Source organism: Cellulosimicrobium sp. TH-20, from assembly GCF_002105775.1.
GTDB classification, from domain to species: Bacteria; Actinomycetota; Actinomycetes; order Actinomycetales; family Cellulomonadaceae; genus Cellulosimicrobium; species Cellulosimicrobium funkei.
The window spans coordinates 57,351-169,712 of sequence record NZ_CP020857.1 but is presented as its reverse complement, the minus strand read 5'-3'; the positions used below and the strand labels follow the sequence as shown (position 1 = coordinate 169,712).

Genomic DNA, 112,362 nt, shown 5'->3' with positions numbered 1-112,362 from the left:
TCGGCTCGGGCCCGTTCTCCGTGAAGTCGTACACGCAGGACCAGGAGATCGTGCTCGAGAAGGTCGCGGGCTACGCGTGGGGCTCGGAGGCGAGCGACCACCAGGGCGAGGCCTACCTCGACACGGTGACGTTCAAGGTCATCCCCGAGGCGAGCGTGCGCAGCGGCAGCCTGGAGTCGGGGCAGATCGACGCCACGGCCGCGATCTCGACCGTCGACCTGCCGCAGTTCGACGGGAACGGGTTCTGGCTCGAGTACCGCGCCAACCCGGGCGTCGTGTTCAACCTCTTCCCCAACGAGTCGAGCCCGCTCGCGGGCGACGAGGCCGTGCGGACGGCGATCCTCCAGGGCATCGACCGCGAGCAGATCGCGGACACCGTGCTCAGCGCCCAGGACGAGCCGGCCACGAGCGTCCTGTCGCACTCGACCCCGCTGTACGAGAGCGTCGCGGACGAGCTCGCCTACGACCCCGAGGGCGCGAAGAAGATCCTCGACGACGCGGGCTGGGTCGAGGGCGCCGACGGCGTCCGGGAGAAGGACGGCCAGAAGCTCTCCACGACCGTGACGTTCTGGCAGGTGCCGGAGCCGCTCGAGCTCGTCCAGCAGCAGCTCGCGCAGATCGGCGTGGACCTCCAGCTCCAGCACGTGACCGTCGCCGAGTCGCAGGCGATCAAGGAGAGCGGCGACTTCGACTTCGACTACTACAACCTCACGCGCTCCGACCCGGACGTGCTGCGGACGATCTTCTCGGCGAACGCGCGCAACATCAACCAGCGCGACGCCGAGGAGGTCGACGACCTGCTCGACGCGTCGGCCGCGGCGACCGACCCGGCCGAGCGCCAGGAGCTCGTCACGGAGGCGTCGCGCCTGCTCGTGCAGAAGGGCCACGCGATCCCGGTCTACGAGCTCTCGACGACCATCGCGGCCGCCGACACGGTCCACGGCCTGACGTTCGAGGCGTCGTCGCGCCTCGACTTCTACGACGCCTGGGTCACCCAGGGCTGACCCGCCGGGCCCGCCTGCCCGACGCCGCGGCGTCGGGCAGGCGGGCATCCCCCACGGAAGGAGGCCGACCATGGGCCGGTACGTCCTGCGTCGCGCCGGGCAGGGCCTGTTCGTGCTCTGGGCGGCGTTCACCATCTCGTTCTTCGTCCTCTACCTGCTGCCCAGCGACCCGGCCGCGCTCATGGCGAGCGGCGGGGGCGAGGCGGACCAGGTGGACCCCGCGCTGCTCGACGCCCTGCGCGCCCAGTACGGCCTCGACCGGCCCGTGCTCGTGCAGTACGCGGACGCGCTGTGGCACGCGCTGCGGCTCGACTTCGGGACGTCGTACGCGTCCGGGGCGCCCGCGACGCAGCTCGTGCTCCAGGCGCTCCCGGAGACGCTCCGGCTCACCGCCGCGGGGCTCGTCCTCGCCGTCGTGGCGGGCGCCGGCATCGCGATCGCGAGCACGTTTCCGCGCGCGGCCTGGCTGCGCCACGCGCTCGCGTCGCTCCCTCCGTTCGGCGTCGCCCTGCCGCCGTTCTGGCTGGGCCTCCTCCTGCTGCAGTGGTTCTCCTTCCAGATCCCGCTGTTCCCCGCGATCGGCAACCAGGGCGCGATCAGCCTCGTGCTGCCGGCGATCACGCTCACCGTGCCGGCGAGCGCGGCGCTCGCCCAGGTGCTCGCGCGGAGCCTGCGCGGGACGCTCGGCGAGCCGTACGTGGAGACGGCGCGCGCCAAGGGTGCGAGCCGCGCGCGCGTGCACTTCGGCCACGCGCTGCGCAACGCCGCGATCCCCGCGCTGACCGTGCTGGGCGTCGTCGTGGGCGGGCTGCTCGGCGGCACGGTCGTCACCGAGACGGTGTTCTCGCGCGCGGGCCTAGGACGGCTCACGGTCACGTCGGTGGACGCGCAGGACATCCCCGTGGTGCAGGCGGTCGTCGTCCTCTCGGCGCTCGTGTTCGTGGTCGTCACGCTCGTGGTCGACCTGCTCTACCCCCTGCTCGACCCCCGGATCGACGCACGACAGAAGGCGGTGGCCGCATGAGCACCAGGCCGGGAGTGCGCATCGTGCTCCGGGACGAGGCCCGGGTCGCGGACCGTGCCGCGGCGGCGGACGTGCCGCCGTCGGGCGCGCTCGCCCCCGACGCCCCGCCCGCCGACGCGCCCGGGGGACGCACGCCCGCGGAGATCGAGGTCGAGGACCGCGAGGACGCGCGCGCGATCCTCCGGCACGGCCGCGTGCGGACCCGGGGCACGGCGGGCCGGTGGCGGCGCGGGGCGCGGTACGCCGTGCGGCGGCCCGGGCTGGTCGTCGCCGTGCTCGTCGTCCTGCTCGTCACGGCGTGGGCGGTCGTCCCGCAGCTCTTCACGTCGTACGACCCGCTGACGGGCGTGCCCGCGGACCGGCTGCAGCCGCCGTCGGGCGCGCACCTGTTCGGCACCGACCACCTGGGGCGGGACGTGTACGCGCGCGTCGTCCACGGCGCGTCGGCCTCGCTCGGCGCGACCGTCGTCGCGGTCGCGGTCGGGCTCGTCGCCGGGTCGCTGCTCGGCCTGCTCGCGGGGTTCGTGCGCGGGTGGGTGGACGACGTCGTCGGCCGGTTCGTCGACGTGCTGCTCGCGATCCCCAGCATCCTGCTCTCGCTCGCGATCATCACGGCGCTCGGGTTCGGGACGGTCAAGGTCGCGATCGCCGTCGGCATCACGAGCGTCGCGACGTTCGCCCGCGTCATGCGGGCCGAGGTCGTGCGCACCTCGACGTCGGTGTACGTCGAGGCGGCCCGCGCGTCGGGGGTGCGCTGGTACGGCGTGCTGGGGCGCCACGTGCTGCCCAACTCGACGGGACCGGTGCTCGCGCTCGTCGCGCTCGAGCTCGGCACGGCCGTGCTCGCCATCTCGGCCCTGAGCTTCCTCGGCTACGGGACGCCGCCGCCCGCGCCGGAGTGGGGGTCGCTCGTCTCGGGCGGGCGCGACTACCTGGCCACCGCGTGGTGGCTCACGACCATGCCGGGCCTCGTGATCGTCGCCGTCGTGCTGTCGGCGAACCGCATCGCGCGGGCCCTGGAACGGACCGGAGGGGACGCATGACCGCCACGACGCCGACCAGCCAGGAGCGTCCCGGCCCGACGTCGGGCGAGGTGCCCGCGCTCGAGATCCGCGGTCTGGAGGTCGCCTACCGCACGCGCGACGGCGGCTCGTACGCCGCCGTCCGCGGTGTCGATCTCACGGTGGGGGCGGGCGAGGTCGTCGCGCTCGTGGGCGAGTCCGGGTCGGGCAAGAGCACGACGGCGCACGCGGCCCTGCACCTGCTCGCGCGCGGGGGCGAGGTGACGGCAGGGACCATCCGCCTCGGTGGGCGCGACGTCGGGCGGCTCTCCGAGAAGGAGTGGCAGCAGGTGCGGGGCCGCGACGTCGGGCTCGTGCCGCAGGACCCGACGGTGTCGCTCAACCCCGTGACGCGCGTGGGCGACCAGGTCGCGGAGGTGCTCGTCATCCACGGCCTCGCGCGGCGCAAGGAGGCGCGCGAGCGCGCGGTCGAGCTGCTGCGTCAGGCCGGGATCGACGACCCGGAGGCCCGCGCGCGGCAGTACCCGTCACAGCTCTCCGGCGGGATGCGCCAGCGCGTCCTCATCGCGATCGCCGTCGCGGCCCGGCCGCGCCTCGTCGTCGCGGACGAGCCCACGAGCGCGCTCGACGTGACGGTCCAGCGCCGCATCCTCGACCACCTCGACGGACTCGTGCGCGACCTCGGCACCGCCGTCCTGCTCATCACGCACGACCTCGGCGTCGCGGCGGACCGCGCCGACCGGATCGTCGTCCTCGAGCACGGGGTCGTCGTCGAGGAGGGCACGGCCGACCGGGTGCTGCACGACCCCCGCCACCCGTACACCCAGCAGCTCATCGCGGCGGCGCCGAGCCTCGCGAGCTCGCGCCTCGTCGCGGGCGGCACCCCGGAGACTGCGCCGGGCGACGGCGTCGTCCCGCGCGCCGACGCGAGCCGCGCCGCGGTCGCGAGCCGCGCCGTCAGTCAGGGGATCGCGGTGCCCGACAGTGCCGGCCCGGACCCCGCGAGCGCGCCCGTCCTCGCGGTGCGGGACCTGCGCAAGGAGTTCACGCTGCCGCGCGGGTCGGCGCACCGGACGCTCGTCGCGGTGGACGGCGTGAGCCTCGCGGTCGGGCGCGGCGAGACGTACGCGCTCGTGGGGGAGTCGGGGTCGGGCAAGAGCACGACGGCGCGCCTCGCCCTCCGGCTCGAACGGCCCACCGCGGGCACGGTGGAGTTCGCCGGAGAGGACATCACGACGGCGCGCGGCGAGCGGCTGCGGTCGCTGCGCCGCGGCTTCCAGGTGGTCTACCAGTCCCCGTACGCGTCGCTCGACCCGCGGTTCACCGTCGAGCAGATCGTCACCGAGCCGCTCCGGGCGTACCGGGTCGGCTCGCCGTCCGAGCGTGCCGACCGGGCGCGTGCGCTCGTCGAGGACGTCGCGCTCCCGCCCGACGTGCTCCGCCGGGGACCGCGCGAGCTCTCGGGCGGGCAGCGCCAGCGCGTCGCCATCGCGCGGGCGCTCGCCCTGAACCCGGCGCTCGTCGTGCTCGACGAGCCCGCCTCGGCGCTCGACGTGTCCGTGCAGGCGCAGATCCTCGAGCTGCTCGTGCGTCTCCAGGCCGAGCACGGGCTCGCGTACCTGTTCATCTCGCACGACCTCGCCGTCGTGCGGCAGGTGTCCGACCACGTCGGCGTCATGCACCGCGGGCGCGTCGTCGAGCAGGGGGCGGCCGAGCAGATCCTGCTCGACCCGCAGGAGGAGTACACGCGTGAGCTCGTCGCGGCCATCCCCGGCCGCCGCGCGCGCCAGGGGCGCACGGCGAGGTAGAACGGCCCGTTGCGAGGTAGCACACGGCGTGCTCTACCTCGCGGCGGCGGGCCGGGTCAGGCCTCGCGGTTCTCCGAGGAGAGGAACCAGGCCTGCTTCTCCAGGTCCGCGATGATCTCGTGCAGGATGTCGGCGCTCGTCGGGTCCTCCGCGTCGACGTCGTCGTGCACGGCGCGGACGACCTCGACCGTCTGCGCGATGCGCTCGACGACCGCGTCGACCGTGTCGCCGACCGACACGAGGCCGGCCGGGTACGGCGAGAGGTCCGTCGTCGTCGCGACGGTCTCGGTGCGGCCGTCGGGCACGACCTGGAGCGCGCGCATGCGCTCGGCGACGGTGTCGCTGTGCTCGCGCGCGGCGTCCACGACGTCGTCGAGCTGGAGGTGCAGGTCGCGGAACCCGCGGCCCGTGACGTTCCAGTGGGCCTGCTTGCCCTGGACGTGCAGGTCGACGAGCGCGACGAGCACACGCTGCAGGTGGGCGCGGAGCTTCTCCGACGCCTCGAAGCGTGCCGTCGTGCGGTGGATGGTGGGTGCGGACATGGTGCTCCTCGCTCTCTCGGGGGTCGCCCGGAATCGTGCGGCGGTCACCCGGCTTCCGTCGGTGCCGTTCACTTGAACGATTCCAGACTAGGTCGCATTCCGCGCGCCCGCCAGCAAGGAGAGGCGTGCCTGACCTGCGGCGGCGCTCGTCCCGCAGCCCGGCGTGTCACGTCCTCTCGCCAGGTGAGAGGACGGCGTCCGCCCTTGCCCCCGGCGGCGCGCGGTGGTCCGCTGGGGCCATGACCGACACCTCCCGGACCCCCGCCCCCGGCACCCTCCCGTCGCGCACGCTCGGCACCGGCGGGGCGGCGCTCGCCGTCTCCGCCGTCGGGTTCGGCGGCATGTCCGTCACCGACGCCTACGGCCCCGCGGTCGCCGCGGAGGCCGAGGCCGTGCTGCGCCGCGCGCTCGATCTCGGCGTGACGCTCTTCGACACGGCCGACGTCTACGGCCACGGCCGCAACGAGGAGCTGTTCGGCCGGGTCCTCGGGCCGCACCGGGACGAGATCGTCCTCGCGTCGAAGTTCGGGCTCCCGCCCGCGGGCGGCCACCCCGACGGGCGTCCGGTCGACGGCCGCCCCGAGTACGTCCGTGCCGCAGTCGACGCGAGCCTGCGCCGCCTCGGCACCGACCGCCTCGACCTGTACTACCTGCACCGCGTCGACCCCCAGGTGCCCATCGAGGACACGGTGGGCGCGCTCGCCGAGCTCGTGGAGGCCGGGAAGGTCCGCGGCATCGGTCTCTCGGAGCCGTCCGCCGCGACCGTGCGCCGCGCGCACGCCGTGCACCCCGTGACGGCCGTGCAGAGCGAGTACTCGCTGTGGACGCGCGACCCGGAGGACGAGGTGCTGCCGACGCTGCGCGAGCTCGGGGTCGGCTTCGTGCCCTTCTCGCCGCTCGGCCGGGGCATCCTCACCGGGACCGTGGACGCCACCGACGGCTTCGCGGAGGACGACGTGCGCCGCGCCCACGCCCGGTACGCCGGCGAGGCGTTCGAGCACAACCGCGGCCTCGTGCGCTCCCTGGAGCAGCTCGCCGCGGAGCACGGCGTCACGACGGCGCAGCTCGCGCTCGCGTGGCTCCTCGCGCAGGGCGACGACGTCGTCCCGATCCCGGGGACGAAGCGCGTCGCATACCTGGAGCAGAACGTCGCGGCGGCCGCGGTCGAGCTCACGCCGGACGACGTCGCGACGATCGGCGCGGCGATCCCGCGCGCGGCCGTCCAGGGCGTGCGGCACCCGCAGCCGGACCTCCTCGACGGCTGACCTGCCGCGCGGGCCGGCGGCGAGGGCAGGGGGCCGCCCACCCTGCCTCGCGGGGCCGGGGAGACCTAGACTGGAGAGGTCCTGTGGGTCTCCCCGCGCAGAGGTCGGCTCCGATGTCGTGGCTGCTCATGATCTGGTGCGCGACGGCGTGCACGGCCGCCGCCGCGTGGTGGGTGCTGCGCCGGGCCGGGCGACCTCCGAGCCACCGGGCGGGCGGGCGCCGTCGTGCCGCCGCGGCCCCGGACCCGCTCACGACGCTCGCGCTCCAGGTGCGGCTCACCGCGCTCGCCGCGGAGCTCCGGCGCATCGAGGCCGACCCGGACGTCTACGCGCGCGCCCACCACTACCTAGCGGTCCAGGGCGCCTACGACGCGCTGCTGCGCGAGGCCTGCCGGCTCACGGGGCTCCCGGTCGCGGACGCGCCCCTGCGCGCGGGCTTCCGCACCGGCGACGACGAGCGGTTCCGCGAGGAGCTCGAGCTCAGCGCGCGCGGCTGGAGCTGGTGACGGACCACCCGTGAGGGGCGGCACGGGACGGGCGAGGGGCCCGACGGCGGGACGTCCGCCGTCGGGCCCCTCGCCCGTCCGCGCGCTCAGAGCGCGGAGTGGTCGCCGATCCGGTGGTAGGTGCGGTCGTGGTAGACGAGCGGCGACGCCGCCGCCTCCCGCGGCGCCCCGGGCGCGGCGCCGACGCTCGACGCGAGCGCGCGCAGCGAGACGAGGTAGGAGTCGCCCACCGGGGTGCGCTGGACGACCCGCCCGCGCACCCACGACAGCGCGCCGTCGATCACGGGCTCGCCCGTCGGCAGGCGCGACCAGCCGCCGTCCGCGAACCGGTCGATGCCGCTCGTCGCGAACCGGGCCGAGACGTCGTCCTGGTGGTCCGCGAGGAAGCTCACGGTCAGCGTGCGCGCGGTCGAGACCGCGGGCCACGACGACGACGTGGACGCGAGCGAGAACGCGAGCAGCGGGGGCGCGGCGGAGACGGAGATGACCGACGTCGCGGTGAAGCCGACGAGGCGGTCGCCGTGCTCGAGCGCGACGACGGCGACGCCCGCGGGGTGGCCGCGGAACACGGCCTTGTACTCGTCGGGGGAGAGCTGGGGCTCGTCCTGCTCGGCCAGGAGGGCCTCCAGGTGGGTGAGCTCGGCGGTCATCGGGCCACCCCCGCGAACGCGTCGGCGACAGCCTCGTCGGTGCTGGCCGCCGGGCGGTCCTCCGCCGGGGGGAGCGGTGCCGTGGCGCGGCGCAGGGCGTCGCCCTGGCGCGCGAGCCACGCGTCCACGACCGGTCCCAGGTCCGCGAGCTGCGGCTCGGTGACCGTGAGCGACCGGGTCGGGACGACGGCGCCGAGCTCGACGAGCACGGGTCGCAGGTGCACCTCCCCGACGAGCGCGTGCGCCGGGTTCCCGGACACGACGAGCGGGACCACGACGACGCCCGCGAGCCCGTCGGGGCCGTAGAGGTCGAGGAAGGCCTTGAGCAGCCCGGTGTACGACGCCTTGTAGACCGGCGTCGCCACGACGGCGACGGTCGCCCGGGCGAGCTGCTCACGGGCGGCGTCGGCCGCCGGGTGGTCGGCGGCGAGCACCTCGCCGGCGAGTGACGCCAGGTCGACCGTGGCGACGTCGTCCGCGCCGAGGAGGTCGGCGACGCGGCGCGCGACCGTCTCGGCGGCGCCGAGCGTGCGCGAGCCGGGCCGCGGGTTGCCCGAGACGGCGAGCACCGTCGGGTGGGTGGGGTGGTGGGTCATGTGCACCTCGCAGTAGTCGTCGATCACGCTTGCCGTGCGGGCCGTCCTCGCCGGTGGCGGGGCAGGCCGGGCCCGGCCTGGTCATCTCCCGGAGCACCCCGCCGTGACAGGGGGTTGCCGGCCAGCGAGCCGGGGCTTGGCGCTGGCGCTCGTGACCTGGGGACGGGTATAGCAACCGCCCCGGGAAACTGCACCGGATCGGTAGGGTTTCTCAGTGGGTGGACGGATGTGTCGTCGTCGGTGACTCCTGTGCCGCCCCGTGCGGTCGCTCGTGCGTTGTGGACGCCCGTGCCGGTGCGCGCGGAGTGAGACGGTGTGACGGGAGCTTCTGGCACAGGCGTACCGTCAGCAGGAGTTCCGCCCGCGTCAGACGAGGAGTACCCATGGACAGCCGACTGCAGTCCGTCTACGACGAGGTCCTGCGTCGCAACCCCGGCGAGGCCGAGTTCCACCAGGCCGTGCGCGAGGTCTTCGACTCGCTCGGCCCCGTGCTGCGCAAGCACCCGCGCTACGTCGAGGCCGCCGTCCTCGAGCGCGTGTGCGAGCCGGAGCGCCAGATCATCTTCCGGGTCCCGTGGGTGGACGACACCGGGCGCGTGCAGATCAACCGCGGCTTCCGCGTCGAGTTCAACTCCGCGCTCGGCCCGTACAAGGGCGGCCTGCGGTTCCACCCGTCGGTCTACCTCGGCATCGTGAAGTTCCTCGGCTTCGAGCAGATCTTCAAGAACTCGCTCACGGGCATGCCCATCGGCGGCGGCAAGGGCGGCTCCGACTTCGACCCGCGCGGGCGGTCCGACGGCGAGGTCATGCGGTTCTGCCAGTCCTTCATGACGGAGCTCTACCGGCACATCGGCGAGAACACGGACGTCCCCGCGGGCGACATCGGCGTGGGCGGCCGCGAGATCGGCTACCTCTTCGGGCAGTACAAGCGCATCACCAACCGGTACGAGTCCGGCGTCCTCACGGGCAAGGGCATCTCGTGGGGCGGCTCGCTCGTCCGCACGGAGGCCACGGGCTACGGCACGGTCCTCTTCGCGCAGAACATGCTGGAGACGCGCGGGCAGGAGCTCGACGGGCGCCGCGTCGTCGTCTCGGGCTCGGGCAACGTCGCGATCTACGCGACGGCCAAGGCGCAGCAGCTCGGCGCGAACGTGGTCGCGTTCTCCGACTCGTCGGGCTACGTCGTCGACGAGGCCGGGGTCGACCTCGAGCTCCTGCGCCAGATCAAGGAGGTCGAGCGCGGGCGCGTCGCCGACTACGCCGCGCGCCGTCCCGGGGCCCGCGTCGTCACCGACGGGTCCATCTGGGACGTGCCGTGCGACGTCGCGCTCCCGTGCGCGACGCAGAACGAGCTCGACGAGGCGGCGGCCAAGCAGCTCGTCGCGAACGGCGTCGTCGCGGTCGCGGAGGGCGCCAACATGCCCACGACGCCGAGCGCCGTCGCGCTGCTCCAGGAGGCGGGCGTCCTCTTCGCGCCGGGCAAGGCCGCCAACGCGGGCGGCGTCGCGACGTCGGCCCTCGAGATGCAGCAGAACGCGTCGCGCGACGCGTGGTCCTTCGAGTACACCGAGGACCGCCTCGCGCAGATCATGGCGGGCATCCACGACCGCTGCGTCGAGACGGCCGACGAGTACGGCACGCCCGGCAACTACGTGCTCGGCGCCAACATCGCGGGCTTCACCAAGGTCGCCGACGCGATCCTCGCGCTCGGCGTCATCTGACCCGAGCCGCACGACGACGGCCGTCGGCGCCCCGCGCAGAGCGGTGGTTCCGGCGGCCGTCGTGCGCGCGAGGCCGGCGCGGCACCGTGCCCCGGCGGAGATCCGCGCCCTGCTGTGGGGCACGGAGCGAGGAGCGACGCTCCACACGGGGTGGCGAGCGGCCTATGCTCGGTCGTCGTGGAGCCCGACGACATGACCGGCCGGCCGGCGAACAGTGCCGGGCGCACGGTCGGGCAGCGCGCCGGCAGCGCGGTCCTCGGCCTCGTGGTGGCGGCGCTCCTCTACGTTCCCGCCTTCCCGCTGGCCTTCGCGGCGCTCTTCTTCGCCGCGGGCGCCTTCGACGACCGGTGCTTCTCCCCGGACGTGGGACGGGTGTGCGCCGCGAATCCCGTCGGAGGAGCGGTGGCGATCGTGCTCGGCGTCGTGCTGCTGATCGCACCCGGCGTGTTCGGGATCTACGCGGGCCGGGCGTCCGAGCCCTCCCGCTCGACGAGTGGCTCCTGACCCGGTCCCGCTGAGTCACGAGCCGCGGCGCAGCGCGCGCGAGGGCGTGTCCGGCCCGGTCTCCCAGCGCGGGAAGAATGCCCTCGGACCGGGAGGGCCCGGGCGCCTAGGGTGGCCGGATGGCGACGATCAGGCAAATCCAGGTCACGTTCGACTGCGCGGAGCCACGGCGCGTCGCCCGGTTCTGGTGCGAGGTGCTGGGCTACGTCCCGGCGCCGCCCCCGGAGGGCTTCGCCACCTGGGACGACGCCGAGGCCTCTCTCCCGGCCGAGGAGCGGGACGCGTGGTCCGCGTGCAGCGACCCCACCGGGGCCGGCCCGCGCCTGTACTTCCAGCGCGTCCCCGAGGGCAAGGTCGTCAAGAACCGCGTGCACCTCGACGTGCGTGCCGGCACCGGGCTCGTGGGTGCCGAGCGCCTCGCCGCGCTCGAGGCCGAGCGCGACCGGCTCGTCGCGCTCGGCGCGACGTGCGTGCGTGCGATGCTCGCGGACGAGGAGAACGAGTCCTGCATCGTCATGCAGGATGTCGAGGGCAACGAGTTCTGCCTGGACTGAACGCCGGGCCCGACCCGCGGGACCGATCCGCGAGCCGGTCCCGGCGGTGGTGCCGGGGTGCCTTACGCGACGGTCGTGCGGACCGTGACGGGGATGTTGCCCCGGGTCGCGAGCGAGTACGGGCAGACGGCGTGCGCGGCCTCCGCGAGCTCCTCGGCGAGTTCCTGGGTGACGCCGCCCCCGAGCTCGACGTGCAGCGTCGCGCCGAGCGAGAAGCCGCCGTCGCCGTTCGGGACGAGGTCGACCTCGGCGACGACGGCCGAGTCCGTCACGGGGACCTTGCGCTGCGCCGCGACCATCTTCAGCGCCGAGTGGAAGCACGACGACCACCCGGCCGCGAACAGCTGCTCGGGGTTGGTCCCGCCACCGGGGCCGCCCATCGCGCGCGGGACCGCGAGCGTGACGTCGAGCTGGCCGTCGTCGGACACGGCGCGGCCTCCGGCGCGGCCGTCGCCGGTCGCTGTGGCCACGGCGGTGTAGAGGGTGTCAGCCATCGAGGTGCCTTTCGAGAGTCGTGATGCGACGTAGAGTTACTAGTACGTCTACATCAAGGAACCTAGACTGGCGGCCGACCGCGCGCAAGGGGCGGAGAGAAGGAGGGGGCCATGGTCGACGACTCGCCGACGTCCGGGGCGACGGGCCGCGGCACCGCGGCGGGCACGCGCCGCCGCATCCTCGAAGCCGCCTCGGCGCTCTTCTACGCCCAGGGCATCCGGGCGACGAGCGCCGACCGGATCATCGAGCAGGTCGGCATCACCAAGGTCACGTTCTACCGCCACTTCCGCACGAAGTCCGACCTCGTCGTCGCGTACCTCGAGCAGCAGGCCGCGCGCGACCGCGCGGTGGTCGACGAGGCCCTGCGCGACGCCGAGCCGCTCGACGCCCTGAGCGCCCTCGCGGGCGCCATCGGCGCCGTGAGCTGCGTGCCCGGCTTCCGCGGCTGCCCGTTCATCAACGCCGCGGCGGAGACGCCCGACCCGCAGGACCCGGTGCGCGTCGTCGTGGACCGCCACCGGCGCTGGACGCGGGACGTGTTCGCGCGGCTCGCGGCGGCGGTCGGCGTCGCGGACGCCGACGCGACCGCGGCGCAGCTCATGATGCTGCGCGACGGCGCGATGGTCGCGGGGTACCTCGGCGACCCGGACGAGGTGGCCGCGACCCTGCGGTCCGCGTGCCTCGCCGCCGTCGCGGCGGGACGGCCGACGCCGGCCTGAGCCCGCGCGCCCGACGCGCTGCCCGGAGTCGTCTACCCTGGCCGACGGCCGCCGTCGTGCGGGTCGCGCGACGCGACGGCCGCCGGACCGGACGACGGGAGAGCGCCATGACGACCACCCACCCCGAGGGCGCCGCGGCGCCCGCGGCCCGCGACGTGGCCCTCGAGCTCGCCGTCCAGGACCCCGACGGCGTCCGTGTGGCCGCGGCCGTGCGTGCCCACCGGGTCGAGCTGTGCGTCGGTCTCGGCGCCACGGGCGGGCTCACGCCCAGCGCCGGGCTCGTCGAGGCCGCGGTCGCCGCCGCGGCGGCGGCCGAGAACTCCGGGCCGCGCGTCGAGGTGCACGTGCTCGTGCGCCCGCGCCCGGGCGGCTTCGTTCTCACGCCCACCGACCTCGACGTCCAGGTGCGCGACGTCCGGGCCGCGGTGGCGGCCGGGGCGCGCGGAGTCGTCGTGGGTGCGCTCACCCCGGACGGCCTGGTCGACGTCGGCGCCGTCCGCACCCTCGTGGACGCCGCCGACGGGCGCGAGGTCACGTTCCACCGCGCCGTCGACGTCGTCGCCGACCCGCTCGCCGCCCTCGACGCGCTCGCGGGGGCCGGGGTCGTGCGCGTGCTCACCTCGGGCGGCGCGTCGCGCAGCATCGACGGCACGGACCGACTGCGCGCCATGGCGGCGCACGCGCGCGACGCGCTCGACGGACGTGTGCAGGTCATGGCCGGCGGGGGAGTGCGGCCGCAGGACGTCGGGGCCCTGGTGGCCGCGGGCGTGGACGCCGTGCACCTCTCGGCCAAGCGCGTCGTCGCGGACGACGCCGGGCCGGGTGGTGGCGGCGACGCCGGCTACGAGGTCACCGACCCCGAGGTCGCGCGGGCCGCGCGCGCCGCGCTGGACGTCGCTCGCTGACCCCGCCCCGGCCCGCTGGCGGCGCTGCCGCCGTACCGCCGCCGACCCCGTCCCCGGCCGCTCGTGCGAGCGCCGCCTGCTGCGCCCGCACGACGCGCTGCGCCCCGCACGGCCCGTGGCGCCCGGACCGGCCGCGGGCCGCCCCCGCTCCCTCCTGACCGCCCCCGGCACCTCGGCCGGACCCCGTCCCACGGGGTCCGGCCGAGCCTGTTCCGGCGCGATCCTGGTATCGATGTCTCAGTTAGGTAACTTTCCTGTCGTATTCGTAGGAGGGCCGGTGGCTATTAGTTAGTGTTCCTGCCACACGCCTGCGGGCGCCGAAGAACGACGTGAGGACGCGTCGTCCATGCGAAAGGACCGAAGATGATTCGAAGCACGGCGCGCAAGCGTCTGCTCACGGCCGCGGCACTCGTGACGGGCGTCTCGCTGCTCGCGAGCGCCTGCACCGGCGGGGGCAACGGCGAGGGCGAGGGCAACGGCGGCGAGGCCCGTGTCCTCAACGTCTGGGCCGGCACCCAGACGCCCATGGTCGCGAACTTCAACCCGTACGCGCCCAACCCGCTGCACGTGACGAACGGCGGCATCTACGAGCCGCTGTTCTTCTACAACCGCGCCGAGGCCGGCGACCCGACGCCCCGCCTGGGCGAGTCCTACGAGTGGAGCGAGGACGGCACCGAGCTGACCGTCAAGATCCGCGAGGGCGTGAAGTGGTCCGACGGCGAGGACTTCACGGTCGAGGACGTCATCTTCTCGTACACCAACGAGGCGGCGAAGCGCGACTACCTGAACACGATCGAGAAGGTCGACGAGTCGACCGTCAAGTTCACGTTCAACGGCGCGCAGTTCACGAGCGCCGTGCAGATCCTCGGCACCACGCTCATGGTCCCCGAGCACCTCTTCAAGGAGGTGTCGGACCTCATCACGTACACGAACGAGGAGCCCGTCGGCACCGGCCCGTTCACGCTCGACACCATCACGAACGCGACCTACACCGTCGTCCCGAACGAGGACTACTGGGGCGGCGAGCCGAAGCTCGAGAAGGTCCGCTTCCTCGCGCTCGACAAGAACCAGAGCGCCCAGGACCTCCTCGCCACCGGCAAGATCGACTGGACCACGATGTTCATCGCGGACCCGGACACGGTCACCGGCGGCGGCCAGGTCTCGCTGCTCAACACCCCGCAGGACCCGACCACGATCATGTCGTGCTCGAACGCGGCGCTCGGCTGCGCGGGCCCGCAGACGGACCTCGCCGTCCGCCAGGCGGTCAACCTGCTCGTCGACCGCGGCGAGATCAACGAGAAGGCGTTCTCGGGCCACGCGGCCGTCGCGTCGCCGTCGCTCGCGCTCGTCGGTCGTGACGACCGCTGGATCTCCCCCGAGATCGAGAAGGAGAGCCCGCAGGAGGGCGACCCGGCCGAGGCGGCCAAGGTCCTCGAGGCGGCCGGCTACACCAAGGGTGCCGACGGCATCTTCGAGAAGGACGGCCAGAAGCTCTCGGTCGACCTCATCTCGGTCGACGGCTGGAGCGACCACAACGCGGCCGGTGACCTCATCGCGCAGCAGGCGCTCGAGGCGGGCGTGCAGATCAACCACGTGAAGATCACGCAGCAGGAGATGTCCGACGCCCGGACCAGCGGCAACTACCAGATGATGATCAGCGGCATCACGGGCACCTCGCTCGACGACCCGTTCGCCATCTACCGCCAGTGGCTCACGACCGAGTACACGACGCCGGTGGGCGAGACCATCGAGGCCGGCCGCTTCAACTTCCCGCGCTACTCCAACCCGCTCGTCGACGAGGCCGTGGCCACCGCCGCCGGCACCAACGACGAGGACGCGAAGAAGGCCGCGTACGCCACGGTGCAGAAGGAGATCGCCCGCGACCTCCCCTACATCGCCCTCGTCGTGAACCCGACCATGTCGTTCGTCAACACGAAGGACTACACCGGCTGGCCGTCCGAGGACGACATGTACGCCTTCCCGCCGTCGTGGGCCACGATCAGCAACGGCGTGATCCTCTCCCAGCTCGAGCCCGCGAGCTGATGTCGCACTGCCGAAGAGGAGCTCGGGTGAACGAGGAGTCAGTCGCATGAGGTACTACGCACGGCGGATCACGTTCTACGTGGTCACCTTCTGGGCCGCCGTCTCGCTCAACTTCCTCCTGCCGCGGGCGATCCCTGGTGACCCCAAGCAGATCTACCTCGACACCATGCTCCGGAAGAACGGCGAGCTGACCCCTGGTCTCATCCAGAGCGTCGACGTCCTCTTCGGCAGTGACGACGCCACCCTGTGGGAGCAGTACCTCGCGTACTGGAAGAACATCTTCACGGGTGACCTGGGTACGTCGGTCCTGTACTTCCCGGCACCTGTGAGCCAGCTGCTCGGCGAGGCCCTCCCCTGGACGGTGGGCCTCGTCGGGCTGGCGACGATCATCGCGTTCCTCCTCGGCGTCGGCCTCGGCGCGTGGGTCGGCTGGAAGCGCGGTACCTGGGTCGACCACATCATCCCCGCGTCGACCTTCCTCCAGGCGGTGCCGTACTTCTGGCTCGCCCTGGTGCTCATCTCGATCTTCTCGGTGTCGCTCGGCTGGTTCCCCATCGTGGGCGCGTACGACATCTTCGAGTTCGACAGCGGTCCCGAGTGGTCGTGGGACTTCGTGGGCAGCGTGATCTACCACGGCACCCTCCCGGCCGTGACGATCATCCTGTCGGCGATGGGCGGCTGGCTCCTCGGGATGCGCAACATGATGGTCTCGACCATCGCCGAGGACTACGTCACGACGGCCGAGGCCAAGGGCCTGCGCCCCTTCCGGGTCGCGCTGACGTACGCGACGCGGAACGCGGTCCTGCCGTCCGTCACGGGCTTCGGCATCGCGCTCGGCTTCGTCGTCGCCGGGTCGGTGGTCATGGAGCAGGCCTTCAGCTACCCCGGCATCGGCAAGCTGCTCTTCACCGCGGTCCAGGCGAAGGACTACGCGCTCATGCAGGGCGCCTTCCTCGTGATCACCGTGGTGGTGCTCGCGGCGAACTTCCTCATGGACCTGATCAACGGCATCATCGACCCGAGGACGCGGAACAATGGCTGACCCCACCCGTGACGCCGAGACCGTGACGCCTGCGGCGGACGCCGCGCCCGCCGCCTCCGTGGTGGTGGACGGCCTGCCGCCCGAGAACCGGACCGCCGGCATCGTGCCGGACGTGCCCATCGCCCCGCCCGAGGCCGTCGTCGCGGGCGAGCCCGTCCCGAAGAGCTCCGCGCCGAAGCGCGGCATCCGGGCGATGCTCCCGCGCCGCTCGGGCAAGCTCGTCGTCGGCCTCGTGCTGACGCTCGGGATCGTGCTCTTCTCCGTCGTGACGCCGCTGTTCAGCCAGAGCCCGCGGGCGACGTCGAACCCGGCGTACCTGCCGCCGAGCACCGAGCACCTGCTCGGCACAAACAACATCGGCGTCGACATCTTCGCGCAGGTCGCGCACGGAGGCCTCGGTTCGCTGACGGTCGGCCTCCTCGCGGGCGTGATCGCGATGGTCCTCTCGCTCCTGTTCGGCATCCTCGCCGGCTACGTCGGGGGCTGGACGAACGAGATCCTGTCCTTCGTCACGAACATCATGCTCGTGATCCCCGGGCTTCCCCTGATCATCGTGATCTCGGCCTACCTGGAGTCGCGCTCGCTCTTTCTCGTCGCCCTGATCCTCGGCATCACCGGCTGGGCGGGCGCGGCGATCGTGCTGCGGGCGCAGGCCCGGTCGCTGCGGAGCCGTGACTACGTCTACGCGGCCAAGGTCGCGGGCGAGAAGGCGCCGCGCATCATCCTCGTCGAGATCCTGCCGAACCTCCTGCCGCTCCTCACCGCGAACTTCCTGGGTGCCGTGCTGCTCGCGATCCTCAGCGAGGCCGGTCTCTCGTACCTCGGCCTCGGGCCGTCGGGGTCGGTCACCTGGGGCACGATCCTCAACGAGGCCAGCACGCAGAACGCGATGGCCTACGGACGCTGGTGGTGGTTCGTGCCGCCGGGCCTCCTCATCGCGCTGTTCGGGTGCGGGCTCGCGCTCATCAACTTCAGCATCGACGAGATCATCAACCCGAGGCTCCGGACGGCGCCCGCCGCGGTCAAGAACGTCCGGCTCGCCCGCAAGCAGCGCGCGAAGCGTGCGGCGGCGACCGCGCCGGCCGCCGGCGCTGCCGCCACGGCAGACGGCCCGGCGAGCACCCCGGCCCGAGACGACGAGAAGGTCCAGTCATGAGCACACCGACCCTCACCGCGAAGGCCGCGGGCGACTTCGGGGCCCCGCCCGGCGCGATCCCGGTGCTCACGGCGCGGAACGTCTCGATCGAGTACCAGGTGAACCCGGTCGTGCAGGCCGTGAAGGACGTGTCCCTGACCCTGCACCGGGGCGAGATCCTCGGCCTCGCGGGCGAGTCCGGCTGCGGCAAGACGACACTCGCGTACGGGCTCAACCAGCTCCTCAAGCCGCCGGCGCTGCGCACGAGCGGGGAGATCGTCCTCCACGACAAGGACGGCGACGACATCGACGTCGCCGCCCTGTCCGGGGACTCGCTGCGGGCGTTCCGCTGGGACAAGGTCTCGATGGTCTTCCAGGGGGCGATGAACTCCCTCAACCCCGTGATCAGCATCAAGGCCCAGCTGTTCGACGTCTTCGCGACGCACCGCCCGGGGATGTCCGCGAAGGACAAGCTCGAGCGCAGCCGTGAGCTGCTGGAGCTCGTCGGCGTCGACCCGAACCGGCTCGACAGCTACGCGCACGAGCTCTCCGGCGGCATGCGCCAGCGCGTGATGATCGCGATGGCCCTCGCGCTCCAGCCGCAGGTCATGATCATGGACGAGCCGACGACGGCGCTCGACGTCGTCGTCCAGCGCGGCATCCTGCGCGAGATCATGCGGCTGCGCGAGCAGTTCGACTTCGCCGTCGTCTTCATCACGCACGACCTGCCGCTGCTGCTGGAGATCAGCGACCGGATCGCGGTCATGCTCCGCGGCGAGATCGTCGAGCTCAACACGGCCGAGGCGATCTACAACGCGCCCGCGCACGAGTACACGCGCCGCCTGCTCGGGTCGTTCCCGAGCCTGACGGGCGACCGGGGCGGGTTCGTCCGGTCCGGCGAGGACACCGCCGACAGCACGGGAGGGGTGGCCTGATGGGCACGCTCGAGATCCGGAACCTCACCAAGGACTTCGTCATCCGCAACGGGTGGAAGCGGTCGCGGTTGCGCGCGGTGAACGAGGTGTCGTTCACGCTCGAGCCGGGCAAGACGATCGCCATCGTCGGTGAGTCGGGTTCCGGGAAGTCGACCGTCGCGCGGATGATCGCGAAGCTCGAGACGCCGACGTCCGGCGACATCCTGCTCGACGGCGTCCCGTCCGCCCGGCGCGGGCGCGCCCTGTCCGCGTACCGGCACGACGTCCAGATGGTGTTCCAGGACCCCTTCGCGTCGCTCAACCCGTTCCACTCGATCCGTCACCACCTGGAGCGGCCGCTGCGGATCCACGGGCTCGCGAAGACGGCCGCCGAGCTCGACGCGGCCGTCGACGAGCTCCTCACGCGCGTCAACCTCACGCCCCCGGGGACGTTCGCGGAGAAGCGTCCGCACGAGATGTCCGGAGGCCAGCGCCAGCGCGTCGCGATCGCCCGCGCGCTCGCGCCCGGCTCGCGGTTCCTCGTCGCGGACGAGCCCGTGTCGATGCTCGACGTGTCGATCCGGCTCGGGGTGCTCAACCTGCTGGCGCGCCTGCAGCGCGAGGAGAACCTCGGCGTCCTCTACATCACGCACGACCTCGCGACGGCGCGGCACTTCAGCGACGAGATCCTCGTGATGTTCCGCGGGAACGTCGTCGAGCGCGGGCCGTCGGACCAGGTCATCCTCGACCCGCAGCACGAGTACACGAAGCTGCTCCTCGGGGCGGCGCCGGAGCCGCAGAACCACGGCCGCCTCCGCGAGGAGGTGCGCCGCGAGCTCGCCGCGGCCGCGGCGGGCGGGGGCGACGCCGTCGCCCGCGACCGCTTCGGCACGCGCGGCATGTGAGTCGGGCGTCGCCCGTCCCCTCATCGTCCGGGCAGCGGGGGTTGCCCGGCGGCACGCGTCGGTGGTGATGCGTGCGCGTCGCGCGGGCCAGGTCAGTCGGACGCCCTGGCCCGCGCGCTCGCCCGTCCGTCGTCGTCCGTCCTGCCACGCAGGACGTCCCCGGCGACGGGTGGGTAGGGTCGGGCTCGTGCCCGCCCGTCACCTGCGCCTCGCGCGACCCGAGCCCTCCGCCCCGAGCACCACCGCCCTCGTCACCGACGCGCTCGCGGCGCTGCGCCGCGAGATGGAGGTACCGGAGAGCTTCCCGGACGGGGTGCTCGCCGAGGCCGAGGAGGTCGTGCGCGAGGACCGCGCGGTGCCCGGTCCGGGGCACGTCGACCTGCGCGACGTCCCGTTCGTCACGATCGACCCGCCGGGCTCGATGGACCTCGACCAGGCGCTGCACCTCGAGCGGGCCGGGGGAGTGCCCGACGACCCGGCGGGCGCCGCGTTCGTCGTGCACTACGCGATCGCCGACGTCGGCGCGTTCGTCGTGCCGGGTGGCGCGATCGACGCCGAGGTCCACGAGCGCGGCACGACCCTCTACGCGCCCGACGGCCGCACCCCGCTGCACCCGGCCGTGCTGTCCGAGGGTGCGGCGAGCCTCCTGCCGGGCGAGGACCGCCCGGCCGCGGCCTGGCGCGTCGTGCTCGACGCCCGGGGCGAGATCCTCGACGCGACGGTGCGGCGCGCCGTCGTGCGCTCGACGCAGCGCCTCACCTACGAGGAGGCGCAGGCCCGGATCGACGCTCGTCCCGCCGGGGACGACACCGGCGACGCGCTCCTGCTGCTCCGCGAGGTGGGCGAGCTGCGGCTCGCGCGCGAGCGCGAGCGCGGCGGCGTGTCGCTCGAGGTACCCGAGCAGGAGATCGTCACGCGCGACGACGGCTCGTTCGGCCTCGAGTTCCGCTCGACCCTCCCGGCGGAGGCGTGGAACGCCCAGGTGTCGCTCCTCACGGGCATCGCGGCGGCGCGGCTCATGCGCGCGGGAGGCGTCGGCGTCTTCCGCGCGCTGCCCGAGGCCGACCCGCGCGACCTCGCGCGCCTGCGCCGCACGGCCCGCGCGCTCGGCATCGACTGGCCGCGCGAGACGCCGTACGCCGACCTCGTCCCCACGCTCGACTCGCGCGTCCCGCGCCACGCCGCGTTCCTCAACGAGGCCACGTCGCTGTTCCGCGGCGCCTCGTACGAAACGTTCGGCGGCACGGGCCAGGAGCCCGGCGTGCCCGACGACGCCGCGCACGCCGCCATCGGCGCGGAGTACGCGCACGTCACCGCGCCCCTGCGCCGGCTCGTGGACCGGTACGGCACGGAGGTGTGCCTCGCGCTGTGCACGGGGGAGGACGTGCCGCGGTGGGTGCTCGACGCCCTGCCCGGTCTCCCGCGCACCATGGCCCGCACGGGCCAGCGCGCGAGCGGGTACGAGCGCGCGATCGTCGACGTCGTCGAGGCCGCGCTGCTCACCGGCCGCGAGGGCGAGGAGTTCGACGGCGTCGTGGTCGACGTCGAGGACGACCGCGAGCGCGCCCGTCGTCTCGAGCGCGAGGACGCCGACGAGGCGGGCGGGGCACGGCGCGGCCAGGTGGTCCTCGCCGACCCCGCGGTGCGCGCCCCCGTCGAGGGGGCGGACCTCCCGCTCGGCGACCCGGTGCGCGCCACGCTGCGCGAGGCGTCGGTGCCCGGGCGCCGTGTCCGGTTCACCGTCGGCTGACGCCGGGCTGCGCGGCCTAGGCTGGTCCTCGTGCCTGCCCGACGCCGTACCGACCCCGCCGCCGGCCGCCTCGCCCTGGCGACGTGGCGCGACGACCCCACCGACCGCCGCGCCGTGACGACGGCGGTGCGGTTCACGCTCGAAGAGCTCGCCGACGTCGCGCCCGGGCACACGGTCGAGGTGCGCGTACCGCCCGCGGGGGCCGTCCAGGCGGTCGAGGGCCCGCGGCACACGCGCGGGACGCCGCCGAACGTCGTCGAGACGGACCCGCAGACGTGGCTGGGCCTCGTCACGGGGGCCGTCGCCTGGGCCGACGCCGTCGCGGACGGGCGGGTGCGCGCGTCGGGCGAGCGCTCCGACATCTCCTTCCTGCTGCCGCTCCAGGCGGCCCGGCCGCGCTGACCCCTGCGGCGGGGGCCTCGGCATCCGCTCGGGGGCGGCGAGCGTGTTACCGGTGGGTAACGTTCTGGGGGCCGGTCTGGCGGAGCGCCGGGCGGGGGACTAGCGTCCCAGGATGACCGGCCGCCGTCCGCGCGGGCGCTCGCGGCACGACGACGTGCGCTGGCGTTCTCGTGACGGTGACACGGCAGCAACCGCACGTTCATCCAGGTGGGGTGCGATGTCCCGCGGAGGCAGGGCGCCGCCCCGTCCGAGGGACATCCCCGACCCACGGGAACGCGCGAGCTGCTGCCCGGCCGTCCGCACGAGATGAAGGAGTCAGCGTGACCGACCACCAGCACCTGCGGCGACGGAGGGTGGTGGCGGGCACGTTGACCGTGGCCCTCGCCGTGCCGTTCTCCGTCGCGGCGGCCACCGCCGCGAGCGCGGCGCCCGACGGGTCGGGCCTCGTCATCAACGAGGCCTACCTGAGCGGCGGCAGCGCCAACGCCCCGTACACCCACAAGTTCGTCGAGCTGTACAACCCCACGCAGGCGGCGATCGACCTCTCCGGGATGTCGCTGCAGTACCGCTCCGCGACGAGCACGGGCGCCTTCACGGGCGTGACCGCGCTGACCGGCTCGGTCGCCCCCGGGGGCTACTACCTGGTGCAGGGCGGGTCGAACGGCTCGAACGGCGCCGCGCTGCCCACGCCCGACGCGACGGGCGGTCTCAACCCGTCGGGCACGACGGGCACCCTGGCGCTCGTGCGGTCGACCTCTCCGGTGACGCTGCCGGCGGGGAACGCCGCGGGCGCCGCGAACGTCGTCGACCTGATCGGGTACGGCACCTCGAACACGTTCGAGACGGCCGTGGGTCCCGCGCCGTCGGCCAACAGCGTGCCCGCGTCGATCAACCGGACCGGGTACGCCGACTCGGACGACAACAGCAAGGACCTCACGCTCTCCAGCGCCGTGACGCCGCAGAACAGCGGTGACGACGGCGGCGGCCCGGGCCCCGAGCCGGGCGAGGTCGTCCCGATCGCGGAGATCCAGGGCACGGGGGCGGCGAGCCCGCTCGTCGGGCAGACGGTCACCACGCGCGGCGTCGTCACCGCGACGTACCCTACGGGCGGCTACGACGGCTTCTACCTGCAGACCGAGGGCACGGGCGGCGACCTCGACGCGTCGCACACGGCGTCGGACGCGATCTTCGTCTACTCGAAGGCGGGCGCGGCCGCGGTGGCGGTCGGCGACCACGTCGAGGTGACGGGCGCGGTGTCCGAGTACTTCACGCTCACCCAGATCACGCCCGCGGCGGGCGGCTGGACCGTGCTCGACGAGGCGGCACAGGACGTCAAGCCCGCGAACGTCGCGTTCCCGGCGACCGACGCCGAGCGCGAGGTCCTCGAGGGCATGCTCGTGCAGCCCGCCGGTGACTACGTCGTCGCGGACAACTACGACACGAACTACTACGGGTCGTTCGTGCTCGCGGCGGGGACGGACCCGTTCGTCCAGCCGACGTCGGCCGGGCGGCCGGGCAGCGCGGAGGCGGCGGCCGCCGTCGCGGACCGTGCGGCGCGGGCCGTGGTGCTCGACGACGGCGCCACCACGAACTTCAACAACACGGCGAACAAGGGCGTCCCGTTCCCGTACCTCACGGGCGGGGCACCGGCGCGCGTGGGTGCGGCCGTGTCGTTCACGACGCCGGTCATCCTCGACTACCGGTTCGACGCCTGGACGTTCCAGCCGCGCACGCAGCTCACCGCGGGCGACGGCGGCAACGCCGCCACGGTGCAGCCGGTCACGTTCGAGAACACGCGGGAGGACGCTCCGGCCGAGGTCGGGGGCGACCTCTCCGTCGCGACGTTCAACGTGCTGAACTACTTCACGACCACGGGCGACCAGGTCGCGGGCTGCCAGTTCTACACGGACCGCGCGGGGAACCCGGTCACGGTCCGCACGGGCTGCGACGCGCGCGGCGCGGCGGACGCCGCGAACCTCGAGCGGCAGCAGACGAAGATCGTCGCGGCGATCGACGCCCTCGACGCGGACGTCGTCGCGCTCATGGAGATCGAGAACTCCGAGCCGTTCGGCAAGGACCGCGACCAGGCGCTGTCGGACCTCGTGGACGCGCTCAACGCGGCCGCGGGTGCCGAGGAGTGGGCGTTCGTCCCGTCCCCGGTTACGGTGCCGACGGACGAGGACGTCATCCGCCTCGCGTACATCTACCAGGTGGCCGAGGCCGAGCCGGTCGGCGACTCCGTGATCCTGCTCGACGACCCGGCGTTCTCGAACGCGCGCGAGCCGCTCGCCCAGGTGTTCCAGCCCGCGGGCGGGATCACCGAGGGTGACGACGCGGCGAGCGACGACGTGCTCGTCGTCGCGAACCACCTCAAGTCGAAGGGCGGCAGCGACTCCGCGCCCGCGGACCAGAAGGACACCGGCGACGGCCAGGGCGCGTACAACAAGGCGCGCGTGGGCCAGGCGACGGCGCTCGTCGCCTTCGCCGAGGACGTCGCGGCTGACGCCGGGACGGACAAGGTCCTGCTCGCGGGCGACTTCAACTCCTACGAGCAGGAGGACCCGCTGCAGGTGCTCAAGGACGCCGGCTACACCGACCTCGGTGCGTCGACGGGCGAGCACACCTACCTGTTCGACGGGTACGTCGGGTCGCTCGACCACGTGTTCGCGTCGTCGGCCGCGGCGGACGCCGTCACCGGCACCGACGTGTGGAACATCAACTCGGTCGAGCCGATCGCCAACGAGTACAGCCGGTACAACTACAACGCGTCGATCCTCTACGACACGACGCCGTTCCGGTCGTCCGACCACGACCCCGTCCTCGTGGGCCTCCAGCTCGGCGCCGCCGAGCCCGGCACCACGCAGCTGGACCTGCTGGCGATCAACGACTTCCACGGTCGCATCGACGCCAACACGGTGAAGTTCGCGGGCACGATCGAGCAGCTGCGCGCGGCGAACCCCGACGGGACGGCCTTCGTCTCGGCGGGCGACAACATCGGCGCCTCGCTGTTCGCGTCGGCGCTCCAGGAGGACCAGCCGACGATCGACGTGCTGAACGCGCTCGACCTCGCGGCGTCCGCGGTGGGCAACCACGAGTTCGACCAGGGCATGGACGACCTCACGGGTCGGGTCACCGACGAGGCCGACTGGGCCTACCTGGGCGCGAACGTCTACGACAAGGGCACGACGAACCCGGCGCTGCCGGAGTACCAGGTCGTCGAGATCGACGGCCTCGACGTCGGCTTCGTCGGCGTCGTGACGGAGGAGACCCCGACGCTGGTCACGCCGTCGGGCATCGCCGACGTCGAGTTCGGCGATCCCGTCGAGGCGCTCAACCGCGTCACCGCCCAGCTCCAGGACGGCGACCCGGCGAACGGCGAGGCGGACGTCGTCGTGGGCCTCGTCCACGAGGGCGCGTCCGCGGGCACGCCCGACGGCGCGACGCTCGAGGAGGAGGTCGCCGCGGGCGGCGCCTTCGCGGACATCGTCGACGAGACCGACGCGCGCGTCGCGGCGATCTTCACGGGCCACACCCACAAGCAGTACGCGTGGGACGCGCCCGTCCCGGGCGTCCCGGGCAAGACCCGCCCGATCGTCCAGACCGGCAACTACGGCGAGTTCATCGGGCACGTGTCGCTCACCGTGGACACCGCGACCCACGAGGTCACGGCGTACACGGCGCAGAACGTGGCCCGCACGAAGACGGAGGACGCGACCCTGGTCGCGACGTACCCGCGCGTCGCGGAGGTCAAGACGATCGTCGACGCGGCGCTCCAGCAGGCCGAGATCATCGGCGCGACCCCGATCGGCGAGGTCACCGCGGACATCACGACCGCGTTCGCGGGCGGCGCGTACACGGGTCCCGGCGGGACGTACGTGGGCCCCGGCCCGGACCCGACGTCCGGGCGTGACGACCGCGCCTCGGAGTCGACGCTCGGCAACCTCGTCGCGGACTCGCTCCTCGCGACGCTCTCCGACCCGGCGCGCGGCGGCGCGGACATCGGCGTCGTCAACCCGGGCGGGCTGCGCGCCGAGCTCCTGCACGGCGACGACGGCGTCATCACGTACGCCGAGGCCAACGCGGTCCTGCCGTTCGTCAACAACCTGTGGACCGTGACCCTCACGGGCGAGCAGGTCGTCGAGATGCTCGAGCAGCAGTGGCAGACGGACGCGAACGGCAACCGCCCGTCGCGCCCGTACCTCGCCCTGGGCCTCTCGGACAACGTGTCGTGGACGGCGAGCACCGCCGACCCGAACGCGGCGCCGGGGAGCAACGTCTCGTCCGTGACGATCGACGGCGAGCCGATCGACCCCGACGGCGAGTACCGCGTCGCGACGTTCTCGTTCCTGGCCACCGGGGGCGACAACTTCCGCGTGTTCACGGACGGCACCGACCCGCGCGACTCCGGTCTGGTCGACCGGGACGCGTGGATCGCGTACCTGCAGCAGAGCTCGCCGGTGTCGCCGTCGTTCGACCGGTCGCGCGTGGTCGTCGACGAGCTGCCCGGCACCGTGACGGCGGGCTCCGACGTGAGCGTGGGGCTCTCGGGCCTCGACCTCACGTCGCTCGGGTCGCCGGCGAACACGTCGGTGGACGGGTACCTCGTCGCGGCGGACGCCACGTTCGACCCGGCGGCCCCGGGCACCCCGGCGGGCACCGCCACGGTGACGGGCGGGGCGGCGACCCTGACGGCGACGGTCCCGGCCGACGCCGCGGCGGGCGAGTACGACCTGTGGGTCGTCGCGTCGCCGAGCGGCACGACGGCGCGCATCCCGGTCACGGTCGAGGCCGCGGCCCCGACGGTGGAGCTCGTGAACCTCGAGGCCACCGCGCGCTGCACGGGCAAGTTCGTCCACCTCGCGGTCCGCGCCACCAACGGCGAGGACGCGCCGGTCGAGGTCGTCCTCGAGACGCCCTACGGCTCCAAGCGGTTCCCGAACCTCCAGCCGGGCAAGAACGCCTACCAGTCGTTCAACACCCGGGCCACGTCGGTCGAGGGCGGGACGGTCACCGTGACCGCGACGCTCGACGGCGTGACGCAGGAGTACGAGATCCCCTTCGAGGGTCAGACCTGCGGCTGACGTCTGCCTGACGCCGTGCGGCGCCGCCGAGGAGGCGACGCCACGTCCCGCGACCCGGGTCCCGTCCGACGGGCCCGGGTCGCGGTGCGTCCGGGGCGAGGACTCTGCGGGGAGTCCCAGGAAGCGCGGGTAGGGTCGTGCTCGTGAGCTCCGAGCAGTCCCGCGTGCCCGACGGCACGACCCCAGACCCGTCCGCCGCGCCCGACGCCGTCGCGCCCGACGCCGCGCGCCCCGAGGCCGGGTCCGAGGCCGCCGAGCCCGGGGGCGCTGAGCCCGAGGCCGCCGGGCCGGGGACGAGGGCGGACGAGACGCCCGGCGCGGCATCCGACGACGCCGCCTCCGCCGGTGGCGAGGAGGTCGAGATCGAGTCCGTGGTCGACCCGGCGACCGTCCGCCGCGCCCCCCGCTACCGCGCGTTCTTCACGGTCGGCATCCTCCTGGGCACGGTCCTCGGCCTGGGCATCGGTGGCGCGTGGCTCCAGTCGCCCGCCGCGGCGCCGGTCTTCAAGCCCGGCGTCTACTTCACCGTCATCCTCGTGACGTGCGCGGCGCTCGGCGCCGCGGTCGCGGGCGTGTGGGCCGTCGTCGCCGACCGCCGCAGCCTGCGCGGGCGCCGCTGACCGCTCAGCCGACGAGCGGCTCGGCCACGCGCCGGTCCGCCGGCTCGGACGCCGTACCGGTCGGGGCGCCGGCGGCGGGGGAGAGCCGCACCGCCACGCCGGGCGCCAGGCCCAGCGTCCGCGCCTCCGCGCGGGTCACGACGACGGACACCACCTCGTCGCCCGCGGTCACCTCTGCGCGCACCTCGAACCCCACGCGCGTCGTCCGCGTGACGACGCCGGTCACGCCCGCCGCGTCCGCCGTGTCCCCGATCGCGACGCCCCGGTGCGCCGACGGGTCGAGGCTCGCCCCGCCGTCCGGCAGCACCTCGACGTGCACGTCGTGCGGTCGCACGAGGACGCCGCCGAGGCGCGTGACCGGGCCGAGGAAGCCCATGACGAAGTCGTTCGCGGGGCGGTCGTAGAGGTCGTCGGGCGTGCCGACCTGCTCGATGCGGCCCTCGTTGACGACGACGATCTCGTCCGCGACCTCGAGCGCCTCCTCCTGGTCGTGCGTGACGAAGACCGTGGTCACGGGGATCTCGTCGTGCAGGCGGCGCAGCCAGTCGCGCAGCTCCTTGCGGACCTTCGCGTCGAGCGCGCCGAACGGCTCGTCGAGCAGGAGGACGCTCGGGCGGATCGCGAGCGCGCGGGCGAGCGCCATGCGCTGGCGCTGCCCGCCGGAGAGCTGCGAGGGCAGCCGGTGGGCGAAGCTCTCGAGGTGCACGAGCCGCAGCAGCTCGTCGACGCGCTCGGCGATCTCGGCCTTCGGCGTGCGGCGGATCTCGAGCCCGAACGCGACGTTCCGCGCGACGCTCAGGTGCTTGAAGGCCGCGTAGTGCTGGAAGACGAAGCCCACGTTGCGGCGGCGCGCGGGCAGGTTCGTGGCGTCGCGGCCCTCGATCTCGACCTGGCCGGAGTCCGGCACCTCGAGCCCGGCGACGACGCGCAGCAGCGTGGACTTGCCGCCGCCGCTCGGGCCGAGCAGGGCCGTGAGGCGGCCGGTCGGCACGGAGACGGAGACGTCGTCGAGCGCGACGAAGTCGCCGAAGGTCTTGCGGACGTTGCGGATCTCGATGCTCATGCGTCGGCCTCCGTGGGGGCGGCGGTGCGGGTGGACCTGACGGTGCGGGGGGAGCGGCGGGGGCGGGGGCCGGCGGCGTCGTCGGAGCGCAGGAACGTCACGGCGACGATGCACGCGACGGACACCGACGCGAGGAGGAACGCGACGGCGTAGGCGGTGCCCTGCTCGAAGTCCTGGTACCGCTGCTCGACGAGCAGCGTGGACGTCTGCGTGCGGCCCTCGAAGTTGCCGGAGACGACCTTGACCGCGCCGAACTCGCCGAGGGCGCGCGCGAGGGTGAGCACGACCCCGTAGACGACGGCCCACCGGATCGCCGGCAGGGTGATGCGCCGGAACGTCTGGAGGCGGCTCGCCCCGAGGCTCGTCGCGGCGAGCTCCTCGTCGGTGCCGAGCTCCGTGAGGACCGGCACGACCTCGCGGATGACGAGCGGGAGGCACACGAACGCGGTGGCGAGGACGATGCCCGATGGCGCGAAGATCACCTGGAGCCCGGCGTCCTCGAGGGCGCCGCCGAACCAGCCGTTCTTCCCGTACACGAGGACGAGCGAGAGCCCGACGACGATCGGGGAGACGGACAGCGGGAGGTCGAGCAGGGCGTTGAGGAGCGCCTTGCCCGGGAAGTCGTACCGGACGATGAGCATCGAGATCCCGACGCCGAACACGGTGTTGATCAGCACGACCTGCACCGCGACGGCGGCGGTGAGCTGGAGCGCGAAGACGACGGACGGGTCGGCGAGGGCCCGCTGGAACGTCTCGAGCCCGTCGGCGAACGCGCCGCGCACGACGAGCGAGACCGGCCACCCGACGAGCAGCACGAGGTAGACGACCACGACGGCGCGCAGCGTGCGGCGCACCCAGGGAGAGCTATCCACGGCGGGCCACCCTGCGCTGGAGGAGCTGGATCGTCGCGATGACGAGCAGCGAGACGAGGAGGAGCACCGACGCGACGGCCGCCGCCTGCTCCGGCTGGCCGTTCTCGAGGTAGCTGAGGATGCGCACGGAGCCCACCTCGGTGCGCATCGGCAGGTTCCCGGAGAGCAGGACGAGCGCGCCGTACTCGCTGATCGCGCGCGCGAACGACAGCGCGGCGCCCGCGGTGATCGCGGGCGCGAGGGCCGGGAGGACGACGCGGCGGAAGGTCGTGGCCCGCGTCGCGCCGAGCGACGCGGCGGCCTCCTCGACGTCCCGGTCGAGCTCGGCGAGCACGGGCTGCACGCTGCGCACCACGAAGGGCAGCGTGACGAACAGGAACGCGAGGAAGACGGCGGCGCGCGTGTTCGCGACGTCGATCCCCAGCGGCCCCGACGGCCCGTACAGCGCGAGCAGCACGAGACCGGCGACGATCGTGGGGAGCGCGAACGGGATGTCGATGAGCACCTCGAGGAGCCGCTTGCCGGGGAACCGGTCGCGCACGAGGACCCACGCGACGAGCGTGCCCATGACGACGTTGACGGCGGTCACGGCGAGCGCCTGAGTGACCGTGAGGGTCAGCGCCGCGGCGGTCTGCGGTTGCGTCACGGCGGCGACGAAGGCCGGCCAGCCGCCGACGGACGTCTCGACGAGCACCGCGATCAGCGGGACGAGGGCGAGGGCCGAGAACCACACGAGCGCAACGCCCAGCCCGAGGCCCGAGGTCGCCGTGAGCCGGTAGGGGCCGTTGGGCGCCCGACGGCGCGTGCGGCCGGGAGGCGCGGCCGGGGCCGGGCGGCGCTCGCGCGCCGCCCGGCCCGGTCGTTCAGCGAGGGTCGAGGCCACCGGTCACTGCTTCCCGGTCTCGGCCTGGATCTTCGTCACGAGGCCCTCGTCGCCGAAGAACTTGTCGTTGGTCGCGGACCAGCCGCCGAAGTCGTCGGCGATGGTGAGGAGGGTGGGGACGGCCGGGAACGGGTCGCTCGGGTCGTTCGCGCCCTCCACCTCGAAGTCGACGTCGCCGGTGAGCGGGCGGAAGCCCACGTGCGCGAACGCCTCCTGGCCCTCGGGCGTGAGGACGAAGTCGAGGTAGCTCTGCGCCTTGGGGTCGGCGTCGACCGTCACCGCGGCGGGGTTCTCGATGAGGAGCGTCTGGTCGGGGACCACGTAGTCGAACGTCTCGCCGTTCTGCCGCGCGAGGATCGCTTCGTTCTCGTAGGAGAGCAGGACGTCGCCGGTGCCGGACGTGAAGGCCGTCGTCGCGTCGCGGCCGCTGCCGGGGAGGGCGACGGCGTTGGTGAAGAACTTCCGCAGGTACTCGGTCGCGTCCTCCTCCGAGCCGCCGTTCGCGATGACGCTGCCCCACCCGGCGAGGATGTTCCAGCGGGCCGAGCCCGACGAGCCGGGGTTCGGGGTGACGATCTCGACGCCGGGCTGGACGATGTCCTCCCAGCTCTGGATGTTCTTCGGGTTGCCCTCGCGCACCACGAGCACGACGACGGACTGGCTGACGATGCCCTGGTGATCGCCCGCGTTCCAGTCCGCGTCGACGAGGCCCGCGTCGACGAGGCGCGTCACGTCGCCCTCGAGCGAGAAGTGCACGTAGTCGGCCTCCAGCCCGTCGGCGACCGCGCGGCTCTGGTCGCCTGACGCGCCGTACGACGTCTCCCAGGTCACGCCCTGGCCGTCCTCGGTCTCGCCCCACAGCTCCTGCGCCGCGTCGTTGCCCGCCTTCGGCACGGCGAAGCCGACGAGCGAGAGCGTCGTGGCCTCGACGTCGGAGCCCCCGTCGCCGCTCGCGTCGCCCCCGCCCGACCCGTCGACGGCGGTCGGCGCGCAGGCGGTGAGGACCAGGGCGGTGGCTGCCGCGGCAGCCGCGAGGGTGATCGTCGTCCGGAGGCGTCGCATGGTGTCGTCCTTCGTCGGGGTCCCGGCGAGCGGGAGCGGTGGTGGAACGGGCCCGGCGCGGCGGCCATACTTGACCCCCGCGGTCGGGTAAGTCGAGATTCAAGCGCGGCGTTCCCACGCAGCGAAACCCCCGACCGACAGGTGGGACGACGTAACGCCATCGTGAACGACGGCGGGCGGCCGTCCGCCTGGTCGTCCGCTTCCGTCCTCGCCCGCACGCTGTGGGACACTGAGGTACGTGGCCCCCCGCGGAGATGGACTTCTCAACCACGACCTCATGCCCGGCGAGAAAGGCCCCCAGGACGCCTGCGGCGTCTTCGGTGTCTGGGCGCCCGGCGAGGAGGTCGCCAAGCTCGCCTGCTTCGGTCTCTACGCGCTGCAGCACCGCGGCCAGGAGTCGGCGGGCATCGCGACGAGCAACGGCGAGCAGATCCTCGTCTACAAGGACATGGGCCTCGTCTCCCAGGTCTTCGACGAGACGGCCCTCAACGCCCTGACGGGGCACATCGCCGTCGGGCACTGCCGCTACTCGACCACGGGCGGCGTGACGTGGGAGAACGCGCAGCCGACACTCGGTGCCACCGCGTCCGGGACCGTGGCCCTCGGGCACAACGGCAACCTCACGAACTCCGCCGAGCTCGTCAACCTCGTCGCCGAGCGCTACGGGAGCCAGCGCCGCGGCGAGCTCGCGCGCGGCAACACGACGGACACCGCGCTCGTCACCGCCCTGCTCGCGGGCGACGCCGACCACACGCTGGAGGCGACGGCGCTCGAGGTGCTCCCGCGCCTGCGCGGTGCGTTCTCGCTCGTCTTCATGGACGAGCGCACGCTGTACGCCGCGCGCGACCCGCAGGGCGTGCGCCCGCTCGTGCTCGGCCGCCTCGAGCGCGGCTGGGTCGTCGCGAGCGAGACGCCGGCTCTGGACATCGTGGGCGCGTCCTTCGTGCGCGAGGTCGAGCCCGGCGAGCTCATCGCGATCGACGCGGAGGGCCTGCGCTCGCAGCGCTTCGCGCCCATCGAGCGCGCGGGCTGCGTCTTCGAGTACGTCTACCTGGCCCGCCCGGACACGAGCATCAACGGCCGCTCGGTGCACGCGGCGCGCGTCGAGATGGGCCGCCAGCTCGCCCGCGAGCACCCCGTCGAGGCGGACCTCGTCATCCCGGTCCCCGAGTCCGGCACGCCCGCCGCGGTCGGCTACGCCGCCGAGTCGGGCATCCCGTTCGGCCAGGGGCTCACGAAGAACGCCTACGTGGGCCGCACGTTCATCCAGCCGTCGGACACGCTGCGCCAGCTCGGCATCCGGCTCAAGCTCAACCCGCTGCGCGACGTGATCCGCGGCAAGCGGCTCGTCGTCGTCGACGACTCGATCGTGCGCGGCAACACGCAGCGCGCGCTCGTGCGGATGCTGCGCGAGGCCGGCGCGGCGGAGGTGCACGTGCGCATCAGCTCGCCGCCCGTGAAGTGGCCGTGCTTCTACGGCATCGACTTCGCGTCGCGCGCCGAGCTCATCGCGAACGGCCTGTCGCCGCACGAGATCGGCCAGTCGCTCGGTGCCGACAGCCTCGGCTACATCTCGACCGAGGGCATGATCTCGGCGACCGAGCAGCCGTCGTCCCAGCTCTGCACGGCGTGCTTCACGGGCAAGTACCCCATCGAGCTGCCGCCGGACGACCAGCTCGGCAAGCACCTCCTCGAGCAGGCCGAGCTCCCGCTCGGGGCGCCCGAGGACGGGCTGCGCAGCCTCTCGGTGACCGCCGGCGGCGCCGGCGCCCTCCAGCATCCCTGACCCGCACCCTCCGCACCACCGGCGCGCGCGCCGCGAGACACCTTTGGAGCCGACACCATGACTGCCGACTCGCCCCGCACGGGCCTCACCTACGCCGCCGCGGGGGTCGACACCGAGGCCGGTGACAAGGCCGTCGAGCTCATGAAGGACGCCGTGCGCCGCACCCACGGGCCGCAGGTCCTCGGTGGCGTCGGCGGGTTCGCCGGGCTCTACGACTTCTCCGAGGTCGCGACGTACCGCCGTCCGCTGCTCGCGACGTCGACCGACGGCGTCGGTACCAAGGTCGCGATCGCCCAGGCGCTCGACGTGCACGACACGATCGGCTTCGACCTCGTCGGCATGGTCGTCGACGACATCGTGGTGGTGGGTGCCAAGCCGCTGTTCATGACCGACTACATCGCGTGCGGCAAGGTCGTGCCCGAGCGCATCGCGGGCATCGTGCGGGGCATCGCCGCGGCCTGCGAGGTCGCCGGCACCGCGCTCGTCGGCGGCGAGACGGCCGAGCACCCGGGCCTGCTCGGCGAGGACGAGTACGACGTCGCGGGCGCGGCCACGGGCGTCGTCGAGGCGGACGCCCTGCTCGGCCCGGAGCGCGTGCGCGAGGGCGACGTGCTCGTCGCCCTGGCGTCGTCAGGTCTCCACTCGAACGGCTACTCGCTCGTGCGCGCCGTGCTGAAGCACGCGGGCTGGGGCCTCGAGCGGCACGTGGACGAGCTCGGCCGCACCGTCGGCGAGGAGCTGCTCACCCCCACGCGCGTCTACGCGAGCGACTGCCTCGCCCTGGCCGCCGACGACGCGGCCCAGGTCCACGCGTTCACGCACGTCACGGGCGGCGGCCTGGCCGCGAACCTCGCGCGTGTCCTCCCGGCGGGGCTCGTCGGGGTCGTGGACCGGGGGAGCTGGGACGTGCCGCCCGTCTTCCGCCTCCTGCGCGAGCTGGGCGGGGTGCCGCGCGGCGACCTCGAGAACACCCTCAACCTCGGCGTCGGGATGGTCGCGGTCGTGGGCGCGGACGGCGTCGACGCCGCCCTGGCGCGGTGTGCCGCGCTCGGCGTGCCCGCGTGGGTGCTCGGCACGGTCGAGGCCTTCGACCCGGACGCGGCCCGCGACCTCGCCGACGGCGACCTGGTCGCCGGCACCAAGGGCGTCCAGGCGGGCGCGGTGCGCCTCGTCGGGGACTACCGACCCTGATCACCGCCCGGTCGGGTCGGCGCGCGGATCGCGGCGTCGGCCCGACCGGGGCTGCCGTCCCGCGGGCGCGACGGGTCCATCCGCCAAGGACGTCGCGGTGGGGCGACCCGGCATGGACGTCGCAGTGGGTGATCCGTCGCAGACGCACGACGACGGCGCCACCGCCTGCGGGCAGGCGGCGGCGCCGTCGAGGTCAGGTGCGTCCGTGCGAGACGGCGGAGGGGGTGTCGCGGACGACCGTCAGCGGTCGTCGGACCAGTCGTTGTAGCGCTGGTCGTAGCGCTCGAGGTCGTCCGGCTCGGCGCCGAAGCGCGAGTCCGTCACGACATCCGTACGGCTGTGACCCGTGAGCTCCTGCTCGAGCGCACTGTAGTTCGTCTCGGGGCTGTAGTACTTCAGCGCGCGAGCGACCTTGGTCTGCTTTGCCTTCTGACGGCCGCGGCCCATGGCTCCGACCCCCTCAACGTAGAAGCGGGGCGGCAACGTACTCAGACGTGCGGCCCCGGGGTGTAGTTTCGTCTGTTCAGGGTCCAACGGTACATGCTCAGGGCCTATTCCATCCACTCAGAGACCCTGCTCGAGCCGTGGACGTGCCTACCGTCACACAGTCTCCACCGCGCGGCCTCGCCCGGACCGGGTCCGGCGGTACGGAGGGGCTCTGCGGACCACCTGCGGCAACGCTCTCGTATGCCGCAGGAGCGCCTATCCGGCCGATCCGACCATAGAGCGCCTAATTCACCCGTCCGTCAAGTCGCCCGAAATCCGCATGCTGCGACAATGGAAGGTACTGGCGTCGTGCTGTCGTCGTGATCCGGGGTATCTGCCGGACCAGCGCGTACCAGGAGGAGGTGTCGTGATGTCCATGCACGGGGAGTCCGAGGTTCTGCTCACGCCCGCCGAGGTCGCCAGCCTTTTCCGCGTCGACCCCAAGACCGTCACCCGCTGGGCGAAGGCGGGCAAGCTGTCGTCGATCCGCACCCTCGGTGGCCACCGGCGCTACCGCGAGTCCGAGGTCCGGGCCCTGCTCGGCGCCGCGAGCGAGCCCGCGGACGGTACCGACAAGTCCTGACCCGGGGTCGCGCCCGGCCCACGGCACGCCGACGTGGCGGCGCGCACCCGAACGGACGCCGGCACGACGCGCGTTCTCGGTCGGCGCCGGCCTTGCCACCCAGCCCTGCGCGCGTGCGACGTTCCCGCACGCCGGACGTCCCGCGTCCCCGAACCCTCCCGCGTGCCGGACGCCCCGCGCGTCGTCGAACCTTCCCGCACGCCGGAACGCCGCCGACCCCGCGTCCGGTGGAGCACCGGCGCGGGGTCGACGGCGTTCGTCGAGGGGGTCGTTACGAGCGGCGGCGGAGGATCGCCGCGGCCACCAGCGCGACACCGACCACGGCGGCGCCCAGCAACAGCTTGACGTTGCGGGACCGGTCCGGGTCCTCCTCGGGCAGCCCGTTGCCGGAGAGGAACGCCCCGGTGTCGCTCGCCGCCTGCTTCGCCTGCTGCGCGGCGGCCTTGGCCTGGACGCGCGGGTCGAGCCGCGTCGTGAGCTCGTCGATCGTCCCCGCGAGCTCCTTGCGGGTGCGCGCGATCTCGTCCTCGAGCTGGGACGGGGAGAGCTGGGGGTCGGGGGTCTCGCCGGTTCCGCTCACGGGCGCAGTCCTTCCTTGATGGTCGCGACGTCTTCCTTGATGCTCTCGACCGCACCGGTCGGCGTCGGCGGCACGCCCCGCTGGAGCTGCTTGACGCCGACGAACGCGAGCGTACCGGCGACCAGCACGAGGACGCCGCCGACGATCAGCGCCGCGAGCCACAGCGGCATGGCGGTCGCGAGGCCCTCCATGGCGGAGTGCAGCAGGAAGCCCAGGCCGTACAGCACGAGCACGCCGCCGACGACGAGCAGGCCGATGCCGATGCCGGCGTGCTTCGCCTTCGTCGTCAGCTCGGCCTTCGCGAGGGCGATCTCCGAGCGGACGAGCCGGGTCGCCTGCTCGGACAAGCGCTCCACGAGCTGTCCGACCGTCGGCTTCTGCTCCTCGGGCGGGATGCGCCCGTCGATCCAGTCGCTCATCTCTCAGCCTTTCCGCAGGTGATCCCCCACCACTCAACCGGCACCGGGGTCGGCGCGCAACTTCCCCGGGGGTGCGCGCGGTGCCCGGGGGCGAGGAGGGTCGCGCGAGGGACGCCGCGCGGGCCAGGGACGCAGAAGACCCCCGTCCGGAATCCCGGGCGGGGGTCTCTCGGTGGCTCCGACCGGCGTCGATCCGGTGACCTTTCGATTTTCAGTCGAACGCTCTACCAACTGAGCTACAGAGCCATGGGGGAAGAGCCCGGCCGGCCGATGCCGACCGGGCTCTTCGCCTCACGCGACCCTGACGGGACTTGAACCCGCGACCTCCGCCGTGACAGGGCGGCGCGCTAACCAACTGCGCTACAGGGCCTTGCTGTTCTGTGCGAGACACACCCTAACACCAGGGAACCCGGCGATTTCACCAGTAGACCTGGCGGTGTGGTGGCCCGCATTCGAACCGAGAGGATCGTACCGTACCGGTGAGCCGATCCGTAAATCCGCCGGTGACCACCGGTCCCGACGCGATCTCGCGTACCCCCAACGGGATTCGAACCCGTGCTACCGCCGTGAAAGGGCGGGGTCCTAGGCCGCTAGACGATGGGGGCTCAGGAACGTCGGCCAGTGTACAGCGGCGCCGCCGGGGGCTCCTCGTCGGATCCGCCGCCCGCGCGGGGGAGGATGGGCGGGTGGTGGAGATGACGCGGGCCGACTTCGAGGACGCCGTGCGCGACGGGCTGGACCTCGTCCCCGAGGAGCTGGCGGTGCAGATGGACAACGTCGTGGTGCTCGTCGAGGACGACGCGCCCGACGACGACCCCGAGCTGCTCGGGCTCTACGAGGGGGTGCCGCTCACGGAGCGCGACCACATGTGGGCGGCGGGCGCGCTGCCCGACCGCATCACGATCTTCCGGAACCCGACGCTCGCCATCTGCGAGACGCGCGAGGACGTGGTCGAGGAGGTGGCGGTGACCGTCGTCCACGAGATCGCGCACCACTTCGGCATCGACGACGACCGGCTGCACGAGCTCGGCTGGGGCTGAGCCCGGGCGGTCCGGGGCTGCCGATCGCTAGGATCGGCGGGTGACGACGAGCGCCGCGAGCGACCCCCGGCACGACGGCGCGCACGACCACGAGGCGGTCGCGCGCCTGCTCCACGCGCTCGCCGAGCCGCGCCGTCTCGCGATCGTGCACCTGCTCACGGGCTCGGAGCGCCGGGTCGTCGACCTCACGCGCGAGCTCGGGCTGGCGCAGTCGACCGTCTCGGAGCACCTCACCACGCTGCGCGAGGTGGGGGTCGTCGCGGTGCGGCGGGAGGGCCGGTCGTCCTGGTACCGCCTCGTGCGCCCGGAGGTCGCGCACCTCCTCGCCGACGCGGAGCACGTCGCCCTCGCCCCCTGACCCCTGCGCGTGACGCGTGTCACGGTGCATCCCGCCTAGAAAACATCGGTGTTCATCGATATCATCGGTAAACACCGATGAATGGAGGATCGATGGGAGCGGGTCACGACCACGGCGCAGGTGACCTCGGCGCGCCCGACCACCGCAGGCGGCTCGCCGTCGCGTTCGGCATCACCGCGACGATCCTCGCGGCCCAGGCCGTCGGCGCGGTGCTCACAGGGAGCCTGGCGCTCCTCACGGACACGGCGCACATGCTCACCGACGCGATCGGGCTGGCCGTCGCGCTGGTCGCGGCGTCGCTCGCGCTGTGCCCGGCGACCAAGCACCGCACGTGGGGCTTCCGTCGTGTCGAGGTGCTCGCGGCCCTCGCGCAGGCGGCGCTGCTCCTCGCCGTCGGCGCGTACGCCGCCGTCGAGGGCGTCCGGCGCCTGCTCGAGCCGCCCGAGGTGCCCTCCTCCGAGCTGCTCGTGTTCGGGATCGTCGGCCTCGTGGGGAACCTCGTCGCCATCGCGGTCCTGGCGTCCGGGCGGCGCGCGAACCTCAACCTGCGGGCCGCGTTCCTCGAGGTGGTCAACGACGCGCTGGGCTCCGTCGGGGTCATCGTGGCCGCCGTCGTGATCGCCACGACGGGCTACCAGCGGGCCGACGCGATCGCCGGCCTGCTCATCGCCGTCCTCATCGTGCCGCGCGCGTTCCGCCTCCTGCGCGAGGCGACGGCCGTCCTCATGGAGTTCACGCCCGAGGGCCTGGACCTCGACGACGTCCGGCGGCACATCCTCTCGCTCGACCACGTCGAGGACGTCCACGACCTGCACGCCTCCACGGTCGCGACGGGGCTCCCGACCATCTCGGCGCACGTCGTCGTGGACGACGCGTGCTTCCGCGACGGGCACGCGCTGGAGATCGTCGAGCGCGTGCGCACGTGCGTCGCCCACCACTTCCCGGTCTCCGTCGAGCACTCGACCTTCCAGCTCGAGACGGCGGCCCTGCGCGACCGCGAGGCGCACGGCCACGCCTGAGGGCGCCGTCGGGCCTCCCCGCGGCGCGCGACCGGACGCCCTGGGGACGACCCGTCGCCGCGCGGGGCGCGCGCACTAGGGTGGTGCCATGACGATCCTCGTGACCGGCGGAGCCGGGTACATCGGCGCGCACGTGGTGCGCCTCCTGCAGGAGCGCGGCGAGAAGGTGGTCGTGGTCGACGACCTGAGCACGGGCCGCGCGGACCGGGTGGGTGACGCGGTGCTCGTCGAGGTCGACGTCGCGTCGCCCGAGGCCGTGGACGTGCTCACGCGCGCCATGACCGAGCACGACGTGCGCGCGGTCGTCCACTTCGCGGCGCGCAAGCAGGTGGGGGAGTCGGTCGAGAAGCCGGCCTGGTACTACCAGCAGAACGTCGGGGGCTTCACGAACCTCGTCACCGCGATGCAGGCGGCCGGCGTCGACCGCCTCGTCTTCTCGTCGTCGGCGGCGACGTACGGCATGCCGTCGGTGTCCCTGGTCGAGGAGAAGCTGCACGCCGAGCCGATCAACCCCTACGGCGAGACGAAGCTGGTCGGGGAGTGGCTCGGTCGGGCCGCGAGCCGCGCGTGGGGGCTGCGGTTCGTCGCCCTGCGCTACTTCAACGTCGCCGGTGCGGGCTGGCCGGACCTGGGCGACCCCGCGGTGCTCAACCTCGTGCCCATGGTCCTCGACCGCCTCGAGCGCGGCGAGCGGCCCAAGATCTTCGGGGACGACTACCCGACGCCGGACGGCACGTGCATCCGGGACTACATCCACGTCCTCGACCTCGCGCAGGCCCACCTCGCCGCGCTCGAGTACCTCGACGTGGACGAGCGTCCGTTCGACGTCTTCAACGTCGGCACGGGCGAGGGCTCCTCGGTGCGCGAGGTGATCGACGAGATCGGGCGCGTCAGCGGGCTCGACGTCACGCCGGAGGTCCTGCCGCGCCGCGCGGGCGACCCGCCGCAGCTCGTCGGGAACCCCCGCCGCATCAACGAGCTCTTCGGCTGGCGCGCCACGAACGGCCTGCCGGAGATCATCGCGTCGGCGTGGGAGGCCTGGCAGTCCGGGCCCCGCCGCATCGACACGACGCGCGAGGCCGCCTCCGAGGTGTGAAATCCGGCGTCCCGTGCGATCCTACATCCCTCAGCATGCTGAGGATTGACCGGGGAGGTGCCCCGGCGACGGAAGGCGGGACGACGACGTGGGCGACGAGAGCGACCCGGCACGGCTGTACGACCTGACCGCCGCACGCACGAGCCGGGTCGTGCTGGCGGCGTACTCGACCTCGTTCGGGCTGGGCGCACGCCTGCTCGACACGCCGACCCGCGACGGGATCGACGCGGTGTACGGGCTCGTGCGGATCGCCGACGAGGTCGTGGACACGCGCCGCGGCGACGGCGCGGCAGACCTCCTCGACGAGCTCGAGGCGGAGACGGCGCGGGCGCTCGACCGGGGCTGGTCGACGAACCTCGTCGTCCACTCGTTCGCCCGTGCCGCGCGCCGCTGCGGCTTCGGGCACGACGAGGTCGACCCGTTCTTCGCCTCGATGCGCACCGACCTCACGGTGCGCGTGCACGACCGCGAGAGCTACGAGCGGTACGTGTACGGCTCGGCGGAGGTCGTCGGCCTCATGTGCCTCGCGGTGTTCCTCAACGCGCGGCGCCGCCCGGGAGAGCCGCTGCGCGTCCCGGACCCGGTGCTGGTCCGCGGCGCCCGCGCGCTCGGCGCGGCGTTCCAGAAGATCAACTTCCTGCGCGACCTGCGCACCGACCACGACGAGCTCGGGCGCGCCTACCTGCCCGGCGTCGTCCCCGGCCGACTGCGCCGCCGGGACGTCGAGGCGTTCTGCCGCGAGGTGGAGGGCGACCTCGCCGCCGCCCGCGCCGCGCTCCCCGGGCTCCCGGTGCGCCCGCGCATCGCCGTGGCCGCGACCGTCGCCGTCTACGAGCGGCTCCTGGCGCGGCTCGCCGCGACGCCGCCGGAGGACATCCTGCGTGCGCGCGTGCGCATCCCGGACACGATGAAGGTCGCGCTCGCGGCGCGCGCCGCCGGCGGCCAGCTCCTCGGCCAGGTGGCGTCCGCCCGGTCCCCGCGCCCGCGGAAGGTGCTCGCGTGAGGGCTCCGCGCGTCGTCGTCGTCGGAGGGGGGATCGCCGGGCTCGCCACCGCCGCCCTGCTCGCGCGCGGCGGCGCCCGCGTCACCCTGCTCGAGCGGCACGACGAGGTGGGCGGTCGCGCGGGCACGCTCGAGGTGGACGGCTTCCGCTTCGACACCGGCCCGTCCTGGTACTTCATGCCCGAGGTGTTCGAGCACTTCTTCGGGCTGCTCGGCGCGCGCGTCGAGGACCACCTCGACCTCGTCCCGCTCGACCCGGCGTACCGGGTGTTCTTCGAGCCGGGCGCGGACGGCGCGGCGTCGACGTTCGAGCTGTCCGGCAACGCCGGGGTCAACCGGTCGCGGCTCGACGCGATCGAGCCGGGAGCCGGGGGCCGGATCGCCGCGTACGCCGAGGACGCGAGCGAGGCGTACGGGCTGGCGCTCGACCACTTCCTCTACACGACGTTCGAGCGCCCCGACCGGGCGCTCTCGCCCGCGGTGCTGCGTCGGCTGCCGCGCCTGGCCGGTCTCCTGCGCGAGTCGCTCGCCGACCGCGCCGCGCGCGCCGTGGACGACCCGCGGCTCCAGCAGCTCCTCGGGTACCACGCCGTGTTCCTCGGGTCGTCGCCCTACCGCGCGCCCGCGCTCTACTCGCTCATGAGCCACCTCGACCTCGTCGACGGCGTCCAGTACCCCCGCGGGGGCATGTACACGCTCATCGAGGCCGTCGAGCGGCTCGCGCGCGACGCGGGCGCCGAGGTGCGCACCGGCGCGGACGTCGCCGGGATCGAGGTCGTGCCCGGCGCCGGTCGCCGCGGGCGGGTCGCCGGCGTGCGCCTCGCGTCGGGCGAGCTCGTCGAGGCGGACGTCGTCGTCTCGGCCGCCGACCGGCACCACACGGAGACGGCGCTCCTCGAGCCGCGCTGGGCCGACCTCCCCGCCGCGGCGTGGGAGGACAAGGGCCCCGGCATCTCCGCGCTGCTCGTCCTCGCGGGCGTCCGCGGCGAGCTGCCCGAGCTCGCGCACCACTCGCTGTTCTTCACGAAGGACTGGCCCGCCAACTTCGACGCGGTGCTCGGCCCGGACCGTCGCAGCGACCCTCGCGGCCTGCGCGTGCCCGAGCCCGCCTCGCTCTACGTGTCGCGCACGAGCGCGACGGACGGGCCGACGTCGGCCGCCCCCGCGGCGCCGCCCGGCCACGAGAACCTGTTCCTCCTCGTGCCGTTCCCCGCCGACCCGACGCTCGGCGGCGACGAGCCGTCGCAGCGCACGCTCGAAGGGCTGGCCGACCGCTACCTCGCCCAGGTGGGGCGCTGGGCTGGGGTCGAGGATCTCCCGGGGCGCGTCGTCACGCGACGCGTGCTCGGCCCGGCGCACTTCGCGACCGAGCTCTCGGCGTGGCGCGGCGGCGCGCTCGGCATGGAGCACACCCTGCGGCAGTCCGCGCTGTGGCGCCCGGGGAACGCGTCCCGCCGTGTCGACGGGCTCTACCACGCCGGAGGTGGCACGATCCCGGGCGTGGGACTGCCGATGTGCCTGATCAGCGCCGAGCTCGTCGCCAAGCGGCTGCTCGGCGAGACGTCCGCGCGCCCGCTGCCCGAGCCGCTGCGCGAGGGCTTCCTCGCCGCGAGCCGCCGGCCCGAACGGCTCCGGCCGGCGGACCGGCCGGTGGCGGTCCGCCGGTGACGGGCCTCGCCTACCTCGGTGCGCTCGCGGTCTCGCTCGGCGGCCTCGCCGTGCTCGACCGCCGGTTCCGGCTCGCGTTCTGGTCCGACCCGCGGCGGGCCGCGCTCACGGTCGGGCTCGGCGTCGTCGGGTTCCTCGCGTGGGACGTCGCGGGTCTCGCGCTCGGGATCTTCGCGCGCGGGGAGAGCCCCTGGATGACCGGGCTGCTGCTCGCGCCCGACCTCCCCGTCGAGGAGGCGGTGTTCCTGACGCTCCTGTGCTACAACGCGCTGCTCGTCTGGCGGGGCGCCGAGCGCGTGCTCGCGGCCCGCCGCGCCGGGGAGGACGACGCGTGACGAACATCGTGCTCAACGTCATCGTCCTCGCGGTGCTCGTCGCGGTGTCGTGGCGCGTGCTGCGCCGGCTGCGACCCGGGCCGCTCGTGTGGACGGCCGTCGTGATGTGCGTGCTCACGCTCGTGTTCGACACGCTGATGATCGCCGCCGACCTGTACGTCTACCACCCGGACAAGATCCTCGGCGTCTACCTGTGGGGGGCGCCGCTCGAGGACTTCGCGTACGCGCTCGCCGCCGCGCTCGGGATGCCGGTGCTGTGGACGGTGCTCGGCGCCCGCGGTCGCGACCGCACCGCCGAGCGCGGGTCCGGGCGCGGGCGTGCCACGGAGGACGAGCGGTGAAGGACGTCCTCGCCGCGTCGCGGCCCTTCTCCTGGATCAACACCGCGTACCCCTTCGCCGCGGGGTACCTCGTGGCGACCGGTGGCCGCGTCGACCTCGCGCTCGTCGTCGGGACGCTGTACTTCCTCGTGCCGTACAACCTGCTCATGTACGGCGTGAACGACGTCTTCGACTACGCGAGCGACCTGCGGAACCCGCGCAAGGGCGGCATCGAGGGTGCGCTGGCGGACCCGGCGACCGCGCGCGTCACGCACCGGCGCATCCTGCGCGCGTGCGTCGCGACCAACGTGCCGTTCCTCGTCGCGCTCCTGCTCCTCGGCGACCCGCTCGCGGGCGCGGTCCTCGCGCTCGTGGTGTTCGGCGTCGTCGCCTACTCGGCGCCCCGGCTGCGGTTCAAGGAGCGTCCGTTCCTCGACTCGTTCACCTCCGCGATGCACTTCGCCGGGCCGCTGCTGTACGCGCTCGTGCTCGTCGACGCGGACCTGTCCGCGCGCGCCGTCTGGCCCGTGCTCGTCGGCTTCGTGCTCTGGGGCATGGCGTCGCACGCGTTCGGCGCCGTGCAGGACGTGCGCGCGGACCGCGAGGGCGGCATCGCGTCCGTCGCGACGGCGATCGGCGCGCACGCGACCGTGCTCGCCGCGGCGGCGGCGTACGTCGGGGCGGCCGTCGTGCTCGCGGTGCTCCCGTGGCCCGGCGTCCTCGCCGCTCTGCTCCCGCTGCCGTACGCCGTCAACGTGCTGCGGTTCCGCGACGTGCGCGACGACGACTGCGAGCGCGCCAACGCCGGGTGGCGGGCGTTCCTGTGGCTCAACCTCGTCACCGGGTTCCTCGTGACGATGCTGCTCCTCGCGGACGCCCTCACCTGACGCGCCCCGCGTCGCCGGGCACGGACGACGACGGCCCCGGTCCCGCGAGGTCGTCGCGGTGCCGGGGCCGTCGTCGTGGGGGAGCGGCCCGTCAGGAGATGTCGCCGTACTCCCAGTGCCAGGGCTCGTTCTTCGAGCCGCCGGCGCGGGCCCACTCGGGGTTCTCCCACCCGTAGGCCGGCGCGTTGGCGCGCATCCACTCGTACTGCGCGGTGCCGTAGCTCTGGATGCCGCCGCCGAGGTCGAGCGCGAGCGCCCAGCCATGGTTCGACATGCCGGGCGGCGCCGCGAAGTAGCCGCGGGACGCCTTCACGGCGACCTGGGACGCGTACGAGCGGTACGAGTCCGTGACGGACAGGTTCGCGCCGAACGCCTCGCGGTACTTCTCGTTGAGGGCCTCGATCTGGTGGGCGGCGTCGCAGCGGAGCTGCTCGCCGGGCGCGAACGACAGCTCGCACAGCGCGCTCGCCGGGATCTGGCCGTTGCCGTAGCCCGCGGTGGACGTGGCCCACTGGTCGAGCTGGGCGGCGACCTCCTCGGCCGACGGCGGTCCGGGCACGACCTGGACGGTCACGCCCGAGCCGGCGGCGTCGAGCAGGGTCGTGAGCTCCGCCGTCAGCGCGGCGATCTCCTCCGTGCCGGCGGGAGCCGCCGGGTCCGCCGGTGCCTCGGCGTCTGCGGCCGGGGCACCGGCGTTCGCGTTCCCCGTACCGGTGGTGAGGTCGGGCGCGTCGGTCGCGGTGTCCGCGGCCGCCGCGTCCTCCTCGGGCGACTCGGTCGCCGCGTCAGCGCCGGCCGACGGCGCGGCGGCGTCCGTCCCGGGCGGGGCGTCGTCGGGCGCCGTGGCCAGGCCCGGCGTCGCGGTGCCGAGCGTCGGGACCGCGGCCTCGAGCTCGTCGAGCGGCGTGCGGGCCGAGGACCGGCTCGCACGGTCGTCGGCGCGGCCGTCGAGCGCGGGCACGCTCGCGCCGAGCGTCTCGGCGGCGGTGAGCGTGTCGTCGGTCGCGGGCTCCTCGGTGGCCTCGGCGGTCGCCGTGGCGCCGTCGTCCGGGCTAGCGAGCCCGGACCCCGCGGGGGAGCCGAGGAGCGTGGTGGCATCCTCGGACGGGGACGCCTCGGACACGGCCTCGCTGAGCCGCGTGCGCGCGTCCTCGATCTGGGCGACCTGCTCGGGCGTGAGCGCCGCGGCGCCCTCCCCGGTGAGGAACTGGGCCCGGACGAGCACGTCGCCCGCGGCGTCGACGGTCGCCGGGTCGGCGGTCGCCGGGGCGGCGACCGTCCCGAGGGACACGGGGGCGACCGCGGCGCCCGACGTCGGCGTGCCGGCGGGCGCCGCCTCGGTCGCGTCGGTCGTGGCGGACGGCGCCGCGCCGTCGGCGAAGGCCGCCGCGGCGGTGCTCGCGGTGAGCGCGACGGCCGCGACGGCGGCGCCGGTCCCGAGCGTGCGGCGGCGCCGGGGCGCGGCAGAGCCGGTCCCGTGCGTGCCACGGCGGGCGGCGGAGACGAGGGCGGCGGGGAACGAGGCCCGGCGCGCGGTGTGGCGGCCCATCTAGCGCGCCTCGCCGCGGACGGCGGGGTACGCGCCGGTGGTGCCGGTCGGGGTGGACGTGAGGTGCTGTGCAGTGGTCAAGCGGACGATCCGATCATCGGGTCGTGGTCGCGGGCGGTCGAGCGCGGCGCGCTCCGGTCCCTGGGCACCTGCGCAGGGGAGCGCGGGGTGACCACGACGGCGTGCGGTCGGGCGGGACGCGAGCGCGCCCTCTCACCACGACGCCGACAGGCACGGTCTCGGGGTGGACCGCGGAGGCCTGTCGGCTGTTCCATCTTCAACTAGACGGACGTCCAGAGGGGTGGGCTCACGAGGGGAACCCCCGGGAATGGCGTGGGGACCGTGTGCTCAGGACGTGAAGAGGGTACGTGTCACGCGTCCTGCGTCGCGCGTGACCGCCGAGCCGACGAGCGTCCCGAGCGCGATCCCGAACACGGCGACGACCGCGTTCGCGATCTCCTGCGCGGCCTCCGGGCCCCCGTTCACGAGGTCGGAGAGACCCAGGAGGCTCAGGGCGCCGGGCACGAGGAGCCAGAACGCGGGCAGCGTCGTGACGGCCGCCGGCGGCCCGTGCCGCGAGCGCTCGACGAGCGCGGCGAGCGGGGCGATGACGAGCGCCCCGAAGAACCCGGCGAGGGGCGCCGCGGCGAGCGACCCCAGGAGCTGGGCCGCGTAGGCGCCCAGCAGCACGAGCAGGACCCAGGGGAGCGAACCGCGCGGCGACGACGCGAAGAGCATCTGCCCCAGCCCGACGGCGAGGATCCCCACCCACGGCGCCCACCACCCGAGGTGGTCGCCCTGCGGCGCCGCGACGAGCGGGCCCCCGACGGCGGCGCCGGCGACGACGCCGAACACGAGGAGCAGGAGCTGCGCGACGCCGTAGACGAGCCGGCTCGCCCCCGCGACGATCTGGTTGCTCGTCAGCTCGATCGCCGCGACGGTGAGCACCGACCCGGGCAGGAACGACACGAGCGGCGGGACGAGCACGCTCAGCGGGTCGTCGCCCAGCCACGGGTGCACCACCTCCACGGCGAGGAGCGTGACGACGAACGCCGCGACGACAGGCAGGGCGGTCGCGAGCGTGGGCCACCGCGTGCCGAGCCAGCGCAGCGCTCCGACGAGCAGCCCGAGGGCGAGGTAGACGGGCAGGAGCGGGCCCGTCGGGTTGAGCACGAGCCCGAAACCGACGGTGAGCAGCCCGTGCCCGACGACGGTGAGCGCGGCCCCGAACCGGGGCGGGCGGGCGACGATCGCGCGCAGCTGCGCCCGCGCGTCGGCGAGCGGGACGTCCGACGTGCGCAGGCGGCGCACGAGCGTCATGAGCGCCCCGATCTGGTCGAGGTTGAGACCGCTCGCCTCCGCGGCCGAGAAGTCCGCGACCGCGCCGCTCTCGGTGCTCACCCGGACGAACACGCCCGTCGGCAGGACGAGGGTGCCGACGGTCGAGGCGCCCGACCGCCGGGCGACCGCCTCGAGGTCGTCCTCGACGTCGGTGACCGAGCGGCCGGAGTCGAGGAGCGCCGTCCCGAGCTCGCGCAGGAGGGGCACGAGGTCGGGCGAGACCTCGGGCGGTTCGGGCTCGACGGCGAGGGGCGGCTCGTCGCCCAGCGCGCGCAGCACCCGGCGCACGACGCCCGGGGCGCGCCGGACGTCGTCGAGCCAGGTCGCGTGCCGGCGGCGCGTCAGGGCGGGCCCTCCGTGCTCACAGCGACGAGCGCGAGCAGGGCGTCCGCGTAGGCGTCGGCCGCGTCGGCGGCGCGGTGCTCGGCCGCCTCGCCGAGGACCTCGGTGCGCACGACGTACCCGTCGGGGGTCCGTTCGAGCGTGCGGAACGTGCCGCCGAGCAGCTCGCGGAGCTGGCCCTCCAGCGGGTGCCACAGCGCGTCCTCGAGCGCGACGGAGTCGAGCGCCCACTCCGTCGTGCCGTTGAAGCCGAGCACGACGCCGGTGTCGAACTCGTGCGGCTCGATGGTCATGTCGCTCACGGTGAAGACGTCGCCGTCGGCGCCGGTGGTGAGGAGGCGGAAGCGGTCGCCCGAGGCGGGGGACCACCGCACGCCCGCGTCGCGCAGGGCGAGCGCGAGCTCCCACGAGATCATGCCTGCCACGGTAGGCCCGGCCCGGCCGCCGCGCGCGTCGGCTCGCGTCCCGACCCGCGGGACGATCCGTCCCGCGCCCGCGCGCGTTCACGACCCGGAAACACCCGCCGCGTTCACTCGTCCCATGACCCACGACGTCCCCGGGGACGCGCGGCGGACCGGCGGCGACCCCGCCCGCGCCCTGCCCCCGAGCCCGCCCGCCCGACCCCGCTCCGGCCCGGCCCGCACCGGCGCCGGTCCCGTGACCGTCGCGATCGAGCGCCGCGTCCGGCCCGAGAACGTCCCAGCCGTCACGCGCTGGGTGCAGGACGGGGTCAACCTCGCCAACCGCTACCCGGGCTTCCTCGGCTCCGGCTGGGTGCGCGCCTCGGCCGGGTCGCACGACTGGCACATGCTCTACCGGTTCGCGGACGCTGCGACGCTCGACGCCTGGGAGACCTCGCCCGACCGGGTGGGCTGGCTCGCGCGAGGCCGGGACCTCGTCGAGGAGACGCGGGTCGAGCGCCGCACGGGCATCGAGGGCTGGTTCGACGACCCGACGCCGGGCGCGTCGTCGGGCGCATCGTCGGGCGCGGCGGTCGCCGCGGCGCCGCCCCGCTGGAAGCAGTCCGTGAGCATCTGGCTCGGGTTCTTCCCCGTGAACCTCGCGTTCACCCTGCTCGTCGGGAGCCTGGTCCCCGCGTGGGACGCGGTGCCGGTCGTCCCGCGCGTGCTCGCCACGACGCTCGTCCTCACGCCCGTGATGACCTACCTCGTGCTGCCGCGCGTGACGCAGGTGCTCGCCCCGTGGCTGGCCCGCCCCCCGCGGTCCCGGGCGCCCCGCGTCCGTCGCGCGGCCCGGAGGTGACGGTCTCGCACCCTGCCTAGCCTGGGGGGATGGACACCGAGCTCGAGAACACGACCGACGTCCTGCTCACCCTCGGTGCGGTCGCGGCGGGCGTGGTCCTGGCGTTCGTGCTGGGGACGGTGATCTCCGCCGTCGTGCGGCGGGCCGGGCGGCGCAGCGAGCTGGCCCGGGACCTGTCGCGACGGCTCCGGCGGCCGGACCGCGCGGTCCTCACCGTCGTCGCCGTCTGGATCGCCGTGCGCGTCACCACCGACGCCGGGACGCCGTGGCGGCCCGCCGTCGAGCACCTGCTGCTCATCGCGCTCATCGTGGTCGGGGCGTGGTGGGTGGGCGCGATCGCGTTCGTGCTCGAGGACTCCGCGCTCCAGCGGTACCGCATGGACACCGCGGACAACCGGCACGCGCGCCGCGTCCGGACGCAGATCACGGTGCTGCGGCGGCTCACCGTCGCGGTGATCGTCGTGTGCGCGGTCGCGGGCATCCTGCTGACGTTCCCCGCCGCGCGCGCGGCGGGGGCGAGCCTGCTCGCGTCGGCCGGGCTCATCTCGATCGTCGCGGGGCTCGCGGCGCAGACGTCGCTCGCCAACGTCTTCGCGGGCATGCAGATCGCGTTCACCGACGCGATTCGCGTCGACGACGTCGTGGTGCTCGAGGGCGAGTGGGGGCGCATCGAGGAGATCACGATGACGTACGTCGTCGTGCACCTGTGGGACGACCGTCGGCTCATCATGCCGTCGACCTACTTCACGACGACGCCGTTCCAGAACTGGACGCGGCGCGCGGCCGACCTGCTGGGCACGGTCGAGCTCGACCTCGACTTCGAGGTGCCGGTCGGCCCCATGCGCGCCGAGCTGCGGCGGCTGCTCGGGCTCACGGACCTGTGGGACGAGCGCGTCGGCATCCTCCAGGTGACCGACGCCGTCGGGGGCCTCGTCCGCGTGCGCGCGCTCGTCAGCGCGCACGACGCCCCGACGCTGTTCGACCTGCGGTGCTTCGTGCGCGAGGGACTCGTCGACTGGTTGCAGCGCGCCGCGCCCCAGGGCCTGCCGCGCACGCGGCTCGAGCGCGCGGTGGACGCGCTGGACCTCGACGGACCGGACGAGCGCGACGGGCTCGGCGCGCCGGACAGGTCCGACGCGTCCGGTGGCCCCGGCCGCGACGCCACGGACGACGGCGGTCCCGTCGCCCCGGCGCGGCCGCCGCGGCTCCCCGCGGAGCGAGGTGCGCGTCGTGCCGACGCGCCCGTCGTCCTCGGCACGATCCGGCGCGCGGGCCGGGGCGCGGGCGCCGCGCCGAGCGAGGACCCGACGCGGCTCGTCGGGGTGGTGCCGGGCCCCGACGACGGCGCGGGTCGTCCGGGCCGCACCGGGCCGACCGCGGCGGACGGGGGCGTCGACGACGCCGAGGCGCCGGGCAGCACCCGGCCGCTGCCCGCCGTCGGGCACGACGACGACCTGCCCGAGGCCGCGGAGTCCGCCTTCTTCAGCGGGACGCCCGAGGGCGAGGAGCGCTCGCGGGCGTTCGCCGGGCCCGGCCAGGACGTCATCGAGGAGCGCGAGCGCACCGCCGAGCACGAGACGGTGCCGGACGACGAGACCCCCGATCACGACACCGGCGACGGTCGAGCACGGGGTTGACGACCGGATCGGCCGCGACGCGGTCGCGGACCCCGTGCTCGACGGCGGGGGTCGTCAAGCCAGGGGCGGGAGGGTCGGGATGTCGACGCTCGCGTCCGCGTAGGGGGCGACGAGGAGCGTCGCGGTGGCCCAGCCGCGCGTGAGCAGGCCGGTGTCGGAGTCGGGCTCGGAGTGCCGCTCGGTGCCCGAGTACTGGAGCACGAGGTGCCGGTCGCCGTCCTCGTGGATGTTCGCCTGGACGAGGCCGAACGACGCGAGCGGCGCCTGCCGCAGCCCGCGCAGGCGGTCGGGGGCGACGTCGGGCACGTTGACGTTGAGCGTGCGCCGGTCGAGCGGGACGTCGGCGGCGCTCCTGTCCATCCAGGCGAGCACGTGGTCGGTGACGAGCCGCGCGGTGTCCCAGTGCCGCGGCTCGGCGGCGTCGACCGAGACGGCGAGCGACCGGATGCCGTGCGTCATCGCGGACAGCGCCGCGCCGACGGTGCCCGAGTGCAGGATCGCGTTGCCCGTGTTCGCGCCCTTGTTGGCGCCCGAGAGCACGAGGTCGGGCCGCGGGCCGAACCCGCCGTAGGCGGCGACGAACGCGATGAGCGCGGGGGCGGCGCGCACGGCGTAGGAGGTGACGCCGTCGGGCAGGCCGGGCGCGCTACGCGGCTCGACGGCCAGCCGGCCGTCGCGCTCGGCGCCCAGCAGCGCGGCGCTCGCCCCGGACGACTCCCGGGCGGGCGCCGCGACGACGACCTCGTACCCGGCGTCGAGCGCCGCCCCGGCGAGCACCGCCAGGCCGGGGGAGTCGATCCCGTCGTCGTTGGTCACGAGTGCGCGCACGCGGTCCTCCTGAGGGTTCGGGTCCGGGTCTCGGTGTTCGGTCACGCTCCGCGGGCGGGCGTCAGGTCACGTCCTCGACCGTGACGCTGCGCGCGAAGCGCTCGATCTGGTCGCGGCGGCCCGTCCCGAGGCCCCGCCGCGTGACGTTGAGCGCCCCGGCCGCGGCGCCGAGCCGGACGGCGTCGGGCAGCTCGAGCCCGCGCCCCAGCCCGACGGCGATCCCCGCCGTCATCGAGTCGCCCGCGCCGCGGTGGTCGACGGTCGTGACGCGGGGCGTCGTGACCCGGTACGTGTGCTCGCGCGTGACGAGCAGCGAGGGGTCGTGCGCGCGGGACACGACGAGCGCGCGCGGGCCGGCGTCGACCATGGCGCGCGCGGACCGCAGGAGCGACTCCTCGGACTCGTCGTCGCTGAAGCCGCCCTCGACGAGCTCCTCGTGGCTCATCTTGAGCACGACCCCCGGCGCGTCGGCGACGGCCTGCGCCTGGTCGGCGGAGAGGTCCGCGACGACCTGGCGGTCCGAGGCGTGCAGGTCGTGGGCGAGGCGCCGGAAGAACGACGCGGGGACCCCGACGGCCGTCTCCGAGCCCGTGAGGATCGTGACGGCCGCGTCGAGCGCGCTGACCAGGACGGTGCTGTAGAGGTCGTCGACCTCGTGCCGGTTCAGGGGGTAGGGGTCCATCGTCACGAGCTCGGTGCGCTGGCCGCTGCGCCGGTCGTGGACGAACGCCCCGTTGCCGCCGGTGCCGACCGTGCGCAGCTCGAGGTTCTCGGTGCGGGCGAGGTGCGCCGCGACGCTGCCCGTCTCGCCGCCGAACGGCCCGCAGACCACGACGTGCGCCCCGAGCGAGTAGGCCATGCGCGCGAGCCACAGGCCCTGCCCGCCCGGGTGGACGTGCACCTCGGGCGACGTCTCGGTCGGCCCGGCGGGCTCGATCTCGATCGCGAGAAGCGGCGTCAGGGCGAGCACGCACACCGCAGGAGACCGGGGCGCGCCGCCGGGCGCGGCAGGGCTCGTCGCGGTGCCGGGCGGGTGCGCGCCCGGGGGCGTCGGCGGGGTCGTCGCGCTCATCCGTCGAGGCTAGGGCGACGCGGCGAGGTCCACCTCTCGGGCGCCCGCGTGCGCGGCGGGGCCGAGCCGCGCGTCGAGCCAGCCGACGAGACGGTCGGGTCGGTCGGTCATGATGCCGTCGACGCCCTGGACCAGGAGGTCGTCCCACTCGTCCGGCGTGTCCGCGGTCCAGACGTGCACGCGCAGGCCCGCGTCGCGCAGAGTCTCCACGATGCCCGGCTCGTGCGCGAGGAGCGCGACCTCCGGGTGGCACCCCACGACCCCGAGGTCCGCGCACACCGCGACCAGCTCGCCCAGGCTGTCCGGGTGCAGCGCGAGCAGCAGCGCCCGGTCGAGGTGCGGCGCGGCGTCGCGCAGCGCGGCGACCGTGGGCGGCCAGAACGACTGGACGACCACCCGCTCCCCGATCCCGGCGGCGTCCACGACCCCCGTCACGAGCGCCGCGTCGTCCGTCGACCACACGCCCTTGAGCTCGACGAGCAGCTCCAGGCCCGGCCGCTCCGCGACGAACCGCGCCGCCTCCTCGAACGTGGGGACGCGCTGGCCCGCGAACGCCCGCGCGAACGACGACCCGGCGTCCAGCGCGCGGACCTGCGCCAGCGTCAGTCCGTCCACGCGGCCGGTGCCGTCCGTCGTCTCGTCCACGACGTCGTCGTGCAGCACCACGACGTGCCGGTCGGCCGTGAGGTGCACGTCGAGCTCGATCGCGTCCGCGCCCGCGCGCCACGCCGCCTCGAACGCCGCGAGCGTGTTCTGCGGCGCGACGGACGAGTTGCCCCGGTGCCCGACGACGAGCGGCCGGCCCGCGCGGTCGGCGGCCGGTTCGAGGAGGCGGGCGCGACCCGGTGCGCCGGGCGGCTCCGCCGGCGTCCGGGGTGCGGTGCGGTCGAGCGGCATGGGGCCAGTCTCGCGCGCGGCGCGCCCGGCCGTCCTGCGCAGGACGCCGCACGCCGGACGTCCCGCCGACGTTCACCCCGTCGTCGTGCGGCGGCGGTCAGCGCGCGCGGCCGGTGAGCGCGAGGAGGCGCGTGAGGTCGTCGGCGCCGTCGTCGACGTCGAGGGGACCGCGGAAGAGCGGGCCGGGCTCGAGGAACGTCGAGCGCGCCTCGGCGTAGCGCAGCGCCCACGCGACGAGCGCCGGGTCGACCTCCTCGTCACCGCCCGTCGCCCGGGCCAGGTCCCACGCGTGCACCACGAGGTCGAACGTCATCTGCGCGCAGTACTCCGCGCCCGACTCGTCGCCGTACGAGAGGTGCACGCGACGGTCGAGGGCGTCCGGCGCGAGGAACGCCTCGCGCGCCTGGACGGACGCGTCGACCCAGCGGTCGACGGGGTCGTCGCCCAGCACGTCGCCGTCGAAGACGCCGCCGACGTCCTCGATCCAGCGGCCCGCGAGGAGCTCCGGGGCCCAGAGCTGCTCGGCCGTGACGTGGTTGACGAGGTCGCGGACGGTCCAGTCCGCGTCGGGCGTGGGGAGCGGCCAGCGGTCGTCGCGCAGCGGGCGCACGAGCGCGTCGAACGCGCCGATCGCGTCGCCGTGGGCGGCGAGGACGTCCATGCGGGCCTCCCGGGGCCGGGTGCTGCGGTGCTCCTCCACCGTGGCACGCCCCGCCGTGCACCGCAGGTCGAGCAGCGCGGCCCGCGGCCCCCGGGGACGGTGGGGGCCGCAGGCCGCCGTCTCACACCGACACGACGATCTTCACGTGATCGTCCTTGTGGTCGATGAGCTCTCGGTACCCCTTCTCCACGACGTCCTCGACGGCGATGCGGCTCGTCACGAACGGGGCGAGGTCGACCTTGCCCTCCTGCACGAGCCGGATCACGGCCGGGTGGTCGTCCGCGTACCCGATCGCGCCCTTGATGGTCAGCTCGCGGAGCAGGACCGTCATGACGTCGAGCGTCGGCGGCTCGGAGAACAGCGCCACGATCTGGAGCGTGCCGCCCGCCTTGAGCGCGCGGGTCAGCGTGTCGAGCACAGGTTGCGCGCCCGAGCACTCGATCGCGACGTCCGCGCCGCGGCCGTCCGTGAGCTCGAGGACGCGCGCGGCGACGTCGACCTCGCGCGGGTCGAGGACGTCGTCGGCCACCCCGGTCTCCAGCGCCTTGGCCTTGCGCGCCCCGCTCACCTCCGTGACGATCGCGCGCGCCCCGATCGCGTGCAGCACGGCGCACGTGAGCAGGCCGATCGGGCCCGCGCCGCCGACGAGGACCGTGTCGCCCGCCTGCGCGCCCGACAGGCGGGCGCCGTGGTACGCGACGGCCAGCGGCTCGATGAGCGCCACCTGGTCCAGCGGGACGTCGCCCACCGGGTGCACCCACCGCCGCTCGACCACGACGTGCTCCGCCAGCCCGCCGCCCCGGCCGGAGATGCCGATGAAGCCCATCTTCACGCACGCGTTGTAGAGGCCGTCGCGGCACGGCGGGCACTCGCCGCACACCATGAACGGCTCGACGACGACCGCGTCCCCGACCGCGAGGCCCTCGACGCCCTCGCCGAGCTCCTCGACCACGCCGGAGAACTCGTGCCCGAACACGACGGGCAGCGTCTCGCCCGACAGGGGGTGCGGCTGCGTCTCCGACGGCGCCGGCGGGAACGGGCCCTCGAGGTAGAGGTGCAGGTCCGAGCCGCAGATCCCCGTCCACGCGGGCCGGATCTTCACGGTCCCCGGCCGGGTCTCGGGCTCCGGGACGTCCTCGATCCGGAGGTCTTCCTTGCCGTGGTACCGCGCCGCCTTCATCGTGCTCACCTCGTCCGTCGTGCCGCGCGCACCGGTCGGTGCGCGGCGGGCGGTGCCGGACCGGTCCTCGGTGCACCCTCGGCGACCCGTGACGACCGACCGCACCTCCACGGTAGGCGGGCGTCCCCGCCCCGGGCCGCGCCGAAGGTCCCGCGGGGCCGGGCCGGTCGTCGTCGGCCGCGATACTGGGGCCCGTGACGCCGAACCCGACCCCGGTCCCGACCGTGACGCGCGCCGCGCGCCGTCCCGCGCAGGGCGGAGCCTGCGCGTGACCGACCGGTGGACGTGGCCCGCGTACGTCGGCCTGCTCGGGGGCGCCCTGCTCTTCGCCGCCTTCCTCGTGCCCGCGCTCGCGTGGCAGTACCGGCGGTACGGCCGCCTGAGCGGCCGACGTCTGCTCGGGGCGGCCGCCGTCGCGGTCTACGGGGTCGCGCTCGTCGCCTACACGCTCCTGCCGCTCCCGAGCGGCGACCTCGCGCGGTGGTGCGCGCAGTACGGCGTCGCGGGCGCCGAGCTCGTGCCGTTCCACTCGCTCGCGGACGTCCGACGGGACACGGCCGGGCTCGGGCTCGGCGCGACCCTGCGCAGCACGGCCGTGCTCCAGGTGGTCTTCAACGTCGTCCTGTTCGTCCCCTGGGGCGTGCTCGTGCGGCGCTACCTCGGCCGCGGGGTGCTCGTCACGACGCTGTCCGGCCTGCTCGTGTCGCTCCTCGTCGAGACCACGCAGTACACCGGGATCTTCGGGATCATCCCGTGCTCGTACCGGGTCGCCGACGTCGACGACGTGCTGACCAACACGCTCGGCGCGCTCCTCGGGGCGCTCGCGGCGCCCCTCCTGCTGCGCTGGATGCCGCGTGCGGGAGAGCTCGAGGCGCGCCGCGAGGAGGCCCGGCCGGTGACCGTCTGGCGGCGGTGGCTCGGGATGCTGCTCGACGCGCTGCTCGTCACGGCGCTGGGCGTCGTGCTGCAGGTCGCCTACCGCACGGTGCTCTACGCGCTCGGGCGCCCGCTGCCCGACGGCGCGGACTGGGCCCAGTGGCTGCTCGGCACGCTCGTGCCGTTCGTGGTCGTCTTCGTGGTGCCGACGTTCCTCGGCAGCGGCGCCTCGTGGGGCCAGCGGACGGTATGGCTCGCCCCGCGCTGGGCCGGGCGGCGCGGCACGACGGGGCAGCGCGTCGCCCGCGCGTCGGCGGGCGGCGCCCTGTGGGGAGCGTTCGGCCTGCTGAGCGACCTGCCGGCCGGGATCCCTGCGGCGGTGGGGGTGGCCGCCTCGGTCGCGGCACCGCTCGCGGCCCTGTTCGCGGTGGTGTCGGTGGTCGCGGTCCCGTTCACCCGCTCGCGCCGCGGGCTCTCGGGCGCGGTGAGCGGGGCGGAGCTCGTGGACGCGCGGGAGGTGCCGGTCAGCCCTCGGTGAGCAGGCCGACGAGCAGGGCCACGGCGCCCCACACGAGGAGGCCGCCGCCGACCGCGATCGCGATGCCGCTCGCACCGGTCGACCCGGCGCGGCGCGCGCCGCGGGCGGCCGTCGCGGCGATCGCGAGGCCGGACACGACGAGCACAGCCCCTGCCACGATCCAGAACATCGCCCATACCGTCGCATACGGCGCCCCCCGCTGCATCGTGGACGGCCGTCCAGTCCGGGCGTGTCGCGCGGCGCGGACGCGTGCCCGGACCCGCGCAACCGCACCGTTCCGCGCCTCGTGAGCGTCCGTGCCCCGGACGCGGGCCCTGCGGGTGCTGCGTCCGGCCGCCCGAGACGTGAGACGGGTGGCGCCCAGGGCTGCGGCTGTCGGCCCGAGAGGTGAGACGGGTTGCGCCCGGGTGCCGGCTGGCCGCACCGTGTGCGGGTGCCCCTCCCCACCGACGGCCCGCCCGTGCGCCGCATCCTCTTCCCCGGCCGCCACCACGTCGTCACGCGCTACCAGGTCGACTACCTCCGGGCGCTGCGCGCCGGTCTCGTGCACGACCTCGACGGTCGGCGCGTGCGCTGCACCCCCGACGTCGAGGTCGTCTGGGTCGTGACGTCCGCCAACCACGCGGGCACCCGCCGCAACCCGCTGCCCGGGCACCGGCGCGAGGCGCTCGTCGAGAACGTCACGACCCGGGAGGGCCTCGCGTCCGTCGTCGTGCCCGTGCCCGACGTCGCGCCCGACGACCGCTTCGCCCAGCTCGTCGTGACGAGCGTCGCGACCGCGACCGGCGTCGCGCCGGACCCCGCGGACACCGTCGTCGCGTGCTCGACACCCGCGCTCGTCGACGCCTACCGCGCGCTCGGCTACCGGGTCGCGGGGGTCGAGCTCGACGCCGCCGAGCGGGGCGGCGACCTCCCCGCGCGGCCGTGGGACGTCGTCGAGCAGATCGCCGCGGGGGACGAGCGCTGGCGCGACGTCGCGCACCCCGCCGTGCCGGAGTTCTTCGCGCGCTACCGGTTCGTCGAGGACGTCCGGCGTATCTTCGCCGACCCGGTCGTGTCCGGCGACGGCGACCTCACCTCGACGCGCGACTACCGCACGTACGCCGCCGCGTTCGAGGACGCGTCGGCGCGCAAGTGGGCCCAGGTCGCCCCGCACGTGCGGCCCGGCCGGATCGTCGACATCGGGTGCGCGACGGGCGGCCTCCTGGAGCACGTGGCGCGCGAGCCGCGCCTGCACGAGTCGGACCTGTTCGGCGTCGACGTCGCGCGGCACCTCGTCGCGGAGGCCGAGCACAAGAAGGCGCAGGGCGTGTTCGCGAACCCGCACGTGTGGTTCGTGCAGGCCAACATCCTCGACCGGTCCGTGATGCCCGACGCCTCCGTCGACACGACCCTCACCGTCGCGCTCACGCACGAGGTGTCGTCGTACGGGGACGGCGTGCGCGACGTCGAGACGTTCGCGCGCCGCGTCCACGCGCACACGCGGCCCGGCGGCGTGTGGATCAACTCGGACGTGTGCGGCCCCGCGGAGCCGGACCGGGTCGTCGTGCTCACGCTGCGGACCGACGACGGCGCCCCCGCGACCGGCGACGGGCCCGGCGGCGCCCGCACCGACCTCGACGACCTCGCGCGCGAGGACGTCGCGGCGTGGGTCGGGGCACTCTCGACCGACGCGCGGCTCGTCCAGTTCGCGTACGACTTCCCGCGCCTCTCCGGGGCCGACTTCCGGCCCGAGCGCGTGCGCCCCGGGTCGTGGCGGCTCACGCTGCGCGAGGCGATGGAGTTCCTCACGCGCAAGGACTACGTCGACAACTGGCTGTCCGAGAGCCACGAGCGCTTCTGCGACCTCACCGGCCCCCGGTGGGCCGACCTCCTCACCGCCGCCGGGTTCGAGCTCGAGCCGGGGAGCGGGGCGTGGCGCAACGAGTGGGTCGTCGAGCACGCGTTCGCGCCCGTCGCCGCCCTGCACGACGCCACGACCGGCGAGCCCGTCGACTGGCCCGACACCCACGTCCTCACCGTCGCCCGCCGCCCCGAGCTCGCCTGACCTGCCTGCCCTGCCGAGGTAGAGCCGCGGTCGCGCGGGCTCGCGAGGTAGAGCCCTGGTCGCGCGAGGTAGAGCCCCGGTGGGCCGAGGTAGAGCCCTGGTCGCGCGAGGTAGAGCCCTGGTCGCGCGAGGTAGAGCCCTGGTGGGCCGAGGTAGAGCCCTGGTCGTGACCTCGGCTCTACCTCACCGGACGGGCTCTCCCTCGGGAGGGCGTGGCGGCGTGGTCGTAGGCTCGGAGCGTGCTCCTCGACGCCCGCACGCTGCGCGGCCTCCAGGACGGGACGGTGACGCTGGCGTTCCGCCGCTGGACGACGCCGCGCGTGCGCGTCGGGACGCTCCAGCGCACCCGGGTGGGCGTCGTCGAGGTGACGTCGGTCGAGCGCGTGCCCGCCGGTCCGGACGGCGCGCCCGTCGTGTCCGACGACGAGGCCCGCCTTGCCGGGATGACCTCGCCCGAGCGTGTGCTCGCTCGGGGCGCCGGGCGCGAGGGCGACCTCTACCGCGTGGGCCTGCGGCTCGCCGGCCCGGACCCGCGCGTCGCGCTGCGCGAGGACGCGGACCTCGACGCGGACGCCGTCGAGCAGCTCCGCACCGCGCTCGCGCGGAAGGACCGGGCCGCCGCGGAGCCGTGGACGCGCCGGTACCTCGAGCTGATCGGCACGCACGAGGGCGTCGTCGCGCGCGAGCTCGCGGCCGGGCTCGGCATGGCCCGCGACGACTTCAAGGTGCGCGTGCGTCGGCTCAAGGAGCTCGGCCTCACCGAGAGCCTCGACGTCGGGTACCGCCTCTCGCCGCGCGGGAGGGCCTACCTCGCCGCGACGGCGGACGAGCGGCCCTCCTCGTGAGATCGAGCGTCCTCCCTCGCGGGACCAGGCCTCTACCTCGCGGGACCGGGCTTCTACTCCGCGGGACCAGGCCTCTACCTCGCGGGACCGGGCCTCTACTCCGCGGGACCAGGCCTCTACCTCGCGGACCCGGGCTCTACCTCGCGAGAACCCGCCTCTGCCTCGCGGGGCCAGGGCTCTCTCACGAACCGGGGCCCTGCCTCGGCGAGGTAGAGGCCCGGTAGGGCCTGACTGGGGGATGCGCCCATGCTCGCGCAGCGGGCTCTCGGGCTCTCGGAAACGCACGCACCCAGGAGCCGGCCGTGAGGCGTCAGCGCCCGAGGGATTCCGGTGGCGTCGTGGCCTCCACGGTGCGGGGGCCGTCGCCGATCGCCGGGAGGCCGTCGAGGCTCGCGGCGTTGCGCTCGCGCCAGTACGTCTCGAAGTACTCCGGCGAGCGGCGCTCGTGCGACCGGTCCAGGACGTCCCGGTCCGCGACGAAGTCCATGTGCGGCACGGAGAATCCGCACGAGTCGGAGACGCGCTCGACGTCGACGACGACGATCCCGCGCTGGCCGAGCTCGCGCTCCTTCGCGAACGCGGGGCGCAGCGCCTCGAACTCCGGGGTGCCGGCCTCGACGTACCGCCCGCTCCCGTGGAAGCGGACGATGTTGGGCGGCCCCTCGAACGCGCAGAACATCACGACGATCCGCCCGTTCTCGCGCAGGTGCGCGGCCGTCTCCGCGCCCGAGCCCGTGTAGTCGAGGTAGGCCACCCGGTGGGCGTCGAGGACGACGAACGTCCCCGCCATGCCCTTGGGCGAGACGTTGACGTGACCGTCCGCCGCGAGCGGCGCGGTGCCGACGAAGAACACCGGCTGCGCGAGGACGAACGCCGCCAGCCGGTCGGTGATCTCTGCGTGCACGGTGGCCATGAGGGGAGTCTGGCACCGGTGTGGGCGGGCGTCGGTAGCGTCCGGTGGATGAGCACGAGGACGGCACCGGACCACGACCCCAAGGCGACGCTGCTGCGGTACCTGAGCCGGGAGCGCGACGCGCTGCTCGCCAAGGCGGAGGGGCTGAGCGAGTACGACGTCCGCCGTCCGCTCACGCGCACCGGCACGAACGTCCTGGGGCTGGTGAAGCACGTGGGCAGCGTGCAGCTCGGCTACCTGCACGAGGCGTTCGGCGGCACGCACGACCTCGACCTGCCCTGGTTCGCCGACGGCGCGGAGGTGAACGCCGACATGTGGGCCACGGCGGACGAGAGCCGGGAGGAGATCCTGGAGCTGTTCCGGCGGTCGACGGAGCTGTGCGACGCGACCGTGGCGTCGCTCGACCTCGACGCACCCGGGCACGTGCCGTGGTGGCGCCCGGAGAACCGGGACGTCACGCTCCACCAGGTGCTCGTGCACGTGCTCGCGGAGGTGGCGCACCACGCCGGGCACGCCGACATCGTGCGCGAGCTCGTCGACGGCGCGGCGGGCGACGGGCGGGGCAACCTGCCCGCGCTGGACGACGACGAGTGGGTCGCCTACCGGGCGCGCGTCGAGTCTGCGGCCGTCGAGGCGTCCCGACGCGCGGGGGAGCGCCCCTGAGCCGCGCGGCGCTCGCGGACGCCGGGCGAGGTCAGGCGCGCTCGAGCAGGACCGCGACCTCGTAGTGCGACGTCTGCGGGAACATGTCGAGCACGCGCGCCTCGCGCGGTCGGAGCGACGGCATGAGGGCCAGGTCGCGCGCGAGCGTCGTCGCGTTGCAGCTCGAGTAGACGACGTGCCCGACGCCGGACCGCTCCAGCCAGGTGCTGAGCGTCTCCCCGATGCCGCGCCGCGGGGGGTTCACGACGACGAGGTCCGGCACGTCCTGCCGTGAGAGGGCGAACGCGGTCGCGTCCTCGGCGAGGAAGGTCGTGCGGTCGAGCCCGGCGTCGCGTGCGGTGAGCCGTGCGCTCGCGACGGCCTCGGCGCTCGTCTCGACGCCGACGACGTCGCGCGCGGGCCCCGCGACGTGCAGCGCGAACCCGCCCACGCCGCAGTAGAGGTCCCAGACCGTGGCGGGTGCGGCGTCGTCCACCCAGGCCCGGCCCTGGCGGTAGAGGGCCGCGGCGACGTCGGTGTTGGTCTGGAAGAAGCTCTGCGGGCGCAGGTGGAGGTCGATCCCGTTGACGTGCATGCGCAGCGTCTCGGCCTCGGTGAGCACGATCTCGGTCTCGCCCTCGACGACGGCCTTGTGCTCGGGGTGCAGGTTCACGGACACGACGCGCAGCGACGGGAGAGCGTCGAGCAGGGCAGGCAGGTGCTTGCGGACCCGCGGCACGGACTCGGTGGACCGCAGGACGAACCGCGCCATGAGGTCGCCGTCGGGGGAGAGGGTGACGAGGACGTACTTGAGCTCGCCGCGCCGCGTGCGGACGTCGTAGGGGACGAGCCGCGCGCGCGTGACGAACGCCGCGAACGCGGGGAACGACGCCTGGAGCGCGGGCGGGTAGAGCGGGCAGTCGGTGAGGTCGACGCCGCCGCCCTCCGCGAGGATCCCGAGCACCGGGGCGTCGGTGGTGCCGGTGACGACCATCTTCGCCTTGTTGCGGAAGCCGGAGTCGGCGGACTCGACAGTGGGCAGCCAGGTGAGGTCCGGCGCGAGCGGGGTGAGGAGCTCGGCGCAGTGCTCCTGCTTGCCGGTGACCTGCGCGGGGTACGCGAGGTCGAGGAGGGTGCACGACCGGCACCGGCCGGCGTCGTAGTGGTGGCACTGCACTCGTTCGAGTCTACGGGCGACCGGCTCCCTCCCGGGGCCGCGCACGGAGAGAGCGCCGCGGCGTCGATCCATGGCCCCCAGCACGCCGCACCGGACTCGGGGGAGCGCTCCCTGGCGTCGCGGGCCGCTGTCCGTTACGGTCGTGGCAGCGCTTCCACACCTCCTGTGGCAACGCTGTCGCCGGAACGGTCCGGCGACCGGTTTCGACGGAGCAACCGAACAGGAGCAGATCCCGTATGCCTCACGACAGGAAGAACAGCAGCAGACGAGCGTGGGCCGCGCTGTGCGCCGCGGTCCTCGCGGTGAGCGGGGCGCTGGTCGGCGTGGCGGCGCCCGCGAGCGCAGTCCCCGCGACCATCCCGCTGACGATCACCAACGACTCGGGCAGGGGGCCGATCTACCTGTACGTCCTCGGCGAGCGCGACGGCGTCGCCGGCTGGGCGGACGCGGGCGGCACGTTCCACCCGTGGCCCGGCGGGGTCGGGCCCGTGCCCGTCCCGGCGCCCGACGCGTCGATCGCCGGACCCGGCCCCGGCCAGTCCGTGACGATCAGGCTCCCGAAGCTGTCCGGGCGCGTCTACTACTCGTACGGCCAGAAGATGACGTTCCAGATCGTGCTCGACGGGCGTCTCGTCCAGCCCGCCGTCCAGAACGACTCCGACCCCAACCGGAACATCCTCTTCAACTGGACCGAGTACACGCTCAACGACGGCGGCCTGTGGATCAACAGCACGCAGGTGGACCACTGGTCCGCGCCGTACCAGGTGGGCGTCCAGCGCGCCGACGGGCAGGTCCTCAGCACGGGCATGCTCAAGCCGAACGGCTACGAGGCGTTCTACACGGCCCTCGAGAGCGCGGGGTGGGGCGGGCTCGTGCAGCGCGCGCCCGACGGGAGCCGTCTGCGCGCGCTCAACCCGTCGCACGGGATCGACGTCGGGAAGATCTCGTCGGCCTCGATCGACTCCTACGTCACCGAGGTGTGGAACTCGTACCGCACGCGCGACATGGTCGTCACCCCGTTCTCCCACGAACCCGGCACGCAGTTCCGCGGCCGGGTCGACGGCGACTGGTTCCGCTTCAGGAACGGGTCCGGGCAAGAGGTCGCCGCGTTCAAGAAGCCCGACGCGTCGAGCGTGTACGGGTGCCACAAGGACCTCCAGGCGCCCAACGACCACGTCGTCGGGCCGATCGCCCGCACCCTGTGCGCCGCGCTCGTCCGCACCACGGCACTGACGAACCCGAACCAGCCGGACGCGAGCAGCGCCGGCTTCTACCAGGACGCCCGCACCAACGTCTACGCGAAGCTCGCGCACCAGCAGATGGCGAACGGCAAGGCGTACGCGTTCGCGTTCGACGACGTCGGCGCGCACGAGTCGCTCGTCCACGACGGCAACCCCCAGGCCGCGTACATCAAGCTCGACCCGTTCACCGGCACGGCGACACCCATCGGGAACGGCGGCAGCACCGAGGAGCCGGGCACCCCCGGCGGTCTGCCCACCGGGACGGGCGCGCTCCGCATCGGGAGCACGCTGTGCCTCGACGTCCCGTGGGCCGACCCGACCGACACCAACCAGGTCCAGCTCGCGACCTGCAGCGGCAACGCGGCGCAGCAGTGGACGCGCGGCACCGACGGGACCGTGAGAGCCCTCGGCAAGTGCCTCGACGTCGCGCGCAGCGGGACGGCCGACGGCACCGCCGTGTGGATCTACACGTGCAACGGCACCGGCGCGCAGAAGTGGACGTACGACTCCGCGACCAAGGCCCTGCGCAACCCGCAGTCCGGCAAGTGCCTCGACGCCCAGGGCGGCGCACCGCTGCGTGACGGCCAGAAGGTCCAGCTCTGGACCTGCAACCAGACCGACGCCCAGCGCTGGACGCTCTGACCGCGCCCGTCGCCCGAGCGGCCCCGCGCCCCGGTGCCCGACGACGCCCGCTCCCGGGACGTCGTCGGGCACCGGCGTGCGGGCCGGGGGACGAGCGCGCCGGGCCCGCCGGGTGTCAGGCCGGCCGGGTCGCCTTGCCGTCGAGCCACAGCGTGTCGGAGTCGTCGCGGTGCGAGCCGTCGGACCCCACGTGCTTCGACGAGATCTGCGGGCCCTTCGTGATGACGTGGACCATCGCCATGCCGTGCCCGCGGCCCAGGCCGTAGTCGTCCCGGAGCCACTCGAGGATCGGGGTCGCCTTCGTCGTCTCGTCGAACCCGCGCTCGTGCGCGAGGTCGACCAGCTGGCGCGGGGTCAGACCGGTCTTGTCCTCGACCGCGTCGAGATAGGCCTGGAAGGACATGGGAGCTCCTCGTCGTCGGGGCAGGTCGGTCGACCCGCCGCGAACGTACCGACGGCCGCCCACACCCGGACTCATCGGTCGGGGCGCACGCTCCCGCGGGGCGGCCGGTGCGCCCGCTCGCCCGAGCGCAGCACGTCCATCACCGCGTTCTCCACCAGCACCGGCACGAAGTCGCGCACGTGCGCGGCCTGGTACCGGCCCAGCTCCGCGAGCACCTGCTCACGGACGTCCTCCACCGGCACGTCTGGGAAGCGCGTGCTGACCCGCTCCACCACGACGTCGATCTCGCGGTCCTCGTCCTCGATCGCCATGGTCCGACGGTCCGGCCGCGCCCGTCCTGCGCGCAACCAACGGGGGATGAACGGGCGGTGTCGGGCCGCCGACCGCCGCTGACCGGCCCGGTCCCGGTGGCCGTGCCGGCGGGCCCTGGCGAGCCGGGCGGGACGGGGTGCGGGCCGGGGGTTCGCGTGTCAGGGTGGCCGCTCCGCTCCTTCAAGCCGCTGGAGGTACCCCCGCGTGGACGACCAGACCCTGATCGACGTCCCCCTCGACGACGCCGACCTCATCACGTCGATGCCGCCCGAGGAGTACCAGCTCGTGGAGGAGTGGGTGCTCTCCACGACGGAGGAGCTCTCCGCGCTGCGCGCCGGCCTCGTGGCGACGCTCGAGAGCCAGGGCGTCGCGTCGACCGGTCGGCTCTCGTCCACGCCGGACAAGCTCGTCCTCATCGCCTCGGAGCTCGCGACCAACGCGCTGCGCCACGGCCTGCCCCCGACGATCGTGCGCCTCGCCCGCAGCGGCGACCGGTTCCTCCTCGAGGTCGCCGACCACGACGTGTCCACCGAGCCCGTCTACGCCGGGCGCCGCATCCCCGGCGCAGGCGGCGTCGGCCTGCACATGGCCCGCCAGCTCTCGCTCGACGTCGGCTGGTACCGGACCGACGACGTCAAGACCGTCTGGGCGACGTTCACGGCCTGAGCGTCTGCTGACCCGACCCGACCCTGCGCGCGGGCGCTGACCGGTGCCGACGGGGGTGTGGCCGTCCGCCGAGCCGCGTCGTGAGAGAGTGCGCGCGTGCTCGTCGACGTCTTGCTGCTGCTCGCCCTGGTCACGGGGCTGCTGGCCGCAGTGCTCCTGCGCTCGGCCTACGTGGTGACGCAGGACCCGCGGCTGCGTCGTTCGCTCGCCGGCTGGGGCTGGCCCCTCGCACTGGTAGCGGTGGTCCTCGGGCTCGTCGTCGCGGCGCTCGACGGCGCCTGACGGGTGCCGGGGCGTCCACAGGTCAGCAGTGGGCCCCGTGGGGTTCGAACCCACAACCTACGGATTAAAAGTCCGCAGCTCTGCCGATTGAGCTAGAGGCCCTGGACGCTGGTGGCGTCCACGCACAGGCTACCCGCGCCCCGCCGTCGGCAGTCCCGACCGAGTTCGGCAGTCCCGACGCAGATCGGCACGTGCGACTGCCGAACGCGGCAGAACGTGCCGACCCCGGTAGCGGGTGCCGATCTCAGACCGCGACCCCCGGCGGGCGCGCACCCTATGCGGCGCTCCTCGACGTGTCACGCGCGGTCTTGCTCCGTGAGAAATTTGGTGAGAACCGGGCGTTTCGCTTGCGACGGTCGCGGGTTCTTGTTTCGGTGGAGAAGACCGAGGAGCCCGCGGGAGGGTGCACCGACGGCAGGTCACGCCGGCCAGGCGTGGGCCGCACGGACGTGTCCCGCAGGTTCCGCCCGGCGACGAGAGGAGCTCTCGTGCTTACCCTGACCGACAACGCCCGTACCGCTGTCCACGACCTGCAGACCCAGGCCGGCGTCCCCGAGGGAGGCGGTCTGCGGATCGCCGAGTCGGCGGACCAGGCGGGCAGCTTCGAGCTCGCGCTCGTCCCCGCCCCGCAGCCCGACGACACGGTCGTGGAGAACGGCGAGGCGAAGGTGTTCGTGGAGTCCGCCACGGCACCGACCCTCGCGAACCTCACGCTCGACACGGACCCGAACGCGCAGGGACCGGCGTTCGTCCTGACGCCGCAGGGCTGACGGGACGTTCCCGGCGCTCGCGCCGGACCATCTCGACGACGCGTCCTCCTCCTCCAGGCGCGTCCTCGGTCCCACGACGGGCCGCTCGCTCCGGCGGGCGGCCCGTCGTCGTGTCTCGACCGGCGTGCGAGGCCCGCTCGACCGGGGTGCGACCGGTACGCGAGGGTCAGGCGGCGGGCCCGACGATCCACGACCCGCCGAGCACGGCGGCGCCGACCGTCACGACGAGGAACACCCCGACCCAGAACAGGCCGGGCAGGCGGGTGAGGCGCGCGAGGATGTCGGCGTCGGAGGTGCTCGCCCGGCCGCGCGACCGCTCGGACTGCAGCTCCAGCACCGGCCGCACGGCGCCCAGCAGCAGGAACCACGTCACGGCGTAGGCGACGGCGCTCTGCACGGGCGGCGTCGCCCACCAGGACACCCCGACGAGCGCGGCGCCGGTGACGAGCACGGACCAGAGCCCGAACCAGTTGCGGATCTGCAGCAGCATGAGGGCGAGCAGCACGACGAGCAGCCACAGCAGCCCGACGGCGTACCCCTGGCGGAGCAGCGCGGCCGCCCCCAGGCCGATGAGGCCGGGGCCGACGTATCCCATGAACGCGGTGAGGACCATGCCGAACCCGCGCGGGCGCCCGGACGAGACGGTGAGCCCCGACGTGTCGGAGTGCAGGCGGATGCCCGCGAGCCGACGGCCCGTGAGCAGGGCCGCGATCGCGTGCGACGCCTCGTGCGCGATGGTCACGACGTGCCGGGCCACGCGCCACACGGGCGTGACGAGCACGACGACGAGCGCGAGGGCGCCCATCGCGACGACCACGGCGGCCGCCGGGGGAGGGACGGGCGTCGTCGCGGCCTCCCACACCTGCCCGACGACGTCCCCCACGGACGCGGCGACGTCACCGCCCGTGGTGGAGGCGTCGTCGGGCGCTCCCGCGACCCCGCCTCGGGGGAGGGCGGGCAGGACGGTGAGGGCGTTCGCCAGGGCGTGCACGCGCGACATTCCACCACAGGGCCCTGTGCCCGAGGGTGCCGAGACGCACCTCACCCGGCCGCCCGTCGTCGGTCATGAGACACTGGACGTTCGAGGGCAGCGCGATCCCGCGCGCCCGGCGTCGTGGAGATCCCCCCGGATTGCGTGCGGCGGACCCCGACCTTGAGCCCCGAGAGGCCCATCACCTGTGACTTCCTTTGCCGACTTCGGCCTGCCCACCCCTGTCGTGCGCGAGCTCTCGCGCCAGGGCATCGACTCCCCGTTCCCCATCCAGACCGCCACGCTGCCCGACTCGCTGAAGGGCCGTGACGTCCTCGGCCGCGGCCGCACCGGCTCCGGCAAGACGCTCGCGTTCTCGCTGCCGACCGTCGCCCGCCTGTCGTGGGCGAAGTCGTCGCGCCACCCGCGCCGGCCCCGTGCGCTCGTGCTGTGCCCGACGCGCGAGCTCGCCAACCAGATCAACGCGACGATGGAGCCCGTCGCGAAGGCGCTCGGGCTCGTGACGACGACGATCTTCGGCGGCGTCGCGCAGTCGCGCCAGGTCGCCGCGCTCGACAAGGGCGCCGACATCGTCATCGCGTGCCCGGGCCGCCTGGAGGACCTCCTCAACCAGCGCCTGCTCACGCTCGACGGCATCGAGATCACCGTGCTCGACGAGGCCGACCACATGGCCGACCTCGGGTTCCTGCCCGGCGTGAAGCGCATCATGGACAAGACGCCGAAGCAGGGGCAGCGCATGCTGTTCTCCGCGACGCTGGACAACGGCGTCGACCAGCTGGTCAAGCGCTACCTCAGCAACCCGGTGCGCCACTCGGTGGACGACGCCGCGGCCGCGCCCCCGCAGATGACGCACCACATCCTCGCGGTGCGCGACGCGGACGCGAAGAAGCAGATCGTGCACGAGCTCGCCTCGGGCACGGGCCGCCGCGTGCTGTTCATGCGCACCAAGCACCAGGCGAAGAAGCTCGCGAAGCAGCTCACCGCGGCGGGCGTCCCCGCCGTCGACCTGCACGGCAACCTCGGCCAGGGCGCGCGCGAGCGCAACCTCGAGGCGTTCTCGTCGGGCGCGGTCAAGGTGCTCGTCGCCACGGACATCGCGGCGCGCGGCATCCACGTCGACGACGTGGAGCTCGTCGTGCACGTCGACCCGCCGGCGGAGCACAAGGCGTACCTGCACCGCTCGGGCCGCACCGCCCGCGCCGGGTCGGAGGGCGTCGTCGTCACCGTCATGCTCCCGGAGCAGCGCGGCGACGTGCGCGACCTCACGCGCAAGGCGAAGATCACGGCCCAGCCGCAGCCGGTCGCCCCGGGCGACGCGACGATCAAGGGCCTCGTCGGCGAGGTCGCGGAGTACGTGCGTCCGTCCGACATCACGCCGCCGCAGACGCAGGCGAAGCGCGGCACGGGCTCGTCCAACGGCGGGTCGCGCGCGTCGCGCCGTGGCCGTGGCGGCCAGGGCGGCGCACGCGCGGCCGCGCAGCCCGCGGGCCAGGGCACGACGGCGTCGCGCGGCCAGGGCGGTCAGCGCCCCGTGCAGCGCGCGACGGGCGCGGGTCGCCCCGAGGGCGCCCGGGACGGCCGCGGCACCTCGGGCGCCGGGAACGGCGCAGCAGGCCAGGGCGGCGGCCGCCGCCGTGGCGGCCGCGGCCGTGCGCAGCGCCCCGCCGGCGGGTCGAGCACCGTCTACTCGACCTCCAGCCCGCGCTGACGCCCCCACGCTGAGGCAGGAGAGAGTCGCGGTCGAACCGGTTCGGCCGCGACTTTTTCCTGCCCTCAGCGGGTGGGGCGGGGCGGGAACACGGGAGCGGTCGGCGTGGTTGGGACCGTCGGAGGTGGACCATGACCAGCCAGACCCACGAGAACCAGCCCTACGAGGTCGTGAAGACCGACGACGAGTGGCGCGCCGAGCTGTCCCCGCAGGAGTACGCCGTGCTGCGGCAGGCCGGGACCGAGCGCGCGTGGACGGGCGAGCTGCTCGACGAGAAGCGCGTCGGCGTCTACGCGTGTCGGGCGTGCGGGAACGAGCTGTTCCGCTCGGACACGAAGTTCGACTCGCACTGCGGGTGGCCGAGCTTCTTCAGCCCGCTCGCGGGCGACCGCGTCGAGCTGCTCACCGACCGCAGCCACGGCATGGTGCGCACCGAGGTGCGCTGCGCGCGCTGCGGCTCGCACCTGGGCCACGTGTTCGACGACGCGCCCCAGACCCCGACGGGCGACCGGTTCTGCATGAACTCGGTCAGCCTGACGTTCGAGGCCGGCGCGGAGTAGCCGACCGGGCGCCGACGCCCGCGTCGACCACGCACGCGAGCGCCACGCCCACCAGATACCAGACCAGGTCCCGCACCGCGAACGTGCTGCCCAGCAGCCACGCCGCGGGCGGGACCGCGTCGTTCACGGCGGCGGCGACGCCCGTCGCCTGGAGCGCCTCGACCGCCCAGCACCACCCCAGCGCGACGGCGCCCGCCACGAGCGGGCGCACGCGCGGCGCCACGAGGACCACGAGGACGAAGGTCGCGACGGCGTAGAGCACGTCGCCGCCGACGTCGCCCCACGGGTCGGGGACACGCGTCGCGACGACGAGTCCCGCCACCACGACGAGCGCGAGGACGAGCGCGACGACGGGCCGCCGTCGGACCCGGGCCACCCCGCGGCCGCGCGGGGCGTCGTGGGGCGGGCGGGCGCCGTCGGGCACGGTCATGCCGCGCCGGGGGCCAGGGTCACCGGTTGGCGGCCCAGCGCACGACGTCCTCGGAGTACCGGTGCAGGAGCGTCGCGAGCGTCGCGACGTCGCGCTGGTCCCAGCCCTCCAGCGCCTCGGTGATCGACGTGACCCGCCCGCTGTGCGCCGCGTGGAGCCGCGCCTCGCCGTCGGGCGTCAGGGTGATGAGCTGCCCGCGCGAGTCGTCGGGGTCGACCTCGCGCGCGACGAGGCCGAGGTCGTGCAGGCGGCTGAGCTGGCGGGAGATCGTCGCGCGCCCCACGCCGAACTGCGCCGCGAGCTCCGAGCCGCGGACGCCGGGGTGGTCGGCGATGTGGGCGAGCAGCGGGTAGGCGCTCGCCTCCAGGTCGGGATGGATCCGGCGGGCCATGCCCGTGGCGACCGCGCCGGCGCGGCGCAGCAGGATCCGCAGCTCGCGTTCGAGGTCGACGTACGCGTCGTCGTCGACGTGCGCGGTGTCGGGAGCGGGGCGGGCCGGAGCGGTCTCGGGGGGCACAGGGCCATCATGGCGCGAAGGGCACGGCCCGGTCACCTTCCTCCCCGGAACCTCACCCGCACGGGGCGACGGGAGCTCCCCGCGCACGACCGAGGGGGTGGTCCCGGACGGTCCGGGACCACCCCCTCGGGGTGTGTCGGCGGTGCCCCCGTGCGGCGGGGACGCCGACGTCAGCGCGACCGGCGCGCGGTCGCCTCGTCGTCGACCACGCCCGCGGGCTCATAGGCGCCGAGCAGCGTGGACTCCGTCTCCTCCGCGAGGGTCACGCGACCGGGGGTCGCGTCGACGGGGGCGTCCGCGCCGAGCAGGGCCGCCTCCTTCTCGAGGCGCTCCTGGAGGCCGGTCTTGGTGCCGAGCGGCACCTCCTTGAGGAACGACACGGCGATGAGCGCGACGAGCGCGAGCGGCACCGCGACGAGGAAGATCTCGGCGATCCCGTCGCCGTAGGACTTCTCGACGAGGTCCTTGATCGGCGCGGGCAGGGTCGAGACGTCGGGCACGGCGTTGCCGCCGCCCATCGACCCGGCCGGCACGCCGAGCTGCGCGAGGCCGTCCTGGATCGACGTCGTGACCTTGTTCGCGAGCACCGCGCCGAGCACGGACACGCCGATCGCGCCGCCGAGGCTGCGGAAGAACGCGACGGTCGAGGTCCCGGCGCCCATCTCCTCCACGGCGAGCGTGTTCTGCACGGCGAGCACGAGGTTCTGCATGAGCATGCCCATGCTCACGCCGAGGAAGAACAGGTAGACGCTGATGAGCGTGAAGCTCGTGTGGTAGTCGATCGTCGACAGCGCGAAGAGCGAGGCGACGAGGACCGCGCCACCGGTGACCATGAAGGCCTTGTAGCGGCCGTAGCGCGTGATGAGCTGGCCGAAGAGGGTCGACGCGACGAACGTGCCGACGATCATCGGGATCGTGAGGAGGCCGGACTCGGTCGGCGTCTTGCCCCGCGCGACCTGCATGTACTGGCTGAGGAACACGGCGGTCCCGAACATCGCGACGCCGACCGCGACGGACGCGACGACCGCGAGGACGAACGTGCGGTTCTTGAACAGGTGCAGCGGGATGAGCGGCTCGGGCGTGACGCGCTCGACGAGCACGGCACCGACGAGCGCGACGACCGCGCCGCCGACCATCGCGAAGGTCTGCCACGAGAGCCACTCGAAGTTCTGCCCGGCGAACGTCACCCACAGCAGGAGCGAGGACACGCCGGCGCTGATGAGGATCGCGCCCCAGTAGTCGATCCGGACGACGCGGCGCGCGACCTTCGGCAGGTGCAGCGTGCGCTGGAGGACGACGATCGCGGCGATGGCGAACGGCAGGCCGACGAAGAAGTTGAGGCGCCAGCTCACGGCGTCGGTGAGGACGCCGCCGAGGAGGGGCCCGCCGATCTGGCTGACGGCCATGATGCCGCCCATGAGGCCCATGAACTTGCCGCGCTCGCGCGGCGAGATGATGTCGGTGATGAGCACCGTGGCGAGCGCCATGAGGCCACCGGCGCCGATGCCCTGGAACGCGCGCAGCGCGATGAGGGTGCCGACGTTCTGCGAGAGCCCCGCGAGCGCGGAGGACACGACCGCGACGACGAGCGCGATCTGGATGAGGACCTTGCGGTTGGTGAGGTCGGCGAGCTTGCCCCAGATGGGGGTCGAGATCGTCATGGCGAGGAGGGTCGAGGTGACGACCCACGTGTACGACGACTGCGAGCCGTCGAGGTCGCTGACGATCTTCGGGAGGGAGCTCGAGACGATCGAGCTCGCGAGGATCGCGACGAACATGCCGAGGAGGATCCCGGAGAGGGACTCCATGACCTCGCGGCGGGTCATCGGTGCGGGGGCTCCGGCGCTGCCGGGCGGTGCGGTGCGTTCTGCGGGGGTGCTGGTCATCAGGCGCTGGGTTCCTTGCTCACGAGGCCGGGGCGGGGCGCACGTGTCGGGGGGCGGTGTCAGGTGGTCGGGGGCCGGTCCGCGGTGCGGCCGGTGGTCGGGGCGCGGGCCCGACGGCGCAGGGCCGCCGGACGTCGTCGGTCACCCGGCGGCGCGGGGGGAGTCGTGGACCGCGACGACCGCCGCGGCGACGCGCTCGATGTGGCGCGTGGCCTCGACGATCTCCTCGTCGCCCCAGTCCGCGAACGTCGTCGCGGCGAGGACGTCGATGTGCTCGTACGCCCGCACCAGGAGCGCGCGGCCCGCCTCGGTGAGCTCGACGGTCCGGGCCCGCCGGTCGTCGTCGTCCACCGTGCGGCGCACGAGGCCCGCGTCGACCAGGTGGCTCACCTGGCGGCTCGCGACGGAGAGGTCGACCCGGAGCTTCGCCGCGACGTCCCCGAGCTGGACGGGGCCGCAGTGCTGGAGCATCCGGAGCAGGCCGAACGACGCCCGCGGCATGTCGAGGTCGCGGGCGATCCGGACGGCGGACTCCCGCTGGGCGCGCGCCAGGTCGTCGAGCGCGCGGACGAGTCCCGCCGCGGGGGACGGGTCGGGGGTGAGTCCGGGGTGCGCGACGTCGGTCGCGGGAAGGGCGGTCACAGGCACAGGCACTCCTTGGTTGCTGCAGGCAAGCATACTCTGCAAAGTTGCTTGTAGCAACCATCGGTGGATCGAGGGTCCACTCTCGACGGGCGCGAGGTGCTCCGTCGCCCTACGGTGAGGCCACCACCCCTCGACGGCGAGGGGATTGGAGAAGGGGGAGAAGATGAGGAGCACAGGTCGAAGACTCTGGTCGGCGGCCGCGACGGCGGCGCTCGCGTTCGGCGGTCTGGTGGCGACGGCGCCCAGCAGCCAGGCAGCGCCCTGCGGGTTCTCGAAGGTTCAGCACACCTCGTGGACCTACGTCGCCAGCAACAAGATCTACCGACAGACGCCGTACACGTCGTACTACAAGAACTGCACGTCCTCGACCCAGAAGAAGCGGCTCGACATCGCCTGGGGTATCGACATCGGCTGCAAGTCAGTAGCCCCGGGGAAGACGGTCAGCTGGTACTGGGTCAAGAACAGTGCCAACCCCGCCTACATCCGCGGCGTAGCGAACTGCTGAGCGAGTCGGTGCGGGGCCGTCGAGGAACGCGACGGCCCCGCGCGGGCGGCCCCTCCTATCCGGGCGGCCGCCCGCGCGACGACTACTGGGGCGCCCGGCGATCCGCCGTGGTTCCCATGTCCTCCAGCTCGACGCCCTTCGTCTCGGGGACCTTCGCGAGGACGAAGACGAAGGACAGCGCCGCGAAGACGGCGAACGCGGTGTACGGGACGGAGGCGCCGAACGTGTCGAGGGCGGGCTTGAAGGCGATCGTGACGGTGAAGTTGGCGAGCCACTGAGCCATCGCCGCGACGCCGAGCGCGGCGGCACGGATGCGGTTCGGGAACATCTCGCCGAGCAGGACCCAGACCAGCGGCCCCCAGGAGGCGCCGAAGAACACGACGAAGGCGTTCGCCGCGACCAGGGCGATCGGCCCCCAGGGGTCGGGCAGCGAGATGTTGTCGCCGCTCCCGCTCGACTGGGTGAACGCGAACGCCATCACGGCGAGCGAGACGGTCATGCCCGCGGAGCCGACGAGGAGGATCGGCCGTCGGCCCACCCTGTCGACCAGGACGATGGCGACGAACGTCACCGCCACGTTGGTCACGGCGGTGATCGTGGAGAACAGGAACGACTGGCTCTCGTCGAAGCCGACGGTCTGCCACAACGTCGTGGAGTAGTAGAAGATCGCGTTGATGCCGACGAACTGCTGGAACACCGAGAGCAGGATGCCGACCCACACGATCGGCTTGAGGCCGAACGTCGACCCCCGGAGCGTGCCCTCCTGCGCGTTCTTCTCGTCGACGACGATCGAGCGGTGGATCTGCGCGATGCGGTCGTCGACGTCCTCGTCCGGGCCGAGCACGGACTCGAGCACGGCGCGCGCCTCGTCGTCCCGGCCCTTCGCCACCAGGTACCGGGGCGACTCGGGGATGCGCAGGGCGAGGATGCCGTAGACCGCCGCGGGGACGACGCAGACGAGGAACATCCAGCGCCACGCCTCCCACCCGAGCCACAGCTCGTTGGACGCCCCGCCCGCCGTCTCCGCGAGGAGCTGGTCGGAGAGCAGCGCGGCGAAGATGCCGATCGTGATGGCGAGCTGCTGGAGCGAGCCCATGCGGCCGCGCAGCCGGGCCGGCGCGATCTCCGCGATGTACGCGGGCGCGATGACCGACGCGATACCGATGCCGACACCCGCCATGAACCGCCAGATCGCCAGGTCGAAGGCCGACCACGCGATCGCCGAGAGGATCGAGGAGACGAAGAACAGGACGGCGCCGAACACCATGACGCGCGTGCGGCCCCACCGGTCGGCGAGGCGGCCGCCCGACCACGCGCCGAGCGCGCACCCGAGGAGAGCGATCGCGACGACGAGGCCCGTCACCGCGGAGTCGAGGTCGAACTGGCCCTCGATCGCCGCGACGGCGCCGTTGATGACCGAGCTGTCGAACCCGAAGAGGAAGCCGCCGACCGCGGCCGCGACGGCGAGGCCGATCGCCTTCCGGTGGGCGCTCCGCTCGCTCACGGTCCTCTGACCTGCTGCGCCGCTGCTCGACATCTCGCCCTCCGCTCCGTCCCGGAGCCGGTGGCAGCTCCTGTCGTCCCTCTGTCGTCACTGTAGGGCGGGGTGCGGACCGTGGCGCGGCGAACGAGGTCCGGCCCCGAGCACCCCCCGGAGGCTGCGCGCGTCGCGGGCCCGGGTGGAGACTGGGCGGGTGCCAGACGACGTCCCCACCCCCGGAGCCCGGCCCGACCCCGGTCGGTCCGACCGCACGCAGCGACCTCGCCGCCCCGCCATGCTCGACCCGCGCGACGCCGACGAGCTGCCCGGCGAGCTCGACCCCGCGCTCCGCGACCGGGTCGCGCACACCACCGCGCACGCCATCGTCCACCGCGCCCGCGACACCGAGGACCCGGAGGTCGTCGAGCGGCTCGTCCACCTCGTCGAGACCGAGGGCCTCGACGTCGTCGCCGGCCTGTGGTCCGACGCCGCGCCCAACTCCCTGCCGGGGGCGCTGTGGCGGCTCTACGTGCTGCGCGAGTGGGTGCGTCGCGACCCGCAGACCGTCACCCTCCGCTACCGGCTCGGGGTCGACGCCGCGCCCGTCCACGAGGCGATCGCGGGCGTGCCCCGGCCGCCGGGGCCGCAGGACGTGCGCGACCTCGCCGACGCGGTGCTGTCCGGCGTCTTCACGGGCGACCTCGCCGTCGCGCTCGAGCGCGCGGGATCGTTCTGCCGCATCCTCGCCACCGGCGCCGCGTTCGACGCCGACGCGCGCGAGGTCGCCGACCCCGACGGCGCCCTGCGCACGACCCGGGGCGCGGGCTCGCTGCTGCGGACCGCCCAGGAGCTCGAGCGCGCCGCCGAGCTCTGGCGCGCCGACCGCCTCGACTGAGCGCGCGCTCCTCCACGCTGGCGGGGGCCCCGGTCGTCGCCGAGCAGGCGGACCTGGCGCGTCCGTGCCATGTCACGAGCCGAGACCGCCTGCTCGGCCGACCGAAACCTCCTGGTCGGGCCCGTCGGGACCTCGCGGGCGCGGAGGGTGCGGGATCCGCCGTCGGCCTGCACGGCGGGCGGGGGCGGTCTCGCGGAGCGCGAACACGGGTACCCCGACCGGGGTGCGGCACGTACGATGGATCTCGACGCCGGGCCGCGGTAGCCCCGGGCTCCACACTCAGCCGCTACGAGCGGCCACGCGCCGAGAGGCGCTCCCGGTCCGGCGTCACTAACTTCCCCCTCGCGGCCACCGTGCGCCGCCTCTCGTGCGGTGCGCGGGCGCGGTGGCCGCACCGGCGAAGACGCCGGGCGCAGGCTGTGGGCGTCCTGAGCATCCGGGACCTTGGGCCCGACGATTCCAGCATCGCTCCGCGCGTCGGCTACATTTGACGAGAGTTCGACGTGCGTTCACCGAGAGATCATCCGACCAGAGATCGTGACCACCCCGGCCGTCCGGTCCTCCCGGCGGTCGAGCGGCCCCCGCGGCCGACGCCAGCTCAGACCCCTACCCCGCGTCCCTTCCGGAGCCCCCCGTGCGCCTGCGCCTGACACCGCGCGACACCTCGTTCTTCGACCTCCTCGCCGCCTCGGCGCAGCACCTGGTCACAGGGTCCACGCTCCTCGCGGAGCTGCTGGGGGCGGACCGCCCCACGCGCAAGCAGCTCGCGAAGCAGCTGAGCGAGACCGAGCACCTCGCGGACGACGCGACGCACTCGATCATGCGACGCCTCAACCAGACGTTCGTCACGCCGTTCGACCGGGACGACATCTACGCCCTCGCGTCGGCGCTCGACGACTGCATGGACTACATGGAGGAGGCGGCCGACCTCATCGTCCTCTACAAGGTCGACGAGCTCCCGGCCCGCGTGTCCGAGCAGGTCCAGGTGCTCCAGCGGGCGTCGGAGCTCACGGCCGAGGCGATGCCGCGCCTGCGCTCGATGGACGACCTCCCCGAGTACTGGGTCGAGGTCAACCGCCTGGAGAACCAGGCGGACAAGGTCCACCGCAAGCTGCTCGCCGAGCTCTTCGACGACGTGTCCGACCCGGTCCTCCTCATGAAGCTCAAGGAGATCGTGGAGGTCCTCGAGCAGGCGGCCGACGCCTTCGAGAAGGTCGCCAACACGGTCGAGACCATCGCCCTCAAGGAGTCCTGAGCCCCGTGGAGGCAGTGCTCGTCGTCGTCGTCGTGGCCTTCGCCCTGGCGTTCGACTACACGAACGGGTTCCACGACGCCGCGAACGCCATCGCGACCTCGGTGTCGACCCGGGCCCTCACACCGCGCGCGGCGCTCCTCATGGCGGCGGTGTTCAACCTCATCGGCGCGCTGCTCGGCACGGCCGTGGCGCAGACCATCGCGGAGGACATCGTCGCCGTCGGCGACGTGCCACCCCACCAGGGTCTTGTCATCGTCCTGTGCGGGCTGGTCGGCGCGATCACGTGGAACCTCATCACGTGGTGGCTGGGCCTGCCGTCGTCGTCGACGCACGCGATCATCGGCGGCCTCGCGGGCGTCGGCCTCGCGTCCGGGATCACGGTGCACTGGGACGCGATCCTCGACAAGGTCGTGCTCCCCATGATCTTCTCGCCGCTGATCGGCTTCGGCCTCGCGTTCGCGCTCATGGTCCTGCTGCTGTGGGTGTTCCGGAACGCGGCGCCCGCCCGGGCGTTCCGCCGGTTCCGGATCGCGCAGACGGCCTCCGCCGCCGCGATGGCGCTGGGCCACGGTCTGCAGGACGCGCAGAAGACGATGGGCGTCATCGTGCTCGCCCTCGTGGCGGGCGGGTTCCAGGACGACAACACGATCCCGCTGTGGGTCAAGCTGTCGGCCGCGACGGCGATCTCGCTCGGCACCTACGCGGGCGGCTGGCGCATCATGCGCACGCTCGGCCGCAAGATCATCGAGCTCGACCCGGCGCGCGGCTTCGTCGCCGAGTCCGTGTCCGCCGTCGTGCTCTACGCCAACGCGTTCATCTTCCACGCGCCCGTCTCGACGACCCACACCATCACCTCGGCGATCATGGGCGTCGGCGCGACCAAGCGCCTGTCCGCGGTGCGCTGGGGCGTCGCCAAGAACATCGGCGCCGCGTGGGTCCTGACGATCCCTGCCGCCGCGCTCGTCGCGGCCGTCGTCTACTGGATCCTCAGCCCCATCCTGCTCTGACCCCAGGGCACCGGCGACGCCGGTCCCCTCGCACGACGACGGCGCCCCGTCGGAGGCCTCGCGGCCGCCGGCGGGGCGTCGTCGTGCGTCCGGACGTCGCGGCGCGGGGACGCCGGTGCGGGTCTCAGTGCAGCGGCGGGGCGACCTTCTCCGCCGCGACGACGCGTGGGCCCTTCGGTGTGCGCGCCACGTGGGCCACGATCATCTCGCCGGGCTCGAGGAACGGGTCGTGCGCGGGCAGGGCGTTCGCGACCGGGCGCCGCGAGTGCTGGCCGAGGACGTCGAGCACCGTGGGCAGTACGGGCCGGTGCGTGCACAGCACCGACGACCGCTCCGCCTCGAGCAGCTCCCGGACCGTCCGCGCGACGCGCGCGGGGGACCGCTCGTGCTGCGCCTCGGTGAGGTGGTCGATGCTGACCGGGGCGAGCCCCGAGGCGGTCGCGTAGGGCGCGATCGTCTGGGCGCAGCGGTCCCAGCGGCTCGTGACGATCGTCTCGACGCCGTAGGCCGCGAGCACCGGCACGAGCGCGACCCCCTGGGCGTGGCCCGCGGGCGTGAGCGGACGGTCCTGCTCGTCGCCGTGCCACGCCGACCGTGCCACGGCCTTGCCGTGGCGCGCGATGACGACGACGTGCGTCGCGAGGCGGCCCTCGTCGCGCTCGCGCACGAGCGCCTCGAGCGGCGCCCGGTCGGCCTGCCGCGTGAGGCGCCGCGCGGCGTCGTCCGCGGAGAGCCACGCGGCGCGGTCGATCTCCTGGGGCGACACCGGCGGGACGGGGGCGCGCGCGGCGAGCGCGCCGGCGTCGGACCGGCCCGACGCGCGGCGCGCGGCCCAGTAGTGCACGCGCTTCACGCGGCCCTCGGGCGTGAGGTACTGCAGGCCGGGCAACGGGACGCCCAGCACGACCGGCTTGCCCGTCTCCTCGGCGACCTCGCGCGCCGCGGCCGCCTGGAACGTCTCGCCCGGGTCGAGCTTGCCCTTGGGCCACGACCAGTCGTCGTAGCGCGGCCGGTGGACGAGGCGCACCTGCAGCTCGTCGTCGCGCACGCGCCACACGAGGGCACCGGCCGACTCGATGACGGGCGCGTGCGACACGTGCGTCGGGCCGAGCGTGTCCACGAGGGGCACGCCGCCGCGCAGCGCGGAGGAGGGCACTCCCATCCGCTACCGCCTCCCGACGAGCCGGCGGCGCTGTCGCTGGACGAGGCTGGCCTGCAGGTCGACGAGCGGGGAGCCGTCGGGTGCGGTGTCGGGGCGGTGCCACGTGCCGTCGGCGTCGAGGTGCCACGACGCCGTGCGCTCGGACATCGACGCGTCGAGCAGGTCGAGCAGCTCCATGACCTGGTCGGGGTCGGTGATCCGCACGAGCGCCTCGACGCGGCGGTCGAGGTTGCGGTGCATGAGGTCGGCCGACCCGATGAACACCTCCGGGCCGCTCTCCGGGCCCTCGCCGATGGCGGGTCCCGCGGAGTTGGCGAACGCGTAGATGCGCGAGTGCTCGAGGAACCGGCCGAGGATCGAGCGCACGCGGATGTTCTCGCTCAGCCCGGGCACGCCCGGGCGGACGGCGCAGATGCCCCGCACCACGAGGTCGACCTTCACGCCCGCCTGCGACGCGCGGTAGAGCGCGTCCAGCGTCGTCTCGTCGACGACGGAGTTGACCTTGATCTTGACCCACGCCTCGTGGCCCTCGCGCGCGGCGACCGCCTCGCGGTCGATCCGCTCGACGAGGCCGGAGCGGACGGTGCGGGGCGCGACGAGCAGGCGGTGGAACCGCGACTGCGGCGCGTACCCGGAGAGCTGGTTGAACAGTCGCGTGAGGTCCTGTCCGACGTCGGGGTCGCACGTGAGCAGGCCGTGGTCGGTGTACAGGCGGGCCGTCTTCGGGTGGTAGTTCCCCGTGCCGACGTGGCAGTAGCGGCGCAGGCCGTCCGACTCCTGGCGCACGACGAGCGAGAGCTTGCAGTGCGTCTTGAGCCCGACGATCCCGTACACGACGTGCACGCCCGCCTGCTCGAGCTTGCGCGCCCACGAGATGTTGGCCTGCTCGTCGAACCGGGCCTTGATCTCGACGAGCGCGAGCACCTGCTTGCCCGCCTCGGCCGCGTCGATGAGCGCGTCGACGATCGGCGAGTCGCCCGACGTCCGGTACAGCGTCTGCTTGATCGCGAGCACCGCCGGGTCGGCCGCCGCCTGCTCGAGGAACGTCTGCACCGACGTCGAGAACGAGTCGTACGGGTGGTGCAGCAGGACGTCGCGCTCGCGGATCGCGGCGAACACGTCCGTCGGGGACGAGCTCTCGACCTCGGCGAGGAGGCGGTGCGTCGTCGGGACGAACGGCGGGAAGTGCAGGTCCGCACGGTCGAGGTCGGCGATGAGGTTGAGGCCCGTGAGGTCGAGCGGCAGCGGGATCTCGTACACCTCCTCCTCGACGACACCGAGCTCGCGCACGAGCAGCGCGCGGATGCGCGGGCTGATGCCCGGCGTGAGCTCGAGGCGCACGGGCGGGCCGAACCGGCGGCGCAGCAGCTCCTTCTCCATCGCCTGGAGCAGGTTCTCCGCGTCGTCCTCCTCGACCTCGACGTCCTCGTTGCGCGTGACGCGGAACAGGTGGTGCTCGCGCACCTCCATGCCGGGGAAGAGGTGGTCGAGGTGCTGCGCGATGACCTCCTCGATCGGCACGAACGACGTCGGCCCGCGGTCGGGCGACGCCGTCTGCGACGTCGGCGCGCTCGGGCGGCCGCGCGCGTCCACGGCGATGAACCGGGGCAGCAGCGGCGGCACCTTGACGCGCGCGAAGTGCTCCTTGCCGGTCGTCGGGTTCGCCACCACGACCGCGAGGTTGAGCGAGAGCCCCGAGATGTACGGGAACGGGTGCGCCGGGTCGACGGCGAGCGGCGTGAGCACGGGGAAGATCTGCTTGCGGAAGAACTTGTGCAGGCGCTCCTGCTCGCGCGTCTCCAGCTCGTCCCAGTGGACGAGCGTGATGCCCTCGGCGGCGAGCGCCGGCTGGACGTCGTCGGCGAAGACCCGCGCGTGGCGGTCCATGAGCTCGTGCGCGCGCTCGCTGATCGCGTCGAGCACCTGGCGCGGCGACAGCCCGGAGGCGGCCGTGACCGCGATGCCCGTCGCCATGCGGCGCTTGAGGCCGGCGACCCGGACCATGAAGAACTCGTCCAGGTTCGACGCGAAGATCGCGAGGAACCGCACGCGCTCCAGGAGCGGCTGGCTCGGGTCCTCCGCGAGCTCGAGCACGCGCTGGTTGAACGCGAGCCAGCTGAGCTCGCGGTCGGCGAACCGGTCGTCGGGCAGCGGACCGAGGTCGAGCTCCGCACCGACCGGTTCGATCTCGGGTTCCTCGGCGATGTGCTCCGCGATGTGCGCGGCGAGGTCCGGGTCGAGGGTGCGCTGCGTGGACGTGTCGGTCATGGGTTCATGGTGGCACCAGTTGATGAACGGTGCGTGACGCGGGTCACCGTTCGGCCGGTGCGGGGGTCAGCGGGCGGGCCGGGCGTACTGCACGTGCACGGCGCGCCGCACGAACCCCGCCCGCTCGTAGGTCCGCACCGCCGGCACATTGTCGCCGTCCACGTACAGCACCGCCGCGCGTGCCCCGCGCTCCGCGAGGTGCGCGAGCCCGACGGCGGTCAGCAGCCGCCCGAGCCCCTCGCCCTGGGCGGACGGGACCACGCCGACGACGTAGATCTCGCCCTCGCGCGCGGCGTCCGGCTGGCCCGTCGGGATCTTGGTCCACACGAACCCGACGAGCTCGGGCGCGCCGTCGCCGGGCGCCGGGTCGCGCTCGAGGAGCAGGAGGCCCGCGGCGTCGAACCAGTCCTCGCGCATCCGCGCACGCAGGTCGTCGGCCGTGAGCCGCCCCTGCTCCGGGTGGTGCGCGAACGCGAGCGCGTTGGCCCGGACCCACGCCGCGTCGTCGTCCCCGGGCACGAACGCGCGCAGCCGCAGACCCGCCGGGACGGCGGGGCGCGGGTGCTCCGCCGGGCCGCCCAGCGGGCGCTCGAGCACCAGCAGCTCCCGCACGACGCCGTACCCCGCCCGCGCGGCGAGGGCCTGCGCCGCGGGCAGGTCGCCGTGGGCCCACACGCGCAGCGGCGGGACGTCCCTGCCGGGGGAGGGCGCGCCGTCCGTGCCGGCCGCGACCGGGCCGTGCTCGTCCGTGGCGCGCTCGTCCGCGGTGCGCTCGGACGGGCGCGGCTCGACGGCGCGGTCCGCGGCGCTGCCCAGGAGGTGGAACCCGAGGCCGTGGCCGCGGTGCGCCGGGCGCACGACGAGCTCCGCGCTCGGTGCGTCCCCGCGCTTGTCCACCTGGGCGTAGCCCGCGAGCTCGCCCCCGCGCCACGTCAGGAGGTGCACGACGTCGTCGGTCGCCTCCCGCAGGTTGAGCAGCGGCTGCTCGGAGAGGGGAGCCACGCCGTCCTCCCGCTCAGCCGCCGCGGCGAGGTCGTGGACCTGCGCGATCTCGACGTCGTCGATGAGCGGCCCGGTGTGCCAGAGGATCGCAGTCTCCACCGGTCCATCTTGCCCCCGCGCCCGCGCACGACCGAACGCCGAGCACGGGGTCGGTCGCCCTCCACCACGGGGTTGCCGTCGTCCAGAGCGCCAGAACGACGGCAACCCCGTGCTCGGCGCGGGAAGGTTCCGTCAGGGCGGGTCGTTGTGGTCGGCGTGAGCGAGCGGACCCACGGGGGAGAGACGGCGGCACCGGGCACGGCGGGCACGGACCCGCTCGGTCCGGGCGGAGTCGTGCACGACGTCGTGGTCGTCGGTGCGGGCCAGGCCGGGCTGTCGGCGGCGTACCACCTGCGGCGCGCCGGGCTCGACCCGGTCGTGCTCGACGGCGGTCGCGGCCCGGGCGGCGCGTGGCAGGACCGCTGGGACGCGCTGACGATGGCCGAGACGCACGCCGTGCACGACCTCCCGGGCGTCCCGCTCCCGGCCGGCGACCCGGACGAGCGCGCGAACGTCGCCGTCCCGCGCTACTACGCGGCGTACGAGCGCGAGAACGACCTGCGCGTGGTGCGGCCCGTCACGGTGCACGACGTGCGCGACGACCCCGGCGACCCCACGCTCCTGCGGGTCCGCGCGACGGTCGGCGCCGGGCCGGACGCGCGCGACGGCGTCGTCCGCACGCGCACGGTCGTCAACGCGACCGGCACGTGGACCCGCCCGTTCTGGCCGCGCTACCCCGGGATGGAGACGTTCCGCGGGCGCCAGCTCCACACGCACGACTTCCGCGCCGCCGAGGACTTCGCGGGGCAGCACGTGGTGGTCGTCGGCGGCGGGGCGTCGGCGACGCAGCTCCTGCTCCAGATCGCGCCGCACGCGTCGGGCACGACGTGGGTGACGCGCCGCGAGCCCGTGTGGGTCGAGGAGGAGTTCTCGCCCGAGCTCGGCCGGGCCGCCGTCGCGCGTGTCGCGGAGCGCACGGCCGCGGGCCTGCCGCCCGGGAGCGTCGTCTCGGTCACGGGGCTGCCGCTCACGCCCCGGTACCGCGCGGGGATCGCGAACGGGGTGCTGCGGCGTCGGCCGATGTTCGCGCGCGTCACGGCGACCGGCGTCGAGTGGGCTCCCGGCGCGAACGACGACGGGCTCCTGCACCAGCCCGCCGACGTGATCCTCTGGGCCACCGGGTTCCGGGCCGCGCTCGACCACCTCGCACCCCTCGGCCTGCGCGCGCCCGGCGGCGGGATCGTGCTCGACGGCACGACCGCGTCGAGCGACCCGCGCGTCCAGCTCGTCGGCTACGGGCCGAGCGCCTCGACGATCGGGGCCAACCGGGCGGGGCGCGAGGCGGCGCGCGGCGTGCTGCGGGCGCTCGGCCGACAGCCCGGCAGCAGCCCCGCGGCAGGATCTCGGCGACCGGTGGCGGTGTGAGGGCTCGTCAGCGCCCGCCGCGGAGCCCTAGCGTGCACCCGTGAGCACCGAGTCCTCCCCGGCCCCCGACCCGCACCCCGCGCGCGAGCCCGCCCCGACCGTGGTCGACGCGCCCGCCCTCCCGACGCAGCGCCGCACCCTGACGACCCTCGCCGCGACCCAGGTGCTGTCCGGCGTCGGGGTCGCGAGCGGCATCGCCGTCGCACCCCTCGTGGCGTCGGCGCTGTCCGGGTCCGACGCCATCGCGGGGCTCACCTCGACCTCGGGCGTCGTCGGCGCGGCGCTCGTCGCGCTGCCGCTCGCCCAGGTCGCGGGCCGACGCGGTCGGCGGCCTTCGCTCCTGCTCGGCTTCGGCCTCGCGACGGGCGGCGCCGTCCTCGCGACGGTCGCCGTCCTGCTGGGCTCGTGGCCGCTGCTCGTCGTGGCGATGCTGCTCTTCGGCTCCGGCACGGCCGCCGGTCTCGCCTCCCGCTTCGCCGCGACGGATCTCGCGACGCCGCAGCGCCGGGCCCGCGACCTGTCCGTGGTGGTCTGGGCGACGACCGTCGGGTCCGTCGTCGGGCCGACGCTCGCGGGCGTCGCCGACCGGGTCGCCGGGCCCGCCCTGCGCCTCGGGGACGCGCACGCCGAGCACGGGAGCACCGCGGGGAGCACCGCGCCGAGCGCGGCCCCGTTCGTGCTCGCGACGCTCGCGTTCGCCCTCGCGGCGACCGTCGTCGCGGTGTGGCTGCGCCCGGACCCGCTGCTCGCGTCGCGCGCGCCGTCGGGGGCGGGCGCGGCGGGGTCCGGCGCGGAGGGTTCCGGCGCGACGGGTTCGGGTGCGGCGGCCTCCGGTGCGGCGGGTGGTGACGGGGGTGCGCCGGGCGCGGGCGGAGCGCCGGGCCCGGCGTCGTGGCGCGACGGCCTGCGCGCCGGCTGGGCCGTCGTCGCGGCCAGCCCGACGGCGCGCCTCGCGCTCGGCGCGATCGTGCTGAGCCACCTCGTCATGGTCGGCCTCATGTCCATGACCCCGGTCCACATGAACCACGGCGGCGCGACGCTCCAGGTCGTGGGTCTCGTGATCAGCGCCCACATCGCGGGCATGTACGCGCTGAGCCCGGTCGTCGGGTGGCTCGCGGACCGGCTCGGGCACGCGCGCGTGCTGTACGCCGGAGGCGCGCTGCTCCTCGCGGCGGCGGTCGTCGTGGCGGGCGCGCCGGGCGAGGACTCCGCGCGCCTCACGGTCGGCCTGGTGCTGCTGGGGCTCGGGTGGTCGTGCGGGCTCGTCGCCGGGTCGGCGCTGCTCGTGGACGCGACGCCGGGGCCGTCGCGCACCGCCGTGCAGGGCCTGTCGGACCTCGCGATGAACACGGGCGGCGCCGTCGGCGGCATCCTCGCGGGCGCGATCATCGGGTTCTCGTCGTACGGCGCGCTCGCGTGGGGTGCGGCGGCGCTCGTCGTCGTGTGCGCGGTCGTGGCGGCTCCGCTCGCGCGGCGGGCTGCGCTCCGCTGACGACGGCCGCCGAGATCGGCACCCGGGGGTGGGATCGGTGGTCGCGACCGCCGATCCGGTCTGCGGGTGCCGATGTCGCGGGGTGGGCGGCTGCGGGCAGGGTCAGGCGAGCACGGCCGGGAGCGCCGTGCGCTCGTCCCGGCGGACGGCGCCGACCTGCGCCGGGGTGAGGAACAGCGCCCGGGAGAGGTCGGTGCCGCGCGCGTCCGCGCCCCGCAGGTCGGCGCCGAGCAGGTCGACGGCGTCGAGCCGGGCCCCGCGCAGGTCGGCACCGAGGAGCAGCGCGCCCCGCAGGTCCGACGCCGTGAGGTCCAGCCCGCGGAGGTCCGCGCCGACGAGGTCCGCCCCCGGCCGCAGCCGACGTCGCACCCCCGCGCCCGGAGCCCGGAGTGCCGGCGGGGCATCGGGCGGGACCGCTGCGCGGGCGGTGCCGTGCGGCGACGCGGCGCCGCGGCGGCCGTCCCGGTGCCGGCGGTCGCGCGCCTGCCAGGTGTCGCGCGTCGCGCCGCGCGCCGCGTCGCGCACGAGCGCGCTCGCCCGGTCGACCAGCGGGCCGACGGTGCGACGGACGGCGCCGACGTCGAGCGCGAGCAGGTCCGCCGCGGCGAGGTCCGCCAGGGGTGCGGTGCGGTCGAGCGCCTGCCGGGCGTCGTCGTGCACGGCGGCGGCCGCGGGGAGCGCGAGCACCTCCGCGAGGTACCAGAGCAGCTCCTGGAGCTGCGTGACGACGGGCAGGGCGGCGAACGCGTCGCGCGCGGCGGCGGGGTCGTCGCGCCAGGTCGCGCCGTCGTGCGCCGCCCGGACGGCGGCCGTCACGCGCTGGCCCGCGCCCAGGCAGTCGTAGGCGACGCAGCCGGGAAAACCGGACTCGGGCAGCCGGGCGTGGATGCCGCAGCCGAAGTCGGTGCGCAGGTTGGGGCAGGGCGTGCCGGCGGGCTTGTCGATCGCGAAGTCGGCGGATCGCACGAGGTGCAGCCCCACGCAGCACAGGCCCGTGCAGCGGGAGCAGTCGCTGCGCAGGTCGAGCTGCTCGACGAGGAGGGCGCGGCCGTCGGCCGCGGGGACGCGGGGCACGCCTCGACGCTACGCCGTCGTGGGGACGCCGGGCACGGGCATATCGCGGTGCGCACCGGCCGGGCGGTCGGCGCACGAGAACGGGGCCGGTGCCGTCATCGCGCGGATGAGGGCACCGACCCCGTGGTCGACGAGCGGCGCGTCAGTCGTCCGAGGACGACGGCTTCTGCAGACCTGCCGAGATGAGCTCCATCACCGACGAGTCCGCGAGGGTCGTGGCGTCGCCCACCGTCCGGTTCTCCGCGACGTCGCGCAGGAGGCGGCGCATGATCTTGCCGGACCGCGTCTTCGGGAGCTCGGGCACGACGAGGATGCGCTTCGGCTTGGCGATCGGGCCGATCTCCTTCGCGACGTGGTTGCGCAGCTCGGTCTGCACGGCCGCCGCGCCGTCGGCGTCGGACGCTCGGCCGGCGTGCTCGCCGCGCAGGATGACGAACGCGACGACGGCCTGGCCCGTGAGGTCGTCGCTCGCGCCGACGACCGCGGCCTCCGCGACGATCTCGTGGGAGACCAGCGCCGACTCGATCTCCGTGGTGGACAGGCGGTGCCCCGAGACGTTCATGACGTCGTCGACCCGGCCGAGCAGCCAGATGTCGCCGTCCTCGTCCTTCTTGGCGCCGTCGCCCGCGAAGTAGATGCCCGGGAAGCGCGACCAGTACGTGTCCTTGAAGCGCTCGAGGTCGCCCCAGATGCCGCGAAGCATCGACGGCCACGGCTCGGACAGCACGAGGTACCCACCGCCGCCGTTCGGTACGGAGCGCGCCTCGTCGTCGACGACGTCCGCCACGATGCCCGGCAGGGGCACCTGGGCGGAGCCCGGCTTGGCCGCCGTGACGCCCGGCAGCGGCGAGATCATGATCGCGCCCGTCTCCGTCTGCCACCACGTGTCGACGATGGGCGTGCGGTCGCCGCCGATGACGCGGCGGTACCACATCCAGGCCTCGGGGTTGATGGGCTCGCCCACCGACCCGAGCACGCGCAGCGACGACAGGTCGAACTTCGCGGGGATCTCCTCGCCCCACTTCATGCACGCGCGGATCGCCGTCGGCGCGGTGTAGAGGATCGAGACCCGGTACTTCTCGACGATCTCCCACCAGCGGCCCTGGTGCGGGGAGTCCGGGGTGCCCTCGTAGATCACCTGCGTCGCGCCGTTGAGGAGCGGGCCGTAGACGACGTACGAGTGGCCCGTGACCCAGCCGATGTCGGCGGTGCACCAGTAGACGTCGGTGTCGGCCTTGAGGTCGAACACGTTGCGGTGCGTGTATGCGGCCTGCGTGAGGTAGCCGCCCGTGGTGTGGAGGATGCCCTTGGGCTTCCCGGTGGTGCCCGACGTGTAGAGGATGAACAGCGGGTGCTCCGCCTCGACCCACACCGGGGTGTGCGTCGTGTCGGCGGCCTCGAGCGCGTCGTGCCACCACACGTCGCGGCCCTCGGTCCACGCGGTGTCCTGGCCGGTGCGGCGCACGACGAGGACGTGCTCGACCGTCGTCGGCTCCGCGCCGTCCTTCGGCGCGAGCGCCTCGTCGACCGCCGGCTTGAGCGCGGAGGCCGCGCCGCGGCGGTAGCCGCCGTCGGCCGTGATGACGAGCTTCGCCTCGGCGTCGGCGATGCGGCTGCGCAGCGCGTCGGCGGAGAACCCGCCGAACACGACCGAGTGCGGGGCGCCGATGCGCGCGCACGCGAGCATCGCCACGACGGCCTCGACGACCATCGGCAGGTAGATGACGACGCGGTCGCCCGTCTCGACGCCGAGGGCCGCGAGCGCGTTGGCCGCGCGCGAGACGTCGCGCTGCAGCTCGGCGTACGTGACCGTCCGGGTGTCGCCCGGCTCGCCCTCGAAGTGGATCGCGACCCGGTCGCCCAGACCTGCCTCGACGTGACGGTCCACCGCGTTGTACGCGGCGTTGAGCGTGCCGTCGGCGAACCAGCGCGCGACGGGCGCCTGCGACCAGTCGAGGGTCTCGGTGAACGGGGTCTGCCACGTGACGAGGTCGTTCGCCTGCCGCGCCCAGAACGCGAGCCGGTCGGCCCGCGCCTCCTCGTACAGCTCGGGCTGCGCGTTCGCCTGCGCGGCGAACTCGGGGCTCGGGGGGAAGCTCCGGGTCTCGTGGAGGAGGTTCTCCAGGCTGGACGTGGTGGCCGCTGCTGCGGCCTCGGGCTCGTTCTCTGGCACGCTGACCTCCGGTGCGCATCGACTCTGGTGCGGTCCCGCCGACCGCGGCGGCCGCCCGGGGCGGCGTGACGGTACGACGGTACGACGGGGCGGACGGCCGCACGACCGGGGCCCCGACCTGGCGAGTGTAGACCTCCCGCGGTGAGCGCGGTCACATCCGTCCGGGATTCGGCGAGAGTGCTCGCAAAGGAGCGGGCGAGCGCCCGGGACGGCGGGGGATCACGCCGTCGGACGGCCCGCCGGGCACCCCGGCGCGCTGTTGCCGCGCGGGGGGTGGTGCCCCACCATGGGCTCACGTTCCTCGCGGAGCGTGCGGCCTCACGGCGAGGCACAGGGGGCGGGTTGGCGTACGCGGCGGTGCGGGGCGCGCGGTCGCGCCCTGCCGCGCCCGCACGCCGGGACGACGGTGTCGACGTCGCGTCCCGGGACCGCGTGCTCGCCGTCGCCGTGGCCGCCGGGCTGCGCGCCGTCGGCCGCTGCGGGGCGCGCACGGTCCCCGAGGACGCCCTCCGGCCGCGGTCCGGTGGCCGCCGCGGGCTCGTGCTCGTGGCCGACGACGCGGGCTCCCTCCCCGGCCCGCCGCTGCCCGCGGTCCTGCGGCGCCCAGGCCCGGTCGTGGTCGTGGGTGGCGCGGTGGCGGTGGACCGGCTGCTCGTCGCCGCGCGGGCCGGCGCCCTGGTCGTCGCCGCGGAGCGACCGTTCGGCGACCAGGTGCGGACGGTCGCCCGCATGCTCGCGGGGGACGTGCGCGCGGGCGACGCGCTGCTGGTGGACCAGCTCGTCGGGGTCGTGCGCGACCGCCGGGCGGTGGCGTCGCTCACAGGACGGGAGACCGAGGTGCTGGAGCACCTCGCGGGCGGTCGGTCGGTGGCCGAGATCGCGGCTGCCCTCGTGCTGTCGGTCGCGACCGTGCGCGCCCACGTCCGCTCGATCCTCGGCAAGCTCGGCGTCTCGTCGCAGCTCGCGGCCTCTGCCGCCCTGGCGCGTGCGCGGGGCGGCCGTCCCGTCCGCAGATAGTCAGAACTGACGATGTGGGGCGGTGCGCGGCCGGCGGATCCTGGCGACGGACCCGGGACGAAGGCACCGGGCCGACGGCGGGGCGACGCAGCCCCGCCGACGCACGAGAGGGGGCACGACATGCTGGTGGTCTGCACACAGGACGACGACATCCGCGAGGCCGTCGAGAGGCACGGTTACGGGGCGGACGCGTGGGGCGAGGTCGTCCTGCTTCCGAAGGGCTCACGGGCCGCGGCGGAACGGGCGCTCGTCGCGACGCTCGCGACGGCGCGGGGCCCGGTCTGCCTGTCCGCGCACGGCAACGACGAGGAGATCGGCGACGAGGGGAACGGCGCCGACGACTGGGCGTGGAACCGGCGGCAGGTCGCACGGCTCCTCGCCCGGGTGACGGGGCCGGTCGGCCCGGTGCTCGTGCACGCGTGCGCCGAGAACGTCTCCAACTTCTCGGCGGGACTCGCCCTCGCGCTCGAGGAGGAGCGGGCGCTCGAGGGCGTCTGGGTCTACGGCTACAACCGGCCCGTCCCGGCGGACGCCCGCTACCCGCGACCGGACGCGCTGAGCAGGCAGGTCGACCTGCAGGGCACGCAGGTCGTCTTCTGACCTCGCGCCACGGGGGGCGGGGCCGTCGCCGCGCTCCGACACCGCACCACACGTCATCGGAGGAAGTCATGTCGCTCGTGAGAGACATCGTCAAGCAGTTCGACAACAGCGACGAGCTCGCGCAGACGCAGCGCGAGGTCGTGGAGTCGCTCGCCCGGCTCGGGGAGACCAAGGCCGAGCTGTTCGAGGCGAAGATCCAGGAGTCGCTGCGCGGGGCGGGGGGCACGAACTCGACCGTGCCCATCACGTCCATCCTCGCGTCCAAGAAGGAGGTGCACGCCTTCACGTCCACGTCGGCGGAGCACCTCGCCGACACCGTGAAGTCGTCGCTCAAGTCGTTCGTCTCGGGGACGGCGGACAGCATCATCGACGGGGTGGGCGGCCTCATCTCCGAGGCCCTCACCGTGTTCCTCGGCGGCGCGTCGGCGTCAACGGGCACGATGGAGGAGTACTACGTCGTGACCGAGGGCCTGTCCATCGTCCGGGTGGACCTCAAGGCGTGGTACCTCAACGTCTCGGCCCGCGGCATCTACGAGAAGATGGAGCGCATCAGCGCGTTCGTCGCGGTCAAGTCCACGGTGGACCTGACGAAGATCGACTTCAACACGTTCCTGTACCTCTACCAGAACCAGCTGACCGCGGCTCACCTCGACAAGAACCAGGTCAAGCAGGCGCTGCAGGAGGCGAAGGAGATCTACCAGGAGTTCAACGGGGCCGGCCTGCGCACGCAGGCGGTGCACCACATCACCCGCGCTCCGGGCAGCACGGCGCCGCGCTCGTCCTGACGCGGGGACGACGGCAAGTGCGGCGCCCCTCGGACGCCGCACCCGCCGTCGGGCGTGCGCCGACCGCCGCCGTGGGTGCCGTCAGCGCGCCCGGCGCTGGCGCACGGCCTCGTACAGCACGACCGTCGTCGCGCTCGCGGCGTTGAGCGAGCTCGCCGAGCCGAGCATGGGGATGCTCACCATGACGTCGCACGCCTCGCGCCAGCCTGCGCTGAGGCCTGTGGTCTCGTTGCCCGTCACGACGAGCGTCGGGCCCGTGAGGTCGTGCGCGGCGAGCTCGACGTCGCCGTGCTCGTCGGTCCCGAGCAGGGTCAGCGGGACCCCGGAGGAGCGCTGCGCGGCGACCCAGTCGAGGACGTCGCGCCCCGCGGGGACGCGGACCGTCGGGACGGAGAAGATCGAGCCGGTGCTCGCGCGCACGGCGCGCGGGTCGTACGGGTCGGCCGCGTGCCCGGCGACGACGAGCCCGCCCCCGCCGAACGCGTCGAGCGACCGCGCGACCGTCCCCACGTTGCCCGGGCTCGTGGGCCGGTCCAGCACGACGCCGAGGAAGTCGGCGCCCACCGTGCCGCCGCCGATCCGGCCGAGGTCGTCGGGCGGCGTCGCGACGACGGCGAGGAGCTCGGGCGTCTCGTCCTCCTTGCCGCCGAGCTCGCGCAGGAGCGCGGACGACACGGCGAACCGCTGCGCGCGGACCCGGTCGAGCATCGCGTGGGCCCACGACGACAGCGACCGGTCGGCGTCGACGAGCCACGTCCGCACGGTCCACCCGGACTCGACGGCGAGCGTGATGGGCCGGACCCCCTGGACGACCATCTCGCCCGCCCGGTGCCGCTTCGTGCGGTTGGTGAGCAGGGCCTCCCACTGCTGGAACGCCGCGTTGCGGGTCGTGACGCGCTGCACGCTCAGGCCTCCGAGGCGGTGGTCGGGGCGGACGTCGTGGTCGCGACGCGCGGGAGGCCGCCGGTCAGCGCGGGCGGCTCGGCGACGCCGTCCTCGCGCGCGGCGCGCTCGACCGCCGCGGCGACGAGCGTCGTCACCTCGGGGTTGAACACGCTCGGGATGATGTAGGTCGGGTTGAGCTGGTCCTCGTGGATCGCGGACGCGAGCGCGCGGGCGGCGGCGAGCAGCATCGCGTCGGTGATCCGGTGCGACCGCGCGTCGAGCAGCCCGCGGAACACGCCCGGGAACGCGAGCACGTTGTTGATCTGGTTCGCGAAGTCGGAGCGCCCGGTGCCGACGATGGCCGCGTGCTCCGCCGCCTCGACCGGGTCGACCTCGGGCCGCGGGTTCGCCATCGCGAACACGATGGCGTCGGGGGCCATGCGCGCGACGTCGTCGCCCGTGAGGACGTCCGGCGCGGAGACGCCGATGAACACGTCCGCGTCGACGACGGCCTCGCGCAGCGTGCCGGTGACGCGCCGCGGGTTCGTGTTGACCGCGGTCCACGCGAGGGACGGGGACAGGCCCGGGCGGCCCGGGTGCACGACGCCCTCGATGTCCGCGACGACGACGTCGTGCGCGCCCGCCGCGAGGAGCAGCTTGAGCACCGCGGTCCCGGCCGCGCCCGCGCCCGAGAGGACGATGCGCACGTCGGGCAGCTGCTTGCCCACGACCTTGAGCGCGTTGGTCAGCGCGGCGAGCGCCACGATGGCGGTGCCGTGCTGGTCGTCGTGGAACACGGGGATGTCGAGCTCGGCCCGCAGCCGCGCCTCGATCTCGAAGCACCGGGGGGCCGAGATGTCCTCGAGGTTGATGCCCGCGAACACGGGCGCGATCGCCTTCACCGTCCGCACGATCTCGTCGACGTCGGTCGTGTCGAGCGCGATGGGGAACGCGTCGATGTCCGCGAACCGCTTGAACAGGGCGGCCTTGCCCTCCATGACGGGCAGCGACGCGAGGGGGCCGATGTCGCCCAGCCCGAGCACGGCCGACCCGTCGGTGACCACCGCGATGGTGTTGCGCTTGATCGTCAGGCGGCGGGCGTCGTCGGGCTTGGCGGCGATGGCCTCGCACACGCGCGCGACGCCGGGCGTGTAGATCATCGACAGGTCGTCGCGGTTGCGGATCGGCACCTTGGACTCGATCTTCAGCTTGCCGCCCAGGTGCAGCAGGAACGTGCGGTCGGAGACGCGGTCCACGACGACGCCCGGGAGCGCGCGCAGCGCCTCGACGATCTGCCCGGCGTGCTCCTCGCCGCGCGTCGCGACCGTGACGTCGACCGTGATGCGCTCGTGGCCCGACGCCGTCACGTCCAGGGCGGTGACGATGCCCCCGGTGTGCTCGATCGCCGTCGTCAGCTCGCTCACGGCGGTGGGGCGGGCCTCGACCTGGAGGCGGGCGGTGATGGAGGAGGAGACACTCGGCGCTGACGTCATGGGCCCCAGTATCGCCCGGCCGGCGGGCCACGACGCGGGAACGGGGCGCGTGAGCCCTGACACGACGACGGCGCCCTCGCGGACGCCGTGGTCGCCAGCGGCGGCGGTGAACAGGCGCGCTCGCTCCAAGTCGCTGCAACGGGTCGGGGCCGTCGTGGCCTGGTCCGCCCCGGTCAGCGCGTCCTTCGGTGGACTGCCCTGCGCGTGGGTACCGCCGCGGTGCTGTTGTCCCTCCATCACAGCCCGCCGGGGCGGCGGGCGCAAGCGCTCCGGGGGTTCTTCCACACTGTGTTCTACCGGGGTTCGAACACGCCGGTGCGGTTGGTCCGGGAGGTCCGGATCGGGCCCTTCGGCGGGCGTCCGCGGGGGCCGGACGCGCGGGTCAGCCGCGCGGGCGGCGACGCTGGAGAGGGTCAGCCGCGCGAGCGGCGGCGCCAGGCCCGCCACCCGAGCCACCCGACGACGCCGAGCCCGACGAGGCCCGCAGCGGCGAGCACCGGCGTCGGCGCGGCGAGCTGCGAGCGCAGGGCGACGGGCCGCGAGAACGTCAGCGCGCCCCACCCGTGCTCGGCGGCGAGACGACGCAGCGTCCGGTCGGGGTTGACGACGAACGCGTGGCCGACGGCGCTCAGCATCGGCGCGTCGGTCACCGAGTCCGAGTACGCGTAGCTCGCCGCGAGGTCGTAGCCCTCGCGCTCCGCGAGCTCGCGCAGGGCCACGGCCTTGTTCTCGCCGTACGCGTAGAAGTCGATCGCGCCGGTGTAGCGCCCGCCCTCGACGGCCATCCGGGACGAGATGGCGTGGTCGGCGCCGAGCACCGCGGCGATGGGCTCCACCACCTCGCTGCCCGAGGCGGAGACGATGACGACGTCGTGCCCGTGCTCGTGGTGCGACTCGATGAGCTCGACCGCCTCCGCGTACACGACCGGGTCGATGTGCTCGTGGAGCGTCTCCTCGACGATGCGGGAGACGGTCGCGACGTCCCAGCCGGTCACGAGGTTCGACAGGTGCGCGCGCATGCGCTCCGTCTGGTCCGCGTCGGCCCCGCCCACCATGAACAGGAAGTGCGCGTACGCGCTGCGCAGCACGTCGCCGCGGTTGATGAGCCCGCCCGCGAAGAACGGCCGCGAGAACGCCGCGGCCGACGACGTCGCGATGATCGTCTTGTCCAGGTCGAAGAACGCGGCGACCCGGCCGGCGCGCGGCGGGTCCGTCGGGTCCGGGAGCGGGGTCACGGTCGCGAGCCTAGCGGCGGAACGTGGCCGTCCCCAGGAGCGCTCGCCGACCGGCCCGTCCCCAGGGCGGGTGACGGGCCGACGGCGGCCCGCGCCCAGGGGCCACGGTGGTCCCCGGTCGACGGAGGGCGGGGGAGCGCGATGGACGGAGCGGTCGTGGCGGTGGTCGGTGCGCGCGGCGGGGCGGGGGCGAGCGTCGTCGCCGCGTCGTTGGCCCGGGCGGTCGCGCGGCGGCGCGCGCCGACGTGCCTGGTCGACCTCTCCCTCCTGGGCGGGGGCCTCGACGTCCTGCTCGGCGTCGAGCAGGACCCGGGCGTGCGCTGGCCGGACCTCGCCGACGCGCGGGGCCGGATCGACGGCGACGACCTCCTCGCGCGCCTGCCCCGCTGGGGCACCGTGCCGGTCGTCAGCACCGAGCGCGGCGGGGGCCCGGATCAGGCGGCGCTCGCCGACGTCGTCGCCGCGCTCGCCGAGGCCACGGCGGCGAGGTCCGGGGTGCTCGTGCTCGACGCCGACCGCGCGGCCCTCGGGGCGGGCGCGGCCGGGGCGTCGCTGCTCGAGGCCTGCGACGAGGTGCTCCTCGTGACCCCGCTCGACGTCGCCGGGGTCGCGGGCGCCGCCGCGGTGCGCGACCGTCTGCCGGGCCGGGCCGCCCTCGTCGTGCGCGGCCCAGCGCCCGGTCGGCTCTCGCCGCCCGAGGTGGCCGCCGCCGTCGGGCTGGACGTCGCCGCCACCGCCGGGTGGGACCGCGCGCTCGCCGGGGCGGTCGAGCGGGGGCACGGGCCGTGCGTCGGGCGCGGGCCGGTCGTCCGGGCCGGTCGCGAGCTCGCCGCGCGCTACCTCGGGCCCGCCCGGTGAGCGCGCGGGAGGCGCGTGCGCCGCGCGGCGGGCGTGGTCGGGACGGAGGTGTCGCGGACGGGGCGCAGCGCCGCGGGGAGGAGCCGCCGCGTGCCGAGCGCGGCCGCGTCGCCCTGCTCGACGGGGTCCGAGACCGCCTCGTGCGGTCGAGCGACGACCCGGGCGGCGCCACCGAGGTGCTCGGCGACGCGGCCGTCGCGGACGCGCTGCGGGCGTCGGGCCGGGTGCTCGGCACGACCGCGCTGCGCGAGCTGACCCGGACGGCCCACGCGGAGATCTTCGGGGCCGGGCCGCTCCAGCGGTACCTCGACGAGCCCGGCGTGACGGACGTGCTCGTCAACGGGCCCGACGACGTGTGGGTCGACCGCGGCGCCGGCCTCGAACGGGTCGAGGTCGCGCTCGGCGGCCCCGAGGCGGTGCGGGCGCTCGCGGTGCGCCTCGCCGCGGCGGGCGGGCAGCGGCTCGACGACGCGTCACGCGTCGTCGACGCCCGCCTCCCGGACGGGACGCGCCTGCACGCCGTCGTCGCGCCCGTGTGCGCGACGGGGGCGGTCGTCTCGCTGCGCGTCCTGCGGACCCGGACGTTCCGGCTCGACGACCTCGTCGCGGGCGGCACCGTCCCGCACGCGTGGGAGCCGGTGCTGCGCGGCCTCGTCGCGCGGCGCGCGAACGTCCTCGTCTCCGGCGGCACCGGCACCGGCAAGACGACGCTCCTCGCCGCCCTCCTCGCGCTCGTCCCGCCCGACGAGCGGGTCGTCTGCGTCGAGGAGGCGCGCGAGCTCGACCCGGACCACCCCCACGTCGTCCCGCTCACCGCGAGGCGGCCCAACGTCGAAGGCGCGGGCGGCGTGGACCTCGCCGACCTCGTGCGCGCCGCGCTGCGCATGCGGCCCGACCGCATCGTGCTGGGCGAGTGCCGCGGGCCGGAGGTCCGCGAGGTGCTCATGGCGCTCAACACGGGCCACGACGGCGGCCTCGCGACGATCCACGCCAACGACGTCGAGGTGGTCCCCGCCCGGCTGGAGGCGCTCGCGGCGCTCGCGGGGATGGACCGGGCCGCCGTCGCCGCGCAGGCCGCGGGCGGGCTCGACGTCGTACTGCACCTGCGCCGCGTCCGCACGGCGGGCACGACCCGGCGCGTCCTCGCGCAGCTCGGCGTCGTGCGGCAGGACGAGCGCGGCGCCCTGCGCGTGGACGTCGCGGGGTCGTGGGACGGGACCGTCGTGCCGCCGGGCGGTGGGTCACCGGGCGGTGGGTCACCGGGCGGTGGCTCGCTGGGCGGCGGGTCGACGGCAGGCGGGCCGCCGGGCGCCGGGTCGCCGCGCGGCGGTTCGACGGGAGACGGGTCGCCGGGCGCGGCGGGGCCGGTCGCGGGACCGGCGTGGGACGAGCTCGTGGGGCGGTGGTCCGCATGACGCGACGACGTGCCGGGAGCCTCCGCGCCGGTGCGGCCCGGACGGTGCGCGGCGGGGGAGCGCGCGCATGACGGTCCTCGTGGGTCTGCTCGTCGGTACCGCGGTCTGGTGCGCCACGGCCCGGGGCGGTCGGTCGGCGCGCCAGGTCGTCGGTCGGTCGGCGTCGCGCGGCGTGCGGTGGTCCGTCCTGCGCCGCCCGGCCCGACCCCAGGCGGTGCCCGAGCTCGTGCGCGTCGTCGTGACGCAGGTCGGCGCGCTCCTGCGGTCCGGAGCCGCGCCGGGCGTCGCGTGGGGTCGTGCGGTCGGGGTCCGGGTCGACGGCGGGGGCGTCCCGCGGGTCGCGGACCTCGCGCCGCACGTCGGCGGCCCGGCGACGGCGCGTGCCCTCGTCGCGGCGTGCCGGCTGGCCGCGGAGCTCGGTGCGCCGCTGGCGACCGTGCTCGACGAGGTTGCCGTGTCCGTGGCCGCGGACGCCGAGGCGCGGGCCGAGCGGGAGGCGGCGCTCGCCGGACCGCGCGCGACCGCCCGCGTGCTGCTCTGGCTCCCGGTCGTCGGGGTGCTGCTCGGCTACGTGCTGGGCGCCGACCCGCTCGGCACGGCGACCGACGGCGGCCTCGGGACGGCAGGCGTGCTCCTCGGGGTCCTGCTGCTCGTCGCGGGCCGCACGTGGTCAGCTCGGCTCGTCGAGCGGGCGCGCACCGCAGGGGACGACCGGTGACCGCGCGGCGCGCGGCGCGGCCCGCCCGAGAAGGAGAGCACCGATGACCCTCGTCCTCGTGGCGCTCTGCGTCCTGGCGGGCGCGGCGCCGTGGTGGTCCGCGCGCACGGAGGCCGGACGGCGCGCCGTCGCCGTCGGGCGGGCAGCGCCCGCGCCGGACGATCCCGCCGGCAACCCGAGTGGCCGACGGCGCCGGGGCGACGACCGCGAACCCGGCATCGAGACCGGGGTGCTCCTCGAGCTCCTCGCGGCCGCCGTCGGGTCGGGGGCGGCGATCCCGCGAGCGCTCGACGTCGTCGGGTCGTGCGTCGGTGGCCGCGACGGTGCGGGGCTGCGCGCCGCCGGCGCGGCGCTCCTCCTCGGGGCGTCGTGGGACGGGGCCTGGGCGGGTGCACCGCCGCGGCTCGGGGTCGTGCAGCGCGCGCTGCGGCCCGCGTGGCTGCACGGCGCCGCTCCGGCGTCGTCGCTGCGGGCGGCGGCCGGGGCGTCGCGCCAGGACCGGACCGGGGCGGCCAAGGCTGCCGCGGCACGGCTCGCCGTGCACCTCGTGCTCCCTCTCGGTGCGTGCTTCCTGCCCGCGTTCGTGCTCGTCGGGCTGCTGCCCGTCCTCGTCTCCCTCGGGGCGGGTCTGCTCTCCGGATAGGCGTCGGAGGTCCGGAGGCAGAGGCGGGCGTCGGTGTGATTATCGGGGCCGGGGCCGAGGTCGGTGTCGGGTCGCTACGGTGGCCGCATGGACCCGTCCCCTGTCTCCCGTGTGCCCGCTGCGCTCCGGGACGACGCCTGGCGGGACGTCGGGAGCGGCGAGTCCTCGGCCCGCGTGCTCGTCAGCGCGGACGGCGCACGGCACGCCAAGGTCGTGGGCCCGGACCAGGCGGCCGACCTGGCGGACGAGCGGGACCGCGCGCTCTGGGCGGCTGAGCGCGGGATCGTCGTCCCCGAGGTGCTGGTGTGGGAGGACACGGGGGAGCAGGCCGTCCTCGTGACGCGCACGGTGCCGGGCGTGCCCGCCGACACGGTCCGCCCCGACCAGGTCGACCGCGCCTGGACGAGCGTCCTCGCGGCGGCGCGGACCCTCCACGACCTCGCCGTGGCCGACTGCCCGTTCGACCGGAGCCTCGACGCCATGGTCGCCCTCGCCCGCGACGTGGTCGACGGCGGCCGCGTGCACCCGGAGTTCCTGCGGCCGGAGCAGGAGTCCCGTGACCCCGCGGACCTCCTCGCGGAGCTCATCGCCGAGCTGCCGTGGCGGCGGGAGCAGCAGGCGACGGACCTCGTGGTCTGCCACGGCGACCTGTGCCTGCCCAACGTCCTGCTCGACCCCGGGACGCTGGAGCTCCGCGGGTTCGTCGACGTCGGGCGGCTCGGGGTCGCCGACAGGCACGCCGACCTCTCCCTCCTCCTGGCGAACGCCCAGGACACCTGGCCGGAGCACGCGCGTGCCCTGGAGGAGTCGCTCGCGCCGCGCTACGGGTCCCCGGTCGACCCGGGCAGGCTCCGCTTCCACCTCGAGCTCGACCCGCTCACCTGGGGCTGACCGCGCCCCGGTTGGGTGGGGCTGGTCTCGCGACCCGTCGACGGGGGTGCTGCTCGCGCGACCTGTCGACGGGGTGCCGATCATGCGACGGGGTGCCGGTGGCTCGACCTGTTGACCGGGTGCTGTTCGTGCGACGGAGTGCTAGTGGCTCGACCCGTCGACCGGGTGCTGATCGCGCGACGGAGTGCTGGTGGCTCGACCCGTCGACGCGAGCGGAGCGCGCACTGCCGTGCACAGGTCGTCGTCTTGAGGGCCCCGTCCACCGACGCCCCGCGGTGGGGTGCGGCAGGGGTGCAGGTCCCGGCAGGGTCTCCCCGACCGCCCGCACGACGCGGGCCACACGAGGGGAGCCGGAGATGACACGACAGCCGCGACGCGCGTTCGCGCGCCTGACGGGGACGAGCACGGGGCAGGACGGCGAGGCGGGTCTCGCGACGGCGGAGTACGCCATCGCGACGGTCGCGGCGGCGGGCTTCGCCGGGCTGCTCATCGTCGTGCTGAAGAGCGGCGAGGTGCGCGAGATGCTGCTCGGCATCGTGCGCAGCGCGCTCTCGCTGGGCTGAGCCCGTGCGACGGGACGCCGGGGCGGAGAGCCGCCGGCCGAGGGGTCGGGTCCGTGAGGGCGGCGAGCGCGGTGCGGTCACGGCCGAGCTCGCGGTCGCCCTGCCGGCGGTCGTCCTGGTGCTCGTCGTGGTCCTCACCCTCGCCGCGGCGGCGGGCGCCCAGATGCGCTCCGCCGACGCGGCGAGGGCCGCCGCCCGGGCGGTGGCCATCGGTGAGGACGACGCGACGGTGCGCGCGACCGCGCTCCGGGTCGCCGGAGCCGGCGCGACGGTCGGCGTGCTGCGCGGCGACCCGTGGGTCGAGGTGCGCGTCACGACGCCCGTCGTGGGCGGGTGGCTCGCCGGGTCGCCGTTGCGAGCGAGCGGCGCGGCCGTCGCGTGGGCGGAGCCGTGACCGCGGCGCGGCCTCCGCGGGGACGGCGCACCGAGACCGAGACCGGGTCCGGGACCAGGTCTGGCGCCGAGACTCGGGCCGGAAGCGGGATCGAGACCGCGATCGGGACCGAGACCGACGGCCGGCCAGGTGCGAGGCCGGGGGTGGCCGTCCACCTCGACGTCGAGCACGGAGCAGGCACGGTGCTCGTGCTCGGGGTCGTCGCGGCGGTCCTCGTGCTGGCGCTCGCGCTCGCCGGGCTCGCGCAGGCGCAGGCGGCGCGTGGCACCGCGCAGACCGGAGCCGACCTCGCGGCGCTCGCGGCGGCGACGGCAGTCCGCGACGGGTGGGAACCCTGCGGCCGGGCGCGCGAGACCGCGGCGCGCAACCGGGTCGTGGTGGTCGCGTGCACGGAGCAGGGCGCGGGCGTCGTCCGGGTGGACGTCGAGTCGAGAGCCGGCGTGACGTTCCTCGGCGTCACGCTCGGCCGCGCGACCGCCGCCGCCCGCGCCGGCCCGGCGAGCGCGCGATGAGCGGCCGCCACCGGCAGGGGCAGCGGTCCGTCGCGCGGCGCGAGCGTTGTGACCGGCGGGCGCGATCCTTCGTGGGGCGGGTGCCGTCAGCGACCGGACGGTACTCGTCCTCGACCCTGTGGACGTGCCGTGCCCTGTCACGGGAGACCTGCGGTCCGCCCCGCGGCATCGGCCTCGGCCTCGGCATCGGCCTCGGCCTCGGCATCGGCCTCGGTCGCGGCGGCCGGGGCGTGCGCCAGCACGGCGTCGAGCAGCCGGACGGCGGCGGCCTTCTCGAGCGGGGCGTTGTACGACCCGCACTTGGGCGACTGCACGCACGCCGGGCAGCCGTCGTGGCACGGGCAGCGGGCGATGGCGTCGCGCGTCGCGCGCAGCCAGGTCGCGCCGAGCTCGAACCCGCGCTCGGCGAAGCCGGCCCCGCCGGGGTAGGCGTCGTGGACGAACACGGTGGCTTCGCCGGTGTCGGCGTGCAGCGCGGTGGACACCCCACCGAGGTCCCAACGGTCGCACGTCGCGAGGAGGGGGAGCAGGCCGATCGACGCGTGCTCGGCGGCGTGCAGCGCGCCGGGCAGCTCGTCGGCGTCGACGCCCGCCTCCTCGATCACGGAGGCGGGGACGGTCCACCAGACGGCCATCGTCGGCAGCGTGCGCTCGGGAAGGTCGAGGGTCTCCGTGCCGAGGACCTGCATGTCGAGGAGGCGGCGGCGCTGGAAGCTCACCACCTGGGAGCACACGTTGACCGGGCCGTAGCCCCAGCCGACCGGACCCCAGCTGCGCTCGACGACCTCGCGGCCCGTCGCGACGTCCCCGTCCGTGGGCTCGTCGACGATCGTGATGGACGTGGTCGACCGGGACCAGGTGCCGTGGTCGACGTCCTGCCGTCGCACGAGCGCGACGTGGTCCGCGAGGTCGAGGTGCTCGACGACGTAGGTGCGGCCCTGGTGGACGTACACCGCGCCGTCGTGCACCGAGCCGTCCGCGGAGGCGGCGTCGACGGTCCCGAGCAGCCGACCGGTGCGCGCCTCGGCGACCCGGACGGGCGCGCCGCCGGAGCCGCGCAGGTCGGTCATGCCCGACGCGGGCTGCGCGTGCGTCCAGTACCAGCCGGAGGCCCGGCGCCGCAGGGCGCCGCGCGCGACGAGCACGTCGAGGAGGCCGCGCACGACGTCGGGCGTGCCGAACGCGGCGAGGTCCTCGGACCGCAGGGGCACCTCCGCCGCCGCGGCGCACAGGTGCGGCGCGAGGACGTAGGGGTTCGCGGGGTCGAACACGGTCGCCTCGAGCGGTACGTCGAACACCGCCTCGGGGTGGTGCACGAGGAACGTGTCGAGCGGGTCCTCGCGTGCCACGAACGCGACGAGGCCGTCGGCGCCCGCCCTCCCGGCGCGGCCCGCCTGCTGCCACACCGACATGCGGGTGCCGGGCCAGCCGGCGATGAGGACGGCGTCGAGCCCCGAGATGTCGACGCCCAGCTCGAGCGCGTTGGTCGTCGCGAGGCCGAGCACGTCGCCGGTGCGCACCGCGTCCTCGAGCTCGCGCCGCTCCTCGGGCAGGTAGCCGCCGCGGTAGGCGGCGACGCGGCGCACGAGCCGGGGGTCGACGACGCGCACGCTGTCCTGCGTCTGGACCGCGACGGACTCCGCGCCGCGGCGCGAGCGCGTGAACGCGAGCGTGCGGGCGCCCGCGATGACGAGGTCGGCGAGCAGGTCGGCCGTCTCGGCGGTGGCGCTGCGGCGGGGGTGCTCCGGCCCCTCGGCGGGCGTCGCGACCGCCGGGTCGTCGTCGTGGCCCTCGGCGGGACCGTCGTCCGCGGACGCCTCGAAGCCCACCACGACGGGCGGCTCCCACAGGGCGAACGTCTTGCGCCCCGCGGGGGAGGTGTCGCGCGCGACGGTCACGACGTCGTCGGGCTCGACCCCGACGAGCCGCGCCGCGCTCGTCGCCGGGTCGGCGGTCGTCGCCGACGCGACGACGAACGTCGGAGGCGGGTCGCCCTCGCGCGCGTAGTGCGCCGCGAGCCGGCGCAGGCGCCGCAGGACGAGGGAGACGTGCGCGCCGAACACCCCCCGGTAGGCGTGCCCCTCGTCCACGACGACGTACCGCAGGTCCCGCAGCAGCCGCGTCCAGCCGCGGTGGTGCGGCAGGAGCGCGAAGTGCAGGAAGTCCGGGTTGGTGAGCACGACGTCGGCGTGCTCGCGAACCCACCGGCGCTCGTCCTGCCCGGTGTCGCCGTCGCACGTCGCGACCCGCACGTCGCGTGTCCCGGCGGCGTCGAGGAGGCGCTGGAGACCGGAGAGCTGGTCGGCTGCGAGCGCCTTCGTGGGCGAGAGGTAGAGCACGGCGCCGCGCCGTGCGACCGACTCGATGCGGCCGGGGTCGAGCGCGCGCGCCGCGGCGTCGGCGCGCACGGCCGTGAGCGCCGGGAGCCAGAACGCGAGTGACTTGCCCGAGCCGGTGGAGGTCGCGAGCGCGACGTGCCGGCCCGACCACGCGGCGTCGGCCGCCTCGACCTGGTGCTCCCAGGGGCGCTCCACCCCGAGCGCGCGGTACCCGGCGACGAGCGACGCGTCGGCCCACGCGGGCCACTCGCCCTGGGTGCCGGGGCGCGCGGGCAGCTCGCGCACGTGCCGCAGCCGCTCGTCGCGCCGACCGCCCGCGCGCAGCACGTCGAGCAGCGTCGCGCTCGTCGGTCGCGGGGAGGTGGTGGGGGCGTGCAGCACGTCTCCGAGTGTCCCACCTCGGGCCCACGCTTCGGCCGAGAGGCGCCGTGCTCGGGACCTCCGGCCCTCGCGCGGGGCGGGGCGCACGGCCGACGATCGACGCATGGCAGCGTGGCGTGGGGTCCGGGTCCTGACGACGACGGCGCTCGCCGCCGGGGCGCTCCTGCTCACCCGGCGCATGACCCAGACGTGGGGCACGTGGGAGGGCGAGCACGAGTGCGTGCTCCCGGGCGACGACCTCGTCCCCGACGCGCGCGCCGTCGTCGCGACGCGGGCCGTGACGGTCGACGCGCCGCCGGCCGACGTCTGGCCGTGGCTCGTCCAGCTCGGCCAGGGCCGCGGCGGCTTCTACTCCTACGACGCGCTCGAGAACCTCGCCGGCCTGGGCATCCGCAGCGCGGACGCGATCGAGGAGCGCTGGCAGGGCCTCGCGGTGGGCGACGACGTCCACCTGGCCGACGAGGCCGTCCTGCGGGTGGCCGCGCTCGAGCCGGGCTCGCACCTCGTGCTGCTCGGCGCGCCGGGGCCCGGGCAGCCGGACACGATGCCGTTCCGGTTCTCGTGGGCGTTCGTCGTGCGTCCGCTGCCGCCGGGGGCGGACGGCACCCCGCGGTCGCGCCTGCTCGTCCGCGAGCGGTACGTGCCGCTGGGCGCCGCGGGCCGCGTGGTCGTCGAGGCGGTGCAGCCGGTGAGCTTCCTCATGACGCAGAAGATGCTGCGCGGCGTCCGCGCCCGCGCCGAGCGCCCCTGACTGGTCCCGACCAGGCGATCGCGGTTGCCCGACCAGGCGGTCGTGGTTCGTCCCGCGCCCAGGACGGACCCGAACCGCCTGCTCGGCCGGTGGGGTGGGTCAGCCACGGAAGATCTTGAGCAGCGCGCGCGAGAGGTACCACGGGTCCACGACGGCGGTGAGCTCGCGCGCGGAGTGCATCGAGAGGATGGGGCTGCCCACGTCGACCGTGCGGATGCCGAGGCGGGTCGCAGTGAGCGGCCCGATGGTCGAGCCGCACGGCACGGTGTTCTTCGAGACGAACTCCTGGCTCGGCACCCCGGCCCGGGCGCAGGCGCGCGCCCACGCCGCGGCGCCGTGCGCGTCGGTCGTGTAGCGCTGGTTCGCGTTGATCTTGAGGATCGGTCCGCCGCCGGCGAGCGGCCGGTTCGCGGGGTCGTGCCGCTCCGGATAGTTGGGGTGCACCGAGTGGCCGACGTCGCTCGACACGCACAGCGACCCCGCGAGCTGACGGTGCCGCTCCTCCTCCGTCGCGCCGAGGCCGGCCGCGACCCGGGCGAGCACGTCCGCGAGGAACGGGCCGGACGCGCCGGAGCGCGACTCGGACCCGATCTCCTCGTGGTCGAACGCGGCGAGCACGGGGATCGCGGCGCCCTCGACGGGCCGGTCGGGCGTGCCCGCGACCTCGAGCAGCGCGACGAGACCGGCGTGCACCGACAGCAGGTTGTCGAGGCGCCCGGACGCGAGGAACGCGCCGTGCGCACCGAACACGCGGGGCGACTGGGTGTCGGCGACCACGACGTCGTACCCGGCGATCTCGCTCGCCCGCACGCTCGCGTGGTGCGCGAGCTCGGCGAGCACGTCCCCGCCGCTCGTCCCGTGCGGCGCGCCCGCGACGTCGGACCCGGCCGGTCCGGACGCCGACGCGAGCCCCCACACGGGCTGCGTGTGCTGCTGCTTGTCGAGCGCGAGCCCGTCGTTCGCGGCGCGGTCGAGGTGGATCGCGAGCTGCGGGATGCGCAGCAGGGGGCCCGTGCGCACGAGGTGCTCCTCGCCGTCGGCCGTGACGAGGCGACCGGCGAGCTCGAGCTCGCGGTCGAGCCACGAGTTGAGCAGCGGGCCGCCGTAGATCTCCACGCCCGCCTGCCACCAGCCCTCGCGGCCGACGCTCGGGCGCGGCTTGAGCTTGAAGCCGGGCGAGTCGGTGTGGGCGCCGAGGATCGCGAACGGCGTGGTCGCCGTCGCACCCGCGGGCACGGCCCAGGCGATCACCGCGCCGTCGCGCACGACGACGTACCGCCCGCCCGCGGGCCCGTCGCCCTCGGTCACCGACGGCCACGCCGCGGTCTCGTCCAGGCGCTCGAAGCCGACGGCCTCGAGCCGGCGCGCGACCTCGTGCGCCGCGTGGTACGACGACGGGGACGCCTCGACGAACGTCGCGAGGTCGTGCGCGTGGGCGAGGGCGCGGTCGTGGAGGGTCGGGTCGGTCACGGGGGTGCTGGGCGTCGACACAGGCTCCACCCTACGCACGCCCAGGAGCGCTCCGTAGGGTGGTCGCGCACCGCGAGAGAGGGAGTCCGCATGACCTGGGTCGTCCTGCCGGGCCTCGCGCTCACGCCCGAGGACTTCGCCCCGCTCGCACGTGCACTCGGCACCGCGTCCGGCACCGACGACGTCCGGGTCCTCGACGCGTGGCGCGTGCCCGTGACGGGACCGGTCGACGTGGTGCGGGAGGGTCTCGGCGTCGGCGGGTCGCGGCCCGTGGACCTCGTCGGGCACTCCGTCGGCGGGCTCACCGCGATCGAGTGGGCGCTGCGGCACCCGGACGAGGTCCGCCGGCTCGTGCTCCTCGACCCGACGAGCCCGTGGGAGGCCCATCTCCCGGCCCTGCACACGGGGCGGGTCACGGCCCGGGCCGGCACCGCGGCGGCGGGCGTGCTCGCGAGCGGCCTCGCCGTGACGGGCGCGACCCTGCGCCGCGTGGGCGTCCGGGTCGTCACGCGCGCCCCGGACCGCCTCCCGCACGACGTCGCGCGCGCCCGCTACGGCTCGCGCGAGGCGTGGACACTGCTCGCCCACCAGTGGTTCGCGAGCTGGGAGCAGGCGCCGCGGGTGCGCGACCTGCTCGACGACGGCCGCCGTCTGCCCGCGGGCGCCGAGCCGCTGCTCGTCACCGGCCTGCGGGCGAGCGCCCGGTTCCTGCGCGCGCAGCGCGAGCTGTCGGACCGGCTCGGGGTGCCGCGCGTCGGGCTCGCGGGGGAGGGCCACCTCTACCCGCTCACCCGGCCCGACGCCGTCGCGCGCCTCGCCACGGACCTCGCCCCGGACGCCGGCGGAGCGACCGCGCGACCGCCGGGCTGACAGGGCCCGGGGCGCCGTCACCGGGTGCGCTCGTGACGTCCTGCACGAGTGGTCGTGACGTACGACACACGTGCGTAGACTCACCCCCATCGCTCCGGCAGGGGACCGGCGCGACGGTCGCGCGGTTCGTCAAGGAGGACGGATGCTCACGCTCGGTACGGAAAGTCTCACCATCGTCGCGGTCATCGCGGCGATCGCCCTCGTGGCCCTCGCCTTCGCGGTCGTGCTGCGCAGACAGGTCCTCGCCGCGGACGAGGGCACGGCGAAGATGCAGGACATCGCCCAGGCGGTGCAGGAGGGCGCCGGCGCGTACCTGAGCCGCCAGTTCCGCACGCTCGCGCTGTTCGCGGCGATCGTCTTCGGCCTCCTGTTCCTGCTGCCGGGCGACGGCGGCATCCGCGTGGGGCGCTCGGTCGCGTTCCTCGTGGGCGCCGGGTTCTCGGCGGCGATCGGCTACCTCGGGATGTGGCTCGCGGTGCGCGCGAACGTGCGCGTCGCGTCGGCCGCGACCCGGCCGGGCGGGCGCTCGGAGGGCGCGCGCATCGCGTTCCGGACGGGCGGCGTCGTCGGCATGTCGGTCGTCGGCCTCGGCCTGCTCGGCGCCGCGGGCGTCGTGCTCGTCTACAAGGGCGACGCCCCGGCGGTGCTCGAGGGCTTCGGGTTCGGCGCGGCGCTGCTCGCGATGTTCATGCGCGTCGGCGGCGGCATCTTCACCAAGGCGGCGGACGTCGGCGCGGACCTCGTCGGCAAGGTCGAGCAGGGCATCCCCGAGGACGACCCGCGCAACGCCGCCACCATCGCGGACAACGTGGGCGACAACGTCGGCGACTGCGCGGGCATGGCGGCCGACCTGTTCGAGTCGTACGCGGTGACGCTCGTCGCGGCGCTCATCCTCGGCAAGGCGGCGATGGGCGAGGAGGGCCTCGTGTTCCCGCTCGTCGTGACGGCCCTGGGCGCGCTCGTCGCGGTGCTCGGCGTGTTCATCACGCGCGTGCGCGGCCAGGAGAACGGCCTCAAGGCCATCTACCGCGGGTTCTACCTCTCGGCGCTCATCGGCGCGGTGCTCGCCGCCGTCGCCGCGTTCGTCTACCTGCCGTCGTCGTTCGCCGCGCTCGACGGCACGGCCGACCTCGGCGACCTGTCCGGGATCGCGGCCGACCCGCGCGTCGTCGCGAGCCTCGCCGTCGTCATCGGGATCGTCCTCGCGGGCATCATCCTGTGGATCACGGGCTACTTCACCGGCACGACGTCGAAGCCCACCCTGCACGTGGCGGCCACCTCGCGCACGGGCGCGGCGACGGTCGTGCTGTCGGGCATCGGGGTCGGGTTCGAGTCGGCCGTGTACACGGCGGGCGTGATCGCCGCGGCGATCTGCGGTCTGTTCCTGCTCGCGGGCGGGTCGGTGTGGCTCGCGCTGTTCCTCGTCGCCCTCGCCGGGTGCGGGCTGCTGACGACGGTCGGCGTCATCGTCGCGATGGACACGTTCGGCCCCGTCTCGGACAACGCCCAGGGCATCTACGAGATGTCGGTCGGCGAGTCCGGCGACGGCGAGGCGGAGGCCGCGCAGATCCTCACGGACCTCGACGCGGTGGGCAACACGACGAAGGCGATCACCAAGGGCATCGCGATCACGACGGCCGTCCTCGCGGCGACGGCCCTGTTCGGGTCGTACGCCGACGCCGTGAGCCACGCGCTCGCGGACGTGCAGGGCGTCGGGAGCGGTCTCGTCACGGCGATGCTCGACTACCAGATCATCTCGCCGATCACGCTCGTGGGCGTGATCCTCGGCGCCGCGACCGTGTTCCTCTTCTCGGGCCTCGCGATCGACGCGGTGACGCGCGCGGCCGGGGCGATCGTGTTCGAGGTGCGCCGCCAGTTCCGCGAGCACCCCGGGATCATGACGTTCCAGGAGCGCCCCGAGTACGGCCGGGTCGTCGACATCTGCACGCGCGACTCGCTGCGCGAGCTCGCGACCCCCGGTCTGCTCGCCGCGTTCGCGCCCATCGCCGTCGGCTTCGGCCTGGGCGTCGGGCCGCTGGCCGGCTTCCTCGCGGGCGCGATCGGCGCGGGCGTGCTCATGGCCGTGTTCCTCGCCAACTCGGGCGGCGCGTGGGACAACGCGAAGAAGATCGTCGAGGACGGCGCGTACGGGGGCAAGGGCTCGGAGGCGCACGCCGCGACCGTCATCGGCGACACGGTCGGCGACCCGTTCAAGGACACCGCCGGCCCGGCGATCAACCCCCTCATCAAGGTGATGAACCTCGTGTCGGTGCTCATCGCGCCCGCGGTCGTGCTCATGAGCGTGCCCGAGGACGCGAACCACGTCCTGCGCATCGCGATCGCGGTCGTCGCGGCGGCCATCGCGTTCGGCGCGGTGATCATGTCGCGGCTGCGTGCGGCGCGCGTCGACCGCGAGGAGTCCGCCGTCGAGCGGGAGCGCGTCGCGACGGGCGCCTGACGCCCGGCCACCGCAGACGACGGAGGGCGCCCGGGGCGACCCGGGCGCCCTCCGTCGTGCGCGGGACTAGCCCGCGACGGTGAACGACGCGCGCAGGAGCGCGTCCTCGCGCGAGGACGGCCCGACGCGCAGCTCGAACTCGCCCGGCTCGACGACGCGGCGCCCATGCGCGTCGACGAGCGTGCAGTCCGCCACGGGCACCTCGAGGCCGACGGTCGCCGACTCGCCCGGCGCGAGGTCCACCTTGCGGTAGGCCTTGAGCTCCTTCTCGGCCCACGTCACCGACGTGACGGTGTCGCTCACGTAGACCTGGACGGTCTCGCGCACCGGGCGCGACCCGGTGTTCGTCAGCGTGATCTCGGCGCGCACGACGTCGTCGGGCCCGTGCTCCGTGCCGAGCACCCGCAGGCCGTCGTACTCGACGGTGGTGTAGCTCAGGCCCTCGCCGAACGCGAACGCGGGGCTCTGCGTGAGGTCGGCGTAGCGGACGCCGTGCTGGCCGCGCACCACGTTGTAGTAGGTCGGCTGCTGGCCCGCGTGGCGCGCGAACGAGATCGGGAGCCGGCCCTCGGGCTCGATCAGCCCGAGCACGAGCTCGGCGACGGCCTGGCCGCCGCGCATCCCGGGGTTGGCCGCCCAGACGACCGCCGCCGCCGCGTGCGCCGACGGCGGCAGGACGAGCGGCTTCGACGCGACGACGACCACGACCACGGGGGTCCCGGTGGCGACGAGGGCGTCGAGCAGCGCGACCTGGCCGCCGACGAGCTCGAGCGTCGCGGTCGAGCGGCCCTCGCCCACGAGCTCGATGCGGTCGCCCACCACGGCGACGGCGAGGTCGGCGTCGCGCGCGGCGGCGACGGCCTCGGCGATCAGCGCGTCGTCGGGCGCGGCCGGGACGACGACCTGCGGCCGCGGCTGCCCGTCGGGGAACAGCTCGCCCTCGGGGTCGGGCGCGAGCGTGAGGATGTCGGCACCGCGCGCGTGGGTCACGGCCCAGCGCTCCGGGGCGAGCGCGCGGAAGCCGTCGAGCACGGTCGTCGTCATCTCGCGCGGGTGGCCGTCGGGCAGCCAGTCGGCCTGCCCTGACGCGCCCGCCCAGTCGCCGAGCTGCGTGTGGTCGTCGTCCGCGTTCGGGCCGACGACGGCGATCGTCCGGGCGGGCGCCCCGGCCGGGGCGAGGGCCCGGCCGTCGGGCGTGCCGGCGTCGCGGTCGAGCCCGCCCGCGAACGGGAGGGCGCCGTCGTTGGCGAGGAGCACGAGGGAGCGGCGCGCGACCTCGAGGTTCACCGCGGCGTGCTCGGCCGACGCGATGACCGCCTGCTGGCGCGCGACGTCCGGCCGCCGCGGGTCCTCGAACAGGCCGAGGCGGAACTTGAGCGTGAGGATGCGCCGGACGGCGGCGTCGATCGCGGCCTCCTCGACGAGGCCGCGGTCCACCGCCTCGAGCGCGCCCTCGAAGAAGCGCGGCGTCGTCATGACCATGTCGTTGCCGGCGCGCACGGCCGCGGCGGACGCGTGCACGTAGTCGGGCTGGATGTGCTGCTCCCAGACCATGCGGCCCACGTTGTCCCAGTCGGTGACGAGCGTGCCGGTGTAGCCCCACTCGCCGCGCAGGACGTCGTCGAGCAGCCAGCCGTTCACGGTGACGGGCACGCCGTCCATGGACTGGTAGCCGAGCATGAACGTGGCGCAGCCCTCGCGCGCGACCCGCTCGAACGGGGGCAGGAACCAGGACCGGAGCTTGCGCTGCGAGATGTCGGCCTCGCTCGCGTCGCGCCCGCCCTGCGTCTCGGAGTAGCCCGCGAAGTGCTTCGCCGTGGCGAGGATGCCCGTCGGGTCGGACAGCCCGTCGCCCTGGTAGCCGCGGACCATCGCGGACGCGAGCTCGCCGATGAGGAACGGGTCCTCGCCGAACGTCTCGTCGACGCGGCCCCAGCGCAGGTCGCGCGCGATGCAGAGCACGGGGGAGAAGGTCCAGTGGACGCCGGTCGCGGCGACCTCGACCGCGGTCGCGCGCGCGACCTGCTCCACGAGCGCGGGGTCCCACGTCGCGGCCATGCCGAGCTGCGTGGGGAAGATCGTCGCGCCGACCCAGAACGAGTGGCCGTGGATGCAGTCCTCGGCGAGCAGCAGGGGGATGCGCAGCCGCGTCCGCCCGGTGAGCTCGTGCGCGGCGAGGACGTTCTCCGGCGAGGTGTGCAGCAGCGAGCCCGCGTGCTTCTCGAGCACCGCGGGGCCGACGCCGTCGCGCGCGTCGAGCTGGAGCATCTGGCCGACCTTCTCGGGCAGCGTCATGCGGGCGAGGAGGTCCTCGACGCGGTCGGCCACGGGCACGGCGGGGTCGAGGTAGGGCAGGGTGCTCACGGACGGTCCTTCCACGGCGGCGGCGACGGCGCCCGGCGGCGCCGCGGGTGCGGGCACGGCGTCGGCGGACCGGGCGCCGCCACCCTACCGGAAACCAAGTAACTGGTCAGTAAGTTTGGACTCAGCGCCAGTGGTCGAGGAAGCGGGCGACGGTCCGCGTCGCGTGGTCGAGCACGTGACCGTCCTCCGCGGCGGCACCCGAGAGCAGCGCCGCGTCCACGACGTGCGCGACGAGGTCGGTGTCCGTCACGTGCCCGTGGCCCGACGCGTCGAGCACCGTCCGCGCGGCCGCCAGCAGGCGCGGGCGCGACGCCCGCATGATCGGCCGCAGCGCCGGGTCCCGCATGGCCGTGAGCATGGGGTCGAGGCGCACGTCGACCACCGAGTCGTCCACGTGCGGGGCGTACAGCGTCTCGATGAGCTCGCGCGCCGTCGCGGTGCTCGAGCGGCGCCGGTGGGCGAGGGCGTCGGCGTGCTCCTGCGCGGCCGTCGCGCGCACGTCCTCCGCGGCCTCGACGGCGGCGGCGACGAGCGAGGCGCTCGTCGGGAAGTAGTACGACGCCGACCCCTGCGGCACGCCCGCGGCGCGGGCGACCTGCCGGTGGGTCACGGCGGCGAAGCCCTGGTCGATGAGCAGGTGCGCGGCGGCGTCGACCATCGCGCGCTGTCGCTCCGCGCTGCGCCCCTGCACCGTGGTGCGTGCGCCCCGCGCGCCGCTCGTCGCCGACCGGTCCCGGGCACCCGCAGCGTCGTCCACGCGGCCATCGTAGTGAGGAATAACCTATACGCTCGTATGGTTATCGCCCTCGGACCGCGAGCGCGGCCCGTGGAACGAACGAGGAGTGGAGAAGGATGGTCGCCGCCGAGGGGCTCGTCATCGACTGGGCACAGATGCCCACCTACAACACCGTGATGTCCGTCGCCGTCGGCGCCGGGCTGATCCTGCTGGTCATGCTCGGCCGCGAGCTCCTGCGGGCGCCCGGGAAGATCGTCGTGGAGGGCTGGTCGCTCGCGTTCGGCGTGCTGGGCACGATCCTCACGGCGACCGGGCTGCACATGACGCTCACGTGGCCGCTCGCCGCGGGCGGCTTCCCGTTCGACAACATCATCTTCGGCGAGACGAGCCTCGCGTTCGGCGTGCTGCTCCTCGCCGCCGCGTTCTACCTCTGGACCCGCGGCCGCGCCGCGCTCGAGCGGGCCGACGCCACCGAGCACCTGCAGGCCG

General features: G+C 74.7%; 107 protein-coding genes, 4 tRNA genes and 1 riboswitch (2 of these 112 running past the window's edge). Of the genes, 65 read left to right on the top strand and 46 right to left on the bottom strand.

Features of this window, described 5'->3' with window-relative positions:
- From B8281_RS00790 to B8281_RS00775, 4 genes are all read left to right on the top strand, one after another.
- Nucleotides 1-1,004, top strand: partial view of an ABC transporter substrate-binding protein gene (locus B8281_RS00790; RefSeq protein ID WP_085386599.1) — the 3' portion only. It extends 625 nt beyond the left edge of the window; 1,004 of the gene's 1,629 nt are visible here — the last part of the coding sequence; its start codon lies beyond the left edge, outside the window; the stop codon is at nt 1,002-1,004.
- A gap of 70 nt (nt 1,005-1,074) precedes the next feature.
- Nucleotides 1,075-2,028: an ABC transporter permease gene (locus B8281_RS00785; protein WP_085386598.1), complete on the top strand. Its 954-nt coding sequence runs from the start codon at nt 1,075-1,077 to the stop codon at nt 2,026-2,028.
- Nucleotides 2,025-3,071: an ABC transporter permease gene (locus B8281_RS00780; RefSeq protein ID WP_085386597.1), complete on the top strand. Its 1,047-nt coding sequence runs from the start codon at nt 2,025-2,027 to the stop codon at nt 3,069-3,071. The genes B8281_RS00785 and B8281_RS00780 overlap by 4 nt, the downstream gene beginning before the upstream one ends.
- A complete protein-coding gene (locus B8281_RS00775) occupies nt 3,068-4,858 on the top strand; it encodes an ABC transporter ATP-binding protein (protein WP_085386596.1) in 1,791 nt (596 codons plus the stop codon). Before B8281_RS00780 ends, B8281_RS00775 begins: the two co-directional genes overlap by 4 nt.
- A 56-nt stretch (nt 4,859-4,914) precedes the next feature.
- On the opposite strand, the gene B8281_RS00770 is transcribed toward B8281_RS00775, so the two are convergent.
- Nucleotides 4,915-5,400 (bottom strand): Dps family protein, encoded by a 486-nt coding sequence (locus tag B8281_RS00770; RefSeq protein ID WP_051028364.1) that lies wholly within the window; start codon nt 5,398-5,400, stop codon nt 4,915-4,917.
- Nucleotides 5,401-5,639: 239 nt separating this feature from the next.
- Here B8281_RS00770 and B8281_RS00765 point away from each other — a divergent pair, with 239 nt between their 5' ends.
- Together B8281_RS00765 and B8281_RS00760 are read left to right on the top strand one after the other, a co-directional pair.
- Nucleotides 5,640-6,665 (top strand): aldo/keto reductase, encoded by a 1,026-nt coding sequence (locus B8281_RS00765; RefSeq protein WP_085386595.1) that lies wholly within the window; start codon nt 5,640-5,642, stop codon nt 6,663-6,665.
- Between the two features lie 113 nt (nt 6,666-6,778).
- Nucleotides 6,779-7,171 carry a hypothetical protein gene (locus B8281_RS00760; RefSeq protein ID WP_228074943.1) on the top strand — a complete coding sequence of 131 codons (393 nt, stop codon included), beginning with the start codon at nt 6,779-6,781 and terminating at the stop codon, nt 7,169-7,171.
- A gap of 86 nt (nt 7,172-7,257) precedes the next feature.
- On the opposite strand, the gene B8281_RS00755 is transcribed toward B8281_RS00760, so the two are convergent.
- Together B8281_RS00755 and B8281_RS00750 are read right to left on the bottom strand one after the other, a co-directional pair.
- Entirely contained in the window at nt 7,258-7,821 is a 564-nt protein-coding gene (locus tag B8281_RS00755; protein WP_034653585.1) for a flavin reductase family protein, read from the bottom strand.
- Nucleotides 7,818-8,417: an NADPH-dependent FMN reductase gene (locus B8281_RS00750; protein WP_085388537.1), complete on the bottom strand. Its 600-nt coding sequence runs from the start codon at nt 8,415-8,417 to the stop codon at nt 7,818-7,820. The genes B8281_RS00755 and B8281_RS00750 overlap by 4 nt, the downstream gene beginning before the upstream one ends.
- A 54-nt stretch (nt 8,418-8,471) precedes the next feature.
- Nucleotides 8,472-8,574, bottom strand: a riboswitch (SAM riboswitch).
- Between the two features lie 226 nt (nt 8,575-8,800).
- On the opposite strand from B8281_RS00750, the gene gdhA reads away from it, so the two are divergent.
- From gdhA to B8281_RS00735, 3 genes are all read left to right on the top strand, one after another.
- Nucleotides 8,801-10,138, top strand: a complete 1,338-nt coding sequence (gene gdhA, locus B8281_RS00745) for an NADP-specific glutamate dehydrogenase (protein WP_021482903.1) — start codon at nt 8,801-8,803, stop codon at nt 10,136-10,138.
- Between the two features lie 177 nt (nt 10,139-10,315).
- Nucleotides 10,316-10,642, top strand: coding sequence for a hypothetical protein (locus B8281_RS00740; RefSeq protein ID WP_085386594.1), 327 nt, complete (start codon nt 10,316-10,318; stop codon nt 10,640-10,642).
- A 119-nt stretch (nt 10,643-10,761) separates the two neighbouring features.
- Nucleotides 10,762-11,196 carry a VOC family protein gene (locus tag B8281_RS00735; protein ID WP_085386593.1) on the top strand — a complete coding sequence of 145 codons (435 nt, stop codon included), beginning with the start codon at nt 10,762-10,764 and terminating at the stop codon, nt 11,194-11,196.
- A gap of 62 nt (nt 11,197-11,258) precedes the next feature.
- Here the strand turns inward: B8281_RS00735 and B8281_RS00730 are convergent, their stop codons facing one another.
- Nucleotides 11,259-11,690 carry an organic hydroperoxide resistance protein gene (locus B8281_RS00730; RefSeq protein ID WP_085386592.1) on the bottom strand — a complete coding sequence of 144 codons (432 nt, stop codon included), beginning with the start codon at nt 11,688-11,690 and terminating at the stop codon, nt 11,259-11,261.
- 111 nt (nt 11,691-11,801) lie between these two features.
- Between B8281_RS00730 and B8281_RS00725 the strand changes: the two genes are divergently transcribed.
- From B8281_RS00725 to B8281_RS00675, 11 genes are all read left to right on the top strand, one after another.
- Nucleotides 11,802-12,410, top strand: coding sequence for a TetR/AcrR family transcriptional regulator (locus tag B8281_RS00725; protein WP_085386591.1), 609 nt, complete (start codon nt 11,802-11,804; stop codon nt 12,408-12,410).
- Nucleotides 12,411-12,517: 107 nt separating this feature from the next.
- Nucleotides 12,518-13,315 (top strand): copper homeostasis protein CutC, encoded by a 798-nt coding sequence (locus B8281_RS00720; protein ID WP_085386590.1) that lies wholly within the window; start codon nt 12,518-12,520, stop codon nt 13,313-13,315.
- 363 nt (nt 13,316-13,678) lie between these two features.
- Nucleotides 13,679-15,358, top strand: coding sequence for an ABC transporter substrate-binding protein (locus B8281_RS00715; protein WP_085386589.1), 1,680 nt, complete (start codon nt 13,679-13,681; stop codon nt 15,356-15,358).
- Nucleotides 15,359-15,404: 46 nt separating this feature from the next.
- The gene (locus B8281_RS00710) at nt 15,405-16,400 is read left to right on the top strand and encodes an ABC transporter permease (RefSeq protein ID WP_085386588.1); all 996 of its coding nucleotides are present in this window, start codon (nt 15,405-15,407) and stop codon (nt 16,398-16,400) included.
- Nucleotides 16,393-17,556, top strand: a complete 1,164-nt coding sequence (locus B8281_RS00705; RefSeq protein WP_085386587.1) for an ABC transporter permease — start codon at nt 16,393-16,395, stop codon at nt 17,554-17,556. The genes B8281_RS00710 and B8281_RS00705 overlap by 8 nt, the downstream gene beginning before the upstream one ends.
- Nucleotides 17,553-18,470, top strand: coding sequence for an ABC transporter ATP-binding protein (locus B8281_RS00700; RefSeq protein WP_157446508.1), 918 nt, complete (start codon nt 17,553-17,555; stop codon nt 18,468-18,470). Before B8281_RS00705 ends, B8281_RS00700 begins: the two co-directional genes overlap by 4 nt.
- A complete protein-coding gene (locus B8281_RS00695) occupies nt 18,470-19,354 on the top strand; it encodes an ABC transporter ATP-binding protein (protein WP_085386586.1) in 885 nt (294 codons plus the stop codon). The genes B8281_RS00700 and B8281_RS00695 overlap by 1 nt, the downstream gene beginning before the upstream one ends.
- 187 nt (nt 19,355-19,541) lie before the next feature.
- A complete protein-coding gene (locus tag B8281_RS00690; RefSeq protein WP_369824922.1) occupies nt 19,542-21,104 on the top strand; it encodes an RNB domain-containing ribonuclease in 1,563 nt (520 codons plus the stop codon).
- 30 nt (nt 21,105-21,134) lie between these two features.
- Nucleotides 21,135-21,506 (top strand): sterol carrier family protein, encoded by a 372-nt coding sequence (locus B8281_RS00685; protein WP_043656540.1) that lies wholly within the window; start codon nt 21,135-21,137, stop codon nt 21,504-21,506.
- Nucleotides 21,507-21,826: 320 nt separating this feature from the next.
- On the top strand, nt 21,827-26,587 hold the full coding sequence (locus B8281_RS00680) for an ExeM/NucH family extracellular endonuclease (RefSeq protein WP_232322628.1): 4,761 nt from the start codon (nt 21,827-21,829) through the stop codon (nt 26,585-26,587).
- Between the two features lie 143 nt (nt 26,588-26,730).
- On the top strand, nt 26,731-27,207 hold the full coding sequence (locus B8281_RS00675; RefSeq protein ID WP_157446507.1) for a hypothetical protein: 477 nt from the start codon (nt 26,731-26,733) through the stop codon (nt 27,205-27,207).
- Nucleotides 27,208-27,211: 4 nt separating this feature from the next.
- Here B8281_RS00675 and B8281_RS00670 read toward each other — a convergent pair whose 3' ends face one another.
- The 4 genes from B8281_RS00670 to B8281_RS00655 are packed head-to-tail and all read right to left on the bottom strand — an operon-like array spanning nt 27,212 to nt 31,087.
- The gene (locus B8281_RS00670; RefSeq protein WP_085386584.1) at nt 27,212-28,270 is read right to left on the bottom strand and encodes a sulfate/molybdate ABC transporter ATP-binding protein; all 1,059 of its coding nucleotides are present in this window, start codon (nt 28,268-28,270) and stop codon (nt 27,212-27,214) included.
- Nucleotides 28,267-29,142, bottom strand: coding sequence for a sulfate ABC transporter permease (locus B8281_RS00665; protein ID WP_137279730.1), 876 nt, complete (start codon nt 29,140-29,142; stop codon nt 28,267-28,269). Before B8281_RS00665 ends, B8281_RS00670 begins: the two co-directional genes overlap by 4 nt.
- Nucleotides 29,135-30,025: a sulfate ABC transporter permease subunit CysT gene (gene cysT, locus B8281_RS00660; protein WP_085386582.1), complete on the bottom strand. Its 891-nt coding sequence runs from the start codon at nt 30,023-30,025 to the stop codon at nt 29,135-29,137. Before cysT ends, B8281_RS00665 begins: the two co-directional genes overlap by 8 nt.
- 3 nt (nt 30,026-30,028) lie before the next feature.
- The gene (locus B8281_RS00655; RefSeq protein ID WP_085386581.1) at nt 30,029-31,087 is read right to left on the bottom strand and encodes a sulfate ABC transporter substrate-binding protein; all 1,059 of its coding nucleotides are present in this window, start codon (nt 31,085-31,087) and stop codon (nt 30,029-30,031) included.
- 238 nt (nt 31,088-31,325) lie between these two features.
- Between B8281_RS00655 and purF the strand changes: the two genes are divergently transcribed.
- Both purF and purM read left to right on the top strand, forming a co-directional pair.
- Nucleotides 31,326-32,873, top strand: a complete 1,548-nt coding sequence (purF, locus tag B8281_RS00650) for an amidophosphoribosyltransferase (RefSeq protein WP_085386580.1) — start codon at nt 31,326-31,328, stop codon at nt 32,871-32,873.
- Nucleotides 32,874-32,930: 57 nt separating this feature from the next.
- A complete protein-coding gene (gene purM / locus B8281_RS00645) occupies nt 32,931-34,064 on the top strand; it encodes a phosphoribosylformylglycinamidine cyclo-ligase (RefSeq protein ID WP_085386579.1) in 1,134 nt (377 codons plus the stop codon).
- A gap of 240 nt (nt 34,065-34,304) precedes the next feature.
- Here purM and B8281_RS00640 read toward each other — a convergent pair whose 3' ends face one another.
- Nucleotides 34,305-34,511 carry a DUF3073 domain-containing protein gene (locus tag B8281_RS00640; RefSeq protein WP_021482112.1) on the bottom strand — a complete coding sequence of 69 codons (207 nt, stop codon included), beginning with the start codon at nt 34,509-34,511 and terminating at the stop codon, nt 34,305-34,307.
- Nucleotides 34,512-34,920: 409 nt separating this feature from the next.
- On the opposite strand from B8281_RS00640, the gene B8281_RS00635 reads away from it, so the two are divergent.
- Entirely contained in the window at nt 34,921-35,133 is a 213-nt protein-coding gene (locus B8281_RS00635) for a BldC family transcriptional regulator (protein ID WP_021482113.1), read from the top strand.
- 271 nt (nt 35,134-35,404) lie between these two features.
- Here the strand turns inward: B8281_RS00635 and B8281_RS00630 are convergent, their stop codons facing one another.
- The 5 genes from B8281_RS00630 to B8281_RS00610 form a co-directional block, all read right to left on the bottom strand.
- Complete coding sequence (locus tag B8281_RS00630; protein ID WP_021481598.1) at nt 35,405-35,713, bottom strand: DUF3618 domain-containing protein; 309 nt, start codon at nt 35,711-35,713, stop codon at nt 35,405-35,407.
- Complete coding sequence (locus tag B8281_RS00625) at nt 35,710-36,132, bottom strand: phage holin family protein (protein WP_021481597.1); 423 nt, start codon at nt 36,130-36,132, stop codon at nt 35,710-35,712. Before B8281_RS00625 ends, B8281_RS00630 begins: the two co-directional genes overlap by 4 nt.
- Nucleotides 36,133-36,305: 173 nt before the next feature.
- Nucleotides 36,306-36,378 (bottom strand) — tRNA-Phe (locus B8281_RS00620).
- Nucleotides 36,379-36,428: 50 nt separating this feature from the next.
- Nucleotides 36,429-36,502: transfer RNA gene (locus B8281_RS00615), tRNA-Asp, on the bottom strand.
- Nucleotides 36,503-36,664: 162 nt separating this feature from the next.
- Nucleotides 36,665-36,737, bottom strand: a tRNA-Glu gene (locus B8281_RS00610).
- Nucleotides 36,738-36,827: 90 nt separating this feature from the next.
- On the opposite strand from B8281_RS00610, the gene B8281_RS00605 reads away from it, so the two are divergent.
- The 9 genes from B8281_RS00605 (at nt 36,828) to B8281_RS00565 (ending at nt 43,857) form a co-directional block, all read left to right on the top strand.
- On the top strand, nt 36,828-37,172 hold the full coding sequence (locus B8281_RS00605; RefSeq protein WP_081895889.1) for a metallopeptidase family protein: 345 nt from the start codon (nt 36,828-36,830) through the stop codon (nt 37,170-37,172).
- A gap of 40 nt (nt 37,173-37,212) precedes the next feature.
- Nucleotides 37,213-37,530 (top strand): metalloregulator ArsR/SmtB family transcription factor, encoded by a 318-nt coding sequence (locus tag B8281_RS00600; protein WP_021481595.1) that lies wholly within the window; start codon nt 37,213-37,215, stop codon nt 37,528-37,530.
- 92 nt (nt 37,531-37,622) lie between these two features.
- A complete protein-coding gene (locus B8281_RS00595; protein WP_085386578.1) occupies nt 37,623-38,549 on the top strand; it encodes a cation diffusion facilitator family transporter in 927 nt (308 codons plus the stop codon).
- A gap of 88 nt (nt 38,550-38,637) precedes the next feature.
- Complete coding sequence (gene galE / locus B8281_RS00590) at nt 38,638-39,645, top strand: UDP-glucose 4-epimerase GalE (RefSeq protein ID WP_085386577.1); 1,008 nt, start codon at nt 38,638-38,640, stop codon at nt 39,643-39,645.
- Nucleotides 39,646-39,733: 88 nt separating this feature from the next.
- Entirely contained in the window at nt 39,734-40,648 is a 915-nt protein-coding gene (locus B8281_RS00585; RefSeq protein ID WP_085386576.1) for a squalene/phytoene synthase family protein, read from the top strand.
- The gene (gene crtI, locus B8281_RS00580; RefSeq protein WP_085386575.1) at nt 40,645-42,315 is read left to right on the top strand and encodes a phytoene desaturase family protein; all 1,671 of its coding nucleotides are present in this window, start codon (nt 40,645-40,647) and stop codon (nt 42,313-42,315) included. The genes B8281_RS00585 and crtI overlap by 4 nt, the downstream gene beginning before the upstream one ends.
- The gene (locus tag B8281_RS00575; RefSeq protein ID WP_031317163.1) at nt 42,312-42,650 is read left to right on the top strand and encodes a lycopene cyclase domain-containing protein; all 339 of its coding nucleotides are present in this window, start codon (nt 42,312-42,314) and stop codon (nt 42,648-42,650) included. The genes crtI and B8281_RS00575 overlap by 4 nt, the downstream gene beginning before the upstream one ends.
- Entirely contained in the window at nt 42,647-42,991 is a 345-nt protein-coding gene (locus tag B8281_RS00570; protein ID WP_085386574.1) for a lycopene cyclase domain-containing protein, read from the top strand. The genes B8281_RS00575 and B8281_RS00570 overlap by 4 nt, the downstream gene beginning before the upstream one ends.
- Entirely contained in the window at nt 42,988-43,857 is an 870-nt protein-coding gene (locus tag B8281_RS00565; protein ID WP_043655443.1) for a prenyltransferase, read from the top strand. The genes B8281_RS00570 and B8281_RS00565 overlap by 4 nt, the downstream gene beginning before the upstream one ends.
- A gap of 91 nt (nt 43,858-43,948) precedes the next feature.
- Here B8281_RS00565 and B8281_RS00560 read toward each other — a convergent pair whose 3' ends face one another.
- The 3 genes from B8281_RS00560 to B8281_RS00550 all read right to left on the bottom strand — a co-directional run bounded on the left by B8281_RS00560 (nt 43,949) and on the right by B8281_RS00550 (nt 47,505).
- Nucleotides 43,949-45,406: a D-alanyl-D-alanine carboxypeptidase family protein gene (locus B8281_RS00560; protein WP_085386573.1), complete on the bottom strand. Its 1,458-nt coding sequence runs from the start codon at nt 45,404-45,406 to the stop codon at nt 43,949-43,951.
- A 348-nt stretch (nt 45,407-45,754) separates the two neighbouring features.
- Nucleotides 45,755-47,026: a threonine/serine exporter ThrE family protein gene (locus B8281_RS00555; protein ID WP_198163102.1), complete on the bottom strand. Its 1,272-nt coding sequence runs from the start codon at nt 47,024-47,026 to the stop codon at nt 45,755-45,757.
- 62 nt (nt 47,027-47,088) lie between these two features.
- The gene (locus B8281_RS00550; protein WP_085386571.1) at nt 47,089-47,505 is read right to left on the bottom strand and encodes a hypothetical protein; all 417 of its coding nucleotides are present in this window, start codon (nt 47,503-47,505) and stop codon (nt 47,089-47,091) included.
- 124 nt (nt 47,506-47,629) lie between these two features.
- Between B8281_RS00550 and B8281_RS00545 the strand changes: the two genes are divergently transcribed.
- Nucleotides 47,630-48,352, top strand: a complete 723-nt coding sequence (locus B8281_RS00545) for an antibiotic biosynthesis monooxygenase (RefSeq protein ID WP_085386570.1) — start codon at nt 47,630-47,632, stop codon at nt 48,350-48,352.
- Nucleotides 48,353-48,381: 29 nt separating this feature from the next.
- Nucleotides 48,382-49,989 (top strand): mechanosensitive ion channel domain-containing protein, encoded by a 1,608-nt coding sequence (locus B8281_RS00540; RefSeq protein ID WP_085386569.1) that lies wholly within the window; start codon nt 48,382-48,384, stop codon nt 49,987-49,989.
- A 54-nt stretch (nt 49,990-50,043) separates the two neighbouring features.
- Here the strand turns inward: B8281_RS00540 and surE are convergent, their stop codons facing one another.
- From surE to B8281_RS00515, 5 genes are all read right to left on the bottom strand, one after another.
- A complete protein-coding gene (gene surE / locus B8281_RS00535; RefSeq protein ID WP_085386568.1) occupies nt 50,044-50,817 on the bottom strand; it encodes a 5'/3'-nucleotidase SurE in 774 nt (257 codons plus the stop codon).
- A gap of 61 nt (nt 50,818-50,878) precedes the next feature.
- Nucleotides 50,879-51,889 carry a 1-phosphofructokinase family hexose kinase gene (locus tag B8281_RS00530; protein ID WP_085386567.1) on the bottom strand — a complete coding sequence of 337 codons (1,011 nt, stop codon included), beginning with the start codon at nt 51,887-51,889 and terminating at the stop codon, nt 50,879-50,881.
- Between the two features lie 9 nt (nt 51,890-51,898).
- Nucleotides 51,899-52,786, bottom strand: coding sequence for a glycerophosphodiester phosphodiesterase family protein (locus tag B8281_RS00525; RefSeq protein WP_081895755.1), 888 nt, complete (start codon nt 52,784-52,786; stop codon nt 51,899-51,901).
- Nucleotides 52,787-52,883: 97 nt separating this feature from the next.
- Nucleotides 52,884-53,447, bottom strand: a complete 564-nt coding sequence (locus B8281_RS00520; protein WP_061269353.1) for a TIGR03086 family metal-binding protein — start codon at nt 53,445-53,447, stop codon at nt 52,884-52,886.
- Nucleotides 53,448-53,568: 121 nt separating this feature from the next.
- Nucleotides 53,569-54,627 carry a 2,3-butanediol dehydrogenase gene (locus tag B8281_RS00515; RefSeq protein ID WP_085388533.1) on the bottom strand — a complete coding sequence of 353 codons (1,059 nt, stop codon included), beginning with the start codon at nt 54,625-54,627 and terminating at the stop codon, nt 53,569-53,571.
- Nucleotides 54,628-54,895: 268 nt separating this feature from the next.
- Here B8281_RS00515 and B8281_RS00510 point away from each other — a divergent pair, with 268 nt between their 5' ends.
- Nucleotides 54,896-56,041, top strand: a complete 1,146-nt coding sequence (locus tag B8281_RS00510) for a VanZ family protein (RefSeq protein WP_198163101.1) — start codon at nt 54,896-54,898, stop codon at nt 56,039-56,041.
- Here B8281_RS00510 and B8281_RS00505 read toward each other — a convergent pair.
- Nucleotides 56,028-56,210: a hypothetical protein gene (locus B8281_RS00505; protein WP_085386565.1), complete on the bottom strand. Its 183-nt coding sequence runs from the start codon at nt 56,208-56,210 to the stop codon at nt 56,028-56,030. The genes B8281_RS00510 and B8281_RS00505 overlap by 14 nt on opposite strands.
- Nucleotides 56,211-56,474: 264 nt before the next feature.
- On the opposite strand from B8281_RS00505, the gene B8281_RS00500 reads away from it, so the two are divergent.
- Both B8281_RS00500 and B8281_RS00495 read left to right on the top strand, forming a co-directional pair.
- Complete coding sequence (locus tag B8281_RS00500; protein WP_085388532.1) at nt 56,475-58,088, top strand: class I SAM-dependent methyltransferase; 1,614 nt, start codon at nt 56,475-56,477, stop codon at nt 58,086-58,088.
- 239 nt (nt 58,089-58,327) lie between these two features.
- Nucleotides 58,328-58,933, top strand: a complete 606-nt coding sequence (locus B8281_RS00495) for a hypothetical protein (protein WP_085386564.1) — start codon at nt 58,328-58,330, stop codon at nt 58,931-58,933.
- Nucleotides 58,934-59,243: 310 nt separating this feature from the next.
- Here the strand turns inward: B8281_RS00495 and B8281_RS00490 are convergent, their stop codons facing one another.
- A complete protein-coding gene (locus B8281_RS00490; protein ID WP_085386563.1) occupies nt 59,244-59,846 on the bottom strand; it encodes a pyridoxamine 5'-phosphate oxidase family protein in 603 nt (200 codons plus the stop codon).
- A 48-nt stretch (nt 59,847-59,894) separates the two neighbouring features.
- Between B8281_RS00490 and B8281_RS00485 the strand changes: the two genes are divergently transcribed.
- Entirely contained in the window at nt 59,895-60,509 is a 615-nt protein-coding gene (locus tag B8281_RS00485; RefSeq protein ID WP_085386562.1) for a DinB family protein, read from the top strand.
- A 31-nt stretch (nt 60,510-60,540) separates the two neighbouring features.
- On the opposite strand, the gene rlmC is transcribed toward B8281_RS00485, so the two are convergent.
- On the bottom strand, nt 60,541-61,665 hold the full coding sequence (gene rlmC / locus B8281_RS00480; protein ID WP_085386561.1) for a 23S rRNA (uracil(747)-C(5))-methyltransferase RlmC: 1,125 nt from the start codon (nt 61,663-61,665) through the stop codon (nt 60,541-60,543).
- 236 nt (nt 61,666-61,901) lie between these two features.
- On the opposite strand from rlmC, the gene B8281_RS00475 reads away from it, so the two are divergent.
- On the top strand, nt 61,902-63,548 hold the full coding sequence (locus B8281_RS00475; RefSeq protein ID WP_085386560.1) for a glucan endo-1,3-beta-glucosidase: 1,647 nt from the start codon (nt 61,902-61,904) through the stop codon (nt 63,546-63,548).
- Between the two features lie 115 nt (nt 63,549-63,663).
- Here B8281_RS00475 and B8281_RS00470 read toward each other — a convergent pair whose 3' ends face one another.
- Both B8281_RS00470 and B8281_RS00465 read right to left on the bottom strand, forming a co-directional pair.
- The gene (locus tag B8281_RS00470) at nt 63,664-63,951 is read right to left on the bottom strand and encodes a DUF4287 domain-containing protein (protein WP_034651273.1); all 288 of its coding nucleotides are present in this window, start codon (nt 63,949-63,951) and stop codon (nt 63,664-63,666) included.
- Between the two features lie 71 nt (nt 63,952-64,022).
- Nucleotides 64,023-64,262, bottom strand: a complete 240-nt coding sequence (locus tag B8281_RS00465; protein ID WP_034651271.1) for a three-helix bundle dimerization domain-containing protein — start codon at nt 64,260-64,262, stop codon at nt 64,023-64,025.
- 205 nt (nt 64,263-64,467) lie between these two features.
- Between B8281_RS00465 and B8281_RS00460 the strand changes: the two genes are divergently transcribed.
- A complete protein-coding gene (locus tag B8281_RS00460) occupies nt 64,468-64,929 on the top strand; it encodes an ATP-binding protein (RefSeq protein ID WP_021479821.1) in 462 nt (153 codons plus the stop codon).
- A gap of 96 nt (nt 64,930-65,025) precedes the next feature.
- The gene (locus B8281_RS19030; RefSeq protein WP_137279715.1) at nt 65,026-65,211 is read left to right on the top strand and encodes a hypothetical protein; all 186 of its coding nucleotides are present in this window, start codon (nt 65,026-65,028) and stop codon (nt 65,209-65,211) included.
- 29 nt (nt 65,212-65,240) lie between these two features.
- Here B8281_RS19030 and B8281_RS00455 read toward each other — a convergent pair.
- Nucleotides 65,241-65,313 (bottom strand) — tRNA-Lys (locus tag B8281_RS00455).
- A 386-nt stretch (nt 65,314-65,699) separates the two neighbouring features.
- Here B8281_RS00455 and B8281_RS00450 point away from each other — a divergent pair.
- Entirely contained in the window at nt 65,700-65,981 is a 282-nt protein-coding gene (locus B8281_RS00450) for an iron-sulfur cluster assembly accessory protein (protein ID WP_021479822.1), read from the top strand.
- Nucleotides 65,982-66,147: 166 nt separating this feature from the next.
- Here B8281_RS00450 and B8281_RS00445 read toward each other — a convergent pair whose 3' ends face one another.
- Nucleotides 66,148-66,864, bottom strand: a complete 717-nt coding sequence (locus B8281_RS00445; protein WP_232322825.1) for a M50 family metallopeptidase — start codon at nt 66,862-66,864, stop codon at nt 66,148-66,150.
- A gap of 295 nt (nt 66,865-67,159) precedes the next feature.
- On the opposite strand from B8281_RS00445, the gene B8281_RS00440 reads away from it, so the two are divergent.
- A complete protein-coding gene (locus B8281_RS00440) occupies nt 67,160-68,680 on the top strand; it encodes a DEAD/DEAH box helicase (RefSeq protein ID WP_085386558.1) in 1,521 nt (506 codons plus the stop codon).
- A 131-nt stretch (nt 68,681-68,811) separates the two neighbouring features.
- Complete coding sequence (gene msrB, locus B8281_RS00435; protein WP_034652513.1) at nt 68,812-69,240, top strand: peptide-methionine (R)-S-oxide reductase MsrB; 429 nt, start codon at nt 68,812-68,814, stop codon at nt 69,238-69,240.
- Here msrB and B8281_RS00430 read toward each other — a convergent pair.
- The 4 genes from B8281_RS00430 to B8281_RS00415 all read right to left on the bottom strand — a co-directional run bounded on the left by B8281_RS00430 (nt 69,209) and on the right by B8281_RS00415 (nt 72,715).
- On the bottom strand, nt 69,209-69,670 hold the full coding sequence (locus B8281_RS00430) for a DUF2809 domain-containing protein (protein ID WP_232322627.1): 462 nt from the start codon (nt 69,668-69,670) through the stop codon (nt 69,209-69,211). The two genes, msrB and B8281_RS00430, sit on opposite strands and share 32 nt — an antisense overlap.
- A gap of 19 nt (nt 69,671-69,689) precedes the next feature.
- A complete protein-coding gene (locus tag B8281_RS00425; protein ID WP_034652516.1) occupies nt 69,690-70,187 on the bottom strand; it encodes a MarR family winged helix-turn-helix transcriptional regulator in 498 nt (165 codons plus the stop codon).
- 170 nt (nt 70,188-70,357) lie between these two features.
- Nucleotides 70,358-72,073 carry an MDR family MFS transporter gene (locus tag B8281_RS00420; RefSeq protein ID WP_085386557.1) on the bottom strand — a complete coding sequence of 572 codons (1,716 nt, stop codon included), beginning with the start codon at nt 72,071-72,073 and terminating at the stop codon, nt 70,358-70,360.
- Between the two features lie 141 nt (nt 72,074-72,214).
- Nucleotides 72,215-72,715 carry a MarR family winged helix-turn-helix transcriptional regulator gene (locus tag B8281_RS00415; RefSeq protein WP_051028182.1) on the bottom strand — a complete coding sequence of 167 codons (501 nt, stop codon included), beginning with the start codon at nt 72,713-72,715 and terminating at the stop codon, nt 72,215-72,217.
- 166 nt (nt 72,716-72,881) lie between these two features.
- Between B8281_RS00415 and B8281_RS19025 the strand changes: the two genes are divergently transcribed.
- A complete protein-coding gene (locus B8281_RS19025; RefSeq protein ID WP_144721531.1) occupies nt 72,882-73,223 on the top strand; it encodes a hypothetical protein in 342 nt (113 codons plus the stop codon).
- An 82-nt stretch (nt 73,224-73,305) separates the two neighbouring features.
- On the opposite strand, the gene B8281_RS00410 is transcribed toward B8281_RS19025, so the two are convergent.
- The gene (locus B8281_RS00410) at nt 73,306-74,760 is read right to left on the bottom strand and encodes a sugar porter family MFS transporter (protein WP_085386556.1); all 1,455 of its coding nucleotides are present in this window, start codon (nt 74,758-74,760) and stop codon (nt 73,306-73,308) included.
- A gap of 238 nt (nt 74,761-74,998) precedes the next feature.
- Between B8281_RS00410 and B8281_RS00405 the strand changes: the two genes are divergently transcribed.
- The 3 genes from B8281_RS00405 (at nt 74,999) to B8281_RS00395 (ending at nt 77,860) form a co-directional block, all read left to right on the top strand.
- Complete coding sequence (locus B8281_RS00405; RefSeq protein ID WP_085386555.1) at nt 74,999-75,598, top strand: hypothetical protein; 600 nt, start codon at nt 74,999-75,001, stop codon at nt 75,596-75,598.
- Nucleotides 75,599-76,232: 634 nt separating this feature from the next.
- Nucleotides 76,233-76,853: a DUF47 domain-containing protein gene (locus tag B8281_RS00400; protein ID WP_021482999.1), complete on the top strand. Its 621-nt coding sequence runs from the start codon at nt 76,233-76,235 to the stop codon at nt 76,851-76,853.
- A gap of 5 nt (nt 76,854-76,858) precedes the next feature.
- Nucleotides 76,859-77,860: an inorganic phosphate transporter gene (locus B8281_RS00395; RefSeq protein WP_021482998.1), complete on the top strand. Its 1,002-nt coding sequence runs from the start codon at nt 76,859-76,861 to the stop codon at nt 77,858-77,860.
- Nucleotides 77,861-77,984: 124 nt separating this feature from the next.
- Here the strand turns inward: B8281_RS00395 and B8281_RS00390 are convergent, their stop codons facing one another.
- The 3 genes from B8281_RS00390 to mshD form a co-directional block, all read right to left on the bottom strand.
- Nucleotides 77,985-79,022, bottom strand: coding sequence for an NUDIX domain-containing protein (locus B8281_RS00390; protein WP_081600034.1), 1,038 nt, complete (start codon nt 79,020-79,022; stop codon nt 77,985-77,987).
- A gap of 3 nt (nt 79,023-79,025) precedes the next feature.
- Nucleotides 79,026-81,290 (bottom strand): RNA degradosome polyphosphate kinase, encoded by a 2,265-nt coding sequence (locus tag B8281_RS00385; RefSeq protein WP_085386554.1) that lies wholly within the window; start codon nt 81,288-81,290, stop codon nt 79,026-79,028.
- Nucleotides 81,291-81,356: 66 nt separating this feature from the next.
- Nucleotides 81,357-82,391, bottom strand: coding sequence for a mycothiol synthase (gene mshD / locus B8281_RS00380; protein ID WP_157446505.1), 1,035 nt, complete (start codon nt 82,389-82,391; stop codon nt 81,357-81,359).
- Nucleotides 82,392-82,625: 234 nt separating this feature from the next.
- Here mshD and B8281_RS00375 point away from each other — a divergent pair, with 234 nt between their 5' ends.
- Together B8281_RS00375 and B8281_RS00370 are read left to right on the top strand one after the other, a co-directional pair.
- Nucleotides 82,626-83,756, top strand: a complete 1,131-nt coding sequence (locus B8281_RS00375) for an FAD-dependent oxidoreductase (protein WP_085388529.1) — start codon at nt 82,626-82,628, stop codon at nt 83,754-83,756.
- A 40-nt stretch (nt 83,757-83,796) separates the two neighbouring features.
- Nucleotides 83,797-85,248 carry an MFS transporter gene (locus B8281_RS00370; RefSeq protein ID WP_085386553.1) on the top strand — a complete coding sequence of 484 codons (1,452 nt, stop codon included), beginning with the start codon at nt 83,797-83,799 and terminating at the stop codon, nt 85,246-85,248.
- Between the two features lie 102 nt (nt 85,249-85,350).
- Here B8281_RS00370 and B8281_RS00365 read toward each other — a convergent pair whose 3' ends face one another.
- Together B8281_RS00365 and acs are read right to left on the bottom strand one after the other, a co-directional pair.
- On the bottom strand, nt 85,351-86,322 hold the full coding sequence (locus tag B8281_RS00365) for a pentapeptide repeat-containing protein (RefSeq protein ID WP_085386552.1): 972 nt from the start codon (nt 86,320-86,322) through the stop codon (nt 85,351-85,353).
- A gap of 142 nt (nt 86,323-86,464) precedes the next feature.
- Complete coding sequence (gene acs, locus B8281_RS00360; RefSeq protein WP_085386551.1) at nt 86,465-88,495, bottom strand: acetate--CoA ligase; 2,031 nt, start codon at nt 88,493-88,495, stop codon at nt 86,465-86,467.
- Nucleotides 88,496-88,837: 342 nt separating this feature from the next.
- Between acs and B8281_RS00355 the strand changes: the two genes are divergently transcribed.
- The 3 genes from B8281_RS00355 to B8281_RS00345 all read left to right on the top strand — a co-directional run bounded on the left by B8281_RS00355 (nt 88,838) and on the right by B8281_RS00345 (nt 90,897).
- Nucleotides 88,838-89,512 carry a response regulator transcription factor gene (locus B8281_RS00355; RefSeq protein ID WP_085386550.1) on the top strand — a complete coding sequence of 225 codons (675 nt, stop codon included), beginning with the start codon at nt 88,838-88,840 and terminating at the stop codon, nt 89,510-89,512.
- 126 nt (nt 89,513-89,638) lie between these two features.
- Nucleotides 89,639-90,112, top strand: coding sequence for a hypothetical protein (locus tag B8281_RS00350; RefSeq protein WP_085386549.1), 474 nt, complete (start codon nt 89,639-89,641; stop codon nt 90,110-90,112).
- A 68-nt stretch (nt 90,113-90,180) separates the two neighbouring features.
- The gene (locus B8281_RS00345) at nt 90,181-90,897 is read left to right on the top strand and encodes a hypothetical protein (RefSeq protein WP_085386548.1); all 717 of its coding nucleotides are present in this window, start codon (nt 90,181-90,183) and stop codon (nt 90,895-90,897) included.
- Nucleotides 90,898-90,978: 81 nt separating this feature from the next.
- Here B8281_RS00345 and B8281_RS00340 read toward each other — a convergent pair whose 3' ends face one another.
- The 3 genes from B8281_RS00340 to B8281_RS00330 all read right to left on the bottom strand — a co-directional run bounded on the left by B8281_RS00340 (nt 90,979) and on the right by B8281_RS00330 (nt 94,510).
- Nucleotides 90,979-91,800: a TrmH family RNA methyltransferase gene (locus B8281_RS00340; protein WP_369824921.1), complete on the bottom strand. Its 822-nt coding sequence runs from the start codon at nt 91,798-91,800 to the stop codon at nt 90,979-90,981.
- Nucleotides 91,801-91,802: 2 nt separating this feature from the next.
- Nucleotides 91,803-93,275, bottom strand: a complete 1,473-nt coding sequence (locus B8281_RS00335; protein ID WP_081600310.1) for an NAD-dependent malic enzyme — start codon at nt 93,273-93,275, stop codon at nt 91,803-91,805.
- Nucleotides 93,276-93,688: 413 nt separating this feature from the next.
- Complete coding sequence (locus tag B8281_RS00330; protein WP_043659260.1) at nt 93,689-94,510, bottom strand: HAD family phosphatase; 822 nt, start codon at nt 94,508-94,510, stop codon at nt 93,689-93,691.
- A 141-nt stretch (nt 94,511-94,651) separates the two neighbouring features.
- Between B8281_RS00330 and ssd the strand changes: the two genes are divergently transcribed.
- The 8 genes from ssd to B8281_RS00295 all read left to right on the top strand — a co-directional run bounded on the left by ssd (nt 94,652) and on the right by B8281_RS00295 (nt 100,504).
- The gene (ssd, locus tag B8281_RS19020; protein WP_137279703.1) at nt 94,652-95,368 is read left to right on the top strand and encodes a septum site-determining protein Ssd; all 717 of its coding nucleotides are present in this window, start codon (nt 94,652-94,654) and stop codon (nt 95,366-95,368) included.
- A 140-nt stretch (nt 95,369-95,508) separates the two neighbouring features.
- Complete coding sequence (locus B8281_RS00325) at nt 95,509-96,783, top strand: TadA family conjugal transfer-associated ATPase (RefSeq protein WP_232322823.1); 1,275 nt, start codon at nt 95,509-95,511, stop codon at nt 96,781-96,783.
- 67 nt (nt 96,784-96,850) lie between these two features.
- The gene (locus B8281_RS00320; protein ID WP_043660460.1) at nt 96,851-97,501 is read left to right on the top strand and encodes a hypothetical protein; all 651 of its coding nucleotides are present in this window, start codon (nt 96,851-96,853) and stop codon (nt 97,499-97,501) included.
- Nucleotides 97,502-97,544: 43 nt separating this feature from the next.
- Complete coding sequence (locus B8281_RS00315) at nt 97,545-98,144, top strand: type II secretion system F family protein (protein ID WP_085386547.1); 600 nt, start codon at nt 97,545-97,547, stop codon at nt 98,142-98,144.
- Nucleotides 98,145-98,231: 87 nt separating this feature from the next.
- Nucleotides 98,232-99,035: an aminoglycoside 3'-phosphotransferase gene (locus B8281_RS00310; protein ID WP_085386546.1), complete on the top strand. Its 804-nt coding sequence runs from the start codon at nt 98,232-98,234 to the stop codon at nt 99,033-99,035.
- A 356-nt stretch (nt 99,036-99,391) separates the two neighbouring features.
- The gene (locus B8281_RS00305) at nt 99,392-99,598 is read left to right on the top strand and encodes a DUF4244 domain-containing protein (RefSeq protein WP_043655695.1); all 207 of its coding nucleotides are present in this window, start codon (nt 99,392-99,394) and stop codon (nt 99,596-99,598) included.
- A 4-nt stretch (nt 99,599-99,602) separates the two neighbouring features.
- Entirely contained in the window at nt 99,603-99,992 is a 390-nt protein-coding gene (locus B8281_RS00300; protein WP_043655698.1) for a TadE family type IV pilus minor pilin, read from the top strand.
- A 143-nt stretch (nt 99,993-100,135) separates the two neighbouring features.
- The gene (locus B8281_RS00295; protein WP_157446504.1) at nt 100,136-100,504 is read left to right on the top strand and encodes an Rv3654c family TadE-like protein; all 369 of its coding nucleotides are present in this window, start codon (nt 100,136-100,138) and stop codon (nt 100,502-100,504) included.
- A 137-nt stretch (nt 100,505-100,641) separates the two neighbouring features.
- On the opposite strand, the gene B8281_RS00290 is transcribed toward B8281_RS00295, so the two are convergent.
- Nucleotides 100,642-103,224 (bottom strand): DEAD/DEAH box helicase, encoded by a 2,583-nt coding sequence (locus B8281_RS00290; protein ID WP_232322626.1) that lies wholly within the window; start codon nt 103,222-103,224, stop codon nt 100,642-100,644.
- A 103-nt stretch (nt 103,225-103,327) separates the two neighbouring features.
- Here B8281_RS00290 and B8281_RS00285 point away from each other — a divergent pair, with 103 nt between their 5' ends.
- Nucleotides 103,328-103,975 (top strand): hypothetical protein, encoded by a 648-nt coding sequence (locus B8281_RS00285; RefSeq protein WP_085386544.1) that lies wholly within the window; start codon nt 103,328-103,330, stop codon nt 103,973-103,975.
- Between the two features lie 99 nt (nt 103,976-104,074).
- On the opposite strand, the gene B8281_RS00280 is transcribed toward B8281_RS00285, so the two are convergent.
- The gene (locus tag B8281_RS00280) at nt 104,075-105,466 is read right to left on the bottom strand and encodes a M18 family aminopeptidase (protein ID WP_369824919.1); all 1,392 of its coding nucleotides are present in this window, start codon (nt 105,464-105,466) and stop codon (nt 104,075-104,077) included.
- A 69-nt stretch (nt 105,467-105,535) separates the two neighbouring features.
- Here B8281_RS00280 and B8281_RS00275 point away from each other — a divergent pair, with 69 nt between their 5' ends.
- Both B8281_RS00275 and B8281_RS00270 read left to right on the top strand, forming a co-directional pair.
- Entirely contained in the window at nt 105,536-106,315 is a 780-nt protein-coding gene (locus tag B8281_RS00275) for an alpha/beta fold hydrolase (RefSeq protein ID WP_085386542.1), read from the top strand.
- A gap of 142 nt (nt 106,316-106,457) precedes the next feature.
- A complete protein-coding gene (locus B8281_RS00270; protein ID WP_043655710.1) occupies nt 106,458-108,773 on the top strand; it encodes a sodium-translocating pyrophosphatase in 2,316 nt (771 codons plus the stop codon).
- A gap of 66 nt (nt 108,774-108,839) precedes the next feature.
- On the opposite strand, the gene B8281_RS00265 is transcribed toward B8281_RS00270, so the two are convergent.
- Both B8281_RS00265 and B8281_RS00260 read right to left on the bottom strand, forming a co-directional pair.
- Nucleotides 108,840-111,137 (bottom strand): glycoside hydrolase family 3 N-terminal domain-containing protein, encoded by a 2,298-nt coding sequence (locus tag B8281_RS00265; protein WP_232322625.1) that lies wholly within the window; start codon nt 111,135-111,137, stop codon nt 108,840-108,842.
- Between the two features lie 121 nt (nt 111,138-111,258).
- On the bottom strand, nt 111,259-111,894 hold the full coding sequence (locus B8281_RS00260; RefSeq protein WP_051028229.1) for a TetR/AcrR family transcriptional regulator: 636 nt from the start codon (nt 111,892-111,894) through the stop codon (nt 111,259-111,261).
- 95 nt (nt 111,895-111,989) lie between these two features.
- On the opposite strand from B8281_RS00260, the gene B8281_RS00255 reads away from it, so the two are divergent.
- Nucleotides 111,990-112,362: the 5' portion of a DUF981 family protein gene (locus B8281_RS00255; RefSeq protein WP_021482095.1), read on the top strand. It continues 338 nt past the right edge of the window; 373 of the gene's 711 nt are visible here — the first part of the coding sequence; it begins with the start codon at nt 111,990-111,992; its stop codon lies beyond the right edge, outside the window.

Excerpts from the sequence above, each read along its gene's own strand:
- B8281_RS00785 (WP_085386598.1), top strand. The coding sequence starts at position 1,075 with ATGGGCCGGTACGTCCTGCGTCGCGCCGGGCAGGGCCTGTTCGTGCTC.
- B8281_RS00780 (WP_085386597.1), top strand. The coding sequence starts at position 2,025 with ATGAGCACCAGGCCGGGAGTGCGCATCGTGCTCCGGGACGAGGCCCGG.
- B8281_RS00775 (WP_085386596.1), top strand. The coding sequence starts at position 3,068 with ATGACCGCCACGACGCCGACCAGCCAGGAGCGTCCCGGCCCGACGTCG.
- B8281_RS00770 (WP_051028364.1), bottom strand. The coding sequence starts at position 5,400 with ATGTCCGCACCCACCATCCACCGCACGACGGCACGCTTCGAGGCGTCG.
- B8281_RS00765 (WP_085386595.1), top strand. The coding sequence starts at position 5,640 with ATGACCGACACCTCCCGGACCCCCGCCCCCGGCACCCTCCCGTCGCGC.
- B8281_RS00760 (WP_228074943.1), top strand. The coding sequence starts at position 6,779 with ATGTCGTGGCTGCTCATGATCTGGTGCGCGACGGCGTGCACGGCCGCC.
- B8281_RS00755 (WP_034653585.1), bottom strand. The coding sequence starts at position 7,821 with ATGACCGCCGAGCTCACCCACCTGGAGGCCCTCCTGGCCGAGCAGGAC.
- B8281_RS00750 (WP_085388537.1), bottom strand. The coding sequence starts at position 8,417 with ATGACCCACCACCCCACCCACCCGACGGTGCTCGCCGTCTCGGGCAAC.
- gdhA (WP_021482903.1), top strand. The coding sequence starts at position 8,801 with ATGGACAGCCGACTGCAGTCCGTCTACGACGAGGTCCTGCGTCGCAAC.
- B8281_RS00735 (WP_085386593.1), top strand. The coding sequence starts at position 10,762 with ATGGCGACGATCAGGCAAATCCAGGTCACGTTCGACTGCGCGGAGCCA.
- B8281_RS00730 (WP_085386592.1), bottom strand. The coding sequence starts at position 11,690 with ATGGCTGACACCCTCTACACCGCCGTGGCCACAGCGACCGGCGACGGC.
- B8281_RS00725 (WP_085386591.1), top strand. The coding sequence starts at position 11,802 with ATGGTCGACGACTCGCCGACGTCCGGGGCGACGGGCCGCGGCACCGCG.
- B8281_RS00720 (WP_085386590.1), top strand. The coding sequence starts at position 12,518 with ATGACGACCACCCACCCCGAGGGCGCCGCGGCGCCCGCGGCCCGCGAC.
- B8281_RS00715 (WP_085386589.1), top strand. The coding sequence starts at position 13,679 with ATGATTCGAAGCACGGCGCGCAAGCGTCTGCTCACGGCCGCGGCACTC.
- B8281_RS00710 (WP_085386588.1), top strand. The coding sequence starts at position 15,405 with ATGAGGTACTACGCACGGCGGATCACGTTCTACGTGGTCACCTTCTGG.
- B8281_RS00705 (WP_085386587.1), top strand. The coding sequence starts at position 16,393 with ATGGCTGACCCCACCCGTGACGCCGAGACCGTGACGCCTGCGGCGGAC.
- B8281_RS00700 (WP_157446508.1), top strand. The coding sequence starts at position 17,553 with ATGAGCACACCGACCCTCACCGCGAAGGCCGCGGGCGACTTCGGGGCC.
- B8281_RS00695 (WP_085386586.1), top strand. The coding sequence starts at position 18,470 with ATGGGCACGCTCGAGATCCGGAACCTCACCAAGGACTTCGTCATCCGC.
- B8281_RS00670 (WP_085386584.1), bottom strand. The coding sequence starts at position 28,270 with ATGAGCATCGAGATCCGCAACGTCCGCAAGACCTTCGGCGACTTCGTC.
- B8281_RS00655 (WP_085386581.1), bottom strand. The coding sequence starts at position 31,087 with ATGCGACGCCTCCGGACGACGATCACCCTCGCGGCTGCCGCGGCAGCC.
- purM (WP_085386579.1), top strand. The coding sequence starts at position 32,931 with ATGACTGCCGACTCGCCCCGCACGGGCCTCACCTACGCCGCCGCGGGG.
- B8281_RS00640 (WP_021482112.1), bottom strand. The coding sequence starts at position 34,511 with ATGGGCCGCGGCCGTCAGAAGGCAAAGCAGACCAAGGTCGCTCGCGCG.
- B8281_RS00635 (WP_021482113.1), top strand. The coding sequence starts at position 34,921 with ATGTCCATGCACGGGGAGTCCGAGGTTCTGCTCACGCCCGCCGAGGTC.
- B8281_RS00625 (WP_021481597.1), bottom strand. The coding sequence starts at position 36,132 with ATGAGCGACTGGATCGACGGGCGCATCCCGCCCGAGGAGCAGAAGCCG.
- B8281_RS00605 (WP_081895889.1), top strand. The coding sequence starts at position 36,828 with ATGACGCGGGCCGACTTCGAGGACGCCGTGCGCGACGGGCTGGACCTC.
- B8281_RS00595 (WP_085386578.1), top strand. The coding sequence starts at position 37,623 with ATGGGAGCGGGTCACGACCACGGCGCAGGTGACCTCGGCGCGCCCGAC.
- galE (WP_085386577.1), top strand. The coding sequence starts at position 38,638 with ATGACGATCCTCGTGACCGGCGGAGCCGGGTACATCGGCGCGCACGTG.
- B8281_RS00560 (WP_085386573.1), bottom strand. The coding sequence starts at position 45,406 with ATGGGCCGCCACACCGCGCGCCGGGCCTCGTTCCCCGCCGCCCTCGTC.
- B8281_RS00550 (WP_085386571.1), bottom strand. The coding sequence starts at position 47,505 with ATGATCTCGTGGGAGCTCGCGCTCGCCCTGCGCGACGCGGGCGTGCGG.
- B8281_RS00545 (WP_085386570.1), top strand. The coding sequence starts at position 47,630 with ATGACCCACGACGTCCCCGGGGACGCGCGGCGGACCGGCGGCGACCCC.
- B8281_RS00540 (WP_085386569.1), top strand. The coding sequence starts at position 48,382 with ATGGACACCGAGCTCGAGAACACGACCGACGTCCTGCTCACCCTCGGT.
- B8281_RS00530 (WP_085386567.1), bottom strand. The coding sequence starts at position 51,889 with ATGAGCGCGACGACCCCGCCGACGCCCCCGGGCGCGCACCCGCCCGGC.
- B8281_RS00525 (WP_081895755.1), bottom strand. The coding sequence starts at position 52,786 with ATGCCGCTCGACCGCACCGCACCCCGGACGCCGGCGGAGCCGCCCGGC.
- B8281_RS00520 (WP_061269353.1), bottom strand. The coding sequence starts at position 53,447 with ATGGACGTCCTCGCCGCCCACGGCGACGCGATCGGCGCGTTCGACGCG.
- B8281_RS00515 (WP_085388533.1), bottom strand. The coding sequence starts at position 54,627 with ATGAAGGCGGCGCGGTACCACGGCAAGGAAGACCTCCGGATCGAGGAC.
- B8281_RS00505 (WP_085386565.1), bottom strand. The coding sequence starts at position 56,210 with ATGTTCTGGATCGTGGCAGGGGCTGTGCTCGTCGTGTCCGGCCTCGCG.
- B8281_RS00490 (WP_085386563.1), bottom strand. The coding sequence starts at position 59,846 with ATGGCCACCGTGCACGCAGAGATCACCGACCGGCTGGCGGCGTTCGTC.
- B8281_RS00485 (WP_085386562.1), top strand. The coding sequence starts at position 59,895 with ATGAGCACGAGGACGGCACCGGACCACGACCCCAAGGCGACGCTGCTG.
- B8281_RS00475 (WP_085386560.1), top strand. The coding sequence starts at position 61,902 with ATGCCTCACGACAGGAAGAACAGCAGCAGACGAGCGTGGGCCGCGCTG.
- B8281_RS00470 (WP_034651273.1), bottom strand. The coding sequence starts at position 63,951 with ATGTCCTTCCAGGCCTATCTCGACGCGGTCGAGGACAAGACCGGTCTG.
- B8281_RS00465 (WP_034651271.1), bottom strand. The coding sequence starts at position 64,262 with ATGGCGATCGAGGACGAGGACCGCGAGATCGACGTCGTGGTGGAGCGG.
- msrB (WP_034652513.1), top strand. The coding sequence starts at position 68,812 with ATGACCAGCCAGACCCACGAGAACCAGCCCTACGAGGTCGTGAAGACC.
- B8281_RS00430 (WP_232322627.1), bottom strand. The coding sequence starts at position 69,670 with ATGACCGTGCCCGACGGCGCCCGCCCGCCCCACGACGCCCCGCGCGGC.
- B8281_RS00420 (WP_085386557.1), bottom strand. The coding sequence starts at position 72,073 with ATGACCAGCACCCCCGCAGAACGCACCGCACCGCCCGGCAGCGCCGGA.
- B8281_RS19025 (WP_144721531.1), top strand. The coding sequence starts at position 72,882 with ATGAGGAGCACAGGTCGAAGACTCTGGTCGGCGGCCGCGACGGCGGCG.
- B8281_RS00410 (WP_085386556.1), bottom strand. The coding sequence starts at position 74,760 with ATGTCGAGCAGCGGCGCAGCAGGTCAGAGGACCGTGAGCGAGCGGAGC.
- B8281_RS00405 (WP_085386555.1), top strand. The coding sequence starts at position 74,999 with ATGCTCGACCCGCGCGACGCCGACGAGCTGCCCGGCGAGCTCGACCCC.
- B8281_RS00390 (WP_081600034.1), bottom strand. The coding sequence starts at position 79,022 with ATGGGAGTGCCCTCCTCCGCGCTGCGCGGCGGCGTGCCCCTCGTGGAC.
- B8281_RS00385 (WP_085386554.1), bottom strand. The coding sequence starts at position 81,290 with ATGACCGACACGTCCACGCAGCGCACCCTCGACCCGGACCTCGCCGCG.
- B8281_RS00345 (WP_085386548.1), top strand. The coding sequence starts at position 90,181 with ATGTCGCTCGTGAGAGACATCGTCAAGCAGTTCGACAACAGCGACGAG.
- B8281_RS00335 (WP_081600310.1), bottom strand. The coding sequence starts at position 93,275 with ATGACGTCAGCGCCGAGTGTCTCCTCCTCCATCACCGCCCGCCTCCAG.
- ssd (WP_137279703.1), top strand. The coding sequence starts at position 94,652 with ATGGACGGAGCGGTCGTGGCGGTGGTCGGTGCGCGCGGCGGGGCGGGG.
- B8281_RS00320 (WP_043660460.1), top strand. The coding sequence starts at position 96,851 with ATGACGGTCCTCGTGGGTCTGCTCGTCGGTACCGCGGTCTGGTGCGCC.
- B8281_RS00315 (WP_085386547.1), top strand. The coding sequence starts at position 97,545 with ATGACCCTCGTCCTCGTGGCGCTCTGCGTCCTGGCGGGCGCGGCGCCG.
- B8281_RS00310 (WP_085386546.1), top strand. The coding sequence starts at position 98,232 with ATGGACCCGTCCCCTGTCTCCCGTGTGCCCGCTGCGCTCCGGGACGAC.
- B8281_RS00305 (WP_043655695.1), top strand. The coding sequence starts at position 99,392 with ATGACACGACAGCCGCGACGCGCGTTCGCGCGCCTGACGGGGACGAGC.
- B8281_RS00285 (WP_085386544.1), top strand. The coding sequence starts at position 103,328 with ATGGCAGCGTGGCGTGGGGTCCGGGTCCTGACGACGACGGCGCTCGCC.
- B8281_RS00275 (WP_085386542.1), top strand. The coding sequence starts at position 105,536 with ATGACCTGGGTCGTCCTGCCGGGCCTCGCGCTCACGCCCGAGGACTTC.
- B8281_RS00270 (WP_043655710.1), top strand. The coding sequence starts at position 106,458 with ATGCTCACGCTCGGTACGGAAAGTCTCACCATCGTCGCGGTCATCGCG.